The organism is Providencia sp. 2.29 (assembly GCF_015832305.1).
Lineage (GTDB): Bacteria > Pseudomonadota > Gammaproteobacteria > Enterobacterales > Enterobacteriaceae > Providencia > Providencia stuartii.
On the sequence record NZ_CP065420.1, the window covers coordinates 3915070 to 4030412 of the forward strand.

At 39.4% G+C, this 115343-nt stretch carries 111 protein-coding genes, 1 tRNA gene and 17 pseudogenes (2 of these 129 only partly in view); 74 read left to right on the plus strand and 55 right to left on the minus strand.

Translation table 11 applies throughout. The annotated features are described in order from the left end of the window. A protein-coding gene (locus I3B46_RS18460; protein WP_072502743.1) for a glycerate kinase crosses the window boundary here: on the minus strand, positions 1-859 show its 5' portion. The gene continues 281 nt to the left of window position 1, outside the view; 859 of the gene's 1140 nt are visible here — the first part of the coding sequence; it begins with the start codon at positions 857-859; its stop codon lies off the left edge, out of view. 203 nt (positions 860-1062) lie between these two features. Between I3B46_RS18460 and dicD the strand changes: the two genes are divergently transcribed. The 9 genes from dicD (at position 1063) to I3B46_RS18505 (ending at position 9345) form a co-directional block, all read left to right on the plus strand. Beyond that, positions 1063-1641 carry a division control transcriptional repressor DicD gene (dicD, locus tag I3B46_RS18465; protein WP_036942948.1) on the plus strand — a complete coding sequence of 193 codons (579 nt, stop codon included), beginning with the start codon at positions 1063-1065 and terminating at the stop codon, positions 1639-1641. A 126-nt stretch (positions 1642-1767) separates the two neighbouring features. Then, positions 1768-1843: transfer RNA gene (locus I3B46_RS18470), tRNA-Phe, on the plus strand. A 130-nt stretch (positions 1844-1973) separates the two neighbouring features. Further along, positions 1974-3641 (plus strand): site-specific integrase, encoded by a 1668-nt coding sequence (locus tag I3B46_RS18475; protein ID WP_196993104.1) that lies wholly within the window; start codon positions 1974-1976, stop codon positions 3639-3641. A 298-nt stretch (positions 3642-3939) separates the two neighbouring features. After that, positions 3940-6390 carry a phage/plasmid primase, P4 family gene (locus I3B46_RS18480; protein ID WP_196993105.1) on the plus strand — a complete coding sequence of 817 codons (2451 nt, stop codon included), beginning with the start codon at positions 3940-3942 and terminating at the stop codon, positions 6388-6390. A 146-nt stretch (positions 6391-6536) separates the two neighbouring features. Then, entirely contained in the window at positions 6537-6836 is a 300-nt protein-coding gene (locus tag I3B46_RS18485; RefSeq protein WP_196993106.1) for a hypothetical protein, read from the plus strand. 80 nt (positions 6837-6916) lie between these two features. Next, positions 6917-7348 (plus strand): JAB domain-containing protein, encoded by a 432-nt coding sequence (locus tag I3B46_RS18490; RefSeq protein WP_081335901.1) that lies wholly within the window; start codon positions 6917-6919, stop codon positions 7346-7348. Between the two features lie 250 nt (positions 7349-7598). Next, positions 7599-8165 (plus strand): recombinase family protein, encoded by a 567-nt coding sequence (locus I3B46_RS18495; protein ID WP_154610426.1) that lies wholly within the window; start codon positions 7599-7601, stop codon positions 8163-8165. Further along, on the plus strand, positions 8165-8506 hold the full coding sequence (locus I3B46_RS18500; RefSeq protein ID WP_196993107.1) for a hypothetical protein: 342 nt from the start codon (positions 8165-8167) through the stop codon (positions 8504-8506). The genes I3B46_RS18495 and I3B46_RS18500 overlap by 1 nt, the downstream gene beginning before the upstream one ends. 20 nt (positions 8507-8526) lie before the next feature. Continuing rightward, complete coding sequence (locus tag I3B46_RS18505; RefSeq protein ID WP_196993108.1) at positions 8527-9345, plus strand: SHOCT domain-containing protein; 819 nt, start codon at positions 8527-8529, stop codon at positions 9343-9345. A gap of 135 nt (positions 9346-9480) precedes the next feature. Here I3B46_RS18505 and I3B46_RS18510 read toward each other — a convergent pair whose 3' ends face one another. Then, complete coding sequence (locus tag I3B46_RS18510) at positions 9481-10005, minus strand: hypothetical protein (protein ID WP_196993109.1); 525 nt, start codon at positions 10003-10005, stop codon at positions 9481-9483. A gap of 521 nt (positions 10006-10526) precedes the next feature. Here I3B46_RS18510 and I3B46_RS18515 point away from each other — a divergent pair. The 3 genes from I3B46_RS18515 (at position 10527) to I3B46_RS18525 (ending at position 13244) form a co-directional block, all read left to right on the plus strand. Beyond that, on the plus strand, positions 10527-11792 hold the full coding sequence (locus tag I3B46_RS18515) for a tyrosine-type recombinase/integrase (RefSeq protein WP_196993110.1): 1266 nt from the start codon (positions 10527-10529) through the stop codon (positions 11790-11792). Positions 11793-12042: 250 nt separating this feature from the next. Next, positions 12043-12327, plus strand: coding sequence for a hypothetical protein (locus I3B46_RS18520; protein ID WP_008913927.1), 285 nt, complete (start codon positions 12043-12045; stop codon positions 12325-12327). Between the two features lie 332 nt (positions 12328-12659). Next, positions 12660-13244: an antirestriction protein ArdA gene (locus tag I3B46_RS18525; RefSeq protein ID WP_163762176.1), complete on the plus strand. Its 585-nt coding sequence runs from the start codon at positions 12660-12662 to the stop codon at positions 13242-13244. Positions 13245-13587: 343 nt separating this feature from the next. Here I3B46_RS18525 and I3B46_RS18530 read toward each other — a convergent pair. After that, positions 13588-13817: pseudogene (locus tag I3B46_RS18530) on the minus strand (PAAR domain-containing protein). Between the two features lie 695 nt (positions 13818-14512). On the opposite strand from I3B46_RS18530, the gene I3B46_RS18535 reads away from it, so the two are divergent. From I3B46_RS18535 to I3B46_RS18555, 5 genes are all read left to right on the plus strand, one after another. Further along, positions 14513-14815, plus strand: a complete 303-nt coding sequence (locus I3B46_RS18535; protein WP_163762230.1) for a helix-turn-helix domain-containing protein — start codon at positions 14513-14515, stop codon at positions 14813-14815. A gap of 123 nt (positions 14816-14938) precedes the next feature. Next, positions 14939-15685, plus strand: coding sequence for a hypothetical protein (locus tag I3B46_RS18540; RefSeq protein WP_163761887.1), 747 nt, complete (start codon positions 14939-14941; stop codon positions 15683-15685). A gap of 99 nt (positions 15686-15784) precedes the next feature. Then, positions 15785-16306: a CS1 type fimbrial major subunit gene (locus I3B46_RS18545; RefSeq protein WP_163761886.1), complete on the plus strand. Its 522-nt coding sequence runs from the start codon at positions 15785-15787 to the stop codon at positions 16304-16306. 76 nt (positions 16307-16382) lie between these two features. Further along, positions 16383-18788 (plus strand): TcfC E-set like domain-containing protein, encoded by a 2406-nt coding sequence (locus I3B46_RS18550; RefSeq protein ID WP_163761885.1) that lies wholly within the window; start codon positions 16383-16385, stop codon positions 18786-18788. Beyond that, positions 18788-20026, plus strand: a complete 1239-nt coding sequence (locus I3B46_RS18555; RefSeq protein ID WP_196993111.1) for a hypothetical protein — start codon at positions 18788-18790, stop codon at positions 20024-20026. The genes I3B46_RS18550 and I3B46_RS18555 overlap by 1 nt, the downstream gene beginning before the upstream one ends. A 139-nt stretch (positions 20027-20165) precedes the next feature. Here I3B46_RS18555 and I3B46_RS18560 read toward each other — a convergent pair whose 3' ends face one another. Continuing rightward, the gene (locus I3B46_RS18560; protein ID WP_163761883.1) at positions 20166-20306 is read right to left on the minus strand and encodes a hypothetical protein; all 141 of its coding nucleotides are present in this window, start codon (positions 20304-20306) and stop codon (positions 20166-20168) included. Positions 20307-20405: 99 nt separating this feature from the next. Beyond that, the gene (locus I3B46_RS18565) at positions 20406-21032 is read right to left on the minus strand and encodes a recombinase family protein (protein ID WP_163762177.1); all 627 of its coding nucleotides are present in this window, start codon (positions 21030-21032) and stop codon (positions 20406-20408) included. Positions 21033-21967: 935 nt separating this feature from the next. Here I3B46_RS18565 and I3B46_RS18570 point away from each other — a divergent pair. Continuing rightward, on the plus strand, positions 21968-22321 hold the full coding sequence (locus tag I3B46_RS18570) for a ribonuclease G (protein ID WP_163762178.1): 354 nt from the start codon (positions 21968-21970) through the stop codon (positions 22319-22321). A 136-nt stretch (positions 22322-22457) separates the two neighbouring features. On the opposite strand, the gene I3B46_RS18575 is transcribed toward I3B46_RS18570, so the two are convergent. Beyond that, complete coding sequence (locus tag I3B46_RS18575) at positions 22458-23162, minus strand: IS6 family transposase (RefSeq protein ID WP_121875320.1); 705 nt, start codon at positions 23160-23162, stop codon at positions 22458-22460. 585 nt (positions 23163-23747) lie between these two features. Between I3B46_RS18575 and I3B46_RS18580 the strand changes: the two genes are divergently transcribed. From I3B46_RS18580 to I3B46_RS18610, 7 genes and pseudogenes are all read left to right on the plus strand, one after another. After that, on the plus strand, positions 23748-24374 hold the full coding sequence (locus tag I3B46_RS18580; RefSeq protein ID WP_163762179.1) for a fimbrial protein: 627 nt from the start codon (positions 23748-23750) through the stop codon (positions 24372-24374). Between the two features lie 70 nt (positions 24375-24444). After that, positions 24445-25161 carry a fimbrial protein gene (locus I3B46_RS18585; protein WP_163762180.1) on the plus strand — a complete coding sequence of 239 codons (717 nt, stop codon included), beginning with the start codon at positions 24445-24447 and terminating at the stop codon, positions 25159-25161. A gap of 117 nt (positions 25162-25278) precedes the next feature. After that, a complete protein-coding gene (locus I3B46_RS18590) occupies positions 25279-25962 on the plus strand; it encodes a hypothetical protein (protein ID WP_121875317.1) in 684 nt (227 codons plus the stop codon). A 139-nt stretch (positions 25963-26101) separates the two neighbouring features. Next, the gene (locus tag I3B46_RS18595) at positions 26102-28576 is read left to right on the plus strand and encodes a fimbria/pilus outer membrane usher protein (protein WP_231405874.1); all 2475 of its coding nucleotides are present in this window, start codon (positions 26102-26104) and stop codon (positions 28574-28576) included. 69 nt (positions 28577-28645) lie between these two features. Next, positions 28646-29326, plus strand: a complete 681-nt coding sequence (locus tag I3B46_RS18600) for a fimbria/pilus chaperone family protein (protein WP_121875316.1) — start codon at positions 28646-28648, stop codon at positions 29324-29326. A 337-nt stretch (positions 29327-29663) separates the two neighbouring features. Beyond that, positions 29664-30319 (plus strand): annotated as a pseudogene (locus I3B46_RS18605) (IS1595 family transposase). Between the two features lie 110 nt (positions 30320-30429). Further along, positions 30430-30855 (plus strand): annotated as a pseudogene (locus I3B46_RS18610) (Rpn family recombination-promoting nuclease/putative transposase); the annotation flags it as partial. Here I3B46_RS18610 and I3B46_RS18615 read toward each other — a convergent pair. Next, positions 30821-31000 (minus strand): annotated as a pseudogene (locus tag I3B46_RS18615) (transposase); the annotation flags it as partial. The pseudogenes I3B46_RS18610 and I3B46_RS18615 overlap by 35 nt on opposite strands. A gap of 857 nt (positions 31001-31857) precedes the next feature. Between I3B46_RS18615 and I3B46_RS18620 the strand changes: the two are divergent. From I3B46_RS18620 to I3B46_RS22555, 3 genes and pseudogenes are all read left to right on the plus strand, one after another. Beyond that, positions 31858-32430 (plus strand): cytochrome b/b6 domain-containing protein, encoded by a 573-nt coding sequence (locus I3B46_RS18620; RefSeq protein ID WP_041705181.1) that lies wholly within the window; start codon positions 31858-31860, stop codon positions 32428-32430. Between the two features lie 95 nt (positions 32431-32525). Then, positions 32526-32810: pseudogene (locus tag I3B46_RS18625) on the plus strand (transposase); the annotation flags it as partial. Further along, a complete protein-coding gene (locus I3B46_RS22555; protein WP_163762181.1) occupies positions 32758-32937 on the plus strand; it encodes an SMI1/KNR4 family protein in 180 nt (59 codons plus the stop codon). The pseudogene I3B46_RS18625 and the gene I3B46_RS22555, both read left to right, overlap by 53 nt. Positions 32938-33164: 227 nt before the next feature. Here the strand turns inward: I3B46_RS22555 and traN are convergent, their stop codons facing one another. From traN to I3B46_RS18700, 14 genes and pseudogenes are all read right to left on the minus strand, one after another. After that, positions 33165-33542: a conjugal transfer protein TraN gene (gene traN, locus I3B46_RS18635; RefSeq protein WP_041705183.1), complete on the minus strand. Its 378-nt coding sequence runs from the start codon at positions 33540-33542 to the stop codon at positions 33165-33167. A 213-nt stretch (positions 33543-33755) separates the two neighbouring features. After that, the gene (locus I3B46_RS18640) at positions 33756-34340 is read right to left on the minus strand and encodes an antirestriction protein ArdA (protein ID WP_196993113.1); all 585 of its coding nucleotides are present in this window, start codon (positions 34338-34340) and stop codon (positions 33756-33758) included. Between the two features lie 326 nt (positions 34341-34666). Further along, entirely contained in the window at positions 34667-34951 is a 285-nt protein-coding gene (locus I3B46_RS18645; protein WP_004917096.1) for a membrane protein, read from the minus strand. Positions 34952-35070: 119 nt separating this feature from the next. After that, positions 35071-36288, minus strand: a complete 1218-nt coding sequence (locus tag I3B46_RS18650) for a tyrosine-type recombinase/integrase (protein ID WP_104872931.1) — start codon at positions 36286-36288, stop codon at positions 35071-35073. Positions 36289-36904: 616 nt separating this feature from the next. Further along, positions 36905-37126: a DUF987 family protein gene (locus I3B46_RS18655; protein ID WP_196993114.1), complete on the minus strand. Its 222-nt coding sequence runs from the start codon at positions 37124-37126 to the stop codon at positions 36905-36907. An 8-nt stretch (positions 37127-37134) separates the two neighbouring features. Further along, entirely contained in the window at positions 37135-37617 is a 483-nt protein-coding gene (locus tag I3B46_RS18660) for a JAB domain-containing protein (protein ID WP_101495227.1), read from the minus strand. Positions 37618-37634: 17 nt separating this feature from the next. Further along, complete coding sequence (locus I3B46_RS18665; protein ID WP_163762184.1) at positions 37635-38456, minus strand: DUF932 domain-containing protein; 822 nt, start codon at positions 38454-38456, stop codon at positions 37635-37637. A 96-nt stretch (positions 38457-38552) separates the two neighbouring features. Next, positions 38553-38953: pseudogene (locus tag I3B46_RS18670) on the minus strand (antirestriction protein). 97 nt (positions 38954-39050) lie between these two features. Beyond that, positions 39051-39269, minus strand: coding sequence for a hypothetical protein (locus tag I3B46_RS18675; protein ID WP_154611486.1), 219 nt, complete (start codon positions 39267-39269; stop codon positions 39051-39053). A 66-nt stretch (positions 39270-39335) separates the two neighbouring features. Further along, positions 39336-39800, minus strand: coding sequence for a hypothetical protein (locus I3B46_RS18680; RefSeq protein WP_004916954.1), 465 nt, complete (start codon positions 39798-39800; stop codon positions 39336-39338). 71 nt (positions 39801-39871) lie between these two features. Beyond that, positions 39872-40369, minus strand: a complete 498-nt coding sequence (locus tag I3B46_RS18685) for a hypothetical protein (protein WP_004916179.1) — start codon at positions 40367-40369, stop codon at positions 39872-39874. Positions 40370-40385: 16 nt separating this feature from the next. Beyond that, positions 40386-41075 (minus strand): helix-turn-helix transcriptional regulator, encoded by a 690-nt coding sequence (locus I3B46_RS18690; RefSeq protein ID WP_068908291.1) that lies wholly within the window; start codon positions 41073-41075, stop codon positions 40386-40388. Between the two features lie 46 nt (positions 41076-41121). After that, positions 41122-41853, minus strand: a complete 732-nt coding sequence (locus tag I3B46_RS18695) for a DUF3944 domain-containing protein (protein ID WP_163762186.1) — start codon at positions 41851-41853, stop codon at positions 41122-41124. A 234-nt stretch (positions 41854-42087) separates the two neighbouring features. After that, complete coding sequence (locus I3B46_RS18700; RefSeq protein WP_004916159.1) at positions 42088-43038, minus strand: hypothetical protein; 951 nt, start codon at positions 43036-43038, stop codon at positions 42088-42090. Positions 43039-43321: 283 nt separating this feature from the next. Here I3B46_RS18700 and I3B46_RS18705 point away from each other — a divergent pair, with 283 nt between their 5' ends. The 10 genes and pseudogenes from I3B46_RS18705 to I3B46_RS22785 form a co-directional block, all read left to right on the plus strand. Continuing rightward, a complete protein-coding gene (locus I3B46_RS18705; protein ID WP_042116133.1) occupies positions 43322-43519 on the plus strand; it encodes a helix-turn-helix transcriptional regulator in 198 nt (65 codons plus the stop codon). A gap of 358 nt (positions 43520-43877) precedes the next feature. Then, complete coding sequence (locus tag I3B46_RS18710; protein WP_231405875.1) at positions 43878-44708, plus strand: hypothetical protein; 831 nt, start codon at positions 43878-43880, stop codon at positions 44706-44708. Positions 44709-45537: 829 nt separating this feature from the next. Continuing rightward, complete coding sequence (locus I3B46_RS21925; protein ID WP_231405876.1) at positions 45538-46638, plus strand: hypothetical protein; 1101 nt, start codon at positions 45538-45540, stop codon at positions 46636-46638. Between the two features lie 245 nt (positions 46639-46883). Continuing rightward, the gene (locus I3B46_RS18720; protein WP_231405877.1) at positions 46884-49040 is read left to right on the plus strand and encodes a type VI secretion system Vgr family protein; all 2157 of its coding nucleotides are present in this window, start codon (positions 46884-46886) and stop codon (positions 49038-49040) included. Further along, on the plus strand, positions 49027-49521 hold the full coding sequence (locus I3B46_RS18725; RefSeq protein WP_129765242.1) for a DUF4123 domain-containing protein: 495 nt from the start codon (positions 49027-49029) through the stop codon (positions 49519-49521). The genes I3B46_RS18720 and I3B46_RS18725 overlap by 14 nt, the downstream gene beginning before the upstream one ends. Then, complete coding sequence (locus tag I3B46_RS18730; protein ID WP_129765241.1) at positions 49518-49856, plus strand: hypothetical protein; 339 nt, start codon at positions 49518-49520, stop codon at positions 49854-49856. Before I3B46_RS18725 ends, I3B46_RS18730 begins: the two co-directional genes overlap by 4 nt. 1 nt (position 49857) lies before the next feature. Next, positions 49858-50559, plus strand: a complete 702-nt coding sequence (locus tag I3B46_RS18735) for a restriction endonuclease fold toxin 5 domain-containing protein (protein WP_129765240.1) — start codon at positions 49858-49860, stop codon at positions 50557-50559. Between the two features lie 9 nt (positions 50560-50568). Next, positions 50569-51276 (plus strand): Imm52 family immunity protein, encoded by a 708-nt coding sequence (locus I3B46_RS18740; RefSeq protein ID WP_129765239.1) that lies wholly within the window; start codon positions 50569-50571, stop codon positions 51274-51276. A gap of 15 nt (positions 51277-51291) precedes the next feature. After that, complete coding sequence (locus I3B46_RS18745) at positions 51292-51552, plus strand: PAAR domain-containing protein (protein WP_129765238.1); 261 nt, start codon at positions 51292-51294, stop codon at positions 51550-51552. Positions 51553-51764: 212 nt separating this feature from the next. Continuing rightward, positions 51765-51930: pseudogene (locus tag I3B46_RS22785) on the plus strand (IS256 family transposase); the annotation flags it as partial. 20 nt (positions 51931-51950) lie between these two features. Here I3B46_RS22785 and I3B46_RS18760 read toward each other — a convergent pair. Together I3B46_RS18760 and I3B46_RS18765 are read right to left on the minus strand one after the other, a co-directional pair. Next, complete coding sequence (locus I3B46_RS18760) at positions 51951-52205, minus strand: hypothetical protein (protein ID WP_163762187.1); 255 nt, start codon at positions 52203-52205, stop codon at positions 51951-51953. Between the two features lie 71 nt (positions 52206-52276). After that, a pseudogene (locus I3B46_RS18765) lies at positions 52277-52492 on the minus strand (helix-turn-helix domain-containing protein); the annotation flags it as partial. A 91-nt stretch (positions 52493-52583) separates the two neighbouring features. Here I3B46_RS18765 and tnpA point away from each other — a divergent pair. From tnpA to I3B46_RS22560, 4 genes and pseudogenes are all read left to right on the plus strand, one after another. Further along, a pseudogene (gene tnpA, locus I3B46_RS18770) lies at positions 52584-52917 on the plus strand (IS200/IS605 family transposase). A 343-nt stretch (positions 52918-53260) separates the two neighbouring features. Further along, on the plus strand, positions 53261-53821 hold the full coding sequence (locus I3B46_RS18775) for a hypothetical protein (RefSeq protein WP_129765235.1): 561 nt from the start codon (positions 53261-53263) through the stop codon (positions 53819-53821). 2 nt (positions 53822-53823) lie between these two features. Next, a complete protein-coding gene (locus tag I3B46_RS18780) occupies positions 53824-54024 on the plus strand; it encodes a helix-turn-helix domain-containing protein (protein ID WP_070925360.1) in 201 nt (66 codons plus the stop codon). Positions 54025-54446: 422 nt separating this feature from the next. Next, on the plus strand, positions 54447-54767 hold the full coding sequence (locus I3B46_RS22560; RefSeq protein ID WP_129949672.1) for a hypothetical protein: 321 nt from the start codon (positions 54447-54449) through the stop codon (positions 54765-54767). Between the two features lie 130 nt (positions 54768-54897). Here I3B46_RS22560 and dmsD read toward each other — a convergent pair. The 3 genes and pseudogenes from dmsD to I3B46_RS18800 all read right to left on the minus strand — a co-directional run. Next, positions 54898-55329 (minus strand): annotated as a pseudogene (dmsD, locus tag I3B46_RS18790) (Tat proofreading chaperone DmsD); the annotation flags it as partial. Between the two features lie 32 nt (positions 55330-55361). Then, positions 55362-55775, minus strand: a pseudogene (locus I3B46_RS18795) (glycogen/starch/alpha-glucan phosphorylase); the annotation flags it as partial. 30 nt (positions 55776-55805) lie between these two features. After that, the gene (locus tag I3B46_RS18800) at positions 55806-56225 is read right to left on the minus strand and encodes a transposase (protein ID WP_231405878.1); all 420 of its coding nucleotides are present in this window, start codon (positions 56223-56225) and stop codon (positions 55806-55808) included. On the opposite strand from I3B46_RS18800, the gene I3B46_RS18805 reads away from it, so the two are divergent. Beyond that, positions 56202-56906: an IS6 family transposase gene (locus tag I3B46_RS18805; protein ID WP_121875320.1), complete on the plus strand. Its 705-nt coding sequence runs from the start codon at positions 56202-56204 to the stop codon at positions 56904-56906. The two genes, I3B46_RS18800 and I3B46_RS18805, sit on opposite strands and share 24 nt — an antisense overlap. Positions 56907-57268: 362 nt before the next feature. On the opposite strand, the gene I3B46_RS18810 is transcribed toward I3B46_RS18805, so the two are convergent. The 6 genes from I3B46_RS18810 to I3B46_RS21935 all read right to left on the minus strand — a co-directional run bounded on the left by I3B46_RS18810 (position 57269) and on the right by I3B46_RS21935 (position 63489). Continuing rightward, complete coding sequence (locus I3B46_RS18810; protein ID WP_196993116.1) at positions 57269-57988, minus strand: ATP-binding protein; 720 nt, start codon at positions 57986-57988, stop codon at positions 57269-57271. Between the two features lie 191 nt (positions 57989-58179). Next, entirely contained in the window at positions 58180-59997 is a 1818-nt protein-coding gene (locus I3B46_RS18815) for a hypothetical protein (protein ID WP_163762189.1), read from the minus strand. A 644-nt stretch (positions 59998-60641) separates the two neighbouring features. After that, positions 60642-60872 carry a helix-turn-helix transcriptional regulator gene (locus tag I3B46_RS18820; RefSeq protein ID WP_163762190.1) on the minus strand — a complete coding sequence of 77 codons (231 nt, stop codon included), beginning with the start codon at positions 60870-60872 and terminating at the stop codon, positions 60642-60644. Between the two features lie 100 nt (positions 60873-60972). Continuing rightward, positions 60973-61554 (minus strand): inovirus Gp2 family protein, encoded by a 582-nt coding sequence (locus I3B46_RS18825; RefSeq protein ID WP_231405879.1) that lies wholly within the window; start codon positions 61552-61554, stop codon positions 60973-60975. A gap of 477 nt (positions 61555-62031) precedes the next feature. Then, on the minus strand, positions 62032-62823 hold the full coding sequence (locus tag I3B46_RS18830) for a hypothetical protein (RefSeq protein WP_196993117.1): 792 nt from the start codon (positions 62821-62823) through the stop codon (positions 62032-62034). A 513-nt stretch (positions 62824-63336) separates the two neighbouring features. Beyond that, entirely contained in the window at positions 63337-63489 is a 153-nt protein-coding gene (locus tag I3B46_RS21935) for a helix-turn-helix transcriptional regulator (RefSeq protein WP_220683407.1), read from the minus strand. A 678-nt stretch (positions 63490-64167) separates the two neighbouring features. Here I3B46_RS21935 and I3B46_RS18835 point away from each other — a divergent pair. The 14 genes and pseudogenes from I3B46_RS18835 (at position 64168) to I3B46_RS18895 (ending at position 75369) form a co-directional block, all read left to right on the plus strand. Then, on the plus strand, positions 64168-65157 hold the full coding sequence (locus I3B46_RS18835) for a hypothetical protein (RefSeq protein ID WP_121874907.1): 990 nt from the start codon (positions 64168-64170) through the stop codon (positions 65155-65157). A gap of 215 nt (positions 65158-65372) precedes the next feature. Beyond that, positions 65373-66104 (plus strand): DUF3944 domain-containing protein, encoded by a 732-nt coding sequence (locus I3B46_RS18840; RefSeq protein ID WP_121874906.1) that lies wholly within the window; start codon positions 65373-65375, stop codon positions 66102-66104. Between the two features lie 46 nt (positions 66105-66150). After that, on the plus strand, positions 66151-66840 hold the full coding sequence (locus I3B46_RS18845; protein ID WP_068908291.1) for a helix-turn-helix transcriptional regulator: 690 nt from the start codon (positions 66151-66153) through the stop codon (positions 66838-66840). A 16-nt stretch (positions 66841-66856) separates the two neighbouring features. Next, the gene (locus tag I3B46_RS18850) at positions 66857-67354 is read left to right on the plus strand and encodes a hypothetical protein (protein WP_042116980.1); all 498 of its coding nucleotides are present in this window, start codon (positions 66857-66859) and stop codon (positions 67352-67354) included. A 33-nt stretch (positions 67355-67387) separates the two neighbouring features. After that, positions 67388-68245: a hypothetical protein gene (locus I3B46_RS18855; RefSeq protein WP_052309236.1), complete on the plus strand. Its 858-nt coding sequence runs from the start codon at positions 67388-67390 to the stop codon at positions 68243-68245. A gap of 386 nt (positions 68246-68631) precedes the next feature. Then, on the plus strand, positions 68632-69069 hold the full coding sequence (locus tag I3B46_RS18860; protein ID WP_004917169.1) for an antirestriction protein: 438 nt from the start codon (positions 68632-68634) through the stop codon (positions 69067-69069). 60 nt (positions 69070-69129) lie between these two features. Further along, positions 69130-69951 carry a DUF932 domain-containing protein gene (locus tag I3B46_RS18865; RefSeq protein WP_121874904.1) on the plus strand — a complete coding sequence of 274 codons (822 nt, stop codon included), beginning with the start codon at positions 69130-69132 and terminating at the stop codon, positions 69949-69951. A 17-nt stretch (positions 69952-69968) separates the two neighbouring features. Beyond that, positions 69969-70451, plus strand: a complete 483-nt coding sequence (locus I3B46_RS18870; protein ID WP_101495227.1) for a JAB domain-containing protein — start codon at positions 69969-69971, stop codon at positions 70449-70451. 8 nt (positions 70452-70459) lie between these two features. Next, the gene (locus I3B46_RS18875) at positions 70460-70681 is read left to right on the plus strand and encodes a DUF987 family protein (RefSeq protein WP_196993114.1); all 222 of its coding nucleotides are present in this window, start codon (positions 70460-70462) and stop codon (positions 70679-70681) included. Positions 70682-70794: 113 nt separating this feature from the next. Beyond that, positions 70795-71596: pseudogene (locus I3B46_RS18880) on the plus strand (IS5 family transposase). A 291-nt stretch (positions 71597-71887) separates the two neighbouring features. After that, positions 71888-73240, plus strand: coding sequence for a hypothetical protein (locus I3B46_RS18885; RefSeq protein ID WP_121874903.1), 1353 nt, complete (start codon positions 71888-71890; stop codon positions 73238-73240). 29 nt (positions 73241-73269) lie between these two features. Then, on the plus strand, positions 73270-74151 hold the full coding sequence (gene surE / locus I3B46_RS18890) for a 5'/3'-nucleotidase SurE (RefSeq protein ID WP_121874902.1): 882 nt from the start codon (positions 73270-73272) through the stop codon (positions 74149-74151). A 40-nt stretch (positions 74152-74191) separates the two neighbouring features. Then, complete coding sequence (locus tag I3B46_RS21945; protein WP_231405880.1) at positions 74192-74512, plus strand: hypothetical protein; 321 nt, start codon at positions 74192-74194, stop codon at positions 74510-74512. Next, a complete protein-coding gene (locus I3B46_RS18895; protein ID WP_231405937.1) occupies positions 74482-75369 on the plus strand; it encodes a radical SAM/SPASM domain-containing protein in 888 nt (295 codons plus the stop codon). Before I3B46_RS21945 ends, I3B46_RS18895 begins: the two co-directional genes overlap by 31 nt. Positions 75370-75439: 70 nt before the next feature. Here I3B46_RS18895 and yidA read toward each other — a convergent pair whose 3' ends face one another. The 3 genes and pseudogenes from yidA to I3B46_RS18910 all read right to left on the minus strand — a co-directional run bounded on the left by yidA (position 75440) and on the right by I3B46_RS18910 (position 78272). Beyond that, positions 75440-76249, minus strand: a complete 810-nt coding sequence (yidA, locus tag I3B46_RS18900) for a sugar-phosphatase (protein WP_231405881.1) — start codon at positions 76247-76249, stop codon at positions 75440-75442. 119 nt (positions 76250-76368) lie between these two features. After that, positions 76369-77196 (minus strand): PRD domain-containing protein, encoded by an 828-nt coding sequence (locus I3B46_RS18905; RefSeq protein ID WP_121874900.1) that lies wholly within the window; start codon positions 77194-77196, stop codon positions 76369-76371. 376 nt (positions 77197-77572) lie between these two features. Continuing rightward, positions 77573-78272: pseudogene (locus tag I3B46_RS18910) on the minus strand (IS1 family transposase). Between the two features lie 246 nt (positions 78273-78518). Between I3B46_RS18910 and tnpC the strand changes: the two are divergent. The 5 genes and pseudogenes from tnpC to I3B46_RS18935 all read left to right on the plus strand — a co-directional run bounded on the left by tnpC (position 78519) and on the right by I3B46_RS18935 (position 85114). Then, positions 78519-79925, plus strand: coding sequence for an IS66 family transposase (gene tnpC / locus I3B46_RS18915; protein WP_121874909.1), 1407 nt, complete (start codon positions 78519-78521; stop codon positions 79923-79925). Between the two features lie 472 nt (positions 79926-80397). Then, positions 80398-82299 carry a beta-glucoside-specific PTS transporter subunit IIABC gene (locus I3B46_RS18920; protein ID WP_121874899.1) on the plus strand — a complete coding sequence of 634 codons (1902 nt, stop codon included), beginning with the start codon at positions 80398-80400 and terminating at the stop codon, positions 82297-82299. 17 nt (positions 82300-82316) lie between these two features. Beyond that, entirely contained in the window at positions 82317-83798 is a 1482-nt protein-coding gene (locus tag I3B46_RS18925) for a glycoside hydrolase family 1 protein (RefSeq protein ID WP_121874898.1), read from the plus strand. A gap of 201 nt (positions 83799-83999) precedes the next feature. Continuing rightward, positions 84000-84251 (plus strand): annotated as a pseudogene (locus tag I3B46_RS18930) (transposase); the annotation flags it as partial. A gap of 515 nt (positions 84252-84766) precedes the next feature. Next, entirely contained in the window at positions 84767-85114 is a 348-nt protein-coding gene (locus I3B46_RS18935; protein ID WP_121874896.1) for a carboxymuconolactone decarboxylase family protein, read from the plus strand. A 60-nt stretch (positions 85115-85174) separates the two neighbouring features. On the opposite strand, the gene I3B46_RS18940 is transcribed toward I3B46_RS18935, so the two are convergent. Then, a complete protein-coding gene (locus I3B46_RS18940) occupies positions 85175-85633 on the minus strand; it encodes a copper resistance protein NlpE (protein ID WP_121874895.1) in 459 nt (152 codons plus the stop codon). Positions 85634-86267: 634 nt separating this feature from the next. Between I3B46_RS18940 and I3B46_RS18945 the strand changes: the two genes are divergently transcribed. The 6 genes and pseudogenes from I3B46_RS18945 to I3B46_RS21950 all read left to right on the plus strand — a co-directional run. After that, a complete protein-coding gene (locus I3B46_RS18945) occupies positions 86268-87533 on the plus strand; it encodes a tyrosine-type recombinase/integrase (protein ID WP_163762192.1) in 1266 nt (421 codons plus the stop codon). A 255-nt stretch (positions 87534-87788) separates the two neighbouring features. Then, on the plus strand, positions 87789-88073 hold the full coding sequence (locus I3B46_RS18950; RefSeq protein WP_008913927.1) for a hypothetical protein: 285 nt from the start codon (positions 87789-87791) through the stop codon (positions 88071-88073). A gap of 324 nt (positions 88074-88397) precedes the next feature. Beyond that, positions 88398-88982: an antirestriction protein ArdA gene (locus I3B46_RS18955; RefSeq protein ID WP_004917097.1), complete on the plus strand. Its 585-nt coding sequence runs from the start codon at positions 88398-88400 to the stop codon at positions 88980-88982. Between the two features lie 534 nt (positions 88983-89516). After that, a pseudogene (locus I3B46_RS18960) lies at positions 89517-90214 on the plus strand (IS1 family transposase). A gap of 390 nt (positions 90215-90604) precedes the next feature. Further along, the gene (locus I3B46_RS18965; RefSeq protein ID WP_004917104.1) at positions 90605-91003 is read left to right on the plus strand and encodes a helix-turn-helix domain-containing protein; all 399 of its coding nucleotides are present in this window, start codon (positions 90605-90607) and stop codon (positions 91001-91003) included. 175 nt (positions 91004-91178) lie between these two features. Further along, a pseudogene (locus I3B46_RS21950) lies at positions 91179-91388 on the plus strand (helix-turn-helix domain-containing protein); the annotation flags it as partial. Between the two features lie 293 nt (positions 91389-91681). Here the strand turns inward: I3B46_RS21950 and I3B46_RS18975 are convergent. The 6 genes from I3B46_RS18975 to I3B46_RS19000 form a co-directional block, all read right to left on the minus strand. Further along, positions 91682-91939 (minus strand): hypothetical protein, encoded by a 258-nt coding sequence (locus I3B46_RS18975; protein WP_163762193.1) that lies wholly within the window; start codon positions 91937-91939, stop codon positions 91682-91684. 257 nt (positions 91940-92196) lie between these two features. Continuing rightward, the gene (locus tag I3B46_RS18980; RefSeq protein ID WP_163762194.1) at positions 92197-93441 is read right to left on the minus strand and encodes a hypothetical protein; all 1245 of its coding nucleotides are present in this window, start codon (positions 93439-93441) and stop codon (positions 92197-92199) included. Beyond that, a complete protein-coding gene (locus I3B46_RS18985; protein ID WP_163762195.1) occupies positions 93441-95852 on the minus strand; it encodes a TcfC E-set like domain-containing protein in 2412 nt (803 codons plus the stop codon). The genes I3B46_RS18980 and I3B46_RS18985 overlap by 1 nt, the downstream gene beginning before the upstream one ends. Positions 95853-95996: 144 nt before the next feature. Then, positions 95997-96518, minus strand: a complete 522-nt coding sequence (locus I3B46_RS18990) for a CS1 type fimbrial major subunit (RefSeq protein ID WP_048608147.1) — start codon at positions 96516-96518, stop codon at positions 95997-95999. A gap of 119 nt (positions 96519-96637) precedes the next feature. Then, positions 96638-97384, minus strand: a complete 747-nt coding sequence (locus I3B46_RS18995; protein WP_163762196.1) for a hypothetical protein — start codon at positions 97382-97384, stop codon at positions 96638-96640. A 154-nt stretch (positions 97385-97538) separates the two neighbouring features. Then, positions 97539-97811, minus strand: coding sequence for a helix-turn-helix domain-containing protein (locus I3B46_RS19000; protein ID WP_004916087.1), 273 nt, complete (start codon positions 97809-97811; stop codon positions 97539-97541). Between the two features lie 451 nt (positions 97812-98262). Here I3B46_RS19000 and I3B46_RS22790 point away from each other — a divergent pair, with 451 nt between their 5' ends. After that, positions 98263-98532, plus strand: a complete 270-nt coding sequence (locus I3B46_RS22790) for a transposase (protein ID WP_004916000.1) — start codon at positions 98263-98265, stop codon at positions 98530-98532. On the opposite strand, the pseudogene I3B46_RS19010 reads toward I3B46_RS22790, so the two are convergent. Next, positions 98469-99274: pseudogene (locus tag I3B46_RS19010) on the minus strand (IS5 family transposase). The gene I3B46_RS22790 and the pseudogene I3B46_RS19010 sit on opposite strands and share 64 nt — an antisense overlap. A 9-nt stretch (positions 99275-99283) precedes the next feature. Further along, positions 99284-100063, minus strand: a complete 780-nt coding sequence (locus I3B46_RS19015) for an inositol phosphate phosphatase SopB (RefSeq protein WP_231405882.1) — start codon at positions 100061-100063, stop codon at positions 99284-99286. A gap of 198 nt (positions 100064-100261) precedes the next feature. Here I3B46_RS19015 and I3B46_RS19020 point away from each other — a divergent pair, with 198 nt between their 5' ends. Then, entirely contained in the window at positions 100262-100552 is a 291-nt protein-coding gene (locus tag I3B46_RS19020; protein ID WP_004917316.1) for a GNAT family N-acetyltransferase, read from the plus strand. Between the two features lie 25 nt (positions 100553-100577). Next, complete coding sequence (locus I3B46_RS19025; protein ID WP_014657413.1) at positions 100578-101471, plus strand: pirin family protein; 894 nt, start codon at positions 100578-100580, stop codon at positions 101469-101471. Between the two features lie 124 nt (positions 101472-101595). On the opposite strand, the gene I3B46_RS19030 is transcribed toward I3B46_RS19025, so the two are convergent. After that, positions 101596-103167: an AbgT family transporter gene (locus tag I3B46_RS19030; RefSeq protein ID WP_060561449.1), complete on the minus strand. Its 1572-nt coding sequence runs from the start codon at positions 103165-103167 to the stop codon at positions 101596-101598. 462 nt (positions 103168-103629) lie between these two features. Between I3B46_RS19030 and I3B46_RS19035 the strand changes: the two genes are divergently transcribed. Then, entirely contained in the window at positions 103630-103998 is a 369-nt protein-coding gene (locus I3B46_RS19035; protein ID WP_004917323.1) for a DUF1992 domain-containing protein, read from the plus strand. Here the strand turns inward: I3B46_RS19035 and I3B46_RS19040 are convergent. Beyond that, the gene (locus I3B46_RS19040; RefSeq protein WP_104873198.1) at positions 103985-104695 is read right to left on the minus strand and encodes a helix-turn-helix transcriptional regulator; all 711 of its coding nucleotides are present in this window, start codon (positions 104693-104695) and stop codon (positions 103985-103987) included. The genes I3B46_RS19035 and I3B46_RS19040 overlap by 14 nt on opposite strands. Positions 104696-104764: 69 nt before the next feature. After that, positions 104765-105100, minus strand: coding sequence for a tRNA-binding protein (locus I3B46_RS19045; protein ID WP_004917327.1), 336 nt, complete (start codon positions 105098-105100; stop codon positions 104765-104767). Positions 105101-105391: 291 nt separating this feature from the next. On the opposite strand from I3B46_RS19045, the gene I3B46_RS19050 reads away from it, so the two are divergent. Next, entirely contained in the window at positions 105392-105949 is a 558-nt protein-coding gene (locus tag I3B46_RS19050; protein ID WP_072502733.1) for an NADPH-dependent FMN reductase, read from the plus strand. A 128-nt stretch (positions 105950-106077) separates the two neighbouring features. Here I3B46_RS19050 and potD read toward each other — a convergent pair whose 3' ends face one another. The 4 genes from potD to potA all read right to left on the minus strand — a co-directional run bounded on the left by potD (position 106078) and on the right by potA (position 110073). Continuing rightward, entirely contained in the window at positions 106078-107127 is a 1050-nt protein-coding gene (gene potD / locus I3B46_RS19055; RefSeq protein WP_014657409.1) for a spermidine/putrescine ABC transporter substrate-binding protein PotD, read from the minus strand. A gap of 213 nt (positions 107128-107340) precedes the next feature. Then, on the minus strand, positions 107341-108117 hold the full coding sequence (gene potC / locus I3B46_RS19060) for a spermidine/putrescine ABC transporter permease PotC (RefSeq protein ID WP_004917333.1): 777 nt from the start codon (positions 108115-108117) through the stop codon (positions 107341-107343). Beyond that, positions 108114-108977 (minus strand): spermidine/putrescine ABC transporter permease PotB, encoded by an 864-nt coding sequence (gene potB / locus I3B46_RS19065; RefSeq protein ID WP_004917336.1) that lies wholly within the window; start codon positions 108975-108977, stop codon positions 108114-108116. Before potB ends, potC begins: the two co-directional genes overlap by 4 nt. Beyond that, on the minus strand, positions 108964-110073 hold the full coding sequence (potA, locus tag I3B46_RS19070) for a spermidine/putrescine ABC transporter ATP-binding protein PotA (RefSeq protein WP_004917339.1): 1110 nt from the start codon (positions 110071-110073) through the stop codon (positions 108964-108966). The genes potB and potA overlap by 14 nt, the downstream gene beginning before the upstream one ends. Before the next feature lie 784 nt (positions 110074-110857). On the opposite strand from potA, the gene I3B46_RS19075 reads away from it, so the two are divergent. Next, the gene (locus I3B46_RS19075; RefSeq protein WP_004917343.1) at positions 110858-112504 is read left to right on the plus strand and encodes a fumarate hydratase; all 1647 of its coding nucleotides are present in this window, start codon (positions 110858-110860) and stop codon (positions 112502-112504) included. Positions 112505-112572: 68 nt separating this feature from the next. Here I3B46_RS19075 and I3B46_RS19080 read toward each other — a convergent pair whose 3' ends face one another. The 4 genes in view from I3B46_RS19080 to I3B46_RS19095 are tightly spaced (at most 15 nt apart) and all read right to left on the minus strand, a layout consistent with a single transcriptional unit that may run on beyond the window. Continuing rightward, complete coding sequence (locus I3B46_RS19080) at positions 112573-113541, minus strand: fimbrial protein (RefSeq protein WP_004917347.1); 969 nt, start codon at positions 113539-113541, stop codon at positions 112573-112575. Positions 113542-113556: 15 nt separating this feature from the next. Then, positions 113557-114108, minus strand: coding sequence for a fimbrial protein (locus I3B46_RS19085; protein WP_014657408.1), 552 nt, complete (start codon positions 114106-114108; stop codon positions 113557-113559). Positions 114109-114117: 9 nt separating this feature from the next. Beyond that, positions 114118-114846 carry a fimbrial biogenesis chaperone gene (locus tag I3B46_RS19090; protein ID WP_004917351.1) on the minus strand — a complete coding sequence of 243 codons (729 nt, stop codon included), beginning with the start codon at positions 114844-114846 and terminating at the stop codon, positions 114118-114120. Between the two features lie 11 nt (positions 114847-114857). Beyond that, a protein-coding gene (locus tag I3B46_RS19095; RefSeq protein WP_231405883.1) for a fimbria/pilus outer membrane usher protein crosses the window boundary here: on the minus strand, positions 114858-115343 show its 3' portion. Its footprint extends 1914 nt past the window's final position; the window shows 486 of its 2400 coding nt (coding positions 1915-2400); the start codon falls outside the window, past its right edge; the stop codon is at positions 114858-114860.

A 115343-nucleotide genomic window follows, 5' to 3' on the forward strand; every position in this document is an offset into this window, starting at 1 on the left:
AATCAGCATCCATCATCTCTTTTTCTAAATCGACCGCTTGAATCACAATATCGATGCCCGGTTTTAGTTGTGCTCCCAAAAAGGCGGCTGCGGCGACAGATATTCCTCCAGCCGCACCACCTCCTGCTAAGTGACGGTAATCTATACCTGTTGTGCTTTTTATTACATTTGCCAGTTGATTCAGCCCACGTTCTAACATGGCAACCATTTCAGGTGTTGCCCCTTTTTGAGGACCAAATACTGTAGCGGCACCACGCTCACCAACAAGAGGGTTGTCCACATCACACGCCACATCAATGTCACAATCTTTTAAACGAGGGTCGAGACCTGAAATATCAATACTGGCGATCTTATTGAGTACTTCCCCCCCTTGGCCTAGCCGTTGTTGCTGCTCATCATAAAAAACAGCCCCTAAGGCTTGCAGCATACCAACGCCACCATCAACCGTTGCACTGCCACCAATACCTAAAATAATCTGCTGTACGCCTTTATCTAAGGCATTTTTAATTAATTGACCTGTGCCATAACTGCTGGTTAGCATCGGGTTACGCTCTTTTGGCGGAACTAACATCAATCCACTTGCAGCAGCCATTTCAATCGCTGCTGTCGTTCCTTGATGAAGCAAACCATAAGCTGCTGTTATAGGTTTATTGAGTGGATCAAATACCTCAACAGATACTCTTTCTCCGCTCGCAGCGGCAATCAACGCATCAACCGTACCTTCCCCACCATCTGCTATGGGTAGACTTAAAAACGTTGCATCAGGAAATACCGCTTGGAAGCCTTGTTTCACGGCATCGGCAGCAGATTCTGCACTCATGCTCTCTTTGAATGAATCTGGAGCTATAATAATTTTCATGATGAGTACCTATGAAAAACACGATAATTATTTAATCGTATCATGTTGATAGCTCTCATACTGCAAATTGTCTGACAGTTACCCTGATCACACCTTACCTATTTTTGTCATCAACAATATTGCTCACAAAGCAAACTGCTATAAATCAATAATGATCATTGTTATGATGGGAAGATGAGAACAATATTGTGATGGAGCTAACAATGTCAGTACAGCGCGAACAAATTTTAAGCCATGCTCTAAACCAGTTAGAAAAACAAGGCCTCTCTGCCTCTACCGAGCATCTTCTCCATGAGATAGCCCCTGATTTCAACATGATCCGCCAATTTTGGCCTGATGATGAGGCCTTAGTGTACGATTGCCTGCGTTATCATGGGCAACAGATTGAAATTTGGCAACGTCAAACACGTTTAGATGAGTCGTTAAGCCCCCAACAAAAACTTTCCGCACGCTACCAACAGCTGTACCAACGTGTTAGCGAAGGGCGTTTCCCAGGATGTTTATTTGTCTCAGCCTGTAATCACTATCCTGATCCACAGCACCCTATCCATCAACTAAGCCGAATACAAAAAGATAACTCTTTTCTATATACCAAAGAGTTATTAGATGAATTAGATATTGAAGACCCCGTGCTCGTGGCAAATCAAATGGAATTAGTTTTAGAGGGCTGTTTGAATCGTTTACTGATTCAAAGAGATATTAAAGATGTCGAAATTGCTCAGCATCTCTCAGAGGATATTTTAACTATTGCGTTATGCCGTAAAAAAGGAGCTTTAAGTTAATAAAACAGTAATCGCGCGTTAAACCAACAATTTTTGCTGAAAAAGAAAACACTCAGTTAAAAACTGCGTTTTTTTAGCAAAAATTCGTTGACGCCAACCACCTAATACGGTTTAATGCGCCCCGTTGCCCGGATAGCTCAGTCGGTAGAGCAGGGGATTGAAAATCCCCGTGTCCTTGGTTCGATTCCGAGTCCGGGCACCACGCATTTATAACCTTCGCTTCGGCGGGGGTTTTTGCTTTCTATATCATTAACTTATTGGTTTATCAGTGAATTTCATCTTTCACTCATCACCGAATCTGCTTCACGGTGGTACAGAATGGTGGTACATTCATGAGCACGATGATACAGCCAACTAAGAACAAACACGGGGTTTATAACCTCAGAATGGCAGTGCCTGCCGACCTTAAAAACACCCTCGGAAAAGGTGAGCTTAAACGTTCACTGCAAACTAAAGACCTCGCAGAAGCAAAACGTAAAGCTCCAGCCGTCATTGCCTTAATGCAAGCTGAAATTGACGCGGCAAGAAGAACTCTGCACGCTGAGCAAGCTATTACCAAAGATGATATTGAACGCATAGCCTCAAGCTGGTTAACTTTTATTCTTCCACAACCTGAACTTATTAAAGAACGCTATTTAGTCGATTCCCTCTATGGTTTAGACCTGTCGCCTGAAAGTAGGATAATTCGTTGTTACCTCGAAAAAAATGACGATTACCCTAACTACTCTGCTATGCCAGCCGATGATTTATTTAATTCTCCAGCTATCAACGTCCCTGATGATTATCAGCAACGTGATATCGAGCTGCTCCAATTGCTCAGGCATGAATTAAAGGAGTCACTTGAACTAACGCCTGTTGAACTTACGCCAACATGGAAAGTAACGTTAGCATGGCGTTTAGCTGACTATAGAATGCAAGCTGCCGAAATGCACATACTTAACATTCTGCCTAAATATGCTGCCACCGCCCAAGAAAAAGCCGCTAAACCCACAATCAGCTTTAGCATGATGTTTGAACGCTATAAAGAACATGTCCGCTATGCAGAGCCGCGTGAAGCAGAAAAGCGGATTAAAGCCTACGAGACAGCCGTCAATCGCTTTGAGGAGTTTATTGGTAGCAAACCAATAGAAGATATCACCAAGCACGACATGGCTGATTTTAGGCAACTCCTTGAGCGGCTGCCATGCCGCCCTTCTAAAGCCGTTAAAAAGCTACCGTTAAAAGAGCAAGCAGAACTCAGCGGCGAAAAAATCAGCCCCCAAACGGCCAGAAATCAACTCATGGCCTTGTCGTCTATTTTTCGCTTAGCCACTGAGGATGAGCTTATTTCAGAAAACCCTGTTAGCTTAATGCCTAAACGTAAACGGCAACGCCAAACGCCTAAAGAACGTGGTTTCACTCGTGATGAAATCGCTCTTATCTTTAACACTCCACTCTTCCACGGTGAAGAAACGCCTCATGGTGCAATGGCCTACTGGGTGCCAATCATTCTGTACTATACAGGTGCCAGAGTTGAAGAAATTACTCAGCTCTATACTGAAAATATCATCAGGGATAGCGGCATTTATTGCATTCAAATCGAATCGACTGGCGAACAATCAACGAAAACAGGGTTACCTCGTGTTGTGCCGCTTCACAGCCACATCATTGATTTAGGCTTCCTTGAATACGTTAAAAGCCGTAATCACTATCTATTTACTGAACGAAAAAACCCCTCAGGCAAGTCGTCTTATAATTTCCTTCGCTGGTGGGGCAAGTACATTCGAAGCCACGGTATCACTCGTAAAGAAATCAAACAGACTCATGGCTTTAGGCATACGTTTATCACTCATTGCCGAAGCATCAACGCCAGAAAAGATATCCAAAATGACATTACAGGTCATGCTCAAGAAGACGTTAGCGGTGGGTATGGCTCATACCCTATTGAAGCCAAGAAAGAGCTGATTCAAACGATACCTCGGTTAGAACTTCCCGTACTGGATATCTGGAAGCGATCATAACCCCTTCGAATCTACGGCGTGGTCATCCATGCCGATTTCATTGACAAAACCATCTATTAACCAAGCTGTATTTAGCTTACAAATATTTACAATACTAGTTTTTACAGCACCCATCTAACAAATTCAAAGTTGAGGCATTTAGGCATAAAAATATTGCTTTACAACAAGATAGCAAGAAAGTAATCTACTTCCATAGCTCAGCAAGCTTATCTGATGATGGAGTTCGACTCCATCCGGAAGGTGTTCCACGGCCTTCCATTGTGTGCCACCGCAAAAGATGTGGCTTGAGATTAACATTATGCTTAAGCATGATTTTAAACTTCTAAATAGCAGCACCTCAATAAGCAATACTTTCACACAAATAACAGGTATCAATGCCATTTCTTGTGGTTCAAACATTCTAGAGCCAGAAGATAAGACCTGCCCATGTTGCAATCATAAAGATTGTTTTCGCTTGTATACTGATAGCAACCAATACCATTGCTATTCTTGCGAAGAACACGGTAGCGTACTTGACTTAGTATTGAAACTCAAAGGGCTAACGGATGTCGTTGAAGCTGCTCGCTATCTCACTAGCACGAGTGAAATTCCATCAATTGCACCTGTAGAAATCAGAGTCGAAGAAGATAGCCGAGATCATAACTTGATTTCAAGCGTGTTCACGGATATTGCCCTGTACTATGCCCAAAATCTGACTGACGAAGCATTAGACTATCAAGTTGAGCAACGTGGACACTCACCGCGATTGCTTGAGCAACACCGTATCGGTTTTGCAGATGGGCAATGTTACGCCACGCTCTCCGGTGAATATGATGATGAAACCCTCTTAGCTACCGGCATGTTTCGTGAAGTTAATGGTCGCATTATCGATATCGTACCTGCTGGGGTATATGTCTACCCGCACTTTCACAATGGAAGGATCGTTCGCTTTACCTTTAAAGACCCGAAAAAGGCCTTCAAGTTTCAGCAACCGAAAAAATACTGGTTGCCAGAAGCGCATTGGTACGGACAGCAAACACTGGAAAAGCCCGGAACGATTGCCCTTGTCGAAGGTGAAAATGATGCCTTGACGCTAATTGAAGCAGGATATACTGCCCCTGTACTTGCATCGATTGGCTCACTTAGCCAGTCGCAAGTTGATTATATCAATTCTTTGGGGCGTCCTATCAATACTTACTTTGATAATGATGATGCTGGTGACCGATACCGTTCTAAATTCCCATCTGCAACGCATTACATTGTGCCACAACGTGGCAGTGATATTGATGAGTTTATTCGTCAAGGTGGCGATTGGCAAGCACTCGAAGCTGAGCAAACATTTATACCGCTGACAGAAACACCCGTCACCAACCTACCGAACTCCTGCGGTGCTGAGGGCTTCAATGACGTGGGTAATGCTAACCGTCTTGCCCGTCGGTTTGGTCATGATTTATGCTATGTTCGTGAAACTGATAGCTTCATTCATTTTATTGATAATCAATGGAAGCCAGCTGGTGTTCAGGTCATGGAATACCCCAAGCAAGTTGCCGCTGACATGCTAGCAGAAGGTCATAAAGTGCTTGCAGACGACGACAACAAAGGTACTCAACTGATAAAAGCAGCCGGACAACTTCATAACCTACCGAAGTTAAAGGCGATGATTGAATTGGTGAAGCCTAAATTGGAAGTGCGTACAATTGACCTTGACGCTGATCCTATGTTACTCGGGGTCGCCAACGGCGTTATAGACTTAAACACGGGTGAATACCGTGAGAACCGCCGTCGTGACTTTATCACACGTTATACGCCAGTTGATTTCAATCCGAATGCAAAATGCCCAACATGGGTGCGATTCATTAATGATATCACCGTCGGCGATACTGAACTCGCTAGCTTCTTGCAACGGCTGGTGGGTTACTTCTTAACAGGCCGAACAGATGAACAGCTCTTGTTTTTCTTCTACGGTCACGGCAGCAATGGCAAATCGACGTTCATTCAGGTTATTCAGTCACTGATGGGCAGCTATGCGACACAGATAAACAGTGACGTCCTCATGATGAATAAAAACAGCGGAGGTCCTAATGCCTCATTAGCCAAGTTGCCGGGGAAACGGTTAGTCGTTGCCAATGAATTGCCTGAAAATGGTCGCCTTGATGACACGCTCATTAAAGCCATGACAGGCGGCGATACCTTAGTCGCACGGCAAGTATACGGCAAGCACGAGCTGGAGTTTCAATCGCAATTCAGCCTAGTAATTATCGGCAACCACAAGCCTGCCATTTACGATATGTCTCACGGTATGTGGCGTCGGATGTGCTTAATTCCTTTTGCGGCAAACTTCACGGCAGCACAGATTGACCCTGAGTTACCCGTAAAATTAGGCAGGGAGATGCAAGGTATCTTAAACTGGGCACTGGAAGGCGTACAGGCATGGCATGCCGAAGGCCTTAAACGCTCACTCCCTGCGGCGGTCATTGCGGCTAACGACGAGTATCGACAAGAAAGCGACCTCATCGGTGAATTCCTCGAAGGTTGCAGGCTAGAACCGGATGCTTACACCGCTGCCAGTGATCTGTACAGTGCATTTCTAAGCTTTGCCAGTGAAGGGAACGAATGGCGAATGACGCAACGTATTTTCACGAAGAAGATGGTTGAGCGTGGCTTTAAGAAGATCCGCCGTAACAATAAGGCCAGCTTTCGCGGTATCGCTCTGATTGACCATGAGCTAGGCTCTGTGACCAATAAAGAAAGTTCAATCTTTACTGTTTAAAACCTCAGTGCCGATTAAACGGCATATAAGTAAACTTTTTCTGTGAGTTTTCTCTATGGAAAGTTTATAAAAATGCTGATAAATCGGCACTCAATTCTTTCTCTTTATGAGCAAAGAATAGATAACATGCCAACGGAGAAAACACCATGGCAAAACACAAAATCACCGTCTATGCGACTGAGTATCAGACTAACCTTCTTGAAAAAGCTTTTGATATTAACTTGATCGTTAAAGGTGCTCTACCTGACGAAATTGAAGATAAAATTCTTAAGCATATAAAAAAAACACACTACGAAAGCCGCCTATCCGAAGTGGATGTACTCTGGAAGGCCAGATGCCTAAAAGAGTTACTTGACCCTTTTGGAGGTGTGGATATGGAGTTTCGTGATAGATATGCAAACTCTAAACCATTAAAACGAGCTTATCCAAAGGTCACATGGCTATAACTACCAGCAGGGGCAACCCTGCTCAATAATTGCCCTAACAACCGGTATAAGCTCCTTGAAACAACAATCAGGAGCTTATCATGAAGCAACAAATACACGAAGTCCGTGAGTACCTATCACAACAGCTTTACCGAACAGAACAGCTGTCATCCCCAAAAGATACCGAAGATTTTCTAGCCGTCCACCTTGGCGATAAAGAGCAAGAAGTCTTTGCTGTGATTTTTCTTAATGGTCAGAATCAGGTGATTCAGTACGCTGAAATGTTCAACGGCACCATTAACTACACCAGCATTTTTCCCCGAGAGATTGCCAAGTTAGGCTTAAAACTTAACGCTGCTAACATCATTTGTGCCCATAACCACCCATCTGGTACGCCAACGCCGTCAGAAAGCGACATTGCAGCGACCCGAACATTAAAAGAGACAATGAAGCTGCTCGACATCACACTACTCGATCATATCATTGTTGCAGGCGGTAAAACAGTTTCTCTGGCTGAAAGAGGTCTGGTATGAAAACAGTTCTGTTGACTGCTTTCATTAAAGGACTCATCACCGCAGCCTTTCACATTCTAAAAACGATATCAACAGCTTACTGTTAACCTAACTCAAATTTCATTATCACACCTACCAATAAGCATGCCTTAACGGCACTCCACCGAATGAACAGTGTAACAAGGCTTACAGGCCTGCCAAAACCCTTGTTTGTAGTTTTGGCATGTTTACACATCTTAGCATGCTCTATTGGCAGGGTCTGGAGGAAATAATGGCTATTGTTGGCTACGCCCGTGTATCCACACGAGGCCAAAGCTTAGATGCACAACTCAATGCATTACAAGACTGCGACAAAGTGTTCAAAGAGATCATCAGCGGTGCAAAAGACAACCGCCCCGAACTCATGGCATTGCTTGATTACGTTCGTGAAGGCGACACGGTGAAAGTTACCAAGCTCGACCGCCTAGCACGCAACACAAAGCATCTGCTGGAAATTTCAGACCACTTAGAAGCAAAACAAGTCCGACTGCTCATTATGAACATCGGCATTGATACAGGTACGCCTACGGGCAAACTGATGTTAACCATGATTGGTGCCATCGCCACGTTCGAACGTGAAATCATGCTAGAGCGTCAAGCCGAAGGTATCGCCTTGGCTAAGCAGCAAGGCAAATACATAGGCCGCAAAGCAACGGCTAGGGAGAAATCACAAGAAATCATTGAGCTGGTTGAACTTGGACTCAGTAAGCCGGACATATCGCGTCAACTCGGCATTGGCATTACTAGCATTTATCGAATCATCAGGGAAAACCGCCCTGATTTACTGGAAAAAAGGTAATGAAGTACTTAAAAATCATCCTAACACTAGCTGTATTGTATACCACTGTTGGCTATGCCAGCACTGTCAATATAAAGCTTGTATGCACAAATGGTATTCGGTTAGACATGATAATACCTGACGATGTTAAACAATCATCAATCTCAATGGAAGGTTTACCTTTTCTACCATTCAGTCATTACGAAGGAACAACAGATAACCCAATCGCCATATTTGCAAACAAAGAATACTACATCAAAACGTTAATAAAAATTCATGACCAAAAAGGAAGGTCAGAAATGTTTTTACTTTTTCGTGATCGCTGGATTCCTTGTACATCAACAAAAGCAACGCAACAGTAAGAACATCAGGAAACTAACTTATGACAAACATTTCAAAACTCTTGTTAATCATTGGCTGCTTAGTTGCTATTGGTTCAATCTTATACACTCAAGAAATAATCGGAGCGTATACCTTTAGCACATATCGTTTCTATACTGATACAGTATTTGTCAGAATTTTGCTATTCATTACCTCATTAATCATATCTGCAAGCTTCTACCCTGCCTTTGCTGATACAATTGAATCAAGAGCAAAAACTGACATAGCCCAAGGTATCGCATGCATTATCATTGGAGTAGTCGTCTCACTATTCTATATGTACGAATTTAATAGCATTGTCCTCTATGCGCTATCAATTGCGACTCCAATATCCATTGGTATTGGCATGAATATATTAACCAAAGGAAAGCGTTTACCTAACAAATATATTACATTATGTATATTAGTCATCATGCTATTAGCTGCTTATCCCTTTGTAACAATGAACTTGTTTGATACTGATGAATATTCACGCCGTATGGGGAATCTAATATACCATGGGGGAACTGGTATCTATGTCATAATTGCTTCAATTATCGGCTCTATTAGTATGATTTATCTCACAGAAAAGCATAAAGACAAAGAAAGGTTGTTTACCCCAGAAGAATTCATATCAACATTAACCAAGCTATCAGCATTATTTGATGCCAATATGATTACTCAAGAAGAATTAGACAGCAAAAAGAGAGAACTAATCTATGAAATATCGCTTACCTCACTAAAGATAGACTCACTGGAATTTCTTGCTGAGTTAGCTCCATTAAAGCAAAATGGAATACTGACCGATGAAGATATCGCCAGTATCAAAAAGATAATTTAGTTGTATTGACTCAGACTCGACAGGTTTTGTAGATAAAATCTGTCGAGTCTGAGCGGGCATCCGGCATTAACTAACTATAAATATAATGAGCACTAAATTATCATATCATTTCCGCCAGTGTTAGAGGCTTGAAATTCAAATAGAAAGGGAATCTATTTGTATTAGATATTTATCTATTTCTGTTAATTTCACCTGTATTTTACTTGCCATCTTTTCCCTGTAAGCCTTTTGTTTATCATCTGAATAGTAAAGTTCACCATCAATTCCGGTATAGCTTTTTCCATTATTCATGGCGAAGGTTACGCCCTCCATTTCACCTCTATACAAGGCAATACGTTCATAGCATTCTGAAATTTGGGTGCTTAATAACTGGATGCGAGCAGTCTTTTGTGAAATTTGACGCTGCTCATCCGCAGCTTCTCCACTTTGATAAAGTTCTTTTCTCTGAGATAAGTACGTTTTTATCAAAAACAGCAGTGTTATCAAGGATATAAATGGATTAAGAACACCGCCGAAATAATCTCCTAAAACTCCCCAGTCAGATGGATCACTTGATATAGAACTATTATAGAAGTTAAAAATGTAACTCCCAACTATAATAACCAGACAACATGCGAAAAAAATCATTAGGAACGTTATAAATATTTTTTCTTTTTTCATTTAATTTCCACACTATAAAAAATAGAAGTAGCTGAATACAATAATCATAAGGCTGCAAGCAATATTAACAAAGAACTCAAGAAATAATGATACCCACTCTTGATGTAAAGCGAGCTGTTAGCTTTTTGTATGGTCAAATCTGGCCTTGTACAATTTGGCACTTATCCACCAGCTAGATTATAACCTCTAGCTGGTCATAAAAAACTTGAAAAATGGTACAAAACAGTGGTACATTGCTCCTCGAAGCGAAAACGTAACCGACTGTTAATCAATAAAAAGTTGGTATAGAACGCGTATCCTTGGTTCGATTCCGAGTCCGGGCACCACCTTATTATCAACAGACGTCAACCGACGTCTGTTTTTGTTTGTAAAGCCCGCTAAAATCAACACTCTCCCAAAGTTTCAACTCAACTGAATTCTACTCGATTCTACCCACATCAACCCCATTGTGCGGGTACAATTGCGGGTATACACTGGTTCGATAGAATTTTGTACCCACTTTATCTCTCAGGAAGCTCACTATGGCACTGACTGACGCTAAAATTCGGGCGGCTAAACCCGATGTGAAATCCTATAAATTAACCGATGGTTCAGGATTGCACTTATTGGTTCACACTAATGGTTCTAAGTACTGGCGATTACGCTATCGCCACTTAGGTAAAGAGAAAACCTTAGCATTGGGTTTATACCCTGATGTCTCTTTATCAGAGGCGCGTTTAAAACGTGATGAAGCAAGAAAATTGATTGCTGACGGTATTGACCCGTGCGAACAAAAACGTGTGGCTAAAGCAGCTTCTGATGCTAATCTCTCTTTTGAAACCATCGCAAGACAATGGCATGCCAGCAATAAAAAATGGTCTGAATCACACAGTGAAAAGGTTTTAAAGAGTTTGGAGTCGCATGTCTTTCCTTATATTGGATTACGCGATATCACTACCCTCAAAACCCCTGACCTGCTTATTCCTATCCGTGCAGCAGAAAGTAAAGAGATTTATGAGATAGCTGCGCGTTTACAGCAACGTATCGCTGCTGTCATGCGTTATGCGGTGCAATCCGGTATTATTGGCTATAACACTGCTATTGATACCGCAGGGGCTGTAACGACTGTACAACGCCAACATCGTCCAGCTCTTAACCTTGACCGTCTACCTGAACTCATTGCCCGTATCGATGCTTATAAAGGGCAGCCCGTCACTCGACTAGCCGTGATGTTAAATTTATTAGTGTTTATTAGGTCAAGCGAACTTCGCTATGCGCGTTGGTCTGAAATTGACTTCGATAAAGCCTTATGGACGATTCCTGCTCAGCGAAAGCCTATACCCGGCGTTAAATTCTCACACAGAGGCGCTAAAATGCGCACTCCGCATTTAGTTCCCCTTAGCCACCAAGCCATCACTATACTGAAAGAAATTTGGGCATGGACGGGTGAACATGAATTGATCCTAACGGGCGCTCATAATTCTTTTAAACCCATGAGTGAAAATACAGTCAATAAAGCCTTACGTGTGATGGGCTATGATACGAAGACTGAAATTTGTGGACACGGTTTTAGAACGATGGCGTGTAGTTCATTAGTTGAATCAGGTTTATGGTCGAAGGATGCAGTAGAAAGGCAAATGAGCCACCAAGAACGTAACTCAGTGAGGGCTGCTTATATTCATAAGGCAGAACATATTGATCAACGCCGATTAATGGTGCAATGGTGGGCGGATTACTTGGATGCTAATCGGGAACAAACGATTTCGCCATTCGACTTTGCCAAGTTGAATAATCCAATGAATCACTAAGACTTTATCCATGTCATATAGGAGAGCCATTTGCAATACGAGGAGTCGAATACTACGGTAGTATGCCGACTACATCGATTCATTGAGAAATGGTGGAAATATTCTTCATGGGAATTTTAATCACCAAAAAGCATAGTCATTAATCACTATATCGTAATACGTCTTATTCAATATCTATACACCACTAAAAGCCCCTGTTCTCACGGACTGGGGCTTTTTTGCTTTTAAATCAACCTAAAAGGAAATTATCATGGAAAATTACATTCGTTGCCCGGCCTGCGATTCAACTCGCATTCGTGAACGTCATATAGGGAAAAAGACAGGAGCTGTTGCTGGTGGCGTATCAGGCGCACTAGCTGGAGCGTCTATCGGCTCTGCTGTTCCTGTTGTAGGGACGATTGCTGGTGCTGCGGTAGGGGCTCTATTTGGACGTTTAGTCGCTGGAGCTACTGCTGGGGCTGTGAGTGGTTCAGCTTTAGATGGCGTGGTATTTGATCGTTATGAATGTATCGAGTGTGAATACACGTTTGATTGATAGCCATAAGTTAACGGAAACCCCTGATGGGGTTTCATCTCTTAGGAGTCTGTGAGTCTGAACTGACCCTAGTTTATTGGACAATTGGACAGGGGCTTTTTTCGTTTTAACCCACGCAAATTGAGATCATGATAGAAAGCATAACATGTTATCGGGATTGTAAGGCAACTCATTATCCTGCTCTAAACCGTCATTAATCATTTTTAAAGCGAGTTGCCTGTTTTTCAGCTGATTGGCTTTTTATATCAATATCATCTTCTAAAGGGAAATAGCTCCCTTTATCAAAATATCGCCATTAATTAAACTCAATACATCAATAATAGGACACGAATATGCGTATAACTGCGACGGCTTCCCCATGCCTAAAATCGGGGATGATTTCTGTTTTTATCACAAATTTAGGAAAATATAACGAAGGAGTGCTGGTTGGTGAGTGGCTTGAGCTTCCGGCAACCTCAAAAGAAATAGAACACTGTTTAATGCGGATTGGCATTGATGGTATTCACTATGAAGAGTATTTCTTGACCGACTATGAATCCTCCATTGATGGCCTTTCTTCTTACATTTCAGAATACAGTCTTTTAGATGAGTTGAACGAGTTAGCCTCGCGATTAGCCATGTTATCGCCTGATGAAATTGACCGTTATCAGGCAGCAATTGAAATCGGTTCTTCAACGAGTTCAATCCATGATTTAATTCATTTAGCGGATAATTTAGATTCTTTCCTGCAATTAGCGGGGGTCAATAATGAATATGATTTAGGTTATTACTGGATAGAAGAAAGTGGTTGTTATGATTTAGCGCAACTGGGTCATTTATCCCATTACTTTGACTATGAACGCTATGGACGTGATGTTTGTCTTGAACAAGGGGGGATTTTTCACAGTGGAGGATATGTTTATCATACGGGTGGGTAGATAGGATAACAGAATGAGAGTCAAACCGCTTTCATCTCTTAAGGCGGAAAATAAAGAATGCTGTGGTACCCCAATAACATCCATAAGCTAGAACGTTAATCAAACTAAACTCTATTTTAAGCCATCTTTACGGACATCCGTAAAGATGGCTATTATGGTGTTCTTTTTTTATTTAATGCAAACCATTAAATGGATACTTATCTTCCTGTGATGACAAATGCACTAGTAGAAGCAACCACCATTTTAGCGGCTTCGAGTTTAAACTCTGCTGAATATTGCTTAACCATGTGCTCACCTGTGATGTTATTGAGGCAAGAATATCACCTCTAGTCAGGTGGCCAAATTAACTATGCCACTTCACTTCTAATGTGACAGGGATACCATTAATTTTCATCAAACTATCACCTTCAACGATAATATCTATTTTTTTACATGAAGGGCAATAAACCGAGTCGCCCACACAGGCGACTCCTTGGATTTGTTTGGCTAGAGAAGAAGCTGTAAGTGCACTACCTCCAGTATTCGTAGTATCATTTTTTAAAATGATTTTCTACCGTTTACGATACTTCGCATCATTGCACCATTTATCTGATATTTGAATATTCAAATTTTTCTAACTTAGCTATTTCAAGAACGGCCTAATAAAACAAGTCATTGATATTTAAATGGATATCAAATTAAATCCAAGATCTAGCACATCCTCAAGTTCACAATCTTTAGAAATTATTTCAGTAACATGTTTGGGTACTTTATGCTCTGAAAAAACTTAACGCAATAAGATTTAAATATTAAATCATTATGGGGGCGCCCATCATATCACTTGATACAAAATGTATATGTCTTTTTGACAGTTTATTGATGTCCTCTGTTCATTTCACTGAAAATCAATATTCATCACGCATACTCAATCACCAATTTTTACCCTAATATCGAACGACAAAAACAACAGCAATGCGTAATATGTCAAATTTAGTTTCAGAATGTGTGTTAATATTTCAATCGCAATCTGGTAACTCACGTTATCATTTCCCAAGAAACTTAACATCTTATAAAAAATCTATTTAAAATCATAAAGTAATACACATAAAATCAAAAATCATTGGCAATAACGATCAATATAAATCAAATCAATAGCCATGAACTATCACAAACAGCAAAATTGATCGTCTTAAACTATTTCCCTCTCCTCTTAATTTACCTTAGTCTTTAGCACCAATAGTTTTGATATTAACCATATTTTACTTCAATAAAACAAGTGAATCATGTTAATGAGATACAACATATTAAATATAAATGTTCGCATAGGTGCATTTTTTCGAAAACATAGAAGATTACTAGGTATATCGGGGGAAAAACTAGGTCAAAAATTAGGTCTTTCCCAGCAACACATCTCTCGACTAGAACGAGGACAAGCAACATTTTCAATCGACATCATTCTGCAATTATTAAATGAGATTGATAAAACGTTACTTGATTTAATTATTGAAGTATTTTATGAAGATTCCGGTGAAGTTTTAATTGAATATCAAAGTTTACAACAATTCAGTACTGAATTAACGCAAAAAAACTAGCCTGCATTTTACATTAATCTATTTTTCTGGGATTATTTTAAGTTTTAAGATGAATTAGATTGGCTATTTATGTTGATTTTTAATTAAAGTTTTATTTTTTATTACATAAAAATTGGATTATGTATGCTTAAGCGTATTCACTTTATTCTAACATTGTTATTAATGAGCATAACAACATCAGTATGTGCCTCACCTTCCATTGGTATTGGTAGTATGTATGATATATTTAATCCTGATTCTAAAAATATAACTAAGCGAGTTTATAATACAGGAACATCTACTGCATTTGTTAGGGTTGATGTTCTTGAAATTACACCTGGAGATAAAGGAATTTCTATTGAATCATCACAAAAAACGATTAATGGAAATAAATTAGAAAAAGATAGATTAATTGTATCTCCTTTAAGATTGATTATACCTCCATCTGGATTTCAATCTGTTAGAATGATTTGGCCTGGAGAAAGAGAAAAAGAACGCTATTTTAGAGTTCGATTTACTCCTGTCCTTCCTCAGGAAAATGATGGGTTTGAAATGAATAAAGATGCAATTGAAAAATATAAAAAAGAAGCATTAGATGTTGGAGTAAATGTTTTAACAGGCTATGGAAGTATTGTGATAGTTCAGCCCAGAGATCCTATTTTTAATACTGTTATTAATAAAAGTAATGGTCATATTAAAGTGATAAATGATGGTAATGCTACTATTGTTTTAGAAGATATTCGGTATTGTAACTTGAATTCTATTGATTGTGATATATCAACTCGACAATTCATTTTACCTGGAAAAACCTTCAATTTAGAAAATAAATCAGAAAGTAAGATTAGTTTTACCTTAGTTGAAGGTAGTAAAAAGAAATTACTAAATTATTAATATCATCAAATAGGTTTAATCTTTGAAATTTATAATTTAGTTATAATGTTGTTTATATGTTGTTTATATGTTGTTTATATTTTATATGAGGTTATTTAAATGTTAAAAAAATCATTAATGGTTACTTTGTTATCTGGTGCTACTTTTGCTTCTATGTTTGCAAATGCAGCCGATGAGCAAAGCTATACGATTGAATTATCAGCGACAATCCCAGCTGAGACTTTTCAGGTTATCCCTGTTGAGAGTGGTTGGATTAATCAAACTCAAGAAATGGTTTATGATTTAGGTACCAAGAAATTGCAAGCTTTTTCAAAGCAATTTCAATACAAAAATACATCTGGTGGTATTCAGGCAACATTAACTAATACAGATGCAAAGGGTGATCCTCTTTTATCTAATGGGTCAGAGACTATTCCATTAGCTGTGACATTTAATGGTGTTAAATTAAGTAATGAAGCCGCTCTTGTTGTTGCTGCAGATCAAGCAAAAGCAGGTGGTCGTACTGACCTTCGTATTACTCAAAAAGAGAATAAGGAGTTAACGGAAGCAGGTTCATTTACAGGGCAAGTTTCTATGGTCTTTGAACCCGCTTTAGTTGTCACACCGCCATCAGATAATTAATTTTTAAAATCAACTGATGCTTTTTATTTAATAATGCCTGCCATTTATATGGCAGGCATGTACGGATAATTCCCTGATGAAAGTATTACTCCCTTTACTTCTTATTCCTAGTATTGCTATTGGTTCAGACATTCTTTTAGCGAATAATTCTATAAAAATACCTAATGACTTTAGAAATTATTTTTATAACTCTGAAGTTATGGTTCAAGTTTATCTTAATGACCTACCATTATTTGATGGTTCATTTTTGCTTAACGAAGATGGAGAGATCAGTCTTATTCAAATTTTTGATGAGGAAAACTCTTTCGACCAAGCTGTTAAAGATGAATGGAAAATAGCCTTAACTAAAGGTATATCTTTAGGTGAGTGCAATAAAAATTGTCCAAATGGATTAATGTCGGCAGATTATCGTTTAGATACATCTGCGTTAAAGTTATATACATCAAAATATGAGATACAAAAGACTAACAATGCTTATATCTCGTTACCTCAAACTGTATCAAATGGCGTTATTATGCATAATAATGTATCTGCTGTTTCAACAGGTGATTCTCATGCATGGAATTTGAATTCTTCTGTTGTTTCATCTTTATTAGGTTGGACACAGAAAGTATCATTCCAAACGTATAGTTCAAGTCAAAGAAATCAATCTCAAGAAACTAATATCTATGAGCTTTATACTCAAAAAGAGTTACAAGGTGATTTTTTTAGATTTGGGCTATTTTCTCCTGATAGTGATAAAGGAAATGTAGAAACAAATGGATTTAGCACTGGTTCTGTTACGGGAGTTATGTGGGGAACATCAAATACTTTACTTGTAAATGAGGAAAGCGTTAGTGCGTCTCCTATTTATGTTACGGCAGCAAACCCTGCTGTTGCTGAAATTTGGCGTGATGGCAAGCTTATTTATTCACAGCAGCTTCAATCGGGAGTTCAAGCATTAGATACTCGACGTTTGCCTAGCGGCATTTATGACATCACGATTAATATTTTGGAAAATGGGAAAATTGTAGATACACAACTATCACAGATATACAAACCATTAGGTTGGCGAAATCCAACTCAAAAGTGGCGAGTTAATGTATGGGGAGGAATAAAGCAGGACCTAACATTTGGTGATCATAAAAAGCAAGATAATGATTCTTCTATTATGGGGGGAGGGGCAGTTGATTATCTTTTAACTCCTAGAGTTGTACTAGGTAGTAGTATACAAAAAACAAAACTTGAAAACCAAATTAGTGCTCGGACCGATATCAATATATCGCCAAATAATAGTTTTTATGGTCAATATATTATCAGAGATGGCGAACGTCAAAAGAATCAAAGTATAGATCTTCGTTATTATCGAAATCTGTTCGCAGGAGGTTCGATGAGTTCTTTTTGGCGACATACATCTAATGATTCAAACAATCAGTTCAGATCTGATCGTTACGTTGGCAATACATGGGGGACTTCCTTATATACTAAATTACCATGGTCAAGTTCATTGACATTAAATGGACAGTATACAAAAAGCTCTTCAAGAGAAGGATTTGGTATTGATGCTGCAATAAATAAAAATACAACCTTAGCAGATAGAAATGTGAGTTTTCGGTTGAGTGCTTATGATAGACCTGGTTTTAATCAAGAGAAAAGAGAGCAAGGCATCACGATAGGGGTAAGTTTTTCTTTAGCTCCTCGAGAATCACAGATCTTATCTATGAATATTGGAATGAACGATAAAAATAATTATTCAAGCCTAGATTATCAATGGAAGCCACAAGATAACAACAATTTTAAATGGTTGGGGGCGGGGGTTTCTGAAAATGCAGGGCGCGTATCAATTAATGGGAATGGTGCGATAGAAACTCGTTCTCTTAGTAGTGACTTTTATACTCAGCATAATATACAAGAACATAGTACTACATCTGGGATTAACTTAAGCCAGACTCTTGCTTTTGGAGGCGGTAAAATTGCTATAGATAGCGGTTCTAATGGCGTGGGAATGGATTCTGCATTTATTGTTGACTTAGAGTCTGATAATCCCAGTTTAAATATAATGGCATCAGATAGTCTCACTGATACCAAATTATATCCAGGGAGAAATGTTATACCCGCAGCCTTATGGAAAAAAGAAAGTATTCAGTTTTATAGTGCAGGAAATAGTAATGCGAAGGTTTTTCCTAGTAGTGAATATGTACAAATGAATCGAGGTAGTGTGAAGTATTTAAAATTAAAAGCAGTTAAAGCAACAGTACTCATCGGTGTTTTACAAGATAGCCATGGTCAAATATTAAAACATCGCCAAGTCGATAGTGATATAGCGCGTGGTGTAATTAATGCAGATGGAGTTCTAACATTGGAAATGGGAGAAAATAATAAAACACTAACGGTGTTAGATAAGGATTTATCACCTACATTATCTTGCACTCTTCCTGAGGAACCGTCTAATAATGTTCAGTTTTATTCGACTATTCATTGTCAACCTATTGGAGGAGCATAATGCATTATCCTTATTATATACTAGGACTATTTTTGTTGATAAGCAGCTTTATTGCTCCGTCCGCAACTATTGACTTAATCGCAAAAATTGAGCCGAGCATTAACAATGATACTGTTGTATTTACTAATATGACCCCTCAGGAGGGATACTGTGTTACATTGCCACAACAATGCCCTTCAGAAGTCAGTATTAATTTACCGTTATCTACAAAAATTTCGTACCCGATAAAGGCGAACAATGAACCACGGCAAGGAGCATACTTTAATTTTCCAAAAACAGAGAAAATTATTACTGTTAGAAATCATAGTACTGGAGAACCGTTTGATGTCAAATTTAGAATAACAAATTTTGCTGCGCGATATGAACGTAACATAGGACAACAAGATTGGATTGGTGGTTCCTTTGTGTATACTCCTGATGGAAAGGGGTGTGGGTATGGCGGAGTTGGTTATGGTGGTTCGGTTGGTTATGAGTTTATGTGGAAAACTCTCGATAATACTAATCCATGTTATAAAATTAGCACAATAGACAGAGATGAACCAGCACTCTTTTACCAGATGAGCATCGGCTATTCATTAAAAGCCAAAGATTCTCTTTTAACTGTTGGTTCTGGTATATATGACGGTAAAATTTCTTTTAGCGTTGGACCCGGTGGTGATTTTGATTTTGGTGATAATTATCTGGCCAGTGATAGAATTGTTGATATTAATCTTAGACTCATAGTTAATCATGACTTAATTGTCAAAACATCTCCTGATGATCGTATTCTAGCATTGGAACCCTGCAAAAATGGTAAAGTATGTACACAAGAGCAAGGAAGAAATAACTGGGAGCGTTGGATGGTTAGTAGGATCACACCTGAAATGACAGCTAAAAGTAATTTTCAATTATCCTCTAGTGGCGCTTTTACTGTTTATTTGCAATGTGAGTATGAGATAGGTGAGAATTGTGCATTGAAAAGTGATAAAAATGAACAGCTTGTACCTATTCAATCTTATTTAACATTGCCTGATAATATTATTAGCCAACAAACAAATAATCGTGTGATTCATGCTCCTATGTCTATTCAAAAAGATAATTCGAATATCTTTATATCACAACATATAGGGAGTAATCGTAACGGTAGTATTGATTTTTTAATTAATCAGCGAAATGTCGATACAATGTTAATGACTCGACCTGATACATATCGAGGGGTTGTTACTGTTATTTTCGATCCCAATATTTATGGGATATAAAGATATTTTTTTATTTTGAACAGATGGTCACTTTATATTATTTTATAAAGTGACCATTTTTTATATTTTATCGAAAAAATCTATAGGGAAAACATACAACGCTCTAAAATATATAATTACAGTATCTATATCAATGTGATTAACGCTTTTTTATATTGATTATATGATCATCAGTATCACTTATATGTCCATTGTACAACGCTTGCTTAAAATTTTCGCCTTCGTGTATTTTTATACTATGTTTGTTTTCTATTTTTTTGATTTTACTAAAAATACTCATTTTAAACCCCTTTCTTTTTAAAATACCTAAATGATGATTATACAAATTTAATGTATTGGCATACGTCTATGCTCATTATAAATTCAATTTTTACTTTCTTTAAATAGGCTGTTTAATTGCTCGACTTATAGTACCTCTGCTACAGCCTAAAACTTTTTGAACTTGGCTCCATGAGTGGCCGCTATCTAGTAAACGGTTGATTGCATCATATCGATTTTGATTTACCTGACGGCCTTTATATTTTCCTTCTTTTTTAGCTTTTTCTATTCCCTGTTTTTGTCTTTCACGACGTTGCTCATAATCACGTCGTGCAACTGCGGCTAACATATCAAGTAACATATCGTTAATAGCGGCAAACAGTCGACTATCAAAATCATTCATATTTGCAGATAGCCAAGTTGTCGGTACATTAATAGCCATGACACGGATATCTTTTTGGTGGATCATTTTTTTCAATTTATTCCAATCATCCATAGTTAACCTAGAGAGCCGGTCAACATCTTCAATTAATAAAATATCTTGAGTTTGACAATCCTTAAGAAGCCGAAACAACTCTGGGCGATCTAAACGTGAACCTGATTCATTTTCAATGTAGTAATTACAAATAGTCAGCCCTCGTTCTTTAGCGAATGCTTCCATTGAGTTTTGAGCACGAGTTGCATCTTGTTCTGATGTTGATGCTCGAAGGTAAGCCCTAACAAAGCGATTTGGTACTGTTGAGGTCATTATAGAGAACCAGTTCTATTTAAGTGGTAATTAACAGGTTAAACAGTACCAGAACTGGGTGGTGTTGAAAAGATATAGCTATTAACGACCGTTAAATGATTATCACTTTGTCTAAGCAATATAGCCTATAGGGGGTCTACGCCGGACCCCCAGATTTTTCCGTTACCCGAATGGTTAGAAGCTAACAGGCGAAAATACTGTTCGCCTGTTAGTGGAGCAAGTTATTTTATATGAGGTCTTTTGCTGCTAATTGCCTGTAATGCTCACCAAGAGCTGTAAGACTAACAGATTTACTTTCAATGGCTGCATGCCACATATGTGGGGCTCCTTCAGGCCTGGTAAGCCCTACACTGGTGTATTTCTGTAGGATTTTGAAAATTGCAGTGTGCTCAGGATCTGGTGCCGGGACACCTTGCGGGTCTGTAGCCTAGGATTCGTGTCTCTCAGGGGTCTGAAGAGATAAACCCAATAAAGCCTTCGCTTACAAGCCATGAATGGCTGTCGCTCAGATAATGGGGTTCTACGCCGGAAACCTAGTTTTTTCCGAAGTCAGTAATCACGGGCACCGTCACGTAAACGACCGGTTGAGTGACGATCACTAAAACGACTAATCTGACACCAAATCACGTCACATAACCCGTGATTTATTCAAAGTCATGCAAATCAGTAGGTCTTTAGCTTTAGTGACGGAATTTTCTGGGATTCCGGCGTAGAACCCCATCATTGTAGCAATCCAGCTTAACGCTGGCTCAAATAATCACTATATCAAATTGAAATAAAAGGATTTATTTCTTTCCATGTCCACATATCGACCACACTTAACAAAGCCCCTTCTTTTTAGGGGCTTTCGTTAATTTAACTTATGTTGGTTTTCATGTATGATGCCACCCGAAATTTACTTAAGATTAATTTAATAAAATATATAAGGTGTCTGGATGTCATACTCAAATAAGGCTGTCCCTCAAGAAATCAAGCGCTGGAATTGGGGTGCTTTTGTTTTTAATATTATCTGGGGATTTGGTAATAAATCCTATCTTCCTTTGCTTGCTTTAATTCCGGTGTTTAATTTTGTTTGGATTTTTGTATGTGGTTTTAAAGGTAATGAATGGGCTTGGAAAAACGGAGACTATGAATCCGTTGATACCTTCATGAAAGTGCAAGAAACATGGAATCGAGCTGGGCTAATTTATTTTGTTGTATCCATCATTTTTATGGCTATCTTTTTCCTATTCTTTTTCTCTACTATGATGGCTGTAATTGCAGGTGCAGCCTCACAAAGCCACTACTAATCCGGCAACGTAAATTGATAATCATAGCCCCTCAAACTGAGGGGCTTATTTTTTATAATGACAAAGAGGCTTGCTGATATTTGTTGGCTCTGTTGCAAATAGAATCGTGAAGCTGAGCTTTTCCGCTCAAAGTGGATTAAAGTCCGAATACTCTATTCACGAGGCGCACTTCTCCTAACGGTTGGCCATAGTAAAAATGTTCTGCTTGACCTTTGCGAAGCGCACGCATCACCTCAATTCCTTTAATGGTCGCATGTGCTGTTTTAATTGATTTAAACCCTAAGGTGGGATTTATCACGCGCTTCAATTTTCCATGATCACATTCAATGACATTATTGTGAAATTTGATTTGTCGATGTTCTACATGTGTAGGGCATTTTCCTTCTTCTTTGAGAAGGTTAAGCGCTCGGCCATAAGATGCGGCTTTATCTGTATTGATAACCCTGGGGATTTGCCATTTTTTAACGCGATTGAATATTTTTCTTAAAAATCGATAAGCTGCCTTGGTATTACGACGAGGCGAGAGATAAAATTCAATGGTGTACCCTCGGCTATCGACAGCTCGGTAAAGGTACGTCCATTTCCCATTCACTTTGATATAAGTTTCGTCTAAATGCCAATTGTTGAGGTCGGAGGGATTACACCAATACCAACGTAACCGCTTTTCTATTTCTGGTGCATAACGTTGAACCCAGCGATAGATTGTCGTGTGATCTACATTTACACCGCGCTCAGCCAACATTTCCTGAAGTTCTCGGTAACTGATACCGTATTTGCAGTACCAACGTACAGCCCAAAGAATGATAATACCAGTGAAATGACGACCTTTAAATGCATTCACCAAACGGACCTCATTAATGAAATAGTTAATTTAGCATACCGGCTACTTAAACTTTGCAACAGTGCCAAAAAACACTTAATTTGAGTTCTATTGAGGTTTTTGTTGCAGATTATTACTTTAGTGACATTATTTGTGTGACTTTTGTAAAAAAGTGGTTTTTTATTTCAAATTTAAATATAAAGGCAAATTAAAACACCAAGAAATCTTATCAAAATCAGATATCCATAAAGAATAATTCAACAAGAAATTTTATCTCATTGATTTATTAATCGTTTTATTTATTACTAATTGTAACCACCTAATCACATTTACGCCTTTCGTTTTTATCATATTTGCAAAATCAATTCATTTAAAATTACAATACATCAACACCAAGGAGAGTCAGGCTGCATAATTAAATAACGGCTAAAGTAAAAAAGAATAAACCTTCATTTTTCTTTGTTTTATTTCAAGGATGAGACATATGTTTATTTTTGTAAAATAAACACCCCATTTGAATTTAAATAAAATCGATATCCTTTATGAATAATACGCTTCTTATTCAGGCGGGTTTATATATTGTCGATATTACCTTAGGAATTAATCATGTTTAAAAAATCATTACTGGCATTATCATTAATCACCTTATCCAGCGCAGCATTCTCTGCGCCAGTTGCTAACTTAAAAGTGACAGGCTCCATTGCGCCGCCTACTTGTACCGTTAATGGGGAAGAAGAAGCCGATGTATTGTATCAATTTGATATTACACCAGGCATTTTCCCGACATCAGGCAATTTAGTGTTAGAGCCAAAAACCCAACCAATTGAAGTGATTTGTGATGCCACAACATACCTGACATTTGATGCATCTGATAGCCGTGAAGGAACTGCGTTAACCGCGGGTAACACTAATTTTGGTTTAGGGGTATATGGTACCGAAGAGCAAAAAGTCGGTTTTTTCACCATCACAATGCAAAATGCCACCGTGAAAGCTGATACAGAATCAGCTGCAAAAAGCGTGGGTGTTTTGAATGGTACTGCATATGCAGCAACGGGGGTTGTCGATAAAACGAAAAAAATGGGTTGGGGCACTGCCGCTAATACACCTGCGGCTGGACAAATCTTTGCTGCTGACTTCGCTGTTAAACCAACCATTAACAGCGAAATGAAAAACACGGACGGTGATGCCACACTGAATGGTCACGCGGTACTCGCCTTTACTTTTGGCTTGTAATTCTCCATTAAGCATAAATTAAGAGGGGAAAGCCCCTTTTTTATGGAGCGATTGAAAGGAAAAAAACGTTATGGTCAAAACACTTTCTATCCTGACTGCGATGAGCGCTGCATTCTTATGCAACACGGCGTTTACAGCACCCGTAGGAAACCTAAAGGTCGCCGGGGAAATTAAGCCACCGACGTGTACGGTTAATGGCGCCACACAATCCGATATCATTTTTGATTATGGGCGCATCAGCCCTTCGTTAATCCCCACATCCTCGGTCTATCGGTATCCGGCAAGCCTGGCAACCAATACGGTCGTCATCGAGTGTGACGCTAACACCTATTTAACCTTTGTGGCCACAGACACGTACCAAAATACGGAGTTGAATGTCAGCGAAAACACAGGTAACACTTGGTTTCATTTAGTGGATAAACTCAATGCTGATAAGGCGCTGGGCGCCACTTTTTTTGTTTGGGATAATGTCTCCGTTGATGGAAGTACCGCCTATATATCCCGCGCTAATGATGCAGCCATCATAGGAGCTACTAATTATCGTAACGCCCTTTATTCAGGCACAACGAATGGTTGGACTTCTGAGCAACAAACTGGGGTAAACAAAGCGGAGCTCAAATTAGTCGCGGGCAAGGTTTTTGAAACAAGCTTCAGGCAAGGTCAAGACACAACCACGAATCAAACCTTTATTTTGTCAAAAAACCAATTGACTCAGCGGGGTATTGATATCGCGAACGGCGTGGATTTTATCGGTGAAGCGGTTCTGACGTTTAACTTCGGCGTTTAATACCACCTATGATTTAAATTCCAATATCGGCACTCTACCTAGTCTGTTTTTAAGGTCGCGTGCTGATATAGAATTATAGTTTAATGCTTATTTACTGATGATGAATAATAGAACAGAATGACAAGTCGCAGCCAAAAACTCCGAAATAAAACAACATTGTCCGTCGCGATTATTTGGATTGGAAGCCTCTGGCTATCAATATCTGCCAATACGCAACCCTTGCTTCAAGGCCTTGTCGCACAGGAGTTGTTCGTTGAACCGCACTCGACTGACTCATGTTCTCTATCCATAACCGAAGTGAGTTATCCTTATACTCAATTATCGGCGGCACTGTTTCATCCGACACAAAAAAAGACATTACCTCCGATGACCCAAACCCTTCAAATTATTTGCTCAGTGCCGGTCAGTCAGATGACGATGGAGGTCGTTAGTGATACGCAAGCGTCAAGTGTAACCGATGCTGACCCCACCCATTTTGGGTTAGGTCACGTCAATGGTCAGGGCTCGTTAGGGTATTACCAAGTCAAGCTGGACGAGGCTAAAATTGGGAGTGATGCAGTTCAGCTCTATCACACTGCGGATGAAAATGCAGTCGGAACACTACAGTCATCACTTTTTTTGCAATCTAGCGGCTACCAAGGTTGGGCTAAAGAGGGGGGCTCACCCGCAAGCGGACAACAGTTTTCGGTAAACATGACGGTATTACCCACGCTGAGCAGCTTAAAAGAAACTCATGGCCCGTTAGTCGATGGCGCAAACTTGAATGGCGAGTTAGTGCTACGTTTCCCGTTTAGCATCTAAACATTCATAAAATAAACAAGAAAGAGATAATACTCTGGGTGAATCTCAGCGCACACTGGAAAGCAGGTTACCTATTTCCAGTGGTGTCATTATTAGTCCGTCACGCACATAAACGTGACTTTTTTCGGTATCCAGCACGATGTTATTACTGCATTTTTTTTCTCGTTATTTTACGCCCTTTCGTCATGGGATGACATTTTGTTTGGTTACGACTTTATCGCATCACGCCATGTCTGCCACACATACCGAGACAACGTCACCATCAACACCACCTCTTTCTGCTCAACATGATACGGTTGAGTTTGATGTGGGAGCCTTAAAAGCGCTCGGGTATGGAGCTGAAGTTGCTGACTTTTTTAAACAAGGTAGTCAGTTTTTACCAGGAAGTCATGATGTTACCGTGATTGTCAATGGCAGTGCTCGCTACCCCGCAACCGTCATTTTTGGAGACCAAGGGCAACTATGTGTGACCCCGACGCTGCAGCGAACATTAAAATTAAAAACCGTTGAAATTACATCAGGGTGTCAGGATATCATCACGCTTTATCCGACGGCGAAAGTCACCCCTCACCCGAATGCGTTTACCGTGGATGTCTTGGTATCAGAATCGGATTTTGACCCTGCATTACGAGGCGATGAACTCACTTATGGGGGTTTTGCCTTATTAAGCAACTATCGCCTGTATGGAATGGAAATTAAAGGCTGGGATACCCAACGGTTTTACCAAGGGCAATTTGAAACCGGTGCCAACTGGCAAAATTGGGTGTTACGCAATAACAGCAGTTTCTCGTCTGGACAAAATAAAACCGAATACCAATTTAATGAAACCACGTTAACGCGTAGTATCGCACCTTGGCAGGCTCAGTTGCAGTTGGGACAAATTAACACTCAAGGTAATTTGTTTGGCGGAACCCCACTGAACGGGGTTCAATTATTCTCCGATACCGCTTACCAGAATACTAATAAACTGGTCGTCCCTGTTGTGGGGGTGGCACAAACGCCGGCCACCGTTGAAGTAATACAAAATAACCGCTTATTATACCGGACATTAGTGCCAGCAGGTCCGTTTGAGCTTGACCGGATTAATGGTGTGGTCAATGGACAACCGCTTCAGGTTTCGGTGATACAAGACGATGGTGAACGACAGCAATTTACGGTGGTGACTTCGCGAGAGGTACTCGACACCGTCATGAGTGAGCCCGTTTATCAAATCGGTATCGGACAATATCGCCAGCGAGGTCAAGATGACGATGTTTACACGCCGTTAATTGCCAATATGGAAGCCACCGTTTCTTACCAAAAAACCGACTATGCCGCAGGATTACAGTGGTCTGACCGCTATCAATCCGTGGGCATGCGTCTTGCTCGCCCGTGGGGTGAACAAGCTTCCCTCAGTAGCAGTTTGGGCGCACAGTATGCTCACAGCCAAGATATGCAAGGACAGCAATGGGATGCGAGTCTCAGCGCCTCGCTAGGTGCGGTTTCTCTCGGCATATCTAGCCTTTATCGCACAAAGGAGTTCCCAAACTTAGACGAAGCGTTACAAAAAAATCAGGAAGCGTCTCCTCGCGAAGAGAGCGAGCCCTTTTTTGATTGGCAAAATAATGAGACTCACATGTCCAATTCAGTCTCACTCTCTTGGGGTACCCCTGACTGGGGGCGAGTGGGGTATTCTGCGAGTGTAACACGCTATTATGGTGACCGGTCAGATTCGATTTTGCATACCCTCAGTTATGCACGAAAAATCGGACTGGCCTCTCTCAATGTAAGTTATCAAAATGGTAATGACCGTGATAACCGTTTATTTTTGAATGTGTCTGTTCCGTTAGGTCAGCGCGCCAGTTTAAATACCCAGTGGCAACGTTATCAGCAAGAAGATGTATTAACCAGTACGTTTAATCATCGGCCTAACTCGTTGATGGGTTACTCCGTGGGCGTCGCACACAGCCAAGATAATAATCGAATCAACGGAAGTGTTAATACGACTACGCCTTACAGCCAGTTAACGGCCAGTGGGTCTTGGCGTAATGAAAATGGACATTCCGTCATGGCGTCTGCCTCTGGGGCGTTGGCATACTCAAATGGGCTGATTGCCACCTCGCCGGTTGCTTTAGGGGATACCTTCGGTATCTTATCTGTACCTGGCCAAGCTGGCGTTCAAGTCAATACCTTAGGGGGCGGAAAGACGATCACCAACCATTTTGGTACAGCCGCTATTCCGACACTGCCCGTGAATCGGAAATCCACTGTACAATTAGATACCAAGGAATTACCGTTAAATGTTCGCTTAGACACCACCTCATTTGATGTCGCGGTGGCGCGAGGTACCGTGATATCTCGCACCGTGACGGCGACTGTCATGAAACAGTTACTGCTGGGCATCACCCTTGCTGATGGCTCTCCAGCACCGTCAGGCAGCAGTGTATTAGATGAACACGACGGTTTGATTGGCGTGGTGATGGGCGAAGGAAATGTGATGTTAAACAATGAGCAAATTGGTCGCCCAGTGAAACTACGCATTGCCAACCAGGGGGACTGCCTTGTCGACTATCCGGTCCCGAGTGAGTTTAACCCCAACATGTTATATGAAGAAGCCGACGCAATTTGTCGTTAAAACCGCTATAATAAAGAGACACGTAATGTTAAAAGCACATTCCGTTATGAGTAAACTCGAGGTAATAAAATGAAACAAACTTTACTGAAAACACTGGCAGTGGTATCCCTATTAACCAGTGCTGCCGCCCACGCCAATTTTCAATTGGAAACCATGACGGTAATTGTGGATGAATCTGAGCCCCGCAAGGTGTTTAATGTTAAAAACACTTCCAAGGAGCCAATTTTACTGTCCACTAAAGTTGCTAACCTTGAAGGGGGCGAAGAGCTCGCCAGTGACGTGATGGTCTCCCCACCGATTATCCGTATTGAACCTGAACAGAGTCAGCAAATCAACTTTGTGTTAAAGAAAGGCTTAACACTACCCCATGAAGCCATCTTAAAAGTGTCGTTCCAAGGGGTAGGGGCAACCAAAGTCAACACTACCAAAATGCCCATTCGCCAAGATGTGGCGATGCTCATCACCCCGGCGGGTATGACCGTGAGCCAAACCCCGTGGGAGGCATTGCAAGTGAGTCAACAAGGTGAGACTTTAACCCTCACGAACACAGGAAAGCAAGTTATTCGCCTTGCGCCTAATTTTACTGCACAACCAGGTAATGAAGACTACAGTGTTGGACAATTTTATCTGCGCCCCAATGAATCAAAAGTGGTAAATGTAAAAGGGAAAGTGAATACTATTACAATTTCGCCCTTAAGTCGTTACGGATTTAAAACGCAGCAAGAAGCCACGCTCAGTGTCAAACATTAAATTAAGCAAAGACGAAACGATTTTTGCAACAAGCCCATATCTCTGACCAGCAGTTCTTAGTGGTGCTATTTTGGTTTATTCTATAACAAATCATATGTATACACATTTTTGTTGTTTTTGTATGATTTTTACGGTTGAATTATTACAGAATATTTCTATTTATGAGTTTGTATTTATTATTGAGTAAAAAAGCATTTTTTTTATTAAAAATAGTATTTATAATTTTTTTTATTATCAAAATAAGATTTATTTCATAGGTTTAATTATTTATTTTCTTAACCTGTTGTTATTATTTTTGGGGCTGTCCTAGATAACTAAGATCATCTAGGATAGTTCTATGAGAAAAAGTAGACTCAGTCAGTATAAACAAGCACGGTTACTTGAGCTGTTTATTGCTGGGTCCACAGCCCGTATTGCCGCAGAGTTAGTTGGTGCCCACAGAAATACAGCCGCTTACTATTTTCATCGCCTCAGAGTGCTGATAGCTGAGCACGTTGATAAGCACACTTGGTTTGATGGCGAGATTGAATTGGACGAAAGTTATTTGGGGGGCGTCGTAAAGGTCAGCGCGGTAGAGGGGCAGCTGGGAAAGTGCCTGTTTTCGGGCTTCTCAAGCGTGGTGGCAAGGTTTATACCAAGGTCATACCCGATGCTAAATCGAGGACATTACTGCCAATAATTGAGTCAAAAATTTACCCTGACAGCATCGTCTACACAGATAATTTTGCCAGTTATGACGTACTGGATGTGAGCGATTTTAAGCATTACAGGATCAATCACAGCACCCAGTTTGTCGACAAAAAAGGCCGGCAAAATCACATCAATGACATAGAGAATTTTTGGAACCAAGCGAAGCGTCACATGCGTAAATTTAACGGTATTCCGAAGGCTCATTTTGAGCTGTATTTAAAAGAGTGTGAATGGCGATTTAACACACCTAGTGCAAAACAACAATTAACTATGCTAAAACAGATAGTTAAAGGTAAAATTTAAACCTTATATAGGACAGCCCCAATTAATATACTGTAACTACGACACCTCATTTTGGGTAAAAAAACAAGTTTTGCAACAGTGCCGTTTTTCGCGTACGTTAGGGGGTAACCGACAGAGCCAAGGACTTTTTTGAGATACATTTGCCGGAGCACATCAAAGCGTTGTGTGATTTCAGCACCTTGTCGCTGACCAATTCTTCGTTTATTGATAAGCAATTACGCTCCCGTTTGTCGGATGTGCTTTACTCGGTACAAACCACCGAGGGCGAAGGGTATATCTACCTTCTTGTAGAGCATCAATCGACGCCGGATAAGCTGATGGCCTGGCGATTGATGCATTATGCTTTCTTAGCCATGAACCAACACCTTCAGTAAGGGCATAAAACGTTGCCCTTGGTGGTGCCGGTGTTGTTTTATCATGGTGGCCGATCACCCTATCCGTATTCCCAGTTGTGGACCGATTGTTTTCCGTTACCCGATATCGCCAATGCGTTGTATACCCAACCGTATTCCATTCACCAAATTGACGAGGTAAATCGCGCCATGGAATGCCTGTTCTTATTCGGAATAAAATACCTTCAAGGGTCATTCTATGTTCTGGTTTGTTATAAATACGTCCGGTTAGGTGCATGATCTTTGATAGTAACTTCCAGCTATCATCTGTTAACATAAGTCTCGGCATTTGGGGGTGTTTTTTTTGATTTTTGGCGAAACCATTATAACAGCCCCATTTGCTGTCTGCTTTTTATACCGAAAAGATCAACACGCTCTAGATTTAATGAGCAAAAAGTCTGTGTGCGAGGAAAAATCACGGAATACAAAAATAGCTTGCAGATGCAGGTTTCTAATCCTCAATTTCTTCGTTTAATGAAGTAACATGTAAAAATACACACTCCAGTCAGAATGCCGTTTCAAACTGGCAGCGAATGTTGCCAGTCTCTTTCTACTTGTCGACTAAGTGGATCACAATTCGAGTTTAAAACTAAGGCGCTTTTATCCCAAGAATAGTCGGCGCTCCTTGTTATATTACTCAAGGTGCATTAACTCAGCAACGGTCTTTATCAGTAACAAGTAGTGTTACCATAATCGTCCGTATATGACGAGATACCATCACTGTAAGTAGTGTTTCCATAATCGTCGTTATATGCTGACAATCCATTTGAGCATGATGTATTACCGTAATCATCACTGTAACAGGAAGTCGCATTGACCTGCATAGACGCTGCTAGAAATGAGAGTACAATTATTTTCTTCATTGTTGATGCCTTTCTGACTGATTAGTTAATGTACTTATACTAAGAACCTATCTCAATAGGAATTTATTCCAGACAATGGTACCAATATTGCAACGCCCAGGAAAAACTAATTGGTATTGGCCTATAAATACAACAATCTTAAAATGATAATTGTAATTAACTTGTAGATGTGAACTGTATTTCATCTAAAATATTCTACAGTTAGGGCTTAAAGCCATAACTAAGTGAGTTATAAGCAATTAAACTGTATTCGTGTGAATAATCATAAAAAGGGTGAAGCATTGTGGGCATATTTAAATCGATTTGGGATTTTTTTGGTCTTTATCAGACTAAAAGAATAAGAATTTTACATATGTTAATTCTACTCTTAGTGATATCGCAAATCATTGTTAGTAATTGGATGACGGGTACTAAGTCAGCAGTTATTCCATTTTTTGAAGAGACTTATTTATTTACTTGGATTCATATCGTTTCAGGCTTTGTGCTTTTTTTCTTAACGTTATTTTTAGTCGTGTTATGTTTTCACCAGAGAGGGTTTAGATATTTTTATCCCTATCTCTGGGGGGATTTTAAGCAAATCAAAGAAGATATAAACTCTCTTTTAGCTAAAAAGCTACCAGACAGCTCACCTAAAGGGCTTGCCGCGACAGTTCAAGGGCTAGGGTTAGGTGCTTTATCAATTGTTATTTTGTCTGGTATTGCATGGTTTTTTCTATGGTTACAGCAGTCTCCATTTGCTTTAGAGGCTAGAAGTATTCATAAATCACTCACAATTTTAATTGAGATTTATATTTATGGTCACGGTGGTTTAGGGATTATTCATTTTATAATTTGGAAAAAAAGTAAAAATAAATAGGTTTGCTTGATACCTCATTGGCAATATGGGTGATTAGAACCTATCCCAAAAGGAATTGTCAGATAATACATAATGATAATTTATGAGGGCAAAGCATGGTGGGGAACAAGTGGCAAATCAGTGATGAACTCTGGGAGAAAATGGCTCCACTGATTCCGGAGCATAAAACTCAACACCCGCTGGGTACGCACCGCAAGCGGGTTGATAATCGCGCTGCAATGAACGCCATTTTCTTCGTACTCAGGACGGGTTGCCAGTGGAATGCGCTAAATGCCACCGGTATATGCTCGTCAAGCTCTGCTCATCGCCGATTTCAGGAGTGGCGGGATGCTGGCGTATTTGAACGCTTCTGGCAAAACGGGTTGCTTACTTGCGATAGATAATTTCGGCAACTACATTTGCTTTAACAAGGAAAATGATACGGTCGTCTTTCTGGATTTTGAGACAGGAGAAACAGAGCTGATCGACAATACGTTTTCTGATTTCTTACTCAAAATCAATAGGTAATATAAAAGAAACTTAAAGCGAGAATATTAGTAGAAATAAAGGGCCAAACTGGTCACTTAATTGGCTTATTAAAGCGACCAGTTTGCAATATTTTTCTACTTCTTATAGGAGCAATCAGTTATTCCCCGAAATTTCTTCCGTCGCCTCCTGACGCAGTTTCTGGGCATCCATTCCGTTTAGCCGTTCAATGGCTCTGTCTGCGGCACTTTGACGGTTTCCATCCACGTTTAGCGTACTTCCTGAGCCAGTGACGGTACTTCGGGTAGGTTGCCCGTGATCGACAAAATAGGTATCCATTCATCCAGATTGACTTGGCTCCAATCTACCTGATTTAACTGACTCGCGGTCAAACCTTCACAGTTTGGTGACTTCACACTGCCCCAACCAAGACCCAATTGCGGACGCACTTGAATGATCCGTGAAAGTGGCGAAGTAAAGCAGCAATATGACTGCCGTTTTTCAACACAGGCACCTAAGAACTTAGACTTGCGGTTAGAGCCTACATAATGGCAACTCTTCAATACCCGCTTAGCGTTCATTTCAAACTCACTCAGCTCACATTTCCAGATAAGTTGAATGAGGATCATGGTGACTGAATAAATCATGTAGGCCGTCAGATAAGTATCCATTTAATAGTTTGAATTAAATAAAAAAAGAATACCACAATAGCCATCTTCACGGATATCCGTAAAGATGGCTTAAAATAGAGTTTAGTTTGATTAACGTTCTAGCTTATGGATATCATTGGGGTACCACGACATTCTTTATTTCCCGCTTTAAGGGATGAAAGCGGTTTGACTCCCATTCTGTTGTCCTATCTACCCACCCGTATGATAAACATATCCTCCACTGTGAAAAATTCCGCCTTGTTCAAGACAAACATCACGTCCATAGCGTTCATAGTCAAAGTAATGGGATAAATGACCCAGTTGTGCTAAATCATAACAACCACTTTCTTCTATCCAGTAATAACCTAAATCATATTCATTATTGACCCCCGCTAATTGCTGGAAAGAATCTAAATTATCCGCTAAATGAATTAAATCATGGATTGAACTCGTTGAAGAACCGATTTCAATTGCCGCCTGATAAAGGTCAATTTCATCAGGCGATAACATGGCTAATCGCGAGGCTAACTCGTTCAACTCATCTAAAAGGCTATATTCTGAAATGTAAGAAGAAAGGCCATCAATGGAGGATTCATAGTCCGTCAAGAAATACTCTTCATAGTGAATACCATCAATGCCAATCCGCACTAAACATTGTTCTATTTCTTTTGAGGTTGCCGGAAGCTCAAGCCACTCACCAACCAGCTCTCCTTCGTTATATTTACCTAAATTCGTAATAAAAACAGAAATCATCCCCGATTTTAGGCATGGGGAAGCCGTCGCAGTTATATGCATATTCGTGTCCTATTATTGATGTATTGTGATTTAATTAATGGCGATATTTTGATAAAGGGAGCTATTTCCCTTTAGAAGCTGATGTTGATATAAAATCCCCATCAGCTGAAAAACAGGCAACTCGCTTTAAAAATGATTAATGACGGTTTAGAGCAGGATAATGAGTTGCCTTACAATCCCGATAACATGTTATGTTTTTTACCATGATTTATTTTTGTGTGGGTTAAAACGAAAAAAAGCCCCTGTCCAATAAACTAGGGGCAGTTCAGACTCACAGACTCCTAAGAGATGAAACCCCATCAGGGGTTTCCGTTAACTTATGGCTATCAATCAAACGTGTATTCACACTCGATACATTCATAACGATCAAATACCACGCCATCTAAAGCTGAACCACTCACAGCCCCAGCAGTAGCTCCAGCGACTAAACGTCCAAATAGAGCGCCTACCGCAGCACCAGCAATCGTCCCTACAACAGGAATAGCAGAGCCGATAGACGCTCCAGCTAGTGCGCCTGATACGCCACCAGCAACAGCTCCTGTCTTTTTCCCGATATGACGTTCACGAATGCGAGTTGAATCGCAGGCCGGGCAACGAATGTAATTTTCCATGATAATTTCCTTTTAGGTTGATTTAAAAGCAAAAAAGCCCCTGTCCGTGAGGACAGAGGCTTTCAGTGATAAAGCTTTTTTATTGAATGAGATGTATTACGATAAATCGTGGTTAGTTATCATGCGTTTTGACGATGAAAATTCCCATGAAGAATATTTCCACCATTTCGCAATGAATCGATGTAGTCGGCATACCACTGCATCATTTCTCGTCTACCTTCTAAATATTGCGCATGGTTATAGGTTCCTCGAATAGAGTTTTTATCCTTATGTGCTAGCTGCATTTCAATCCACGCTGAATTAAATCCTTGTTCATGCAGGATTGTACTCATCGTGTGACGAAAGCCATGCCCTGTCGCCTTACCGTCATACCCAATTCGTTTTAATACCATGTTGATACTGGCTTCACTCATGGGTTGATTGATATTGCAACGTCCCGGAAAAACCAGTTGATATTGGCCCGTAAAGGCATGTAGCTCTTTTAAGATCTCAAGCACTTGTTTGGAAAGCGGAACAGAGTGTGGTCTACGCATCTTCATTCTTTCTTCGGGAATTAACCAGAGTGCAGTATCAAAATCAAACTCACTCCAGTGAGCAGCCCTTAGCTCAATCGTTCTCACTCCTGTTAGTAACAGCAGTTTAGTGGCTAAACGGGTAATAGGACTGCCTGTATATTCCGAAAGCTTCTGCAAGAACTCAGGAAGCTCTTGAGCGGTAAGGTGAGGGAAGTGTTTTGTTTTTGGTGCCTTTAGTGTTCCAGTGAGCTCAGCAGCTGGATTTACGGTTGCTCGTCCTGTTGCAATGGCATAACGAAAAATTTGATTACAGAACTGTCTAACCTTACGCATTTTTTCTAAAGCGCCACGCTTTTCAATCATCCGTAAGATCTCCAACATTTCTAAAGGTAGGATCTCAGCGATAGGACGTTTAGCTAAATAAGGAAAGATATCTTTATCTAAAGCATCAAGAACACTTTCCGCATAGCTTTCGGACCATTCGGATGATTTATGAGTGTGCCATTCAATGGCAATCGCTTTAAACGTATTTTCTACGGTGATCTTCTTCGCGAGCTTTTCTAACTTCTTTTGTTCAGCCGGATCGTTACCTTCAGCTAATAGTTTTCTAGCTTCATCGCGTTTAACTCGCGCATCAGCAAGAGAAACATCAGGGTATACACCAATCGATAATTTTTTCTCTTTACCAGCGAAGCGATATTTCATTCGCCAGTAACGAGCACCATTGGGTTTAACGAGAAGGTAAAGTCCACGCTCATCAGAGAGCTTATATTCTTTGTCTTTAGGTTTGGCAGTCTGTATCTGCCGAGCGCTGAGTGCCATAATGGGGGCCCCTAAATTACATTGAACACGATGAGCCCCCAAAAAAGCCCCCAACAGACACTTGATTTAGGTTGAGTCGTGTTGAGTTCGGTGGAGCTCGATGAGTGATAATACAAGGTAAATCAATGAATATAAAGGAGTTTACTTGACTTGAGGAGACCACTGTAGAAGTGAAAGTGGTGCCGGACTCGGAATCGATTTTTCATTATAACTGATTGTATTTAAATCCATTAATTGAATTTGATTTTATTTATACCCTCTTTTGTACCCTCGGTCCGTTTGGTGGATTTTGTTGAGCACGGTTGGGGCGATAGAGCGCAGCAAATAGATTGTTTTTTTGCACAGATGACAGGTGTAATTATAACGTATTCGAATCCTTTTTAAGTATACATTTAATGGGGATCATGTTCATGTTAATTGTTTCTAGTATGAATCATGGTATTGCCAATTTGACATGTTTAATGATGTCTTATTGTGTCATTTTTGTTTAATTCCTCAATGTCTAATTCAGTTAAGATCCAACGGTTTGATATGTGCCATTGAATACTAATCAAAGTGGAAGTAGGCTTAATTTATCCATCCAATATAGGATAAACTCAAAGTGATCAGTACTTATTCAATTCAATGTTACACACATGACACACGCATAAGGGCCATCTCTGTCTTGGCGACGTTCAACATAAACAGCTAACACGCCACGACAATCTGGCACCTCCTTACCAATATAATGCTCGCTATTACCAACCCATTTATACTTTCCCCCACAATAACTCGCAAGGCGAGAGCCTAAATGTTGCTGATGGATCTTCATTGCTGCGGATTTACGGATGATATTCATGGTTCACCTCATACTAAGCCATGCTCAGCGAAAGAGAAGATTTGCTGACCACCGATGATCAGATGGTCAAGTACTCGAACTTCAATTAGCTGCAATGCTTTTATTAATTGTTGCGTGATAGATTTATCCGCTTGGCTTGGCGTGATATCGCCTGACGGATGGTTGTGTGCAAAGATAACGGCAGCAGCATTAAAATGAAGTGCTCGTTTGACGACTTCACGAGGATAAACCTGTGTGCTGCTAATCGAGCCAGCAAACAGGGTTTCACTGCTTATCAACTGATTTTGTTGATTCAAGTAGAGCACAATAAACGCTTCACGCTCTAATGCTGACATTTTTAGCCGTAACCAATCCCTCACATTTTGCGTTGATGTAAAAGCAATACCCGGTTCACGCAGATACTTATCCAGTATGCTCAACGCACGTTTGATAGTACGTTGTTCATTAGGAAGCAGTGTTAAGGTATTCGTATAAGTATTGATACTCTCCATCGTTAATATCTCCATCATTACGAGGCTAGTTGAAGCATATTTTCAGCCATCACCCACAAGGCTCGGTTAAGCTTCACATCACCATCAATCCCATTCACTGAACGCGTGCGAGCGCGTTTACCTTTCGCATTTCTGCCTGATAATCCCCCTTTAATTAAATTTTCTTGCAAACGTTGGTACACCGTCCAAAGATCGTCCTTCTTATCTTCTACACGGCGTGGCTGTAATACTTGCGCTTCGGTCACAGGTTGATGCGCTTCACCATAACGATATGTGAGAGCAGATTGAGCAAAGATGTGTTGGGCTGGTGGCGGTAATAATAGGGACTGCATGGCATCACGTTGCTCATCCATGCGTTCAAATAGCCCTAACACTTCATAAGCCCCTTCAATCACTTTTTCCACCACATCGCCCTTGTGCGGTACACGCACCTCACCAAAGGTTTGTCCGCAAATTAAGCCATTCTGACAAACGAATCGGAACATCCCCGGTAACATCTGATAACTCGATGAGCCATCATGACTATTGAGCAAGATAATCTCAGGCACTTGCTGACTGGTGATTTGACCTTCACGACGTAGACGTAACATATGCTTGGTGTGCTCTCGGCGACTAGCATCACGTACACGGGTCTGGCAAGCAAAGAACGGATAGAAGCCTTCTTTTTGAAGGCTATCGAGTAACGTAATGGTAGGGATATAGCAGTATTTTTCACTGCGAGAGTTGTGTTTTTCTTCTGAAAACACACTGGGTACGGTGCGAAATAACTCTTCGGTAGTTAGCGGGCGGTCACGACGAATAGAGCAAGCATTGCCAAAACGGGAAGCTAAACGAGACATAGGGGTTCTCCTCAATAATTAAACTGATAAATCATTCGATAAATGGATTAAATGAAGATTGCTGGTGGGGGGAAAGATAAAACCGTGACTGATAAATCAGTCTATAAGGCGAAAGATTTGAGCTTGCTCCGGATGCTGTATAGCGTAATCACGCAACAGGTAAAAATATTCCACCAGCACAGGACTTTCGGTTTTAAAGGACCAGATACTGTAAGCCATCAAACAGACTGCAATACCAGCTGCCTCAGGGCTTAACTCAGCTTCATTTCCGTTATGTGGGTTAAACATTTGCAGGGAGGTTTCGAGCATATCAGGCCAGATAAATGCGCCGCCATTAGACAGCATACTGAACTCCCAGAAAGCACCTTGATAGCGATTACAAAGCTTCGCCATCATGTTAAAGATATCGCCTTCAATACGTTGCCAAAATGAGTTTGCCAGAAATCTGCGCGTTGGTGGTTGGGAACCGATGTCATTGCGATTGTGCCAGTATTCATAAAAATAACCTTGATATTAGTGATATTGAAGGGAATAAAAAACGGCAGACTCGCTCGTCTGCCGTATGTCGATTGGATAGAATGTAAATCGAAGGGGCTAGTGTGCTTTAAAGAAGGTATTCAGCAGTTTATCCAGTGCACCACCAAGTAAATCAGCACAGGCCAATATTGTGCCTAACCGTGCTGCCTGTATTTCTGCATCGGAATACTGCCCCGTTTGAGCCATTTTTTCGGCAATGGTTTGTTGTGCATATTTTGTCGCGTAGACTAGTGATACAACACTGGTGGTAGTTGCTATGAGTTTTAAAATTGACATGGTTTTCCTTAATGAAAAAAGCCAACCGTGAGGCTGGCTTTATGTGGATAAATGATTAACGACACGTTATTGTGGACCTGACCAACCGTCACTCTTTAAGCTCAAGAAGGAATCACATCGTGCTTCTCCCACTTTACAAATGCGGGTGGCAACAGACTTCGGGGGCCATTTTTGATTGCCTTCATACTCCAAACCGTTATTATCGACACAAGCAATTTTTAGCCAATTAGCCGCTGCACCTCGATTGTAATAAACGCTGCTGATGCAGGTCATGGCAGTGGGGGCGGGTTTGTCTTTGGTTTGTTGATAAGAGCCATAAGGGTAAAGTTCACCGTGTGGATAAATGGGGTAGTAAGGGCGATTGGATTTATCATTTAACGCCTTTAAGGTTTTGCCATAAGCTGGCGTGAGGTAGTAGGTATAACGGTCAGGTTGGATTTCTCCACGTAACGTGACGGCTTGTGCAGTTGCACTGACGGTGAGTGTCAGCAACAAGCTGGATAATAGAGGATATTTTAGTTTATTTATCACTGAAGTAACTCCTTTTAGAATATATTGGAATGAGATTGTTAATAAAGCAACGATTGACTCAGGAATGAAGCTTACATATGGTCAACACAGTCTTGATAATCGGTATCGGCGAGTGCCTCAGCGAGACCTTTTGCCGAAAAGGGCTGGGAATCAATTTGTAAAGACGTAAATTGTAAAGTGTCGGTGTCTTTCGTTTGCTTAAGGGCATGGAATAAGGCTTTATCCGGTCCAACGGTATCTTCAAATGCGCTAGGAAAAAAATCGTACGCGGTATCGTTGATACGCAGTTGCATGCCTTGAACGAAATAATCAGAGCCCACAGGCTCCGTGAAATCCGGCGCATTCAGTTGGACACGAAACGCTTTATTCGTGCAGGTTAACGTGAGGGTTTCACCTGCTTCATTTTGCGTGTTAAGCGCCCAAGCCATCGCGGTACTGCCATACCAATCCCCCCACTCTTCGTCTAAAATCAGACTGTGTGCGGCGGGTGATAAAAAGAGTAAGGCACTGGTGATAAAGGGCACTCCCCACTTAAGTGGGGAAAGGCGTGTTTTTAATGGCTGCGTCATCGTGTCTCCTTGATGGTTAAGTTTGATGGGGATGCAATATCCCCTTGATGTATTGAAAGTGGGGTAAGGCCTGTATAAAAGCTCGCTCAGTCATACGTTGTAACAAGGCAGTGTCGGGCTTAAAGTGCCGAGCACTGAGCCCCACATCACGCAGGTGTAACAACTCAACCGCATGAATAAGGCCATTCATTACGCCGCAGACATACCAATGCCCATTAAAATAGGTGAGCTTATACGGTGCGACCCAATGCGTGGTTTTTCCCCCAATCTCATAATGAATAAATCGGTTATCCAAAATGGCTTGCGTGATTAAAGCAAAACCGCCATACACGGACGGCAAGGCTTTGGGCGGTGCGTGATAGACCACATACGGGGAGCCTTGCGCGTGCCGACTCAATAATAACGACAGCAATTTGCGGTCAAGCACCGGAAAAAGCGGAGTAATATCGGTAATCTGGGCAAACTGCAAAATATCACTGTCAGTACGTAAGGCGGATTGTCCGCCCGCAAGACGATAGCCTTCCTCCTGTTGTTCAATGTCCAAATAGACCAAACGTTCATGAAAATCCCGTTGTATGGTACGCAGGGACACATTAAATTCAGCCGCTAAAACTCGGGGTGATAGGGTCTCTCCTTTAAATAAATGGGTCAGGATATACGCCAGCCGATGAACTAATCGGTCATGGCGAGGTGACGGTTGTGCCATATTCGGTTTCCTACCAGCGATAACACAAAAGGGCTTAAGCGTAGGCTTAGGCCGGTGAAAGGGACTTTTGGCGCAGATACGCAACTATGATGCAAGCGGGTATCGTGACGCGGTACGCGGGACCGGCAATGTCCGCAATGAGCCATGCGGAGGTGAGCGTTAATCCAATCGGACCCGCTAAAAAGGATAAGGCACGATTAGCGACAAATATCGTTCCCCATGTCGCCACGCCGCCGAGTAGCTCGATGATGCTCATGGCAGCGACCGTGGCAATTTCGAGTGCCGCAAATCCGGAAGTGCGAACGGCAGCTTGTAAGGCTATCATGACCAATTGCGGTGTGGGATTGGTGAGATTCAGTTGTAAATCGTGGGAAAGAGTACGGAGCTCTTCTTCACTGAGTTTATCTAAACTTTTCTCCATCACCGTCATTAACAGGTTCATTTCCAGCGTTTCAATGTCGCTTTTGGGATTAAAGTTAACTTTCAGCTTTTTACAAACATCTAGCAGGATTTCACGGTATAACACGCCTTTATTGCCACGTACGGCACTGACTAAACTGTTGGCCCCATAGGTTTGCAGCTCAGCACAAATGTCTGTCCAATAACGCTGATGGTTAGGGTAATAGAGTTGATATTCCGGCTTACGGGTTAAACGCTCACTCCAGCGTTTTTTGCCATCTTTATGGTCATGAGTCAGAACGGAAACTAAAAGGCTTAAGTCGTCATTAGTACAGTGAGCAATAAAAGCTAAATCAGGGTCAATACGGTATTTAGGCATGATGTTGATTCCAATAAATTAAGGAGCCAACAGCGTAACAAACCGACCGGACAGGGTATGTCGTGTAAAAAATTATTTTCAGCTAAAACGATAAATAGTCAGGTCAAAGTGTGTCTCATTCTTATTTTGATAATTAAATGTTGAGTGATGGGGTAAATATGAAGGTCATCAAACGATATGAGGTCCAATGACTTTCATATTGGTAATATAGATGTGAGATATCATGGAGTACACTTAAGGATGAATGCAGTTTTTTAAGCACAAGTTATACTTGATGTTGATATTTTCATCTTTTAGTAGCCAATTACGAATTGTTCTTTCCATATTGGATTCAGCAGGTTTCCTGCCATTTTTCGTATTGGCAAAGTATTTCATATCACTCACGAGCGAATCTATTAAATCTTTTGAGGTTTTATACGATCTTTGCTTTGAGGCTATTTCGAGTAATCTAATCAGTTCAAGTTTGGCTAGCTTATAGGGTTTTTGGGTTTCCAATGCTCCTGCGCTACGTTTGACTTGTTGCTCCTGAGAATTCACAAATGCGTTTAGTGCCATGATGTGTTTACTGGAATCATCAAGGTAGGTATTGGCTTTACCTTGTTTTTTTTGGGTATAGGCATATTTTGCCAGCATCAACCCTAATATCCCAACGTTGAGCGTGTTTAAAATGGATTGATGTTTCGCTAAATTAGTTGATAGTGTTCGGTACTGTTGACTTATGACTTTGTAACATGTTGCTTCATCAGTTGTTTTAACACTCCTAGAGAATTCAATAAAATTGATGTCATCAATACATTGAGCTGCTAAATAATAACGTTCAGCGATAAACTGTGACACATTGCCTTCGCTTTGCTCTATAACCGTTTTAAATTCTTCATAGTCAGGATAATGTTGAAAATAATGAAACGTGTCGTAGAGCTGGTCGTATTCATCGGCAGTCTCATTTAATTTTGTGGTAAAGGGCGAGTCAATGATTGAAAGACTCCACTCTTTCAGCGGCATGTGTTTTACAGCGTATTTCATTAGATCAAGAAAACCTTTCTTTGTCTTAAATTTGGATTCCAAATTATTTGTATGCGTTCCGAAATATTTGAGTTGTTTTGATATCGATAAAGGTTTTTTCTTTCCAATTATAATTTGAATTGTCTTTGTGGCTTTTAGCCGAAGTTGATACTTTTTTGACATATACTGACCTTTTGTTTTTGATTAGTGAGGTTTCATGCCGTAATTCTATCAAAGTGGGCATTATTTATGGCTATTTTATTGATGAGCAAGTGGATAGTAAATTATGAAATGACGCTGTGTTTAGTATCTCTGAAACGTTTTTCTAATAACCAATTGTTTTTCAATGCATATTTCACCTTAAAATTACATAAAGCAGAAGATGTATTTCTCTCGATAAAGATTGTATATGCTAATAAGGAAAGTTGAGATTGAAAATAAAGATGATATAAATCAAGAGGTAGCAATGAAGAAAGAAACAAATCTACTCGTTGATATGAAATATATTACCGAATGTACAAAAATGACAGATAAGTGGTTTTATGCCCTCATAAAAAAGGGGCAATTTCCTAAACCGATAAAACTGGGACGCAGCAGCCGTTGGTGGTTATCCGATATCCATGATTGGATTTCATCTCAACAGGAAGGAGCGCGGCATGACTAAGAAACCGATAAAAGCACATTGTAAGCGGAAAAATTGTCATGAACCCGTTTACGATAATGTGGATGCTCGACATCACTATTTATGTGAGCAACATTATGACACCAAAATGAGGAACATAAATCGGCGTTATGATAAAGGAAAGCAACAGTGTGAGCGGCAGGGCTGTAAACGGTATATTAAGAAAACACAAAATAAACGATTTTGCTCGAATGCGTGCCGCTATCGGGCATCGAGGGTGGTTGACAACAGCCTGATAACGAAGACGATAAGGCATTCCTATTGGCGTAATATCGAGCGTTTTATTCAGCTAAATCCCAAGCAAATGGGATCGATAGATTCGCTCACGGACATTGCGGAGATGATTAAGCTCTACACTCTAAAGGCGAAATACCAAAAATCGTATGTTGCGTATGATGAGAGTGAGGATGAAATCGTAAAATTATTGCCTTTTCTGAGTTTAGATTTGTGTCACTTGTATCCAAACTCACTCGGCGGAAAAAATACGGGACTGAATACATTGATAGCCCCCACAAAAATTAATCGCAAACGACGGCATAAATTACCCGCATCATGTCCGTATCCCATTTTGATGGGGCAACAAAGTGAAAACGAATGTATTCCAATGACGGGCTCGCTTTATCAGTATTTAAATGATTATTGCAGTGATGAGGAGATTTTAGCTTTATTTCAAGAAATTGGTAAATTAAAGGAGTATTATTTTTATCGACCTAAAGAAGTGAATTTTGAGTTGGCATTAGAATCGTTATTACTCAGTCAGTTATTATGTGATGAATGTCGTCGACTGGGGTTAAAACAAATTTCAATTAAATTTAATGCGTTAAAAAAGTTATTTTTACTGGATATTTACTTTTGTGAGATTATTGCAATTTGTCTTTTTTATGCCCTTCTTTCGGGAGATGAAGATAAATTGATTGAGTCGTTATTGAATTATTCCGATACACAAAATATTCAGACGAAATCTAATGATGGGGAGTCAATATTGCAGTATGAATATAATGACATGGTTCAATTACAAATTATATGGCAGGAAAAGATTGAAGATTTTGTTTCGGCTATCTTTGGTGTTAATATTCGTGATGAAAAAAACAAAAAAGTATTTTACCTTTCATTTTTCACAAAACCAAAGGGGGAAGACGAGGACGGGAATGAAGAGCCAAAATCGATATGATTATCCATATTGGAGGAAAGCGATAAGCTAAGCTCACTCACATACATCGGTTTATTTTTCTCAAATCGCAGTTGTTTTTCTCGATAGCGCCCAAAAGCGATCACTTTGTGATGATTGTGAGTCACGGTATTGTATCGCGGATACATTACCTGACTAGGGGCGTTATCTTTAGTTTAAGAATTAATTAATATATAAGTATAATAAGTATAATAAGTATAATAAGTATAATAAGTATAATAAGTATAATAAGTATATAAACATTAATATAGATGAATGATACTGACTGGTAAGTAATCTATTATTGTTTGATGATGAATAGAGTGTTTGTGAATAATTAATTTAAAGAATAGTGTGATTAATGACTGGTTTAGTTTGTGGTTTATAACACTAGTGTATCTGATGATTATAGTTTGATTGATGATGAGGTGAATGAGGTTAACATCTCTTTTATTCTGTGAATTAAATAGCGTGTAAACGCAAACCGGTAAATACAAATCATGACTATTAATGACATTGCTCTGAATAGGTTATTTATATTGCGTAAATAGCCTTCTGTGCTGACTTTAGATATGAATGATATTGACGGGTGTATTTATTAATAATGAGTGTGACAATCACTACAGAATCAAATAAACAGAAGGCTTGTCATAAAGCAAAGTCGATAAATTAAGGTAGGTCTAAATACTGAGAACAATATAATCTAAATAAGAGCATTAATCCGGTTTAACCACATGACGTGAATAAGTAATAAGGATTTATGAATGCTAGTCAAATGTAAAAATATCGGTTAAGTTGACTAATAAGATCACGAGTCACTCTTAACAGATCAATGATGACATTAATTAAATTACCCGAAAAAGCCGGCTTTGCTCTACGCCATGCGCCGCCGGAACAACAGCGTGCTTTTCTTGCTGTGATTGAGAGTTGGCCTAGCAATGTGGGGCAAAGTACCCAAGCCTATTCTGAACAGCTTAAGGCCAAAATCGCCCAAATCGTGGCGGTCTGGGGGGGGGTATGGCTTAACCCTGAAGAGGGCAACCAAAAGCTGAAACTGCAATGTACACAAGGCCACCTGATTAACACTCGCCCATTCTACTTACGCCAAGGTGTGTGGTGCACAGGGTGTTATGTTGAAAGCCTACGTGATTCTCTTCACTCGATGCAGGCGTTAGCCGCTAAACGTAAAGGCGTTTGTCTATCCTCCGAATACCTGAATTCACGCAGTAAACTCTTATGGCAATGTGAGCAAGGGCACATTTGGGAAGCCACCTCCGATTTTGTCAAAGCAGGAAATTGGTGTTCGATTTGTTATCTACAGCACAAGAACGCGAATTATCTCAACAAAATAAAACGTATTGCTGAACAACACGGAGGTAAATGCTTGTCTGACGTGTATGTTAACACGAAAACCAAGCTCAAGTTTCGTTGTGCGAAAGGGCATGAATGGGAAACTACGCCACAGATTATTGGTAATGCGAAAGGGTCTTGGTGCCCTGAGTGTAAGCATGATAGCCAACGAGGCACGCTCGAAGAACTTCAAGCTATCGCGGCAGAGCGAGGTGGACGCTGCTTAGCCGCGGTGTTTGTTTCGGTAAACCATAAAGTGGCATGGCAGTGTGAACAAGGCCACGTTTGGGAAGCGGAGCCCAGTCGCATCAAATCAGGCAGTTGGTGTAAGTTATGTGCACATGCGAGCTTACGGTTGACCATTGAAGAGATGCAACAACTGGCGATATCGCGGGGTGGGAAGTGCTTGTCAACTGAATACTTGAACAGTAGGAAAAAACTACGTTGGCAATGTGCATTAGGGCATGTCTGGGAAGCGACACCTGCTCATGTAAAAATGACGACATGGTGCCCTGAGTGTTTTTATTTATCACAATGTCGCAGTGATAAGACGCGCAAAAAATACTTACCGAGCAAAAAATAACGATTGGATGCCCTTTTATTCTTTTATGGATGTGATTTAGTGCGGTCTTTCTACGTCAGTAATGCGTATTTACAAATGGTTACCTTTGAATATTTACAGGGAATTAATAAGATTTTATGATGTAAAGTCTAAGATTACAGCTTGTTTTAATGTGATTAAACACAAATCTTTAAACGATTATTTTATTCCATTGTGAATGATGAGGGCGTGTTGACTATTCTAGGCCCTTCAGTACGGAGCTGATTATGTACAGTAAAGACCCGAAACGCCCTTCAATGTCACCGGTTTCAGCGAAGCAAACGATTGAAACGGCGCAACGCGCTATGTGGCAGAATGCGAATTACAATTCCTACCTTGAACTGTCTGAGATAGCACGATCTGCTCTGCGCAGTGCACTAGGGCTCAATCCAGAGCCCAGTGGCTTGGTGTTTACGTGTCAAATAGGCTCATTGCTACCGGGAACGTTACAAGTCACCGAATTTAGTTTAACGGAAGCGCTGTCTTCCTTGTTTAGCTTAAGCATCAATGCGGTCAGTTTAGAACCGAGTCTTGATTTTCAAGCGCATTTAGGGCAAGTCGCCTCACTGACCGTCAAGCGTGATGGTCAGGTTGAACGGGTCATTACGGGCATTTTAGCGGAAGCCGTTCAAGGGAATTCAGATGGCGTGAAAACGTGGTATCACTTTGTGATCCGCCCCGAAATGTGGATTATGACCCTCAAGCAAGATAGCCGCATTTTTCAAGACACTACGGTACCGAAGATATTAGAAACCTTGCTTAATGAGTCACACGTTAAGCACGATAAACTGCTTTATCATCCTGAAGAGCACCTCGAACGCCCTTATACCACGCAAAAGCGTGAAACGATGTATGATTTCTGGTGTCGTCTCGCGGCGGAAGAGGGAATTACCTTTTGGTTTGAAGAGGGCCCTCAGATGTTCTACAGTGACCGTCGTTTGGGGATGAAAGCGGGGATTGACATTACCTATAATCCACAATCTGATACAGATGTAACGGACAGCACTGCGACAACATGGCAGTATGCTGAGCGACTGTGCAGTGATATTCGTGTGGATAAAGATTACAATCAATTACGTCCTTCGCATCCATTAAATCACCAAACGATTGGCGACGTTCATCAGCAACATGAAGTGTTTGAGAGTTACGGACGCTTTCAGGAAGATGTACAAGGTGAACCGTTAAATAAAATTCGTTATGAGCAATCACAAACCCACCGCCGGACAGGTGCGGCGAATACAAACTGTATTCAATTAGCGCCCGGTCGAATATTTCGTTTAGCAAATCATCCCGACAGTAAAATGAATGACAGTTGGCAGGTGGTTTCTGCTCACCATCGAGGCGTACAGCCATTGGCAGACAACAGTGGGGGTGAAGGTACACACTTAAGCAATACCGTCAACTTTATGCCAAGTACCCAAGAGTGGCGTCCACCTTACCGTTATAAACCCACCGCCGATGGCAATGAACTTGCTACCGTCGTTGGGCCCCCGGGGGAGGAAATTTATACCAATTCACAAGGGGCGGTGACGGTCTATTTTCATTGGGATAGGCGCGGAAAGGCTGACCACAGTGCATCGTGTCGAGTCCGGGTGGCTCAGGGATGGAATGGCAATGGATTTGGCTTTATGGCGATCCCCAGAGTCGGACAGGAAGTAATAATTTCCTATTTAAACAATGACATAGATAAACCCATCATAACGGGATGTACGTATAATGGTCGAAACACACCGCCATTAAATCTACCTGAAGAGAAGACGCGTACCACGTTTAAAACCAAAACCCATAAAGGGGAAGGGTTTAATGAACTGCGTTTTGAAGATTATAACGGTCGCCAAGAAATTTATCTACATGCACAAAAAGATTTTAATGCGGATGTGTTAAATAATCAAAACACCATTGTGGGCCATAATCGTCTTGAGCATATTAAACATGATGCGCATTTAACGGTTGATAATGAGTACCGCGTCTTATCTAAGCAGGCAATGAGCATCAGCACTGAAACAGATTTAAACATTAAAACGGATAATAGCTTCTATACCCTAAGCGACAATGAAATTCATTTAAAGGCAGGCGCGAAAGTGGTGATTGATGCGGGTGTTGAGTTAACCCTACAGGCGGCTGGACACTTTATTAAAATAGATGCAGGGGGCATCAGTTCTAGCGGCATGATAAATATGGGAAGTGGCTCGCCGTCAACGGGCAGTGGTTGGCAAGGCCAATTACCCGATATTGTGAAAATGCTAGGTTCATCGATACCTCAAAGCATCCCCCCAGATACCCCTTTTGTACCAGAAGAAATCTGTATCAGTTGCTTGATGAAAGCCGCAGAGTCAGGGCAAATACTCGTTGTTAGAGGTGAGAAAACTCATGATGAACGTTGATTTAATTCTTAATCGTCTCACCAATTATCCGGATGCAAAATTGTATTGTTTAGTCTGTGGTCTGCAATACGAACGTGTTTATGGTGATGAAATCAAATTTATTCGTTATGTGACAAGTCCTTTATTTCGCCAATTTCCCGATACACAAATTGCGTGGGCGGGGCCGTGGTTATTCAATGTTACCGAAAAAAATGAGTTCATAGAACGATTTGCTAAACTCGAAGTGTCCGCACCAGCATTGTCTTGGATTATTAGTTCTACTGAGATCGATAATCTTGCTGTGCATTTGGCCTCGTTGATGAATATCACGCTACCGGATAATCGAACCGCATTGTTTCGTTTTTATGACCCTCGCGTAATGAAAAATATACCAAATCTACTGGATGACACTCAGCACCAATTTGCCATGAAGCCTATTCATGAATGGTATTATCGTCATGATAATCAATATTACACATTTCAAGGAGGAATGCTGATATGAAATTCAGTGAGGAACAATTAGCGAAAATTCAGGATATTGAACGAAATGATTACTTAACTCAAGTTAAGACGGAATTTTTTTACACGTATGGTGATCAATTACAAAACTTTGATACCTTGAGTGATCGCTTGTCAGAGACATTAAATTATCTGTTTTCATTGGGGTTTAAAGAGGAACGTTTAATCCGTTCTTTCTTATACATAGAGGCTTGCTACCCTAATTTTCGGCATATTCCGCAGATTAAGGCGATGCTAGAAGAGGATAATCGAGTGCCAGAGCAGCAATACCAAGATTATTTACGGATCAGTATGAAACGTCTGGAGTGGGGAAATTAGTATGCCAATACCCTTAATTCTTGCAGCTGTAGAAGTGACTACCTTACTAGAAGGGTTTGGCGTTATCACTACGGGAGCTGTGGCGATAGCGCTTTCACCTGACAACGACGATGTCCAAAAAAAGCTTGACGATAAAATGCGTGAATATGAAAGCGTCGCTTCTGGGGGGGAGATTGGTGTAATAGACGGTGATGAGGATAGCAATGGAAACAGAAGTGGTGGCGCTGCGGGTGCGGTTGCAGGTGCAACGATTGGCGTTGCCGCAATTGAATCAACGACTAATTGTAAAAAATGCCCTGCAATAGGTAAGGTTGAACCACATAAACAATCAATTGAAGGGTGGTCTGCCGCGTCAGTCACTTATCAACAAAGAATTTGTTCGACAACAACGGGGCATGATGGCATTAAGAATTATATCAATGAATATAAATGTCAGGGTGTTGCTTTTGATGGGTGGAGAGAAACTGAGTGCTTGTTTTTAGAGGCAAAAGGTAAATATGACAATTTTTTCAAAAAGGATGGTGATCCTTGGTTTAAAGGTGTAGATGGTGTGATGGCTCAAGCAGGAAGGCATCAATTAGCTCTGGATTCATTACAAAATATTCCATATTGTCACTGGCATTTTTTGGAGCCAGTAAGTGCTAAGTACTTTCAAGGGCAATTCTCTATTTTTTCAAATCTTGTAGTATTTCATACGCCATAAGGACTAATCATGACCCTTTCATTAGAGATAGAAATTTATTTAAGTAAGAAAAATTATACAGCGCAAGATGCGATTAATAATATTTTATTCTTTTCAGAGTCAATAAAAGAAATAAATAATTCTGAACGCTGGTTTTTAACCGGGAAAACTAAAGAAGATGCACTGAAGCATAAAATAATTGATAACGGCCTAATCAATTCCGTAGTAGCAGACTTACTTATTAAAAAATTAAATAAAACTCCTCCGATATTCGTAACCTCAATTTGGAATGGAAGTAGTGATAATATAAGGATACAAAATTATCTTTGTAAGAGTTTAGATAATTTTCGACTTACTTTTTCATTGAAAGTAAAAAATGTCATTGGGTTAGCGGAGAGATTAAAAAATGCACTGTTGGGCATCTTAAGTAATAAAGATAATGTTGCTGTTATATTTGTTCAAACAAATCATTATCAAATGGAAGAGAAAAATGTTTTCCCTGAAAGAATTCCAGTAGGCTGGATGCTTTATTTAAATAAAGAAGTGACAAAAGAACAAGTGCCAATGGCAGCTCAGCTTATCAATATTGAAAATGAAAAAAATACGGGAACGCTAATGATCAGTACAAATGAGGTATTTGATGGTACTGATGAACTACATATTAAAAAAGCTAATGAAATTGAAATCCAACTAGCTGCGTATGGACTATTACCAACATATCAAGATATTTATAGCTAAAAGAGACGATACAATATGCCTTCAATAATTCGGCTTGGTGACAGTACTTCTCATGGTGGTAAGGTTATTTCAGCTCAAGAAAACTTTGTATTGAAAGGTCGCGCAGCAGCAGTTGTCGGGGATGAAGTCAGTTGCCCTAAATGCAAAGGTATCTACGCGATTGTAGAAGGCTCTGCCACAATGAAATATAACGGAAAAAGTCTTGCTCTTGAGGGGATGAAAACTGCCTGTGGTGCTACTTTAATTGCATCACAGAGTTCAATCACGGGTAAATAATTTTTATCCAAAAAGCAATTTTTGCCGTGTTGGGCAAAACATCTGGTGTCAGGAACATTTACTTGAAGGTGTTGATGTTGAGACCTTTACAGTGATTAAGCCTACTATTGGGCGTGATAAAAATTATTATTACTACGAAGAGCATCGATATACACACCAAGAGTATGTGGAAGAGGATGTTGAGCGTTATTACACTTTTGGTTAATTCACGTGTGTTCTTCGACTACCCAGTTGAGATACGCAAGGCCATTTATACCACCAATGCCATTGAGTCGCTGTACTTGGCCTTGAATCAGGCTTCAAAAAGTGGACTATGCCATACGCAACTAGAAGCCAGCGATGGCACAGTTCGAGATCATGTATCAGGATCGGATTTAACAGTGAAACCAGCCATTTTCTCAAAATCTTTTACAGTCTCGTTCTGACAATTTCATTCCATTAAAATAAATTTGTTGAGAACACCCCATCCCCTCATAACCCGCATATCTTTTTATGACCACTTCACTTTTCCCTTCATTCTTATATCTATCCGACTCCCAAGACATTCTTTCCATCGGTACTTCTTTTGATGCTGAGGCATCCAATCTATTTGTAGAACACCCAACCAAACCTAGTAGCGCCAACATAACAAACGCAGCCTTAGACTTCATCATATTACCTCAAGTATTAGTATTTTCGACATTGTATATTTATGTAAGTATAAGTTTCAATTTGTTTCTATCATTTTTAGCCATTGGGGATCAGAGTGGGATTTCCACTCAATGAGCCATGAAGCCATTTTAGTGTAGGGGATGTATTTATTTCCCGCTTCATGGTTCTCATTCTGAAGTGCCAGCGCACGGTTAAAAACGAAACGACAAGCCCCAGCAAAGCGCCGCATGTCGGGCTCCTGTTGACCATTTGGTCTTAACTGAAATTTGAAGGCTTGAAGTCGTTTCATATTCACAATTATACTTTGGTCTATGAAAAAAGAAACGGATATCCGCCGCGGTAGAAACTGTGTGTTTCTAATGCATGTTCACTTGGTTTTTGTGGCTAAATATCGCCGGAAAATATTTGATCAGGACGCTATTGAGAAGCTGCGCGGCTATTTCGCAAGTGTATGTGCAGACTTTGGAGATGGATGGTGAAGCTGATCATGTGCATCTACTGGTCAACTATCCACCGAAATTAGCGATATCTCACCTTGTTAACAGCTTGAAAGGTGTTTCAAGTCGATTGTTGCGGCGTGATCGGCCTGATATTGCAGGTAGATATTACTACAAAGGCGTTCTGTGGAGTCCAAGCTACTTTGCCGGTAGTTGCGGAGGTGCGCCAATATCCATCATTCGGCAATACATTGAGCAACAGCAAACACCAGGTTAGGTGAAAAACCGCGCCTTATATCCCTGCCCTGAAGGACAGGGTTTTACGGCGCATTGGATAAGACAAATAGATTTTAAACCGACTCTTTGATTCCCCCTATACCCGAAGAAAAAATAATCGGATATGGCCTCCCTATTTCCGTCAAATTGGTATCACAACTGATATGTTTTCCATCATGGCCAGACAAAACAATTCAACCTAACTCAAATTTATAAACCTCATTCTTAAACACCGCATATACAGAAAATAAAATTATCATGAAACGATAATCTTTTTCTTTACTACGATAATTTTTTATTATAATTTGATAATTAATGTACTAACACAAGGTCTATGTGGATAAATGGAAATGAGCAAAAGTAAGAAAAAATTATTTTTTTATTCTAAATCAGTCGCTTTTATAATTTGGATAATGGCAATCGCAGATCTAGTTTGTGATTACTATTTTTGGGCAACTCAAAAAGAACAAATGTTGTACGGGATAATCGGAAACATTGATCCGACGTTGTTAGACAAGAGTATTGAACTAAGTTCCATAAGTGTGATATTACTAATGCTACTAACACATATTCCTGTTTTAATTTCTTCTATAAGCCTATTTTTTGTTGGTTATTTCTTTTTTGAAGCATCAAAAGGCGAAATTTGGACACAACGAAATATCAAAACACTCTTTATCGGTGGAATATTAGCAGTCATAACACCTATCGTGAATGGTATGTTAGGCTCATTAACAAGTTTAGCATTATCAATAAGTTTACCACCTGGTGAACGCATTTTTGTCTTTTATTTAGGGTTTTCTTTAAATGCAATGCGTGAGATAATTTACGGCATTATGATCCTCTCTCTCGCACTAATAATGAAAGAAGCCAAAAAAATTAGTGATGAAAATCAACAGTATATATAACTATGCCTATAATAATAACTCTAGATGTTTTGATGGTTGAGAAAAAAATAAAATCAAAGGATTTAGCTTTAGAGCTAGGGATCACCGAGGCAAACTTATCCTTGCTCAAAAATGGGAAAATAAAAGGAATTAAATTTTCCACACTAGAAAAACTATGCGAAATTTTAGATTGTCAGCCTGGAGATATTATTAAATATACTTAAACCTTTATTAAGGTTATTGATAAAAATTACTTACAAAAAATCATGATATAATAAAAAATCACTATATATCAAATAGTTAAACCAGAAAACTCGTTTATAAAAATAACAAAATTAAATAAAAATGCTATCTTATACATATCGTTAATAAGCTTTTAAAAATGAAAATAAAATACTTTATTTTTGCACTGTTTTTATACTTATCATATTATTCGTTAGGTAGCTACATTTTGAATTACAATACATCTAACTATATTTCAAACGGAGATATTATCTCTCATTTAAAATATAAAAATAATTCTGAGGGCTTATATTTAACAATAAAAAAATCAATAGAAAAAATTTATTACAGCCGCTTAATTTAATTGCGTTATTAAACTAAAAATACACTACATTCTAACCCAAGTTGATATGAGACTTTAAACATGATTAAATTACTATTTGTTTTCATGACCTTTATTATTCCAGTTCATAGCTTTGCTTTGAATGATTTAAACAATAATAATGAATTAATTTATAACTATATTTACCCAAAGAAAGACCCCTTAATTTTCAATGGGAAGCTCGGTGAGTCACCATCCAACAACTACATGATTAAAAACACAAATCAATCAAAATACTTTAATTTTAATGTAACTAAATACAGACAATATCTTGATGAGCGACAAGAGCAATTTTATCAAGGGGGAACTCGAGCATTGAATCACTATTCAGATAACTTGGGTATAATAATTCCATTTAATTAATAGCTGTATCAATATTTTTCACTTCAAAAAAGTTGAATTAGAAAAGCCATTATTTCAAATAACAAACGTTATTATTTAATAACAATGACGATATAGCCATTTTAATGGCTATATCGTTCACTAATATTTTCTAGCGGAAAAAGATCTCTTTGTCGGCCACATCAATCTTTAATGAATTCTGCCAACCTGTCAGCGTCAATTGCGCTAACTCTGCCAACCCAACATAAAATGGAAAATTGACATTAGCTTGCAGTTTATTGAGATAATGGAACGCCCAAGGCAATAAATGCTGAGCTAATAACTCATTTAATTTAAGCGGCTCATTCTCAGCAACCCATGCCACCATCATCAACATCAAACCAAAATGATCTTCAGGTTCATTTTGCGTTAAACAAATATCAATGTGATTATGTTGCATCCATTCACGTAATTGCAGTGTGGAATCACCAAAAATGACATTTTCTTTATCTAGCCACACAGAACCCCATGGCGGTGATGGCAATGCGTAAGGGCCAATAAATAGCCGCTGATAAGCTTCATCTAAGCTTTCATTATCTGTCTGCAAAACAGCTAATTGACGGCTAAATCATATACTCACAAAATAATAGGATTAATGTGCCAAATTTGAGAAGCATAGTCTTTTATCGTTCTATCTGACGAAAGAAAGCCCATATTGCAAATATTTTGTGCAACATTGGCGCCATCTAATGTGCCTATTGTTAACGCCCCATTTAGTGCAAATTTCATATTACCCGTTCCCGACGCTTCAGTACCTGCGAGAGATATTTGTTCAGAAAGATCGGTCGCAGGGATAATTTTTTGGGCCAAACTGACACTGTAATCAGGGATAAAAACGACTTTTAGCCGTGAATCAATGCGTTGGTCATTATTAATAACGGTAGCAACATCGTTGATGAGATGAATAATTTTTTTAGCCGCACTATAGGATGAGGCCGCTTTACCTGAAAAAATCACCACACGAGGTACCCAATTTTTTTCAGGGTTAGCTAGAGCGTGTTTATCTTTGTAGTGCATATTTCAATCGACCCACATTGGGAGCCACATGATTGAAAATGCTAAAGCAACAACACTTTCATAATTTCGGGCTAATTTGTCATACCGAGTCGCCACTGCTCGATATTTCTTTATTTTTAGGAAGGCATTTTCAACTAAATGACGATATCGATATAAGCACCAATCAATATCTTTATTCCCTTGTTTACTATTCCCTTTTCTTGGGATGACATGCTGACCCCGACGGCTTTTTATCAACTGCCGTAAGGCTTCACAGTCATAGCCTTTATCTGCAATAACAACTTCGGCTTCCGGTGAAGAGGTAACCAATGTTTCTGCATAACTCACATCATGGGCACTGTTGCAAAGTTTAAGTAGCCGGTATGCTAAATTAACTATTTCATTAATGAGGTCCGTTTGGTGAATGCATTTAAAGGTCGTCATTTCACTGGTATTATCATTCTTTGGGCTGTACGTTGGTACTGCAAATACGGTATCAGTTACCGAGAACTTCAGGAAATGTTGGCTGAGCGCGGTGTAAATGTAGATCACACGACAATCTATCGCTGGGTTCAACGTTATGCACCAGAAATAGAAAAGCGGTTACGTTGGTATTGGTGTAATCCCTCCGACCTCAACAATTGGCATTTAGACGAAACTTATATCAAAGTGAATGGGAAATGGACGTACCTTTACCGAGCTGTCGATAGCCGAGGGTACACCATTGAATTTTATCTCTCGCCTCGTCGTAATACCAAGGCAGCTTATCGATTTTTAAGAAAAATATTCAATCGCGTTAAAAAATGGCAAATCCCCAGGGTTATCAATACAGATAAAGCCGCATCTTATGGCCGAGCGCTTAACCTTCTCAAAGAAGAAGGAAAATGCCCTACACATGTAGAACATCGACAAATCAAATTTCACAATAATGTCATTGAATGTGATCATGGAAAATTGAAGCGCGTGATAAATCCCACCTTAGGGTTTAAATCAATTAAAACAGCACATGCGACCATTAAAGGAATTGAGGTGATGCGTGCGCTTCGCAAAGGTCAAGCAGAACATTTTTACTATGGCCAACCGTTAGGAGAAGTGCGCCTCGTGAATAGAGTATTCGGACTTTAATCCACTTTGAGCGGAAAAGCTCAGCTTCACGATTCTATTTGCAACAGAGCCTTACAAGACTATGCTACACGGTGGCAATGGTTTTATAATCACGAACGGTCGAACATGGCGTTGAATGGCTATACCCCAATGCAACATCTACAACGAATTACCTGATTCTACTTATAACCTCGGTTAAAAACGGGGGGATTACCAAATGGCAATAAAGTAAATTTCATTTTTTCTTATCCTAAATTTTATGCATCTCATGTCAGGTAAACGTGACAAGGCGTTACTGTATCGCTCTAGTATTTATTTTATATTGAAACTTTGATAAAAAAAGCATCCCGAAGGATGCTTAATATTCTGGTTAGGTTAAAATATTACATTCTGAGTTGATACTTTTGCTCACGCTTTCTGAATGCTTCATTACCGCCTTCCAATACTTCACAAATATGCTCTCTTATTCCTTGAGAATATAGGAACACATCACATTTATTATCTTTAGGTTTAGAGTGTTCTATCCCACCGCTAACATATTGAAACTTCATTCCAGATTCATTTTGTAGTTTGACATCATTTTGGTTTGCTACGATGACCTGTTCTGCATCTGCACTTACAACTACATTCGGATTATGTGTAACCAGAATAATTTGTCTATCTTTTTTCTTTAACTTGAGATATTTAACTAACTCATTGTAAATGGCTCGATTGTCAAGACTGTCTTCTGGTTGGTCAATTAAAACAGGACAAATTTTATCACTAAACTCTAAGAGGAGTTTTAGCACTACAAACGCTTGTTTTCCTTGAGACATATTTTCAAAACTGTCATTTTGATACGTCAATTCATAATCTTGTTTATAGGTATTTGTACTAAGAACCTGAGTCAAAGTAGACTGCGGAGTATGGCTACCTTTGCATTGTAGTTGATTACTCATTGCAATGGAAATGAGTGAACGGACTGTTTCTTTTGGATCTTCTGGATATTGAGTACAAAAATCAGTTACTAATTGCTTTTGATCATTACTTCTTTGAATCAACTGTTCTGATAAAATATTACTAATTATTTCGTTATCAAAAGAACAAGTAACTGTAACTTCCAAGTCACCACCGCTAAATTTAAGTTGTTCACTTAATTTATTTGACTGTTCTTTATACTCTTCATGCGATTCAGCCAGTTGTTCTGAAAGAGAAGCTTGCGCTTTATTTAGAGCCTATCTCAATAGGGATTAATTACCGCATAAAAATATATTATCACTGTAACCAAAACCTTATATAGCCTGACTTTTAAACATCAATATGGCTGGGTAAGGTGATGAATGTAGCTCCTATTGAGATAGGCTCTTAGCTTGCTTAATTCTTCTTCTTTTTGTTCAATTTCAGTTAGTTTTTTCCTTTCCACATTCAAGGAATTTGTTAATTGTTGGGCTGCGATATCATTATGTAACAGCTCTTGCCCTTTAATATAAATAGGCTTCGTTTCATTCTGTTCTTTTTGCAAAGTAAGCTCTTTAACTCTATCAGATAGAACCACTTCTCTCTCTGCAATAAAAGTAAGCCAACTCTTCTCAAAATCCTTTTTTAACTGATTGTACTTATCAGAGAACAACTTTCCTAAGTTGGGTTCAGAGATTTTGTCTTCAATATCTGTATCTTTAAAAAAGTTTTGTTTTGTTAGTTCTGTAAGTTCAGTAGAAATCTTATCAAGTCGCGTTAGTTTTTCATTGATCGATCTTAGTTCAGTTTGAACCTGTTCATACTCAGCTTTCTCATCGGCACTAAAATCTCCACTGAGTGCTGCCAATTCTCCTTCCAATTTACGGATTTCAGCCTCAACGACAACCTTATCACCAAATGTTGAAAGTTCCTCTTCCTTCCTGGTGATAGCGTCTTTTGTAGCGAAAAGACTTGAAATTAGAGTCTCTTGTTTAGACTTCTGAGATGCAACAAATTCAGAATATCTATCCAAAATAGCATTTTCGTCTTTCTTCTTTATAATTCCTGAGATAAGTTTGTTCCGTTTAGTGTCATCACTTGCCAGTGTGTACATAAAACTTTGAGGGAAGTAGTCAACATCTCTATCTACATCATCATTTCCATCTTTCCAGTTCACCTTGACTGAGGATGCAATTGATGAAATATAGTTGTGATACCGTTCATTATCTGTTGAAAACTTCCCTAACTTATAAGCTATCGAAGCCAATAGGGACGATTTACCAGTAGAACGACCACCAATAATTGTGTTCAGGTTTTCATTGAGTTCTATTTTTCCTTCCCACAAACCACTATTCGATAAGTCAAGTGAATCGATAACCTGATAAGTAGGCTTTTGATCAGGCTTAGTCACTTGAAGACAAATACGTTCTTCTGGTTCATAAATAACTTGTTTTAGTCCTTCAAACGTAGGAGCCGATTTAATCCAACTGAATTTTGTACCAATCTTTTCTAAGCTATGTGCATCACTACTTTGGAATAGTGGGTGACGGTTCTTAAGCCAAAACTCTCTATCTTCTTCTAAGTTACTTACCTTATCCGTTGAATGTAGCAAGAAATCTGACTTGGCATATACAGTCTGAAAATTACTGCTTGAACGAGCATTGCCGTGTCCACGAGAGAGAAACCCAATAAAAAATCTACCCTGTAACCCTAACGCTTCGTCATTCAAAATTTCATGTAGATGAGAAAATTCAACAGTTGCGGATTGCAGATCTTGGGGTTTAAGTCCATGAGCCATCTTCTTTGCTGCACCAACATTCAAGCTTAACTTGACTAACAGATTCTGTATTTCTTCCTTAGACACATCATCACTGAAGATCACATGTATATCGCAACACTTCTCATCGGTATTCGTGTATGAACTTCTCAATTCAAGGTTTAAGAAAGTAGTTATACCTTCTGATTCGAGCTTGCTCTTCAAAGTGAATTCTTCATCTTTGAAAAAGTAGTAATTTGTCAAAGCCACTGCCGAAATCTCTTCGGCTTTTAGTTTAGAGATAAATTGCTCATCTGTTGCGGTATACGGGTTAAGGTTTGTATAGGGCGTATGTAGGTGCAGATCCCACTTTCGCCATTGTGAACCTTTAGGGAACTTATTGTATGTTTTATGATTCATTCTTTCTCTAACCTAATTTTCTGACTTTGTTGATTCATGAAGAACAAGATAGCTTAACGATAAGGCTTTCATTCTAACGGATTCTAAACAAAGAAAGCTGATGTGGAATCATCTTCTGCAAAAATCTCAGTTACTACCAACTGGTGTACGACCCAAATTTATCCAATCCAATCAGCAGCTTCCTAATGTGCTCTAATCGACGGAGCACATAAGCCCGAATACCCTATCAATCGACCTGCGGCATCATTTACTATTGGAATGAGCCAAAGCAACTAAGAGTAGTGTTTTTTCTTAAACACTAAATGGCAAAGCAACATTTCTTAACCAATATAAAAAAGCATCCCTGTTCTGCGTTAGGGCGAGAGACATTTTGACTTCATGTAATTTAAGCATGGGTGTGCTCCTTCTGTAAAATTTAAACTAAACGTTCTGAGTACCCAACATTCATGATCCACACTCGGCAACCCACCTTGAAACTTAGAAGACCACTGAGCTGTGCCTGCATGCGTATCGAGCCAGGTTCGTATGTTTAGGGCGTAGCTTTGCCTAGAGCGCATTCAATCGCACCAGGTGTGGTTGAAATTGAGTTGGTGGGTAATGGGTAGGTATGCTATGGAAAATGCACGGCGACTCGCGCTAGTGCCTTAGGATCCAAGGGCGGAGTTGCCCCCTCTCGATTCATCAATGCGCACTTGTAACCACTGTTCTACTTCACTTTTCAGCCATCTTGAGCTGCGTCCCAGTTTAATCGGTTTGGGAAACTCACCGTCTTGAATGAGTTTATAAAACCACTTATCCGTTAATCCTGTCAGATGAGTGATAAATTTAATATCGACTAACTGATCGTCCAGTAAAGATGTTTTCATATTATTCATTGGGAAACTCCTGTCTTTGAAATAAAAAGGCAGAAGTGATATCGAGATAATTATCGGGATATGACTTCTCAAATCATATCCCCGATATGTAAAAAATTACTTATTGACTACACCCAAAACAACGATAACTATCGTGATAAGGTTTTGTATAATCTTTTGCAAAATAATTTAATGCGTTCATCGCATTTTTATAAGCATAATGATAATACGTTTTTCCTTGTTCTATATAATAGTAACCAGAAAAACGCACCAATCCCTCAGGCGGATCATTCACTAATCCCAATGCACTATTCCAAGCATTAATAATTAATCTAGCCAAATTATTACCTTCATGATAATGCCCCGTACTATAATAAACATCTTTATTTAGGAATAAGGCAACATGGTAATGAGCTTTACAATTAATCTCCCCAACCTCTCTTACCCAAACATAATCGACGTTTACGTTTAAATTCCGTTTCCACAATAAACTTTTATTTTTAACATCAGTCTTTATTCTTAATTTTAACGAATCTAAAAATCGAGTAATCACTTTATGGTCATCCTCATAGTCGGTTCTTCCATAAGGGGATCGTAAATCAATTCTAAAGATAGATAGTCGTTTAAACTCACTGAGTGATTTATTAACAGCTTGTTCAATTCTTTTTTGGTAATAAAGATTATGAGTACCCTTCGACATCATTATACCTCTCATATTTAACTGTGATTAGCACTTCATATAAGATGGTTTATATTCATTCAATTACATTATCTATCTAAAGTAATTAGTATTATCATAAATACACTATAATAATTAACATCATGAATATCATTTGTTTAATCACTCTATATATACTTATATACTTATATACTTATATACTTATATACTTATATACTTATATACTTATATACAACATTATATTTCTTTAATAACTGCAGCGTAACCTAGATAAACACGTGCTAAAATACGAGCTTGTATTATGGTAATCACTTAAAATAAATCCAAGTTTGACGTAAAAAAAGAAAAAACTCACCCGATGAAAATGACATTCTATTTTACCTCAATATCTCAACAACACTAAAACATCAATTCCTGCACACACATTGCCCCTCTCAAGTGCATCGGCTTTCTTTCCTGCCATTTTGTGTCATAAGGCTACTCATGCTCATTAATTGATACTCATTGGCGCTTTGGAAAAGAAAAAAAAGAAGCATAAAAGGCTAAACGCTGAGCCTCTGTTGCAATCTCCGTATCAAAATAAATAGATACATAACTCAAAATTCGTTGAATCCAATCATCTTTAATACGACTTAGGGAAACTTGTTGAAATGTCGTCCGGTCTAACGTATTCACTATCTGATAATCTGACAGCATCAATAATGCCTTTAATAAATCGCCTTCATCCCCCGATAATAGACTGTAAAACAAACAAATCGAAGATATCTCAATAAAATCATAATCAAAAACAAATATTTTTTGGATGAGATGCATTTTAGTCACAACATGTGACAACCCGATTCGATGGCATTCATCAAGCAATAATTTGGTGAAAGGCATTTCAAGTAGTGCATGCGATAATGTAACTGGTAAGTTATTTTTCTTTTCTTTATAAAAATGAAATTCGCTCAGTCGACCAATTCGGTGAAATAAGGCCACCATTTCACTCTCGCTGAACATATCGGTTAATCCATGAAACAAGGTTGTTTCGAGTTTAATCGGACTCTGCATTGACTTTACTCCATTAAGGGGCTCGATATGACTCTTTTTCGGCAAGTGATTTGAGCGTAAGCGATTCACTTTTCCCGGTCCGATAAGCATATTTGCGAGTGTATTCATGCCTCCTTCTGAATTGGGATAACGATGGCACACGGCTAAATCCATAAACGGCTTCAGTACGAGGCCTTTTTCATTCTCATCATAATGGACATAGGATTTTTGATATTCTGCTTTTCTCTCATATAAATGAACCATGTCAGCAATATCATTAAGATGATTTATTGACGCCAACCCTTTCGGATTACGTTTAATAAAACGTTCTACATTTCGCCAATATGAGTGATTAATAATCCTGAAAATGACCTCATCATTAATTAATCGAGAAGCGAGATGCCGACATTCATTTGAGCAAAATTTTTGGTTATGCGTCCCTAAGAGGGTTTTATCACACCCCTGTCGTGCACAGTTTTGTGTGGCTTTTAGTAATCTATTTTGTTGATTGCGTAAGCGTGTTGAATAGTGGGTTGCGCACAAATAGGCGCGCCTCGCTTCCGGGATATCTAGCACCCTATTTTGGCAATTATTTCGTTTACATTTTGGTAGCTTTTTCATTTTATTACCTTTATTAATTAAATTTGCATGATATTACTACTTTATAACAAGCGTACTTGAGTATCGTTAAATTTAAATATGAACATTTAAATTACAATAAAGGTGGTTATTTATTTTCTTGACTCTGTAATTCGAATTTACAGCTAAATTTAAACTTCATTTTTCAGTCCAACGAGAACTACGACCGAGTTTAATCGGTTTCGGAAATGAGCCTTCATGAAGCAGCTTGTAAAACCATTTATCATTTAATCCGCTTAAACGTCTAATAAACTTCACATCAATAAATTGTTCATCTAAGAACGAATTTATCTAGGTGTACATTTAATGAAACTCCTGCATTAAACTTAAAAGGCGGAAGTCATAACAACGATGAGATGATGATATGACTTATCAAACAATCTCATTGCTATGTAATTATTTACATCAGAAGTGAAGTTGATGATGCTTGCATTCAACATATTCAATTGAGTTTAAAATTAAATTATCAAGTGGAATGATTTTTCTTTGGCAACTATAAGCCTTCAGTTTTAATTAACTCTCAGAGAAGGCGTGCATTACTTATTTTTTATATTAATTAAACTAACCATACCCAATTAACTTGAAGATGCATGTTTCAGTATCTGAAAATTATCATTAATACGATGTATTAACTCCCCAGCAATCGCAGGTAGTGTAAGGAAAAAGAAATCCCTTATTGCCGTCCTGAACGCTCTGACTGTTGCAAAGTATACTCAAATTCGAGTTGAAGGTAGGCGACAAGCGAAGATAGATGAGGGAGCATAGATAAACTCTGTGACTTGGTGAGCTGAGCGCACTCCACACCGCTGCTACTTGAAGGATTACGGGTATAGTAAAAATAATCGTTAAAAATAAAAGCATAATCACGTCAAGATGTCAGCGTGAGTAACTCAATAATCACTCGCGATATTGACATGTTAGCGACAAGATCGGATGATGAAAATCATGTTATACTAAAGGTAAGATGAGATGAAAATAGGTAAAATTCGTGATTTAAATAAAAAAGCATTTAATGATGAAATTAAAAAAATCAAAAACCCATTACTCCTAAGGAGAGTGCTAATTCAGTTAATTAACGCACAAGAGGAAAAATTAATTATACAAGATGATAAGGAGTTGTTTTTCTTACATGATGATTTTAAATATAAAGAAATGATTGAAGCATTACTATCAGATGAAAAAGTTAAATTTAAAAAAGAATTTTTTGATAATGGTATAAAAAAATCCAGTTTAATAACAATAAGTGATGATTACTTCTCGTTTTTAAAAAAAGACAAAGAGAGGCTTTATTATTTTTGGGGGGATTTAATATTAAAAAACCATTTAAATCCTCTTGATCAACAAAGCAATGATTTCATTGCCAATAAAAATAAAATTGTAAGCAATTACCCTATTAATAGGAATGTTGATCCATATTTGTTTGTAGTGAACGTTTTTGATGGATTAATAAATCATCATATTAATAAAAAAATTGAATACTTATATATTATCCAAGATGAGTATGCAAAAAGTAAAGTAGCATTACCATCCTTAAAATGGCTAACTGATGGTAACATTCAGGCAATAAGCTGGGCTTGGAATTACTTAAATCACATAAAATTAAATGATGACTACATTGTTCCTTCGTCAGCCGGGCTATATAACCTTTTGGATTTATATCATCCAATTTTTATTTCATATGAAAATAATTCTGCATCAATAATTCGTGTTATTTTAATGTTATGGTCAGGAAATCCTTTACAGAAAAAACATCTTCTCCAAAATATGAATAAGTCATGGCTGCAATTCAGACTTAGAGAAAACAGAAAGGAAAGTTCAGCGTTAAGTTGCTATATTAAGAGTGAGAATAAAGAAAAATTGAAAGACATTGCAAAACATTTAAAAAAAACATTAAATAGTACTATCGATTTTATGATTGAAAACTTATATGAAGATATCAAAGATGAAATAAAAAAGTGAAACCATAAAATTTCAAACCTATATCACCCCCATGAAGCCACCGTGTCTCTTAATACTGAGTGGCTTCTTTTCTTACCTCATCATTGTGATAAAGATCAAAGACACACTTTGACCTGACTATTTATCGTTTTCACTGAAAATAATTTTTTACGCGACATACCCTGTCCGGTCGGTTTGTTACGCTGTTGGCTCCTTAATTCATTGGAATCAACATTATGCCAAAATACCGTATTGACCCTGATTTAGCTTTTATTGCTCACTGCAATAATGACGACTTAAGCCTTTTAGTTTCCGTTCTGACGCATGACCATAAAGACGGCAAAAAACGCTGGAGTGAGCGTTTAACTCGTAAGCCGGAATATCAACTCTATTACCCTAATCATCAGCGTTATTGGACAGACATTTGTGCTGAGCTGCAAACCTATGGGGCCAACAGTTTAGTCAGTGCCGTACGTGGCAATAAAGGCGTGTTATACCGTGAAATCCTGCTAGATGTTTGTAAAAAGCTGAAAGTTAACTTTAATCCCAAAAGCGACATTGAAACGCTGGAAATGAACCTGTTAATGACGGTGATGGAGAAAAGTTTAGATAAACTCAGTGAAGAAGAGCTCCGTACTCTTTCCCACGATTTACAACTGAATCTCACCAATCCCACACCGCAATTGGTCATGATAGCCTTACAAGCTGCCGTTCGCACTTCCGGATTTGCGGCACTCGAAATTGCCACGGTCGCTGCCATGAGCATCATCGAGCTACTCGGCGGCGTGGCGACATGGGGAACGATATTTGTCGCTAATCGTGCCTTATCCTTTTTAGCGGGTCCGATTGGATTAACGCTCACCTCCGCATGGCTCATTGCGGACATTGCCGGTCCCGCGTACCGCGTCACGATACCCGCTTGCATCATAGTTGCGTATCTGCGCCAAAAGTCCCTTTCACCGGCCTAAGCCTACGCTTAAGCCCTTTTGTGTTATCGCTGGTAGGAAACCGAATATGGCACAACCGTCACCTCGCCATGACCGATTAGTTCATCGGCTGGCGTATATCCTGACCCATTTATTTAAAGGAGAAACGTTATCACCCCGAGTATTAGCGGCTGAATTTAATGTGTCCCTGCGTACCATACAACGGGATTTTCATGAACGTTTGGTCTATTTGGACATTGAACAACAGGAGGAAGGCTATCGTCTTGCGGGCGGACAATCCGCCTTACGTACTGACAGTGATATTTTGCAGTTTGCCCAGATTACCGATATTACTCCGCTTTTTCCGGTGCTTGACCGCAAATTGCTGTCGTTATTATTGAGTCGGCACGCGCAAGGCTCCCCGTATGTAGTCTATCACGCACCGCCCAAAGCCTTGCCGTCCGTGTACGGCGGCTTTGCTTTAATCACACAAGCCATTTTGGATAACCGGTTTATTCATTATGAGATTGGGGGAAAAACCACTCATTGGGTCGCACCGTATAAGCTCACTTATTTTAATGGGCATTGGTATGTCTGCGGCGTGATGAATGGCCTTATTCATGCGGTTGAGTTGCTACATCTGCGTGATGTGGGGCTCAGTGCCCGGCACTTTAAGCCCGACACGGCCTTATTACAACGTATGACTGAGCGCGCTTTTATACAGGCTTTACCCCACTTTCAATACATCAAGGGGATATTGCATCCCCATCAAACTTAATCATCAAGGAGACATGATGACACATCCATTAAAAACACGCCTTTCCCCACTTAAGTGGGGAGTTCCCTTTATCACCAGTACCTTGCTCTTCTTATCGCCTACTGCCCACAGTCTGATTTTAGACGAAGAGTGGGGCGATTGGTATGGCAGTACCGCGATGGCTTGGGAGCTTAACACGCAAAATGACAGAGGTGAGACGCTCACGTTAACCTGCACAAATAAAGCGTTTCGTGTCCAACTGAACGCGCCGGATTTTACGGAGCCCGTGGGCTCTGATTATTTCGTTCAAGGCATGCAACTGCGTATCAACGATACCGCGTACGATTTTTTTCCTAGCGCATTTGAAGATACGGTCGGACCGGATAAAGCCTTATTCCATGCCCTTAAGCAAACGAAAGACACCGACACTTTACAATTTACGTCTTTACAAATTGATTCCGAGCCCTTTTCCGCAAAAGGCCTCGCTGAGGCACTCGCCGATACCGATTATCAAGACTGTATTGAACACCCTTAATTCATGTTTTATGTTATCAGGAGAGACACCCATATGAAATTAACGTCACTGTTTACATTAGGAACCTTAGCATTACTGCTTCCGACACTGACTCAAGCGACCACCCTCAGTCGTCAAGACCATCCCGAACGTTATACCTTTTTCTTAAATACGAAGGGAAGCCATGAATTAAAGAAAATCAATGACGAAATGGCGGAGTTAATGCTCGATTTTAGCGTCGAGAATAGCCAAGATGCACTCAAAGCGAACACGCTGCAAAATCAAAGTTATCAATTAACGGGAATTGCCCCCGCAATTCCACAACACAATCAACCCTCTCGCGTGCGTGATGATGGAAAACCCGTTAAAGCCTTGACATGCAGTATGATGACGTTGCACATCAACCAAATGCAAGGTCAAAAAATTCGATGTAAAGACGAAGTCGGCGCGGAATACGTTGGGTTTAACGGTTGGCCTTCTCGCCACCTTATCGCCAAAACGTGCCAAGTAGGAGAGCCTAAATGCCCCGTTTATTTAACATTACGGGGAGATAGCCCCACGCAGCGAGATGACTCTGTGGAATTTGTGGCAAAAACCAGCCCAAAACCGCGTGAATATAAATACAGCGATATTCCAACACGAGGCTGCGAATGGGTCGATATCTCCATCAAATTGGGCTCAGGCAAAAATGCACAATGTCAATCCATGGGAAAAATGACGTTTGAAAGAAATAAAGTTACTGCACCTTATACCACGAAAACAGGACAAAGTGGCTCATTAATTGTCACCATAGAAAAAAGAAATTCAACAGATATGCGCTATGTCAGAGCCACACCTGATGGCAAAGAGTTAATGCAAATCTATAAAGAAGGGAGGTGGATATGCAATCAAACCGGAGGAAAATGCTATTAATCAGGCCATCACCTAAAATTTGACTTCATCAACTGTCGTCAACATCAAGACGACAGTTACCGCATTTCATCACTTTTTCTGGGATTGATTTTATGTCGCCACATTTATTCCTTAAATCCGCACTTTGTTTGTCAGTACTGCGTTATGCTTATCGACGCTATCGTCAGGGCCAGCGGGACGCCGACTCCACATCACCACAAACCGATTATCACATTTACTTACACCTTAAAATTAAACGAAGGCCAACTACGCTTTAATACGACAAGCCAAGGGAGCCACACCATAATCGTTCACCTCCCCTCCTCACTCTTAATTACCCAGCTTTAACTGAAGCCAACCACACGCGTGGATTGGCTTTTTTATTCGCTTTTATAGGAAAAAACAGGATGCAACAAACACTATCGCAAGACATCAATACACACCTTCAAGCAGATATCATACCGCTGTCTGCACGTAATAATTTTTGGCCTACGTATTTTAAAGGCATCAAAGGCTGGCAAACCTTTGAAGTGGTTATCTTCACCACGATGAGTCAGTTCTGTGAGGATTACCGCGGCGGCTATTGGGAGTATTGCACCTTATCGAACGGTGGTGCCTTTATTTACCCCGATTTAAATCAAGAAAAACTGACATTATTTAACCCTCATAACGGCAATCAAGCTGACGTCAGTTGTGAAGCGGCAGGGATTGCTGTGTGCTTGATGATGTACAGTTTATGGTCATTTCAAATCGAGAGTGAATTATTAGTCGAACGCTTTTATCAACTGCGTGATTATGCGGCACAACACTCAGAACGTTCCGCTATTTTCCATCTTATCGATTAAATCCCTCTTAATTCACTCTTTCTGTTTTACCTATCGACTTTATTTTCAAGGAAATTCATTATGACTCGTTTAGCTTCTCGTTTTGGTGCAGCGAATAGTATTCGTCGTGACCGCCCGTTAACCATTGAGGAATTGTTCCGCACTGTACCGAGTGTGTTCTCTGAAGAAAAACATGAATCCAGAAGTGAGCGATACTCTTATATTCCCACCATTACCTTATTGGATAGCTTACAAAAAGAAGGTTTTTATCCGTTCTTTGCGTGTCAAACTCGTGTGCGAGATGACAGCCGTCGTGATCATACTAAGCATATGTTAAGACTTCGACGCCATGACCAAATTACAGGAAGTCAAGTGCCTGAAATCATCTTACTCAATAGTCATGATGGCTCAAGCAGTTATCAGATGCTACCCGGCTTTTTTAGAGCCATTTGCTGTAATGGCCTCGTTTGCGGTGACACGTTTGGTGAGGTCAGAGTACCGCACAAGGGCGATGTGGTAAATAAAGTCATTGAAGGGGCTTATGAAGTATTAGGCACCTTCGATGCCATCGCAGATAAACGCGAAGAAATGCAAAGCTTGATATTACCGCCACCAGCCCAACACATCTTTGCTCAATCTGCTCTCACATATCGTTATGGTGAAGCGCATCAGCCGATCACCGAAGCGCAAGTATTACAGCCACGCCGTGTTGAAGATAAGAAGGACGATCTTTGGACGGTGTACCAACGTTTGCAAGAAAATTTAATTAAAGGGGGATTATCAGGCAGAAATGCGAAAGGTAAACGCGCTCGCACGCGTTCAGTGAATGGGATTGATGGTGATGTGAAGCTTAACCGAGCCTTGTGGGTGATGGCTGAAAATATGCTTCAACTAGCCTCGTAATGATGGAGATATTAACGATGGAGAGTATCAATACTTATACGAATACCTTAACACTGCTTCCTAATGAACAACGTACTATCAAACGTGCGTTGAGCATACTGGATAAGTATCTGCGTGAACCGGGTATTGCTTTTACATCAACGCAAAATGTGAGGGATTGGTTACGGCTAAAAATGTCAGCATTAGAGCGTGAAGCGTTTATTGTGCTCTACTTGAATCAACAAAATCAGTTGATAAGCAGTGAAACCCTGTTTGCTGGCTCGATTAGCAGCACACAGGTTTATCCTCGTGAAGTCGTCAAACGAGCACTTCATTTTAATGCTGCTGCCGTTATCTTTGCACACAACCATCCGTCAGGCGATATCACGCCAAGCCAAGCGGATAAATCTATCACGCAACAATTAATAAAAGCATTGCAGCTAATTGAAGTTCGAGTACTTGACCATCTGATCATCGGTGGTCAGCAAATCTTCTCTTTCGCTGAGCATGGCTTAGTATGAGGTGAACCATGAATATCATCCGTAAATCCGCAGCAATGAAGATCCATCAGCAACATTTAGGCTCTCGCCTTGCGAGTTATTGTGGGGGAAAGTATAAATGGGTTGGTAATAGCGAGCATTATATTGGTAAGGAGGTGCCAGATTGTCGTGGCGTGTTAGCTGTTTATGTTGAACGTCGCCAAGACAGAGATGGCCCTTATGCGTGTGTCATGTGTGTGACATTGAATTGAATAAGTACTGATCACTTTGAGTTTATCCTATATTGGATGGATAAATTAAGAGCATATCCCAAAAGGAATTATCGTATAATATAATGAATTACGATAATTTCTGAGGGCAACGTATGGCAGGCAGCAAGTGGCAAATCAGTGATAAACTCTGGGAGAAAATGGCTCCTCTCATCCCGGAGCATAGAACTCAACACCCGCTGGGTACGCACCGCAAGCGGGTTGATAATCGCGCTGCAATGAACGCCATTTTCTTCGTACTCAGGACGGGTTGCCAGTGGAATGCGCTAAATGCCACCGGTATATGCTCGTCAAGCTCTGCTCATCGCCGATTTCAGGAGTGGCGGGATGCTGGCGTATTTGAACCCTTCTGGCAAAACGGGTTGCTTGCGAACAGTTGGATGCTATTGACTGGTCGTGGCTGTCGATGGAGGGTTGTATGACCAAATCACCGCTGGCAGGCTCAAAAAAACAGGCAAGAACCCAACAGACCGGGGGAAACGGGGCGTAAAGCGCAGTCTGATGACTGACGGGAACGGGCTTCCGCTTGCACTGGTTGTCGCCGGAGCAAATACGCACGACATAAAGCTGGTTGCGGATACGCTCGATGCCCTCCAGACGGGCAGACCGGGCAAGAGGCTCCGGTTGTGCATGGATAAAGGGTATGAAGCGGAATGGTTGGGATCGTATCTGAAAAGTCGTCGCTATGAACCTCATATCCAGTCACAGAAGGATGAATCAGAAGCCATCAAAAACACGGATTTTAAGGCTCACCGCTGGGTTGTAGAGAGAACACACAGTTGGATGAATCGCTACCGTCGTGTCCTGACTCGTAGGGAGAAGAAGGTCTAGAATTATGATGCGATGCTGCATCTTGCCTGTGCCATCATTGTCTGGAATAAAACCCTATTGGGATAGGTTCTAAAATTCCTGAGCGTTTATACTTATAAAAAACAGTTCTAGCTCACAATTTTTATAATTTATCATTGTAAAAAAAACAGACACGTCTTTAATATACGGCAAATGGTGTGTTACTAGCTTGACTAGGCAAGAACCTGAATGTTTACGCGATCACGTGGTCGTTTAAACATTCAGGTTTTTTTTACCTAAAATTCCTGATAAGTAACAAAAAACAATAAATCATTAAAAATTATAAAGTAACAAAAAACACTAATTTGAATTGCTAAAACAAAGAGTAAAGGTTGGTCTATGAAAACAAATAAATTTCTAAAATATTTCAAAGCAACATTATTCATCCCTCTTCTTTTTGCAACAATATCAGAAGCCAAGGAATATAAATTTGTCGATAGTTTAATTAATGAGCCACTGATTAAAGACAGTAAACTTGATTTATTTTTAAGAAATCGATTTAAATACCTTAATGAAAATGAAGTTGGCCCAACTTATATTCATACAGCATGGGCACAAACAATTGGTTTAAATTATCAATCGGGTCTTTGGAAAGAAACTTTAGGGTTTGATGTTTCTTATACCAGTGTAACAAAATTAGGGGCAAGTAATTTCTTTGCAAGCCGAGATTTATTATGGAACGATGGCTCTGGTTTTAAATCTTCTAATGCTAAAGGTTTTACAAAATTCAATAATCGCTTTATAAAATTACATTTAGGAGATGACGAAGGATTAAGCTATAAAGCTAAATATGGCTGGCAAGCTGCACACATGTATACCGTTCTTAAAAGCCCTTATGAATCTGCACAAAATAGCTATTTAGGTTATACCGGCACATTAAAATATAATGATTTTTCAATTGATACTTTATATTTTGATAGTGTTATGGAACGTTTTTCTCCTAACAAAGAAAAGTTTCGTAACAGGAATAATGAAGCTATTGAGTATATTGCAGCCGGGGGAATTAATTATAATACTAAAGAATTTAAGGCTACCTATAACTATGGATATGCTAAAGATTTTATCGACCGCCATTTCATTGATTTAAACTATATGCCATACTCCAACATCACACTCGGTTTTCGAGCTGTTGGAAACGTCCCTCTGGAAATGTATAAAAATATGCCTTCATCACGACAAGCTGCAAATGGCAGCTCGTGGGTATATGAAGGAACGGTCAAATGGCAATATGATGACCTAGGAATGAAAGTTGGCGTTGGGTACACCGATGCAGCTAAAAATGATGGTTCACTCGGTTATTTTGACAGGCACCCAGTTAAAAACGCTCGCTGGCGTTTAGACCCAATGTCTTCAGCCGCTTATCATTACCAACGAAACGGAGAACTCGCTCTCACAGGCCTCATTGACTATAAATATGCAGAAGACTTTTATTCAGCAGTGCAATTAAATTATGGTCAATTTGATTTTAAAAATAATAAAATAAAAACAGGTGAGCTAAATCTTATTAATGCTTGGCAACCTAGCGATCCACGTTTAAAAAACTTTACCATATTTACTAAATTAACCAAAGCTTGGCTATACCAAACTGAAGGAAATAGAATTCAACCTGTATTCGATGATAACGGGCACTATATTCGCAGGAATGCTATCGCTGCAGATATTATATTTGATTATAAATTCAATATATTCTAATTCTGTATAAAATATACATAGAGGTAAAAATGAAAAAATCAATTTTAACACTAAGCTTATTGGCCTTATTTGGTATTAGTTCTCAAGCTACCGCAGATAACATGCGAATATTATTAGTAAATGATGACGGGTGTGATGCTTTTGGTTTACAAGAACTAAAATCGCAACTTGATGCAAAAGGCTATGATGTTTGGCTCGTAGGCCCAGAAACTAACCAAAGTGGAATTGGTACTGCAATTACGTTTAAAGCAGGCAAAGAGTTTGATGTCAAAAAACTCAATGACCGCGCCTATTGCTTCCCAGGTACACCTGCAGATTCTCTTGATTTTGGGTTATATGGCCTACTACGTGACACTCCACCTGATCTTGTCATTTCCGGCGTCAACGACGGACCCAATACTGGGACATCGCAATTAAACTCAGGTACAGTTTCCGCAGCAGCACGTGCTGTACGCCTTGGCTACCCAGCAATTGCAGCAAGCGTGGGTTATATTATGACACCAGAAGAAATGAAATCAGGCTGGCCTAGCACACATAAATATTGGCCTGATTCCGTAACACATGTTGTTGAGCTTGTTGATGATTTAAATAAAGACTGGAAGTCTGGCCAAAAAGTATTACCGCCCAAATCAGGTTTAAGCATTAATTACCCTGCATTGCCTAAAGAAAAAATTAAAGGCATTAAATTTGTAGAAAATGAATATCTAGTTGCACCACAAATATTGTATGAAATTACCGCAGAAGGAAAAGCTAAACAAATTATCAATCCAGAAGCATTAAAAATGAGAAATGATAATTCGGATACGGGTTATCTTGATAAAGGCTATATTACCTATACCATCTTTGATGGCGATTGGAATGCCCCTGAAGCAAAAGTCAAAGAATATCAAAATATTTTAAAGATTAAATAATCATTCATTAATCGTATTTTTAATTCATAGAGACATAAGTATGAGCAATGTAAAACAAAATTTTCAGTTAATGGCTGAACCCTCAGACTCAGTCTGTAACATTGATTGTACTTATTGTTTCTATTTAGAAAAATCAAAGCTATACCCCAATAGAAAAAGTCAGTGGCGAATGAACGAAGACGTATTAAAACACTATGTTCGTTCGAATATTCAACAGCAATCAGCTGATATTGTTGAATTTGTTTGGCAAGGAGGGAAGCCTACACTACTTGGATTTGGCTTCTATAAAAAAGCCGTTGAACTGCAACAGAAATATGCAGGGAAAAAAAGATCCATAATTCTTTTCAAACTAATGCATTAAATCTTGATGATGATTGGTGTCAATTTTTTAAAAAAAATAATTTCCTTTTGGGAGCTTCCATTGATGGAAACCAAGAAGACAATGACCAATATCGTTTAACTCGTGCAGGAAAAAGTACCTTTGAACGATTAATGGCAAGTATCGAGCTCCTCAAAAAATACCAAGTTGATTTTAATACGCTAACTGTCGTCAATAATATGAATGTCAAAAAACCCATAGAGACTTATGAGTTTTTAAAAAGCATCGGTAGCTATTATATGCAGTTTATCCCTGTTGTTGAAAGGCAAGCAAAACAGACAACAAGAGATGGATTGTCACTGATTTCTCCTGAATTTGAAGGTGATGCAAACGTCACAGATTGGTCAGTGAATGCCACTGAGTATGGCCATTTTTTAAATACGCTCTTTGACCATTGGCAAATAAAAGATATTGGTAAAGTGTTCATCATGAACTTTGAACAAACAATGAGTCAAAGTATTGGACATCCCAGTAGCTGTGTCACTAGTGAAACATGCGGTGCGAACCTTATTTTAGAAGCTAATGGCGATGTCTATTCATGTGACCACTTTGTTTACCCTGAAAACAAAATTGGCAATCTCATGGAGGAAAGCATTCCAAATATGCTTCTCTCACCAAATCATCAGCGCTTCTCTTCCCTTAAAAAAGAAAAAATCAGTCATGATTGTTTAGGGGGTGAGTTTAAACCTTTGTGCCACGGTGGCTGCCCTAAACATCGCTTTTTATTAGATTCGAAAGGGCTGCCAAGAAAGAACTATTTCTGTGACACTTACAAAATCTATCTTTCTCATTCCTTACCAAAAATGAAGAAAATTTTGCAAGAAATTCGAGGAAACTAGCAGCAACAGTTAGGGATATATGACATTAAAAAGCCGAGTAATTCATTGCGATTACTCGGCTTAAAGACATCTATAATGCATATTGCTCAATCGCTTTTGCAACGCCATCTGAATCATTACAACTGGTAATATACGTTGCACGCGACTTCAGCTCTTCTGTCGCATTTTCCATTGCAACACATATCCCCGCAGCATCAAACATAGGAAGATCATTATTTTGATCGCCAATACACATAATTTCATGTTTATGCAGATCAAGTTGCTGAGCCAATGCTTGTATTGCCAACCCCTTATTCGCATTCTTATTTAACACCTCAAGAAAATAGGGGGTACTTCTGACTAAAGTATATTGTTGAAAATAGCTTGCTGGTATTTTTTTGATCACGCTGGATAAATAATTTTCTTCCGATGAAATCATCAACTTAGTAAATAACAAATCCTTCGGCATTTCATCCATTGGTACATAATGAATCAATGTATTTGAGAGGTATGCTTCGTGGGTTGTATAAAAACCGATCACTTTATTCGCTGTAAATATTTTATGATCACCAAGTGCATGCAAAGATAATGCAAGTTCTTCTGTCTGTTGGTAAATTTTTTGGTAATCATCCATACCTAATAAAAAATCAATAAGGTGATTACCATTAGATGCATCGTGAATAACACTACCATTATTGCTAATGCAATAGTTCCCTGCTTTATCTAATCCTAATTGTTGTAAATACGGTTGAATACCTGAATACGGTCGACCAGACGCTAGGATAATATGGATATTATTCTTTTTGGCTTGTTGTAGAACATTTGCAACATAATCACTAACTTGATGATGAGTATTTAACAGTGTGCCATCAAGGTCGATAGCAATCAATTTCACGGCCATATGTTTTTCCTTTTCAGCTCCCAATTAAAAGCCTTAAAAACTTTATATCTAGGGAGAATATACTTTAGGTTTATGCCTAGTCTTGCAAGTTACACACCCATCTCATACTTAATTTAGTTTTAAACTGAGTTTAAAAGCCTTTCTATATGTAATGTCAAATAAATGATTTCTTCGCGAGAAACCGGTATTTTGTATTCTGTTTCAATCAATGCTGCAATTTTTTTTGCACATGCAAAATTTTTTAATAATTCTTTTTCAACTAATTCTTCCAGTACCGAATTAAATTGACTACTTTTATCATGGTGAGCTTGACAACGGATAAGTAAATATTTTAAGTGATTAATAAAACGAGAAAAATTATCTGTTTCGGTACTAATCTGGATATGGAAAGAGTAATTAATGATATTGACAATTTTATAAACAGTTTGAGTAAATCTCAGTGTATCACCAACACTTTTATTATTCAGCTTAGCATTGACAAAGTGCAATGCGATTAATGATGCTTCATTTGCAGGTAAAATAATTCCTAATTTATCATTAATATAATCAACAGCGACTTTACCTGCAATAAACTCAACATGGTACAAATATGGCACTTCATAGAGAGAGATACTTATTTCACTATTTTTACTTCTTTCAATTGCGAAAGTAATATGCTCCGACAGTGTTAAAACCAAGCTATCGCTAAGCTCAGCATTCAATATAGGTTTACATTTGTTGATAACTTCAATGGTGAGCTTGATGATATCAATAGGAATACTTTCAAGAAAATTATTTATGTCGTAGTCATTAGGCTTAATAAAAAGTTCATCATTTTCATTACAATGATAATTTTGACCTGCTTTCGAATTAAAGCCTATACCTTTACCAATAATAACAACATCTTGTTGAGTCTCATTTTCAACAAGAATTACATTATTATTAATAACTTTTTTGATTAAATACATAATAGGCTATTCCATTTTATAAGTTATAAATGCAAAAAATCTGAAAAGACAAGAAGTATTTTCTTCATGCCACTTCAGGTTTTTGCCTAGTCTAGCTAGTAACACACCATAATTTGTAGATATATCTTTTCTGGATACTAAAATCAAGATTCGCATCATTTTTTGTGATCGATTCCTAAGAGCCTATCTCAATAGGGATTAATTACCGCATAAAAAATATATTATCACTGTAACCAAAACCTTATACAGCCTGACTTTTAAACATCGATATGGCTGGGTAAGGTGATGAATTTAGCTCCTATTGAGATAGGCTCTAAGTATACCTGCCCAATACCCATCTTATGAATTTTGGGTCGTGTATTCAATATAGAGATCATCATAATAGGTAGTATTCGCGTTCAATGAATGTGCCGATGATTTTGTCATGCATTTCAGGTGACTTCGAGTAACCTAATGTCTTACGGTTAAGGCGCTTCAAGCGGTTTCTCAGGTTCAAATTCTCTCTTTCTATTCGTTGGGTATAAAACTTACTTACCACATGTTTCTGCCTGGGCAATATCTCATAAGCACTGAACTTATCAGTGCACCAAAAAGCCACATTAAACCTAGACAGTAAAGCCAGTAACTGATGAAAAGAGTCCTTTTGTTTCGACGACCAAACGTATGAGCAATTATCCGTTTTAGGCGGGGCTCCCACGCATACCAAAGCTAGCGTTCTTGCTTCTTATTACCCACAAAAGACTACTGTTCATCAACTTCGCAAAGGAGTTCAATGTGCAGATTATCAAGAGGTAAAGAGGTTACCTGCCTCGGCGAGAGTTTTTTAAAGTGCGAACAACCGCATTAATGCTGATATGAAGGGCTCTAGCGGTATCACGAATACCGGCATTATTCATCGTGAGGTCGATAATTTTATCTTTGGTACCGGGCTGGCAAGCACGATATTCATAGTCGAGTTGGAAGCTTCGGCAGCAGTCTTGACAACGATAACGTTGATGACCTGTACTCCCTAGGCCATGTTTTTTCACTGAGGGAGTTTGTTGACAAAATGGGCACCTTACATCAACTTTAGCCATGAATATTCTCCGATAAATTACCCTATATTACAGGTTAATCACCGGATTGAATACATGAGCGAATTTTGGCCTATCCCGCGCGTAAAATAACTGTTCAGGTGTATTTTATAAAAATATAAAATGGCCGTTACATAGATATTAAAGTAACTCTTCACCCGCGATGCCTTGACAGCAAAGTTATGTGACGAGGTTAACTTGATCCCATATTCGACTTGAGTGATCTTTCTGAGCTGGCAATCTGAAGGTATGAATAAGAAAACACTACCTCCACCACCAGATTTCGATTCGCCTGAAGAGGCGAAAGATATCATCCATTTTCTATGGAATAAGCTGGCCGAACTTGAAGACCGACTAAACCAAAATAGCCATAACTCTTCTGTGCCGTCATCCCAACAGTCTTTGCATAATAAAGCTAAGAATACTTCGCCGAATCGGAAAAAATCTGGAAAAAAGCCAGGAGCTCAGCCAGGTCATAAAGGCCACCGCCGACTGCTTCACCCTATTGAAGACAGTGCCTCGGTTGAGCAATACTTACCAAAGAAAACATGCCATTGCGGTGGTTGTGTTATTCCAAATAGAAAACCTTATAAACGACACCAAATTTTTGATTTGCCAGATATCTCTTACACACTTGTTGAGCATCAGGTCTTCAAAGGTGAGTGCTCATGGTGTGGTGATAAGCATCAAGCAGAGCTTCCGGAGCATGTCTCTGATGTTCAGATGGGCCCAAATCTACATAGTTTTATCGCAATCCAAGCGACGCAGCACCATCAAAGCATCGGCAAAATACAATCTATGCTGAAAGATGTGTTGCAGCTTAACTTCTCTACAGGTGCGATATCAGCCGCACAAGGACGAGTAACGGAGTACTTAGCAGATACTCATACGCAAATCCATGAAACAGTCAAAGCCTCTCAACTGATTATGGCCGATGAAACCTCGCATCAACGTAATAATGAGAAACGCTGGATGTGGGCAGCCCTGAGTAATGACGTTGCCTTTTTCCAAATCAACAGCGGTCGAAACCAACATGCGGCTAAGCGATTGCTTGGTGAAGCTGTTTCACACCTTTTAGTGACCGACCAATACTCAGCCTACAAATACATTGATGAATCAAAACGGCAACTATGTTGGGCGCACATCTTACGAAACGTCATCGCTATTGAGGAGAGTGTTTGTCCTGAAAATCAAAAAATCGGGGAAAAACTCGCGTTGATCGCCCACAGTGTGTTCAGGTGCCATCACCGATATATCGAAGAGAAGCTCACCAAAACCCAATACTATCGCCGGCTCAGGCGGTTAAGAAAAAGCTGGCTTCATTGGCTCAAACTGGGCAGTTATCAATGTTCGAAACGTTATCGAGGTCGGTGCCGAAATCTCATGTCTGATGATGCAATGGTGTGGCGCTTTATGGATGATCCAGACTGCCCGTTAACGAACAATGCCGCAGAGCGTGTCCTGCGTAATTATATATTGATGAGAAAGTGCTGCTACGTGACTCGCTCATATAGAGGCGATCTGTTCCGTGAACGTATGTTCTCACTTATAGAGACTGCCAAGCTTCAGCAGATCTCAGCCTATAAATGGTTACGTGAAATCGTCGAACACCATATGCTCAAAGTGAATTATCAGGTGCCAGCATTCCTAGTGTAAACCACCGTCAATAGCTTGCGGGTGAATAGTTACATATTAAACTCGGACTTTAAATTATATCTCTGTCGTCCAGATCACAAATCCATTATTCTATAATTGCCTTTTAATCATAAAAAATTTATAAAGGCTACGTAGGTATGTAACTAGTACAACTAGGCAATAACCTGAAACAACGTGATGTCATGTATTCACTGTTTCAGGTTTTTTTATATCTAAATTTTGTGTAGATGGAATAAAACCATGAATAACAATGATGTTTTTAGCCATACCAAAGATAAGAAAGTCATTGTTATTGATGAAAAAATAGAGAATTAGTATTACAGATTGCGCTAAATGTAAAATCAAAATAAGTCAGGCATCAACTTTGACTTCAAAATAACAGGTGTGTAACTGGCAAGACTAGGCATAAACCTGAACAATTTCCCCAAGTGTATTTGGAGGCCGTTGTTCAGGTTTTTTTATAGGTGTACTTATGGAAAGTAAACAAGTTGCAGAGCAAATTATTGCTCTTATCGGTGGGCAAAAGAATATTAGCCAACATTGGCATTGTATTACACGTTTACGTTTTAACTTACATAACAATGAATTAGTTAACGTTGACGAGTTACGTAATATACCATGGGTTCTGGGTGTTAATTTCCAAGGCAACCAATTACAAGTGATCTTGGGGAGTCACGTCACCCATGTTTTTACTGAATTACACAAACTTGTAGAACCCTCCACCAGCACGGAGAGCCTTGATGATCAGCAAGGCTCCAATATTGAACCTAAACAGAACTTTATTAATACTTTCTTTGACTTTCTTTCTGGTATTTTTACACCTATTTTACCTGCTATCATTGGAACCGGTTTATTAAAAGGTCTATTAGCATTATTTGATATGTCAGGTTTTATTCAGGCTGGCAGTTCTGAATATCGAATTCTTTATACTATTTCTGATTCGGCTTTCTATTTTTTACCTATTTTATTAGCTTTTTCCGTTGCTAAGAAATTCAAAACTAATGAATATATTGCCGTAACTTTAGCGTTCATTTTGGTTTACCCAATGTTCCAGAATGAACCTGCACTTTCTTTCTTCGGTATTAATATTCCCAATATTACTTATAACTTTACTGTAATTCCTATTATCTTAGGTGTATGGCTCTTAAGTTACATTAATCGATGGGTTGAAAAAATTATTCCCGCCAGTGTGAAAATCATCTTTGTACCATTATTGGTTCTGATTATTACATCACTCATCACACTCTCACTCTTAGCGCCTCTCGGGTATTACGTCGGTGAGTGCTTACAGCAAACATTCTCTTATTTATTTGATGTTGCAGGCCCTATTGCGGGATTGATTATGGGGGGGTGCTTATCATTATTAGTGATAACCGGAATGCACTATGCCTTTTTCCCAGCGACCTTTTCAAACTTTAAAACCTTAGGTTATGACTTTGTTTTATTACCAATCAGTTTATCCAGCAATCTTGCCCAAGCTGGTGCCACGTTAGCTGTCGCAATAAAAACTAAAAATACCAAATTAAAATCTATCGCATATTCATCCTCCCTATCTGCTGTGTTTGGTATCACTGAACCTGCTATTTATGGCGTCACAATACGCCTCAAGAAACCCTTTTATGCCGCTTTAGTTGGCGGTGCGATTGGTGGGGGGATAATTGGTACATTTGCGGTTAAAGCTTTCGCATTCAGTATCCCTGGCATCACAGCATTACCAACTTATGTTGAAGCAGGTACAAACAACTTTCTGTATATCTGCCTCGCCATTGCCGCTAGCTTTAGTACTGCGTTCATCATCACCTTATTTTTAAAATGGGATGAAACTGGGATCTCTGCTCCTAATAATCAACAAAATGCACCACCGTCAACAATAGGTGTTGAACCTAAAAACATACAAAAACAACATAATAATCAAAATATTGAATTAAGTTTGATTGCACCAATTACTGGGGAAACCTTAGCGCTAGAAAACGTTCCTGATACCGTTTTTGCAAATAGGATCATTGGGGATGGTATTGCCATCATCCCTTCTGACAACAAAGTTTACGCACCTGCTGATGGGATTGTTTCGATGGTCACCCCCTCAAAGCATGCTATCGGCATAACAACCAACGATGGTTTGGACGTTCTTATTCATGTAGGCATCGATACTGTTTCATTGAATGGTGAAGGTTTCACACTCCATGTCAATGAAAAAGACCTCGTTAAATGCGGTGACCTACTCATCGAGTTCGATATTGAAAATATAAATAAACATTCATTATCAACAATCACCCCGGTTTTGATAACCAACTTTGACGAGTTCAGTGCATTACATCTGACAGAGCAACAGCATGTCATTAGTCATGAAACCACACTGCTCACCGTTAATTGATTTAGAAAGAGGAAATTATGAAATTAGATACTAAAAATACCAGTAAAGTAGGTTTTCCAGAAGGTTTTTTATGGGGCGGCGCAACGGCGGCTAACCAAATTGAAGGGGCGTTTGATGTAGACGGTAAAGGACTTTCGACATCGGATGTTGCCGCATACAAAGATCCGTATGCCGATGGCGGCGTGAATAACTTCACCTTTAACGTCACGTCAAAAGAACTTGAAGAATATTTAAAACCTGAATGCAAAGTGTTATTTCCAAAACGTTGGGGTATCGATTTTTATCATCGTTATGAAGAAGATATCGCACTGTTCGCTGAAATGGGCTTTAAAGTATTCCGTTTATCTATTTCATGGGCTCGCGTATTCCCTAACGGTATTGATGAGCAGCCTAATGAAAAAGGTTTAGCTTTCTACGATCGCGTATTTGATGAACTGGCAAAATACGGTATTGAGCCGTTAGTGACGCTGTCTCACTATGAAATGCCTCTGACATTGACACAAAAATTCAATGGCTGGCAAGATCGTCGTTTAATTGATTTATTTGTTAAGTTTGCAACCACATGCTTTAAACGCTATGAATCCAAAGTGAAATACTGGATCACGTTCAACGAAATGAACATGAACCTAAATAGCTTATATACTGGTGCGGGGACGTTACCTGACACGGTAAAAAATGTTGAAGAAGCCGCTTATCAAGCATCACATAACCAGTTTGTTGCGAGTGCACTTTCAATCAAATTAGGTAAAGAGATGATGCCTAATGCAAAAATCGGCTGCATGATTTGCCGATTAGAAACTTATGCAGAAAGCTGTAATCCAGAAGACCAACTGCAAGCACTGAAAGAAGACCAAATCAACTTGTTCTACCCAGATGTCAGTGTACGCGGTGAATACCCTACGTATATGCTGCGTTATTTTGAAGAGAATAATATTAACATTCAGGTCGAGCCAGAAGACTTCAATGTGCTTAAAGAAGGTATCGCAGACTTTATCTCACTGAGTTATTACATGACTTATGTCACCAAAGGGGGGCCTGATGCAAAAGAATTATCTGGCCACTTAGTGAGTAAAATTAAAAACCCATTCCTAACTCAATCTGAGTGGGGCTGGCCGATTGACCCAACCGGACTACGTATCACATTGAATAAATTGTGGGATCGCTATGGTATTCCTCTATTTGTGGTCGAAAATGGCCTCGGTGCACGTGATACTTTAAATCCGGATGGAACCGTTTCTGACCCATACCGTATCGATTACATCAAAGAACACATTATCGCCATGAAAGAAGCTATCCGTGATGGTGTTGATTTGATGGGTTATACCACATGGGGCTGTATTGACCTCATTAGCTGTGGAACGTCCCAAATGACGAAACGTTACGGTTTCATCTATGTCGAACAAGATGATGAAGGTAATGGTTCACTGAAACGGATCCCGAAAGAGTCGTTTTATTGGTACAAACGCGTCATCGCATCTAATGGTGAAAATCTAGATTAATATCCCTTAATTATATTTACCTGCCCCCGACTCGTTCAACGAGTCGGTTTTTTTTATTATTGAAAGTGCTGATTTCTTTTTCATACCTCCACTCATTGCCCCTTTCTGTCATTTTTCAAAATGCAGTTTCTTATGTTGTGCTTTAATAAATGTGGACATTTTGATAAAGGAATATATTTACCTTTAAAATAAGATGTCGATATGAAACGAATATCATCGAAGCAATACACTGAAAGTTTTAAAAAAGAAGCGATTAATTTAATCCTCGAACAAGGCTATACAGTTCAGCAAGCGGCTAATGCGCTCGGAATTACCACTAAGCTGCTCTATGCTTGGCGAAAGCACCATGAAGCCGAAAATAAGCCTAACGCATTAACCCTTTTTGAGCGACAAGAGCTACTCGCTTTACGCAAAGATGTTAAGCAATTGAAAATGGAGAAAGAAATCCTAAAAAACTGCCTACATTTCGCGATATCCCCCATCTGACTAGAGCGTGTTTATCTTTGTAGTGCATATTTCAATCGCCCCACATTGGGAGTGTTCTGCGCAACTAAATCGGGACACTTTTCTTAAGGAATTTTCATACACCACTGGCGATAAATAATTATTGGCAGTGTGTGATAGCGTAACAGCCGTTGTGGGTACTGACAGAACAAATGCACGCCCACTTTTCTGGACGCGAACGACTATAGCTACAGTACACGTTATATAATCTCCCTTTACGGTAAATATCATGAGATGACTCACTTTGTGAATGGTATTGATGGAAATATTAAACCCCAATAAAGCACTTTGGATACTGACAGAAAATATGAGCCCTATTTTATCATCCAGTTGATACCGCCCTTTTGGCTTGATGAAGTTAAATAGCTCAAAGATACAATCGTAGTCGCTTTTAATTTATATTAATATATTATATAAAATTACATATCGTTTTATTTATGACTCTCTAAAAAAAGGAACTCAGTATGACTAAATTCCAAACGATCACTCACAACATTTCAACTAATTTAGCTGATCTTGGACAACATATTCCTGATGTGATGAAAAACTTTTCAGGGTTAGTCTCTTCAGGAACAAAAGACGGTGCGTTAGATACTAAAACAAAAGAACTGATTGCTATTGGTATTGCTGTTGCTAACCGCTGTGATGGATGTATTGGTTTTCATACAAAAAAATTAATTGATTTGGGGGTTACCGAGCAAGAGCTGGCTGAGGCACTCGGTGTTGCTATTTTTATGGGGGGAGGTCCTTCAGCCATGTATGCAGCGGAAACCATGGGGGCTTTTAAAGAGTTTAACTCAAAAATGGAATAAAAAAGTGGGGCTTACGCCCCATTTTTACTGATAAACATCTATTAGTTAAAAATAAACATCTTATTTTTTAGTCAGCATATAGAGATCAGCCATTGGTCCTTTGATTCTCTCTCCGGCCTCATTCAGCTTGAACAATGTATTTTCGCCTACAAAGAACTGATTGGGTTCATTATCCATGCCTTGCAGCGTAATGATGCTACCATTATCTTTCCAAAGGATTTTACCTTTCAAAATATCAGCTTTGCTATTTTTAGTACCTTCATAATACCGAACCAATGTATAAGTATCATTACTGTTCAGCGTTAATGTATAGATAATCCCCTCACAATCAGCACACGGTAGTTTCCCAGTGTAAGTACCATCCCAATCTAAAGCCGCGTTAGATTGATGTGCTTGTTTGAACGCTTCACTCTGCTCGGTCTGCTGCTCGGTAGGAGCAATTTGATTAGGTTCTTTTTGCTCGCTGCAAGCACTCAAAGGCAATGTGAATATCATCGCAACAATTGCTCTCTTAAACATATTTTTTCCTTTTATCAATCCACATTAAAAATTAATAACGATATACATCATGATAAAAAGATTCTCTCATTTATACCGCACAAGTTCCAATACGTTACAGACTTTTTACTTAACGGAGTTTTCTTTGATACCCTCTAGATGACGTTATCTGAACTCTACTATTATCAACCAATGTCAATGGAGAATATTAATATGGTAAAGTTATGCTAAAATTATTAAGTGATGTTAAAAAGTCACCTTGAAGTTGGTAACGAGTACGATTCCGCTCTGCGAACCCAAACTATAATTTGAGGTGCGACAGAAAAGTACCCTGTTCGACTTCAAAATCAATACAAAAACATCTTGGGGCCCTAACGGGGGCTCTTATGTTTTTGGATTTCGATAATTACAGATATATCAATAAATTATGCTGCGAGTTTTATTCTGAGTCCGGGCACCACCTTATTATCAACAGACGTCAACCGACGTCTGTTTTTGTTTGTAAAGCCCGCTAAAATCAACACTCTCCCAAAGTTTCAACTCAACTGAATTCTACTCGATTCTACCCACATCAACCCCATTGCGTGGGTACAATTGCGGGTATACACTAGTTCGATAGAATTTTGTACCCACTTTATCTTTCAGGAAGCTCACTATGGCACTGACTGACGCTAAAATTCGGGCGGCGAAACCCGATGTGAAATCCTATAAATTAACCGATGGTTCAGGATTGCACTTATTGGTTCACACTAATGGTTCTAAGTACTGGCGATTACGCTATCGCCACTTAGGTAAAGAGAAAACCTTAGCATTGGGTTTATACCCTGATGTCTCTTTATCAGAGGCGCGTTTAAAACGTGATGAAGCAAGAAAATTGATTGCTGACGGTATTGACCCGTGCGAACAAAAACGTGTGGCTAAAGCAGCTTCTGATGCTAATCTCTCTTTTGAAACCATCGCAAGACAATGGCATGCCAGCAATAAAAAATGGTCTGAATCACACAGTGAAAAGGTTTTAAAGAGTTTGGAGTCGCATGTCTTTCCTTATATTGGATTACGCGATATCACTACCCTCAAAACCCCTGACCTGCTTATTCCTATCCGTGCAGCAGAAAGTAAAGAGATTTATGAGATAGCTGCGCGTTTACAGCAACGTATTTCTGCTGTCATGCGTTATGCGGTGCAATCCGGTATTATTGGCTATAACCCTGCTATTGATACCGCAGGGGCTGTAACGACTGTACAACGCCAACACCGTCCAGCTCTTAATCTTGATCGTCTACCTGAACTCATTGCCCGTATCGATGCTTATAAAGGGCAGCCCGTCACTCGCCTAGCCGTGATGTTAAATTTATTAGTGTTTATTAGGTCAAGCGAACTTCGTTATGCGCGTTGGTCTGAAATTGACTTCGATAAAGCCTTATGGACTATTCCTGCTCAGCGAAAGCCTATACCCGGCGTTAAATTCTCTCACAGAGGCGCTAAAATGCGCACTCCGCATTTAGTTCCCCTTAGCCACCAAGCCATCACTATACTGAAAGAAATTTGGACATGGACAGGTGAGCATGAATTGATCCTAACGGGCGCTCATAATTCTTTTAAACCCATGAGTGAAAATACCGTCAATAAAGCCTTACGAGTCATGGGCTATGATACGAAGACTGAAATTTGTGGGCACGGTTTTAGAACGATGGCGTGTAGTTCATTAGTTGAATCAGGTTTATGGTCGAAGGATGCAGTAGAAAGGCAAATGAGCCACCAAGAACGTAACTCAGTGAGGGCTGCTTATATTCATAAGGCAGAACATATAGATCAACGCCGATTAATGGTGCAGTGGTGGGCGGATTATTTGGATGCTAATCGGGAACATACGATTTCGCCATTCGACTTTGCAAAGTTGAATAATCCAATGAATCACTAAAACTTTAGCCATGTCATATAGGAGATCCATTTTCAATACGAGGAGTCGAATACTACGGTAGTATGCCGACTATATCGATTCATTGAGAAATAGTGGCAATATTGTTCATGGGAATTTTCATCGTCAAAACGCATGATAACTCACCACGATTTATCGTAATACATCTCATTCAATAAAGAAGCTTTATCACTGAAAGCCTCTGTCCTCACGGACAGGGGCTTTTTTGCTTTTAAATCAACCTAAAAGGAAATTATCATGGAAAATTACATTCGTTGCCCAGCCTGCGATTCAACTCGCATTCGTGAACGTCATATCGGGAAAAAGACAGGAGCTGTTGCTGGTGGCGTATCCGGCGCACTAGCTGGAGCGTCTATCGGCTCTGCTGTTCCTGTTGTCGGGACGATTGCTGGTGCTGCGGTAGGCGCTCTATTTGGACGTTTAGTCGCTGGAGCTACTGCTGGGGCTGTGAGTGGTTCAGCTTTAGATGGCGTGGTATTTGATCGTTATGAATGTATCGAGTGTGAATACACGTTTGATTGATAGCCATAAGTTAACGGAAACCCCTGATGGGGTTTCATCTCTTAGGAGTCTGTGAGTCTGAACTGACCCTAGTTTATTGGACAGGGGCTTTTTTCGTTTTAACCCGCGCAAATTGAGATCATGATAGAAAGCATAACATGTTATCGGGATTGTAAAGCGACTCATTATCCTGCTCTAAAACGTCATTAATCATTTTTAAAGCGAGTTGTCTGTTTTTCAGCTGATTGGCTTTTTATATCAATATCATCTTCTAAAGGGAAATAGCTCCCTTTATCAAAATATCGCCATTAATTAAACTCAATACATCAATAATAGGATACGAATATGCGTATAACAGCGACGGCTTCCCCATGCCTAAAATCGGGGATTATCTCTGTTTTTATCACGAATTTAGGAAAATATAACGAAGGTGAACTGGTTGGTGAGTGGCTTGAACTTCCGGCAACATCAAAAGAGATCGAATACTGTTTAGCCCGTATTGGTATTGATGGCATTCACTATGAAGAGTATTTCTTGACGGACTATGAATCCTCAATTGATGGCCTTTCTTCCTATATTTCAGAATATAGCCTTTTAGATGACTTGAACGAGTTAGCCACACAACTAGCCATGTTATCGCCTGATGAAATTGACCTTTATCAGGCGGCAATTGAAATCGGAGCTTCAGCGAGTTCAATTCATGATTTAATTCATTTAGCGGATAATTTAGATTCTTTCCAGCAATTAGCGGGGGTCAATAATGAATATGATTTAGGTTATTACTGGATAGAAGAAAGTGGTTGTTATGATTTAGCACAACTGGGTCATTTATCCCATTACTTTGACTATGAACGCTATGGACGTGATGTTTACCTTGAACAAGGAGGAATTTTTCACAGTGGAGGATATGTTTATTATACGAGTGGGTAGATAGGATAACAGAATGAGAGTCAAACTACTTTCATTCCTTAAGGCGGGAAATAAAGAATGCTGTGGTCCCCCAATGACATCCATAAGCTAGAACGTTAATCAAACTAAACTCTATTTTAAGCCATCTTTACGGATATCCGTGAAGATGGCTATTGTGAAGCCTGTAGATAATTTTGTGTAAGTTCCCCATGTATTATTTACAAGTGGTCATTGATCCGACCATCGAAGTGGATCATAAACCAGTTCTTATCTAGGACAGCCCGTAAATATGCAGAAATAAGTTGCTCAACGGACAGTTTTAAACTCACCAGTCGCCAATGCTTCAATATACTTTTTATACCTTAAAAATAATCATTATTACCTCACAAGGAGACTCATTATTATATTTTATAGTAAAGTCATTTCTATATAAAATAGTTGAGTTACGTTTTTTAGCCCCTTCTAATAAATTGGAAATATACTGATCATATTATTGGTTATGTATTCAATTCGGTGATTAACCTGTAATATAGGGTAATTTACCGGATAATATTTATGGCTAAAATCGATGTAAGATGCCCATTTTGTCAACAAACTTCCTCAGTGAAAAAACATGGGTTAGGAAGCTCGGGCCATCAACGTTATCGTTGCCAAGACTGCTGCCGAAGCTTCCAACTCGATTATGAATATCATGTCTGCCAACCCGGTACCAAAGATAAAATTATCGACCTCACGATGAATAATGCGGATATTCGTGATACTGCCAGAGCCCTTCATATCAGCATTAATGCGGTCGTTCGCACTTGAAAAGCTCTCGCCGAGACAGGTAACGTCTTGACCGCTTAATAATTTGCACATTGAACTCCTTTGCGAAGTCGATGAGCAGTGGTCTTTTGTCGCTAATTAAGAAACAACAATGCTGCCTCTGGTATGCTTGGGAACCTCGCCTAAAACGGATTATTGCTCATACATTTGGTCGTCGAAACAAAGAAACTCTTCGACAGTTGCTGACCTTACTATCTAGGTTTAATGTAGCTTTTTGGTGCACGGATAAGTTCTGTGCTTATGAGATATTGCCCAAACAAAAACACGTAGCCAATAAATTTTATACCCAACGAATAGAAAGAGAGAATTTAAATCTGAGAAACCGCTTAAAGCGACTTAATCGTAAGACGTTAGGCTACTCCAAATCAGCAGAGATGCACGACAAGATCATCGGCACATTTATTGAACGCGAACACTACCTATTATGATACTCTACACATTGAATACACGACCGCATTTTTAATGGAACAGTTTAAATAAAAATAGTGTATTTTATGTTTTTGATAACATTAATTTATATTTATTTTGTTTTTTATACTTATTTTTAATTATTATTTTTCATTTGAGCGAAGTGATTAACCATCTACATATGATTATCCTTTTTGGTTTTTTGTAGTGGTTGGTTTTATAGCGTTATTTTTGTTTTGCAATAACACATATAGCATGTAAGTATAAATATTTATCTAGTTTATACTATTATTCAGGGATTGATTTTCTTTAAGAAAGCAGTAAACTTCGCTCTAAGAATAACGCATCGAACTAATTTGTTCTGTTACGTTATCTTTGATTTTTTAGCTGAAAGTGAGGAATGAAAAATTATGGATAAGCATGTCTATTGCGAGTACTTTAATGTCATAGGCGATGGTGAAAACCTGTATAAAAATCTAACGTCAAAGCAGCAGCTCAGTTTGATCATTGGCCGGCAAATTTATTTTATCCGTAAGGCTCGCTGCATGACAGGTAAACAATTGGGTGAGCAACTGAATGTATCACAACAACAAATATCCCGCTATGAGAACGGTGTGTGTCATATTGATGTCGATACCTTGATCCGCTTATTGTATATTCTCGATATGCCGATCGATCAATTTTTTTCTCAGGTTTCTGTTAGATTAAGTCAGCAATTTCCGGCAACGTATGCGAAATATCATTCTTTATTTATTCCTGTGGTAGATTCATCCAATAATGAATATAGATTAATTAAATCCAAAGGCTAGTTTATTTAGAACCTGTGGTGCTCAATGATTTATTCAATTTATCCACATCAATGATGCGGATAATGGTGTTGTGTGTTATTCAGCGATTTGTTTATTTCATTGCTGAAAATAAATTTATCAAAGTCTGGATTTCGGTTGACAATTAGTTTTTTCTAATTGCAGTCGGAGATCAGATATGATGAATATTAAAGCTAAACGAGATATTGCACATAAAACAAAAATCTAAAATCATGCCCGCGAGAGCAAAAATATTGCTAAAACTTGTCGTCATTTTGGGAGCAGTAGAGAAACTTTTTATACTTGGAAAAGAGCTTATGAACGAGATTGCGAGAAAGAATTAATCAACAATAAACCCTGTCCTGAAAATCCAACCAGAAGAGTGTCCTAATTTTGTTGTGCAGAACAGTTCTGAGTGACACAATAAAAGGTCAATATTTTATTCTCCCCCCCTACTCTGCATCAAGATAAGCGATTCCAGTAAAGGAATTAGTACCATAAAAGAATCTCGTTACAGGGCCTCCTCGGACATTTAGCATTTCATCACTGTATGTTTTTTGATTTGGTAATATGCCAAAACCATTAAGGGCATTGAACATTTTTCATATCTTCCAAGCTTGCCCAGTATGAAGGAATTATATGACCAGATATGTGAGATTGGATTCTGTAGTTTCCTGTAAATTAGATTGAATGCCTTATTGTCGTAGAAGTAATCTCGTCGAAAATTACAGACTGAGATTCTGTTGGAATAAGTTCCGTTTCTGCATAAATAGATGATAGTGCTCGCCAAGCTTTAACGTCATCGACAAATACCCCTTTAGACCTACAGTATTCAGCTAACTCGCGCTCAGACATTGTTGCAGTTTCAATCACGATGAAAAATCTCTGCTCCGCTGAAAAATCAGCAGTAGCATTTTCTAACGGCAATTCTGTAGACAATAGACCGCTTTCAACAAGTTCACTTCTCCACTTAGACCACGGAAGGACTCACATCTAATTCTTTAACAATTCTTCGGTGAGCCCAATTATACGGTAGTAACAACTAAGTTTGACCTTTCGTTTTCACATCAATTGGAACTGGATTAGCTAGCATAGTTATCTCCTTAAAAATCTAGACGACAACGATGCTAACACTGGGGGTTACTCACCGATCTCCAGACTTTCATATCTACTAGATCCACTCATTTCGTTTCAAATTAATATATATTCGGGTCAAAGATAACGGTCACTGTTCCTCGGTAAGTATCCGGTCTTGTCAAGAGCATAGTATCAACATCATGCTGAGTGACCAAAAAATCGATGCTTCCCTTACGATTACTTCCAATATCTCGTGTTGAAAACGTATTATTTACTATATCCTTATGGATTGGCATTAGCGCACGTGTAACCGTGCTATTGGTTTTCTGATTAATAATATTATTTGGTAAGCTCAAATACGCTTTTACAGGAACCAGTTGTCCATTATTGTCACTTTTTATAGCACAATGTTCACCTTGAATATATTCACATTGCAAATAAGCTGTAAATGAGCCCGTTGAAGAAATTAAAAAGTCACTTCGAGCAGTAAGCTGAGGAGTGATTTTTGTTATCATCCAACGTTCCCAGTTTCGTTTTCCCTGTTCTTCCGTACAAACTTTACCTACACTACAAGGTTGCAATGATAACGCACGACCTTCTGGCGTTGTAGTGACGGTTAAATCATGATTAACAGAAAGAATGAGATTGATATCAACAACGCTGTCATCGGCTTGGTAGTTATCACCAAAATCAAAATCGCCTCCTTGACCTACGGAAAATGATAATTTCCCCGTATAGATTCCTGAACCTACAGTTAATAAGTTATCTTTAGCCACTAATGAGTAACCGATGCTCATGTCATAAAATTTGGAAGGTTCCGTTCTGCCTATGGTGCTAATTTTATGGCAAGGACTAGTGTTATTTAACGTTGTCCACATAAAGAGATACCACGCCTCTGCAACCTGTGCTAGTCCACCATAGCCACATCCACCTCCCGAAGGTGTGTACACAAAAGAGCTTGTTGTCCAATCGTGTTGTCCTGTATTGTGCCGATACCTCGCTGAGTAATTAGTTATCCTAAATATAACGTCAAATGATTCCCCGGTATCCTGATTCCTTACTGTGAGTGTTCTGGGAGTTTTAGGAAAGTTAAAATAAGGTCCATCTCGAGGTTCGTTATAAGCAACGATCGGATAGGAGATGGTTGTTGATAACGGTAAATTAACGCTGAACATTTCTCCGGGACACCTATCGGGATACTGAACACAATACCCACTCTGCGGTGTTGTATTGGTAAAAACGCCGTCACTGTTACTGTTATTTATCGCCGGTGTGAATTTTGCGGTTAGATTAATCGTTACACTGTGGGCAAATGCGCTGAGTACCAACATGACGATACCAAGAATGTAATGAAAATAACGCATTATAACCCCTCCATTGATGAACAACGAATAACAGGAAAAAACTGTACGGCTTTTTCCGATGACAGGGCGTCCGGTAACTGGCACGATAAGGCGGGTAATTGACCATCGGCTAAGACAGTGAGTTTTTGGTTATTGATGCCCGTATCTAATGTTAAAACGCCCTCAGCATTAATCACGCCGCTACTAATATCACTAATCACCTGACGATGTCTTAACATTTGACCTCGGTTGTCTTGCAGCATCCCCACAAGCACTGTTGTTTTGATGGCCTTTAATTTTAAATATTTCACACTACCTCGATTCATTTGCATTGATTCATATTCAGGAAAAACTTTTCCGTTATGTTCACCCATGCTGTAAAACTGGATGGACTCATTTTTCCAGACATCCGCAGGAATAACATTTCGGCCCTGGAATAACTTTGTTTCGCTAACACTGTCTGAAGCGACAATTTGCATATCGGGGTCATCTGATTCTAAATCTACGATAAATGCCGAATCCATGCCTAAACCACGTTCGCCACTACTCGCCGCAAGTCTTCCTTCACCCAACAAAAGTGTCTGACTTAAGTTAATGCCCGCTGTGGTGCTTTTGTCTTGTACATAATGCTGGACATAAGCATCCCCACTGAGCGCTCGACTTTCCAAGGCGCCATTACCGTTAATGAGTGTGCTTCCACCACTTTGCGATATTCCAGCGCCTAGCCACCGTAGTGCCCCTTCATCCTGGGGTTGCCATTGATAATTTAAACTCGAATAGCTGTTACTGTCATTGATACCCGCATCAACTGATAACGTATGCTGTGCAGTCGGCATTAATGACATGCTTACTCCGAACATCACACCTTGCTCCCGATTCTTTTGATTAAATCCAGGTCGGTCATACGCACTTACTCGAAAATTAACATCGCGATTAGCCAAAATGGCTTTTGTTGTCAATGCTGCATCAATCCCAAACCCTTCTCTTGATGGATTTTTCATGTATTGACCATTCAATGTCAGTGAACTCGCCCACGGTAATTGGGTGAACATTGACGCCCCCCACGCGTTCCCAACTTGCTTAGACGAGTCTGTCGAGCGATAACTATCCTGGGAAGTTCGACGCCAAAAGACATTCAACGAGTTTCCCGGTGAAAGCGTCCGATAATAACGTAAATCTGCGCTCGAATTTTTTCGTGAATCGTCATCCGTCAAGGTATATTGGGCAAAAAGACTATCATTGGAAGACAGTGTTACCGTTGATCTTGCGCTGAGCTGATATTTTTCTGCGGTCATTAAAAAACTGCTTCCCAAGATAACACGGGGGGTCAATAAGTAATCGACGGCACCGCCGCCGATGAACGCGTTATTATTCTCGGTGGTGTTCTTACGGCTAATCACTAAATCTCTTTTTTGCCCACCCCAGAAATTTAAGCGCCATTTTTGATTGGGATTTTGCCATCCTAATGGCTTGTATACTTGAGCTATTTGAGTATCCACAATCTTACCGTTCTCTAGGGTATTAATCGTGATGTTATAAATGCCGCTGGGTAAACGCCGAGTGTCAATAGCTTGTATTCCTGGTTGCAGTTGTTGCGAGTAGATGAGGCGATTATCCAGCCAAACTTCTGCCGTTGCTTGATTGGCAGCGGTGACATAGATAGGGTAAGCACTGACACTTTCGTTATTTATCAATAATGCATTTGAGGTTCCCCACATGGCTCCAGCAACAGAGCCTGTACTAAATCCATTGGTTTCAACATTTCCCTTATCACTGTCCGGGGAAAAAAAACCTAAGCGAATAAAGTTACCTGCTAATTCCTTTTGTGTGTATAGTGCATAAATATTGGTTTCTTGTGTTTGATTGGCTTGGCTAGAGCCGTAGGTCTGCAGCGATATTTTTTGTGTCCATCCTAAAAGCGAGGACACGATAGATGAGGTAAAGTTCCATGTCTTCGCTGAAGCTACCGAAACGGCAGATAAATTATTGTGCATAATGACACCATTTGGCAGAGTGCTAGGCAAATGGATATAGTCATTGTTTACTTGCTCAGTTTCGTAGTGTGATGTAAATAATTTTAACGAGGAGTTATCCAGTCGATATTCAGCAGAGATTAGTCCTGCAGGGCAGGAGGAGTGACATGCACCTAATGAGATCCCTTTTTGTAAAATATTAGCCCACTCATTTTTAACTTGAGGTTTAATATCTGGTTCTTCATCTAAAATTCGTAGGAGATTAATTTGTCCATTTTCATGAAGCGAAAAGACAGCATCAAAAAGCGGAGAATCATTAAGATACACTTGAGAAACAATTTCTGAATTATAAAAATACTGCTTAAATTCATCAGGAACTTTTATCGTATTGCCTGCTGATAATAAATTTGCCCCCAAAGCTATTCCAGGTGCTAGAATTAAAGTAAATAATACTTTCATATTCATTCTTAGCCAAATCAAAAAATACAAACACTATAAAAAATAGTTAGTCACTCGATAAATGCACAAACACAATTGAAATAACGAACGACTAGACTAAGCAATAAGGATGAAGGCCTCAAAGGCCTTCATCACTTGAGTAACTTATTTGTCTCCAGCTGGAGGCGCGACAAGCGCTGGTTCAAAAACCATTGCCACTTGGCCAGTAAAAGAGCCTGTCACAGTTAGAGGTGTGTCTGTTTTTTGTGTAATGCGAAGATTAGCACGACCGCCTGCTTTGGCATCTGCGGCATCAACTACGGTATTAGCCGTATTGCTGAGTGATACACCGTTAAAGATAACAGTTAACGGAATGGTATCTTTTCCATTTGATAAGATAGCTGTACCAGTTGAGTCGGTATTCGTTAAGGTTGCTTGAATACCACCGGATGTATTTTTATATTGAAATTGCTTGGAGAAATCTTGTAACTTCTTAGTTCCTAAATCATAAACCATTTCTTGCGTTTGATTAACCCAGCCGCCCTCAACAGGAATAACTTGAAAATCATCTGTTGGGATGGTGGCCGTTAAGTCGATAGCGTAGCGTTGTTCATCCGCAGCGTGAACAGTCATTGACCCTAAAGCCGCGCAAGACATTAAAATCGCGGATAATGATTTTTTTAACATGTGAATACCTCATTTATGATGATTAAAAAAAGAAGGAAAACGCTGTTTTCCTATTTATTTATTTTCTATAACTAGAAAACAAAATTAAAATTAATTATTTATCTAGATTGATGTTAATGTTAATAATTAAATGATTTTGATTTATCACCTTCAATTAATGTGAAGGTGATTTTGTTATTCTGTTTTTTTTGTAAAATAAACTCCCTCCCAGGCAATATAATTTCTCGGGATTTGTTCTCGCAATGTGATTTTGCGTTTTCACAATAACGGATATTATCTAATATAATGGTAGCATTTCCTTTATTTATTATTGCTATTTGTTTGTTCCTATCGTCAATAACGGTATTAAATAAAGGTTTTTCAGGTTGCATCACAACAACACTACCATACCCAGTCAATACATTAATTCCGGCCTCCAGTGCGTTTTTCTTGTATTGAGTTATTTCATCCTTGCTCATACCAAAACCATCATTTTCTTCTGGGAGTACAGGGGTAAAACGGATCCTAAAATAACGTTCTTTATCTCGCGCTCCTGACCATAATATACGTACAGTCTGAAAGCCCGATGGAGGAATGATTAATCTTAGTGGTGAGACAATGAGTCGTTCTTGTGTTAATGAGCCTGCGTCAACTTCTTTTTGTGTTGATTCGCGTTGATTCATTTTCGGGGTAACATCAATCTCCAATACCTCAACACGGACAAATGCGGTAGATGTTCCTGTATTATATACGCGTTTGGTCAGGCTTTGTGTTTCCGGTGTAAAAACATCATACATACTACCAATACCAATGGAAGGTGCGGCACATACTGTTATTGTTATACTCATTAATAACAATGTTAAAATAAAGTGAATTCGTTTAAGCATACATATTCCAATTTTTTATATAATAAAAAATAAAACTTTAATTAAAAACCAACACAAATATCCAATCTAATTCATCTTAAAACTTTAAATAATCCCAGAAAACAGATTAATGGAAAATGTAGGCTATTTTCTTTTGTGTTAATGCAGTACTGAATTAACGCAAACGTTGATATTCAATTAAAACTTCACTGGGATCTTCATAAAATACCTCGACAATTAAATCAAGTAACGTTTTATCAATCTCATTTAATAATTGCAGAATGATTTCGATTGAAAATGTTGCTTGCCCTCGTTCTAGTCGAGAGATATGTTGTTGGGAGATATTTAATTTTTGTCCTAATATTTTCCCCGACATACCTAGTAATCTTCTGTGTTTTCGAAAAAATGCACCTATGCGAACACTTGCACTTGATATATTGTATCTCATTAACGCGAACCACTCGTTTTACCAAATTAAAATATGGTCAATATCAAAACTATTGGTGCTAAAGACTAAGGTAAATTAAGAGGAGAGGGAAATAGTTTAAGACGATCAATTTTGTTGTTTATGATAGCTCATGACTATTAGTTTGGTTTGTATTGATCGTTATCACCAATAGTTTTTGATTTTATGTGTATTACTTTATGATTTTAAATAGATTTTTCATAAGATGTTAAGTTTCCTGGGAAATGATAACGTGAGTTACCAGATTGCGATTGAAATATTAATACGCACTCTGAAACTAAATTTAACGAATTACTCGTTATTGCTGTTTTTTTTGTCATTCAATCTTAGGGTAAAATTAGTAATTGAGTATGCGTGATGAATATTAATTATTCTGCGCAATTAAATCAGGACACTTTAATAATGGAATATAATCCAATTATTGAGGTGTTAAATGAAAAAACGAAAAAATAGGTTTTATACCGCTGAATTTAAGCAAGAGGCGATCGCATTAGTCACCGAGCAAGGTTATAGCATACCAAAAGCGGCAGCTTCTTTAGGGAGCACCGATAAATTACTTTATAACTGGAAAGCAAAATTCGACGCTGAGCGATCTGGTAGTAGTTTGAATTCCGATGAGAGAGCTGAGCTATTAAGAACCTATCCCAATAGGTTTTTATTCCAGACAATGACACCACAGGCAAAATGCAGCATCGCCTCATAATTCTCGACTTTCTTCTCCCAACGAGTCAGGACACGACGGTAGCGATTCATCCAACTGTGTGTTCTCTCTACAACCCAACGGTGAGCCTTAAAATCCGTGTTTTTGATGGCTTCTGACTCATCCTTCCGTGACTGGATATGAGGTTCATAGCGACGACTTTTCAGATACGATCCCAACCATTCCGCTTCATACCCTTTGTCCATGCACAACCGGAGCCTCTTGCATGGTCTGCCCGTCTGGAGGGCATCGAGCGTATCCGCAACCAGCTTTATGTCGTGTGTATTTGCTCCAGCGACAACCAGTGCAAGCGGAAGCCCGTTCCCGTCAGTCATCAGACTGCGCTTTACGCCCCGTTTCCCCCGGTCTGTAGGGTTCCTGCCTGTTTTTTTGTACCAGCCAGCGGTGATTTGGTCATACAACCCTCCATCGATAGCCACGACCAGTCAATAGCGTCCAACTGTTCGCAAGCAAGCAACCCGTTTTGCCTGAAGCGTTCAAATACGCCAGCATCCCGCCACTCCTGAAATCGGCGGTGAGCAGAGCTTGACGAGCATATACCGGTGGCATTCAGCGCATTCCACTGGCAACCCGTCCTGAGTACGAAGAAAATGGCGTTCATTGCAGCGCGATTATCAACCCGCTTGCGGTGCGTACCCAGCGGGTGTTGAGTTCTATGCTCCGGGATGAGAGGAGCCATTTTCTCCCAGAGTTCATCACTGATTTGCCACTTGTTGCCCGTCACGCTTCGCCCTCAGAAATTATCATTATGTATTATCTGACAATTCCTTTTGGGATAGATTCTAAATAAAGTGGATTGATTATTATCTTTAACCTCTGAAAGCCATAAATTAACAGCGTGGGTCGTCTCTTCTGCTGATTTCGAACAAATACCTTTCCCTTTATAGCTGTTGTCACAAAATATCTCGTGATTATCACCACAATATTTCATTTGAGATGCGGGAGTTAAGATAAATGAATATTGGCTATTTCCATAACTCAATGCTGTTTCTATTGTATGCCAATCTTTATTATTAAGATGCCTACTTAGCTCTTTTTGAAAAAGTTTCCCAACATCTTTTAAAGAGATTCTATTATTACTATTGAGCATTTCATGATGAATAATTTTAATTAATTTTTCTTCGAATTTTTTAGCCTGCAACAATTCCCTTGATTGAATTAGTCTGTTTGGTTCACACGTTAACTGCTTTAATTTATCCGATATTGTAGCTAACACTTCCGTGGATAAATCAACGTGTTTCAATATATTTTCTGCGGTACTGAGCAGCTCCTGCTGGAAACGAATAAGATCGCTTTTATTTTGAGTTACTTTAATGAGGTTATTTTTTCTCTCCACTGAACTTTGACCACGAGGTGGTGTTTTTATTGCCTCTCTAACAAGCTTTTGGCTTTTTATTGTGTTGTTAACTGAATCAATATTATAAGCAAATGTCTTACTTAACTGCTCCTGCCCGCTGGATGTGGCATGAGAAATTGATTGTTGGGGTTCATCTGACTTTATTATGTAAAACACATGGCTTCTCCATTGAAATAAAAATACTATTCAATCGAGAAATACCTTATAAATATATAAAAAACCGATTGTTTATTTTATTCATCATCACAATTTAAAAATAAGCTCCATCAAATTATTTGAGAGAACTCAACAAAATCCCATCATTGTCTTTAGCCAAAAGCTTAGCTAGGCTTAAAAAAGATAAACGATTATACGATGGAGCATCAAATGCCAAATATTCAATCGGATCACCACAGCTTCTTTATCTTAGCGGATGATAAACAGACTCGTCTTGCTGAAATTACCTTTGTCTATACCGGAGACGAACTCGCTATTATTGACCATACCGTCGTTGATGAAAGCTTAAAAGGGCAAGGTATTGCCAAACAATTGGTCGCAAAAGTCGTTGAAAGAATGCGTTCTGAAAAGCGTAAAATTATTCCTCTTTGCCCATTCGCCAAAGCTATTTTTGATAAAACACCTGAATACCAAGATATTCGCCACTAACCTGTTTTATTGATAAGAGGTAAAAATGAGCATACCGACCCCGAAAAATAACCTAGATTTCCAGCACATTCATGCACGTATCAAAGATGTTGGTGGGATCCCTGTCGCAAGGGTATTACCAACAAAACAACGGCGTTTAATTGGTGCTTGGTGTTTTCTCGACCATGCGGGCCCGACTGTATTTAAAGGTGACTCTGCTGGTATGCGCGTCGCGCCTCACCCACATACTGCACTGCAAACCTTCACTTGGATGCTTGAAGGCGAAATTCTACATCGGGACAGTTTAGGCTACGAACAAGTGATCCGCCCGGGCCAAGTAAATTTAATGACCGCAGGTAAAGGAATTAGCCATTCCGAAGATACCTATGGAGAAAACCGCCATTTACATGCCGTACAACTATGGATAGCACTACCAGAAGCCGTGAAAGATATGCCCCCTCGCTTTGATCATTACCCTATTTTACCCAAATGGTCAGTTGGAGATATCGAATATCAATTACTCATTGGGGAGTATGATTCTTATAAAGCCCCCACATTATCGTTTTCTTCTTTATTAGGCTTAGATATCACCACCCGCAATAATCACTCATTATCACTAACGCTACGCCCTGAATTTGAATATGGCATTTTTGTTATCGAAGGGGATGCGATTATCGATTCACAGCGCAGTCATCACAATGAGTTGATCTATTTAGGCCAAGGCTTGTCGCAAGTCTCACTACAACTTTCAGCCAATAGCCACATTCTATTATTAGGTGGTGAGCCTCTGAATGAATCTGTTTTGATGTGGTGGAATTTTATTGGTCGCACAAAAGCTGAAATCACCGCAGCCGTTGCAGAATGGAACCAAGGTAGCCCTCGGTTTGGTAAAGTTATCAATGATGAACGTACGCCGACACCATCCCCCTTAATGCCATAAATATGCCAACCAAGTCGGTAAAAATGTTTATTCAATAAGTTTGATATTTGTATTGAAGTTATATCCATCAAAGATAATAAAAAGGTAGCCAATGAAGTTGCGCTACCTTTTTCTTTAAAACAAGTTAGCTCGCGGGAGTAAAGTAAATCGGAGAACCAGGACCTACGGGTAGTCCGAGTACAAATACCCAAATCACAAAGAACAGTGACCAGCCAATAAGGAAAATGATTGAATAAGGCAACATCATAGAGACCAATGTACCAATCCCGGCATCTTTCTTATATTTCACAACGATAGCCATAATTAAACCAAAATAACTCATCATTGGAGTAATAATATTGGTTACCGAGTCACCAATACGGTATGCCGCTTGGATTGTCTCTGGTGCATAACCCGCTAACATTAACATTGGCACAAAAATAGGTGCAGTCACCGCCCACTGAGCAGAAGCAGAGCCTATCATTAAGTTGATAAAGGCACAGATAATAATAAAGCCAATAAACAGCACACCACCATGTAAATCGATACTGTTTAAGAAATTGGCGCCTTTCACTGCGACCACTTGCCCGATATTTGTCCAACCAAAGAAGGCAACAAACTGTGCAGCAAAGAAAATAATAACTAAATATAATCCTAGAGTACTCATTGCGTTTGCCATGGCATCTACGATATCTTTATCAGAGCGCATGGTTTTAGCGACATAGCCATACACAATGCCTGGGATCGCAAAGAAGATAAAAATGAATACCACAATGGATTTTAAGAATGGTGAATTACTGACTAATCCGGTTTCTTGATTACGTAAAATACCATTTTCTGGCACGACCATAAGGGCAAGTATGGCGGCTAATCCCCAAAAGGTCACCGATGCCCAAAACAGCGCTTTTTTCTCAAGTGGGGTTACTTCAGCATCAGCACGTAATTTATCTTCATCTTCATCAACACCGCCACCTTGGTAAGGCCCTAATTGTGGTTCAACAATTTTTTCAGTGATGAAATAACCTAAAATAGTGATTAGGAATGTACTGGCAAACATAAAATACCAGTTCGCTTCTGCCCCGACTGTATAGGTTGGATCAATAATTTGCGCAGCCTGCTGGGTAATACCAGAAAGCAGTGGGTCGACAGTACCTAATAATAAGTTGGCAGAATACCCCCCCGAAACCCCTGCAAAGGCAGCGGCAAGACCTGCTAGCGGATGGCGACCAAGTGAATGGAAGATAATCGCAGCCAGTGGGATTAGTACTACATAGCCCAATTCGGCGGCGGTATTTGACATGATCCCCGCAAACACAATTGCCACTGTCGTTAGCTTACGCGGTGCTTTGATAACCACTAAACGCATCGCCGCAGATAAAAGCCCAGCTCGTTCGGCAATCCCAACCCCTAATAAGGCAACTAACACCGTGCCAAGAGGAGCAAAGCCCGTAAAGTTAGTAACAACATTAGAAAGGATTTTACGGATACCTTCAGCGTCTAATAGACTGACAACATGAATAACCCCATCCGCAGCACGCCCTTTTGCCCCTTCTGGACGTGGATCAGCAACGCTGACTCCAAAATATTGACCAATTGCTGAGGAGACCAATAAAATTGCAGTTAAAATAATGAATAAAATGACTGGGTGAGGTAAGGCATTGCCTAACCATTCCACCGTGCGTAACAAACGGCTCCCATCTTGTTTTTTTTGTTCCATATTTTCTCCTTATAAACAAGAGAAATGGACATTACACAATGTTTTGCCATTTAGCTATTTTCAAAAATATAACGCTGATTCAACAATTTATTTATTTTTAGATTGAAACCCCATCCCTATTAAAATTTAATCATAAAATATAGAATTAAAAGTCATCATGACTTAAATAAATAATTAATTTAACCTTTAAATAAAAAACACCGATAATTAATGAAAATGTGGTTCAGATAACAGTTTTTCACTATTTACTGAGTAATTTATTCTCTTTTTAAGCGTTAAATAGCCTGACTTTTGGTCTTTTTAGTAGAAAATCACCTCCAAATATCCGTATTCATGATTAGGTTTTCCCTACTAATTACACAAAGAATAATAAACCATGTAATATTTTTATTTCCCTATTTTAGCTATCTTTATGCCATCGCTGTTATAATCAGCTTATCCTTTTCAACTAAATAAACCATTATGTCTGTTATTGATGATTGGGCAGAACGCCATATTCAAGAAGCGTTAAATAAAGGTGAGCTAAAAAATCTGAAAGGCGAAGGACAACCGCTTTTACTTGATGACGATAGCCAAGTTCCACCTGAATTACGAGCGGGTTATCGTATTTTAAAAAACTCAGGGTATTTGCCCCCCGAATTACAGTACCGAAAAGATGCACTCACGTTGGTCGATATGCTAAAAGGGCTTGCTCATGATGATCCTAATTACCAGCCTCTAAGTAAGCAACTTTCTTTATTAGAGCTCAAACTTAAACAAGCGAATATCAATACTGATTTTTTACATGGTGAGTATGAAGCGCATATCCGCCAGCGTTTTAAACCTGAATAGATAACTTGATAGCTCCTGTTCGATATTCCATAGGAGTTTTACCATAGTATTGGCGGAATGCTTGGCTAAAAGCCGAGTGTGAATCATAGCCTACAGACAATGCAACTTGCTCGATTGAATTCGCCGTCATCAGCAAGCGGCAAGCCGCTTCCATGCGCCTTTGTACAAGTAATTGCATTGCGGTGAGTTGTGTCGCCGCTTTAATTTTCCGTTGTAGCGTACTTACTGACATACAAAACGCATTCGCCATATCTTGGCAACTGAGTGGAAGATGTAAGCGTGCATCAATCCATCGGGTCACCCCATCAATCCACTGCTCTTCAGGTTTCATTTGAGCAAGCAGCAATTTTGCAATGGTCGTATGTTGTTCGAGGGGTTGAGGAAACCGCTGCAACCAATTTAATAGCCCAATAGCAGCGGGAGTTAGCGAAAAAGACATTGCTTTGTCATCAAGTGCCCATGGAGACGTGCTTGGCATCTCTAAAACATAATTTTGGTTGCCTGATAGACCGCTAAATGCATGACTTACACCAGGTGCAATGACCACACCATTTCCCGCCGCTAATAGAAAATGCTGCCGATGCATATTAATTTCCATGCCCCCCGATAACGCAAAGACAACCTGCCATTGCTCATCGTGTTGATGAGAAATCACATCTTCGGAATATTGGCGATAATGTAATTCAGGCAATAACAAAAGCGCACTCCTCTTTACTGGTAATAGGAGGAGTATAGCCCTTTTAGGGGGAAAAATGCACTTGATCACTTAGGCAAGTAATGCCCCGTTAGGCAACGGTAGATTAAATTCAGCAAGTACTATCGCCCCTTTTTCATCCGGTGCACCTGTGATCAAAACCTCTGATTTAATACCGGCAATACGTTTAGGCTCAAAATTACAAACACATAAAACTCGTTTGCCGATCAGTTCCTCAAGGGTGTAATTTACAGTGATCTGTGCACTTGAGCGCTTCACACCTAATTCACCCAGATCGACGTCCATCACGTAGGCGGGTTTTTTAGCTTTACTGTTCACTTCTGCTTTAATAATTGTGCCAACGCGCATTTCAACACGAGTAAAATCATCCCATTCAATGAATTGCATAAACCTTACCTGAACTTAGTTATTAATAGACTTTTAGGCTAACACAAAATTGAAATAGGCTTTTATTGCTAAACACGCATTTTTTGTCGCCAAACTGTCATGGAAAATGATACAGATTGATTGGTCGATTTTATTTTAGTTATTCAGATAGTTATAAGTACTATAAACCGATAATAACCTGCCTGCTTTTGATTACCCACCATTTTTATATATCCAGAATTGGCTTTATAGAGTGATAAAGCGCTAAAATATATCAGCGAAGCATCCATTCACACTAGAGAAGGTTTAATTATGTCGAATCAATATAAAATTGGTGTCATCGTTGGCAGTCTACGCACAAACTCATACAACCGCCAAGTTGCAGAAGCCTTAGTGAAGCTTTTCCCTGATCATTTCACATTTAACTTTCTCGATATCAGTGAGCTTCCTTTATATAACCAAGATGCCGATAAACAGCTACCCAGCGTTGTCGCTAACTTTAAATCACAAATTGCCGAGTGTGATGGGATTATTTTTGTCACGCCTGAATACAACCGTTCAATCCCGGGTGTATTAAAGAATGCGATTGACCACGCATCGCGCCCTGCGGGGAATAATTCATGGAATGGTAAACCAGCAGGCATTTTAGGGGTATCAACAGGCAATATCAGTACTGCAATTGCGCAGCAGCACTTGCGTATCTGTCTAGCATCTTTAAATATGCCAACCATGAATCAACCTGAATGTTATTTGAAATGGTTTGAAGGTATGGTTGATGAACAACATAATTTTGCGCCGAAAAGCCAAGCATTTATTCAGGCGTGGGTGGATACTTATTGCCAGTTTGTTATCCGAAATGTTGCCAACTAATTGAGTGATATAAGAATAAACAACATCTACTTTTATCGGCTATAATCCGTATTAACAACAAAAAAGCACCGTAATTATGAAGTACTCCCATAACGTTGGGGGCTTCATTACGGTGCCTTTTGGTTTGATTAACGTCCTGCTTTTAACTTCTGGAAATACTCTTCATAAATAATGTTGGTATTGCCAACATCACTTTGCCATTCCCCTTTTTGCAATACCTCTTCACTTGGATAAAGAGACGGGTCATTAGCAATTTCCGGTGGTAGCATTTTCTTCGCTTCAAGGTTTGGCGTTGGGTAACCAATAGATTCGGCAACTTGTGCTGCAATATCAGGACGTAATAAGAAGTTGATCAACTTATGTGCCCCTTCAGGGTTTTTCGCATTGGCTGGAATAGCTAAGCTATCCATCCAGAAAATTCCCCCTTCTTTTGGCCAAATCACTTCAATCGGTAAACCTGCTTGGCGAGCAACAAAGGCTGAACCATTCCACAGCATGCCGACATCAACCTCACCTTCGATAAACGGCGTTGCTGGGTTATCAGAGTTAAATGCAAGGATATTTGGACGTAGTTTTTGTAACTCTTTATAAGCCTCTTCAATCTCTTTAGGATCGGTTGTGTTACCTGAATAACCGAGTTTTGTGAGTGCAACTTGGAATACTTCTCGTGCATCATCCATCATTAACAGGCTATTTTTATATTCAGGTTTCCAAAAATCGGCCCAAGAGGTGATTGAGCCTGGGTCAACGGCCTCACCATTAATACCGATCCCCGTCGCTCCCCAAATATAAGGAACGGAAAAATCATTTTGTGGATCGAACTCTTTATACAGTAAATTCGGATCTAGGTTTTTAAAATTACTTAGTTTTTGTTTATCGATTTTTTGTAGCATCCCCTCTTTACTCATTTTAGAAATAAAATAAGTAGAAGGAACGACCAAATCATAAGCCCCTTCTTTATAGGTCTTAAGCTTGGTGTACATACTTTCATTTGATTCGTAGGTGGAGTAAATCACCTTGATCCCAGTTTCTTTAGTAAATTGCTCTAATAAACCGGGGGGAACATATTCTGTCCAGTTATAGAAATACAGTACGTCTTTATTTTCGTCTGCGGCGGTTGCCGTGCCAATACTTGCAGCCATTAAGCCAGCCGCTAGTAGATAGGACCATTTTTTCATTACTGAGCATCCCTCAACAAAGTGTTTTCTTATACTCGCCATATTTCAAGTGACCATTAATGACTTTATTTAGCCGCTAATCGCTTGAATTATCTTGCGTATATATATCGTATAAGCTCATCTAGAGCTCACCCTCTTCGCCAAATGGCATTAAGTATGCGAGCTACCGAACCCAATAGCTCGCGACATTTACAACACAAAAAATTATTTGAGCTATTTCGAAAACTTATCTCTCATCACCCACTGGCTCAAACAGACTAATACTAGCGACATGATCAACAATACAGTCGCCAATGCGTTAACCTCTGGGGAAACGCCCACTTTTACCATCGAGTAGATTTTTAGCGGTAAAATTTCATAGCTAGGGCCTGTAACGAAGGAGGAGACCACAACGTCATCCATCGATAAGGTAAAGCTTAATAGCCAGCCTGCCACGACCGCAGGAAACGCTAACGGCAGGATAATTTTACGTAAAATAGTAAACTCACCCGCACCAAGGTCACGCGCTGCCTCTAGCATTTTCACATCAAAATCTTTCAGCCTCGCATAGACGGTAACCACCACGAAAGGTAGACAAAAAGTAATGTGTGAAAACAGTAGCGACCAAAAACCAAGCGAAACCCCTAAAAGCATAAACAATACCAGTAGAGAAATGGCCATAACGATATCCGGCGACATCATCACAACAAATAACATACCACCGACAAAGGGTTTCCCTCTAAAACGATAACGAAACAGTGCAACTGCCGTTAACGTACCGATAATTGTCGCAAACGTGGCAGAAATAATCGCCATCGTTAATGAATGTCCTGCCGCTTGCAACAAACTATCGTTGTTGATTAACAGCTCATACCATTTGGTTGAAAAACCTTGCCAACTGATCCCAAAACGCGATTCATTGAACGAGTTCACAATCAAAATGATAATTGGAATATAAAGATAAGCGTAGACGATGGCCATAAAGCCACCTCGTAACGTGCGACCGATCATTCTTCATATGCCTTTTTATTCAATAGCTTAGCAGCTCGGTAATACACATACAGCAACAGCCCCATCATCACCGTTAAGAAGATGCTGGTTGCCGCACCAAACGGCCAATCGCGAATATTTAGGAACTGGCTCTTAATAACGTTCCCTATCAAGAGGTTTTTCGCTCCCCCCATCAGATCCGCAACATAGAACAGCCCCATCGCTGGCAGTAAAACAAGTAAGCAGCCGGCGATAATCCCAGGCATAGTCAATGGAATAATTATCTTCACAAATGTCTGGAGTTTGTTAGCACCGAGATCTCTTGCGGCTTCTAAGTAAGACTTATCCAACTTTTCAATACTGGAATAAAGCGGCATGACCATAAAGGGTAATAAAATATAGATAAGCCCTAACACAACCGCTTCAGGTGTATACATCAGACGTATCGGCTTATCGATAAGCCCTATCCACAGCAAGAAATCATTCAAGTACCCTTTCGTACTCAAAAACACTTTTAGCCCATAAATGCGAATTAAAGAGTTAGTCCAGAAAGGCACTATCAACAAAAAGAGCATTAAAGGCTGTAGGCGTTTAGGTAATTTCGCCAAAATAAAGGCAAAAGGATAACCGATAACTAAGCAGAAGAAAGTGGCGATCAGCGCCATATTCAACGAGTGGAGCATCACCTCAGCATACATGGGATCAGACAAACGGATGTAGTTATCCCATGTAAAGATCATATCAACAAGATTGGTATCACTGCGTGTTAAAAAGCTCGTACCAATGATCATGATGTTAGGCAAAAATACAAAGAGTAATAGCCATGCCACCACGCCCGTGATAATGACATTTTGTAAGATCTTGTGTTTACGCCTGATCATCCAGTACCACCTCCCAGCTTTCAACCCAAGTTACAGCAACTTTTTGGTTTAAGGAGTGGTCTACATCTGGGTCATCTTCATTGAAGAATTCGCTGACCATGATGATTTTGCCATCTTCCATCTCTACCACAGAATCTAACGTCATTCCCTTATAGTTACGTTCACGCACATAACCGATTAAACCGGGATAGTTTTCTGCATCGTTCACCTCTTCTACGCGCAAATCTTCCGGGCGTAATAAAACATGAACCGATTGGCCTTCTTGGACAGGTAAAGTGGTAAAAATGTCACATTCATGCCCTTCAACATTGGCACGAATACGTTGTTCATCAATGCGATATAAGACTTTTGCATCAAAAATATTGATTTCACCAATAAATTGAGCCACAAAGAGGTTTTTAGGCTCTTCGTAAATTTCACGCGGCGAGCCATCTTGCTCAATTTTGCCTTCACGCATAACAATAATACGATCTGACATTGCAAGGGCTTCTTCTTGATCATGGGTAACGAAAATAAAGGTGATCCCCAATTTACGTTGCAGCGCTTTTAGCTCATTTTGCATCTGCTTACGTAGCTTATAATCAAGTGCGGATAAAGACTCATCCAGCAAAAGGACTTTTGGACGATTAACGACGGCACGGGCGATCGCAACGCGCTGTTGCTGCCCACCAGAGAGTTGATTTGGTCGACGTTGTGCAAAATCCTCCAACTGCACCATACGCAATGCTTGATCAACTCGCTTTTGGATCTCGTCAGCAGGGGTTTTCTGCATACGCAAACCAAAAGCAACGTTTTCAAAAACGGTCATATGCGGGAACAGAGCGTAGCTTTGGAATACCGTATTCACAAAACGCTGCTCAGCAGGGATATCTGTAATATCCTGACCATCAAGAATAATTTTGCCTTCATCAACATCTTCTAGGCCGGCAATTAAACGTAGAACCGTTGTTTTGCCACAGCCAGAAGGGCCTAAAATGGTCAAAAACTCACCATTTTGGATGGTTAAGTCAAGCTCGGATATAATTTGTTTGCCATCGAAAGCTTTATTAAGTGCTTTCAATTCGACGAGTGGTGTCAGAGAGGTTGTCTCAGTCATTTATGCTACACTCTATCCCTATGAATAATGCAGATAGAACCGCTACCGTTAAAGACTGTGTAAGCTTATCGGAGATTTACTCTTCATACTTCCCCAGCAAAGCCCAAAACCAGTAGCGCCATTTAAATTTCATTAAGTGGTGCATGATAAACACTGTTTGTGTAAATTGAAAGCCATTTTCAGTACTTTGTTTGCATTTCATTATGAAAACGCAATGAAAGAATTCCCTTTGTCATAAAAACAAGCCACTTAACCATAGTTACACTAAGCAATAAGCCATTGTAAAACAACATAAAGCCACACTTAAGTTAGCTTTTCATTGTTCATAACAGAAAGCAACAAAGTATTTGTTATAGTTCAATAAAATATAGGCTAGAACAATCGAAAACATCCAAACATTAAAAATAAAACTGATATCGATTTGGTCATATTCTCATGCCATTTTTACAACTGAATGTCAAAAATAGATAGCCGATAATATTCATCACATATAACCAAAATAAACCGATGTTTATTATTCTGTGACCTTCGGCAAGTTTCTAACTTAAATCAAATGTAATATCGATAATATTAATCGAAATCATATTATTCACCACATCTCGTTGAATATAATCATCTTATCAAGATAGACACGCGATATTTATTATTTCTAATGTGTGCTTATTTTGGTCTTTAACAATTTATATAACGCTGAGGGCCGCTTTAAAGTGCATCTATAAAAATAAATATGCCCTCACTGAATCTATTAACGATATTCCATTGAATTGATATGTGAGTGAACAACATGCCTAATAAAGAGTTTTTCTACCAACCCCTTTATCCTTTATCTGAGGATAAGACTGAATATTACCAATTAACGGATAAATATGTTTCTGTAGAATCCTTCGCAGGTAAGGATATATTAAAAATTGAGCCAGAGGCATTAACCGTGCTTGCCCAACAGGCTATTCATGATTCTCAATTTTTCCTAAGAACTGCACACCAAAAACAAGTTGCCGCCATCTTGTCTGATCCTGAAGCGAGTGAAAATGACAAATACGTGGCTTTACAACTCTTACGTAACGCTGAAATCTCAGCGAAAGGTATTTTGCCAAACTGCCAAGATACTGGCACAACGACGATTGTTGCTAAAAAAGGCCAACAGGTTTGGACTGACTGTAATGATGCCGAGCTATTATCTCGTGGTGTTTATCATGTTTTCCGCCAAGAAAACTTACGCTTTTCACAAAATGCCGCCTTAGATATGTATACAGAAGTCAATACAGGTACTAACTTACCTGCTCAAATTGATATTTTTGCTACCGAGGGGGATGAATACCATTTCTTGTTTGTTAATAAAGGCGCAGGATCAGCCAATAAATCGGCACTATTTCAAGAAACCAAAACGATTTTAGAACCAAACAAGTTAACAGCATTTCTTATCGAAAAAATGAAGGCATTAGGAACCACTGCTTGCCCTCCATACCATATCGCCTTTGTGATTGGTGGTACTTCAGCAGAAGCAACATTAAAAGCAGCCAAGCTTGCTTCAACGAAATATTATGACAATCTGCCTACATCCGGTAATGAACACGGCCAAGCATTTCGAGACATTGAATTAGAAAACACCCTACTTGAAGCAACTCGTCATTTTGGTTTTGGTGCACAATTTGGTGGTAAATATTTTGCGCATGATGTCAGAGTCATACGCTTACCTCGTCATGGAGGCTCCTGCCCAATTGGCTTGGCCATTTCATGTTCTTCTGACCGTAATATCAAAGCCAAAATCAATAAACAGGGTTTATGGATTGAAAAAATGGAGCAGAACCCAGCCCAATATATCCCTGAATCTTTACGCCAACATAATGAAGCTAAAGTGGTTCACATCGACCTCAATCAACCGATGAAAGCTATCTTAGCAGAGCTCAGTAAGCACCCTGTTTCAACCCGTGTTTCACTCAGCGGCCCACTCATTATTGCTCGTGACATTGCCCATATGAAACTGAAAGAGCGCTTAGATAAGGGTGAGGAACTACCACAATATTTTAAAGATCATATGGTTTATTACGCGGGTCCTGCTAAAAAACCAGAAAGTAAAGTTTCTGGCTCTTTAGGCCCCACAACGGCGAATCGCATGGATCCGTATGTTGATTTATTCCAATCCCACGGTGGTAGCATGCTCATGCTGGCAAAAGGTAATCGCACCCAAGTGGTTACTGATGCTTGCAAAAAATACGGAGGATTCTATTTAGGCAGTATTGGTGGTTCAGCAGCAATTTTAGCGCAAGAGTATGTAAAAAGTTTAAGTTGCCTTGAATACCCTGAATTGGGAATGGAAGCCGTCTGGAAAATGGAAGTTGAAGGATTGCCAGCCTTTATTTTAGTTGATGATAAAGGCAATAATTTCTTCGAACAGGTACAAGACCAAACATGTAAAAAGTGTATTAAATAATCAAAAAAATAACGGCGACCTACTCTATGGTCGCCGTTTTTGATGCGATAAATAAACAGGTATCGTCGCTAATAATAATTTATTCGTACAACTGTTGAGGCATTAAATTTCCCCGTATTTACTGTTGGCGCAACTTTTTTAATTGATGCTGTATAATTACGTGTTACTGAAGTGCTGCCTGTCGCTAACGTACCGAAAAACTGGAAATAGTTGAACTTCATTCGATTATTTTTATCGTCAAAGAGCGTTAAGTTTGTACCATTTTTCAAGTCAATCGCATATTCTCCATTAAGCTGTTCAGTCGTTTCAAAATTAATATTCATTGAGAAATTATCTAAACAACCTCTTTTCACCGCTTGTACTTGGAATTGTTTTTTAAATTCTTTCCCTTGGTTAAGATCCGTTACCATTAATTGCCCAAAATCAATTTGTTGTGATTCTGGAAACACTTTAATATCGGCTCCGCATTTCAAAAAACGGATCCCACGTAATCCTGAAATTGAATATCTTAGGTTTTTAGCTCCAGGCGTAGTATTAATCCCCCCACTGCCATCAAATTGGAAAACCGTAAATTGGTTATCCCCATTATAATTCCCCGATGGTGGAACGACCCCCGTCACTTTAATATACAGGGTGAAAGTCACAGTGACCGTCACACTTTGGCCTTTACGAATAGGATTTGTGCCTAAATTGACACGCTGCTGATTTCTTTCTAACTGTTCCCCCTTGTAATTCGCCCCCAACAATAGCCCTGCACCAATCTTTTGGGAGGTCGGGTTAAAATACATATGAACAACGTCAACCGCGTTACCTAATACGTTATTGCAATAAACGGTCACCGTCATTGGGTCTGATTGCCAGATAATAGTATTTGCTGGTGTATCTGCTGGAATGGCTAATTGTCCAACAGGAACCGGAGGTTTAATAACATCACCTGTACCATATTCCACGCAATCTAATGCAAATGCTTTTGTGCTAAAAAATACCAATAACAATAAAAGCGATAATCCACTGTGCTTAATAAATCTGTGTATCATGAGTTATACACCTTATTAAAGATAGGCAATGCTCAACATAATTTGTGCTTTGATATTACCTATGGTTAAGTCTTTCCGAGGAAGGTAGCTTTCTAACATTGAGTAAAGTGTAATTTGCTGATTATCATCGAAATAAATAGAGTAATTGCGATATTCTCCATTAGGTACAATATTGCCATTTTTATCCATTAATCGGATGCCATATCCTTCTAATATCGTCTTGCCGCCAAATAAATCACGGTCTGAGCTTTTTGTTGGCTCAGAAATAAACATTAGCCGAACAACCGGTTTTCTATCATCACGATTAAAAGAGGGAAAAATGCAATCATCAAATTTTAACTTGATCTCTTGCTTAGGGCTTCTATCCCCTATTTCATTAAAGAAATTCAGAGAAATTGGTCCTAAATCAATATTTTGATCCAATGAAGAAAAACTGATCTTACAAGGCAATGAAATGACTTGCCCCGTAAAATTAAGATCGCCCTTCATCATGCTGCTATCGGCATAAACCCAGCTACTTAGCAGCAAAGAAATACAAAGGCTTATTGATATATAACAATTTCTCATTGCCAGCACCTATTTACTTTCGTTAGCCAACTGACAAACAGACGCAGCACATTGGTAAGTCAACATTTTCATACCACCATAATCATCCATATAACCTGTATATAATTGCTTAAATGGCGTTGTAGGAACTGTGACACTTTCCTTTGACATTGGAGCAATCATAACGCTTTCAAAATCAGGAAAATTATTGGTCGTGTTGCTACTTAAATACCCCAAAGTCACATAATATTTAGTTGGGTTTTCAATCAATAAACGGTTACCGGAATGAGTATATTTCAATTCTTTCGCCCAAACTTTATCGCTATTATTTTCAATTTGAGCTGGTCGATAGAACATTTTTAAGCGACTTTGAATTGCAATTTGCACCACGTTTTCTTTATTTGAAACTGGCGGGATCTCTCGGACATTCAGATAAAATAGCGATTCTCTGTCTTGGGGCAATTTATCTATTGCCTCCGTCTTAATAATTTTTATTTGGTTTTTCGTATTTGGCTCAACTCGCTGCATCGGAGGCAGCACCGTAAAAGGCTCTGCAATCTTATTTCCCTTATCATCTTCCATCCATGACTGAGCAAGATAAGGTAATGTTTTACTTTGGTTATTAATAACTAAACTGACTGATTTATCCTGACCGGGAAAAATGATCCGTGTGCGATCGATATTGATTGCAGCAAATGCGGTTTGCACACTGATAAACACGAATGAAAGGCAAACAGTGCCTTTATATAATTTATTCATAACAATTTCCTTTAAAGGCAGGGGATCAAAACTTTACTTTGTTCTTTTCCAGAAAAATTGGTAAAACTTAATTGGCATTGTTCATTTCCACCCGCCCACTTAACGGTATATTTCTCAGTAGGAGTAATCCCTGTTAAATACACAATCCCATTATCAGCAATAATGCCGACCTCTCTCCCTGAGTTGGCTTCTATAACACTGGTGCCTAATGGCGGATATTTCCCATTTCCCATACGAATAATGGCTAATATACGTTTTCCCTGATTGGCTCGAATGGTTTGATAACCTATCGCGCCCTCCGTCAAAGTCTTACCAATAATGTTGTCGTTGACATCAACATCATCAGGTAACGTATTCATATCGATATACACATCTGAATTAGAGAAACTATTTAAATTAGTCGCGACACCGATACCAAAGCGATTAGTCACTGACTGGCCATTATCAATAGAAATTCCTGCAACATCACCACTATCAATGACTACCCGAGGTTCATT

Bases quoted from the DNA above. Each gene is read 5' to 3' on its own strand.
- dicD (WP_036942948.1), top strand. From the start codon at position 1,063: ATGTCAGTACAGCGCGAACAAATTTTAAGCCATGCTCTAAACCAGTTA.
- I3B46_RS18475 (WP_196993104.1), top strand. From the start codon at position 1,974: ATGAGCACGATGATACAGCCAACTAAGAACAAACACGGGGTTTATAAC.
- I3B46_RS18480 (WP_196993105.1), top strand. From the start codon at position 3,940: ATGCTTAAGCATGATTTTAAACTTCTAAATAGCAGCACCTCAATAAGC.
- I3B46_RS18485 (WP_196993106.1), top strand. From the start codon at position 6,537: ATGGCAAAACACAAAATCACCGTCTATGCGACTGAGTATCAGACTAAC.
- I3B46_RS18490 (WP_081335901.1), top strand. From the start codon at position 6,917: ATGAAGCAACAAATACACGAAGTCCGTGAGTACCTATCACAACAGCTT.
- I3B46_RS18495 (WP_154610426.1), top strand. From the start codon at position 7,599: ATGGCTATTGTTGGCTACGCCCGTGTATCCACACGAGGCCAAAGCTTA.
- I3B46_RS18500 (WP_196993107.1), top strand. From the start codon at position 8,165: ATGAAGTACTTAAAAATCATCCTAACACTAGCTGTATTGTATACCACT.
- I3B46_RS18505 (WP_196993108.1), top strand. From the start codon at position 8,527: ATGACAAACATTTCAAAACTCTTGTTAATCATTGGCTGCTTAGTTGCT.
- I3B46_RS18510 (WP_196993109.1), bottom strand. From the start codon at position 10,005: ATGAAAAAAGAAAAAATATTTATAACGTTCCTAATGATTTTTTTCGCA.
- I3B46_RS18515 (WP_196993110.1), top strand. From the start codon at position 10,527: ATGGCACTGACTGACGCTAAAATTCGGGCGGCTAAACCCGATGTGAAA.
- I3B46_RS18520 (WP_008913927.1), top strand. From the start codon at position 12,043: ATGGAAAATTACATTCGTTGCCCGGCCTGCGATTCAACTCGCATTCGT.
- I3B46_RS18525 (WP_163762176.1), top strand. From the start codon at position 12,660: ATGCGTATAACTGCGACGGCTTCCCCATGCCTAAAATCGGGGATGATT.
- I3B46_RS18535 (WP_163762230.1), top strand. From the start codon at position 14,513: ATGAGATACAACATATTAAATATAAATGTTCGCATAGGTGCATTTTTT.
- I3B46_RS18540 (WP_163761887.1), top strand. From the start codon at position 14,939: ATGCTTAAGCGTATTCACTTTATTCTAACATTGTTATTAATGAGCATA.
- I3B46_RS18545 (WP_163761886.1), top strand. From the start codon at position 15,785: ATGTTAAAAAAATCATTAATGGTTACTTTGTTATCTGGTGCTACTTTT.
- I3B46_RS18550 (WP_163761885.1), top strand. From the start codon at position 16,383: ATGAAAGTATTACTCCCTTTACTTCTTATTCCTAGTATTGCTATTGGT.
- I3B46_RS18555 (WP_196993111.1), top strand. From the start codon at position 18,788: ATGCATTATCCTTATTATATACTAGGACTATTTTTGTTGATAAGCAGC.
- I3B46_RS18560 (WP_163761883.1), bottom strand. From the start codon at position 20,306: ATGAGTATTTTTAGTAAAATCAAAAAAATAGAAAACAAACATAGTATA.
- I3B46_RS18565 (WP_163762177.1), bottom strand. From the start codon at position 21,032: ATGACCTCAACAGTACCAAATCGCTTTGTTAGGGCTTACCTTCGAGCA.
- I3B46_RS18570 (WP_163762178.1), top strand. From the start codon at position 21,968: ATGTCATACTCAAATAAGGCTGTCCCTCAAGAAATCAAGCGCTGGAAT.
- I3B46_RS18580 (WP_163762179.1), top strand. From the start codon at position 23,748: ATGTTTAAAAAATCATTACTGGCATTATCATTAATCACCTTATCCAGC.
- I3B46_RS18585 (WP_163762180.1), top strand. From the start codon at position 24,445: ATGGTCAAAACACTTTCTATCCTGACTGCGATGAGCGCTGCATTCTTA.
- I3B46_RS18590 (WP_121875317.1), top strand. From the start codon at position 25,279: ATGACAAGTCGCAGCCAAAAACTCCGAAATAAAACAACATTGTCCGTC.
- I3B46_RS18595 (WP_231405874.1), top strand. From the start codon at position 26,102: ATGTTATTACTGCATTTTTTTTCTCGTTATTTTACGCCCTTTCGTCAT.
- I3B46_RS18600 (WP_121875316.1), top strand. From the start codon at position 28,646: ATGAAACAAACTTTACTGAAAACACTGGCAGTGGTATCCCTATTAACC.
- I3B46_RS22555 (WP_163762181.1), top strand. From the start codon at position 32,758: ATGCTGGCGTATTTGAACGCTTCTGGCAAAACGGGTTGCTTACTTGCG.
- traN (WP_041705183.1), bottom strand. From the start codon at position 33,542: ATGATTTATTCAGTCACCATGATCCTCATTCAACTTATCTGGAAATGT.
- I3B46_RS18640 (WP_196993113.1), bottom strand. From the start codon at position 34,340: ATGCATATAACTGCGACGGCTTCCCCATGCCTAAAATCGGGGATGATT.
- I3B46_RS18645 (WP_004917096.1), bottom strand. From the start codon at position 34,951: ATGGAAAATTACATTCGTTGCCCGGCCTGCGATTCAACTCGCATTCGT.
- I3B46_RS18650 (WP_104872931.1), bottom strand. From the start codon at position 36,288: ATGGCACTCAGCGCTCGGCAGATACAGACTGCCAAACCTAAAGACAAA.
- I3B46_RS18655 (WP_196993114.1), bottom strand. From the start codon at position 37,126: ATGAATATCATCCGTAAATCCGCAGCAATGAAGATCCATCAGCAACAT.
- I3B46_RS18660 (WP_101495227.1), bottom strand. From the start codon at position 37,617: ATGGAGAGTATCAATACTTATACGAATACCTTAACACTGCTTCCTAAT.
- I3B46_RS18665 (WP_163762184.1), bottom strand. From the start codon at position 38,456: ATGTCTCGTTTAGCTTCCCGTTTTGGCAATGCTTGCTCTATTCGTCGT.
- I3B46_RS18675 (WP_154611486.1), bottom strand. From the start codon at position 39,269: ATGTCAATTTTAAAACTCATAGCAACTACCACCAGTGTTGTATCACTA.
- I3B46_RS18685 (WP_004916179.1), bottom strand. From the start codon at position 40,369: ATGACGCAGCCATTAAAAACACGCCTTTCCCCACTTAAGTGGGGAGTG.
- I3B46_RS18690 (WP_068908291.1), bottom strand. From the start codon at position 41,075: ATGGCACAACCGTCACCTCGCCATGACCGATTAGTTCATCGGCTGGCG.
- I3B46_RS18695 (WP_163762186.1), bottom strand. From the start codon at position 41,853: ATGCCTAAATACCGTATTGACCCTGATTTAGCTTTTATTGCTCACTGT.
- I3B46_RS18700 (WP_004916159.1), bottom strand. From the start codon at position 43,038: ATGTCAAAAAAGTATCAACTTCGGCTAAAAGCCACAAAGACAATTCAA.
- I3B46_RS18705 (WP_042116133.1), top strand. From the start codon at position 43,322: ATGAAGAAAGAAACAAATCTACTCGTTGATATGAAATATATTACCGAA.
- I3B46_RS18710 (WP_231405875.1), top strand. From the start codon at position 43,878: ATGATTAAGCTCTACACTCTAAAGGCGAAATACCAAAAATCGTATGTT.
- I3B46_RS21925 (WP_231405876.1), top strand. From the start codon at position 45,538: ATGATGACATTAATTAAATTACCCGAAAAAGCCGGCTTTGCTCTACGC.
- I3B46_RS18720 (WP_231405877.1), top strand. From the start codon at position 46,884: ATGTACAGTAAAGACCCGAAACGCCCTTCAATGTCACCGGTTTCAGCG.
- I3B46_RS18725 (WP_129765242.1), top strand. From the start codon at position 49,027: ATGATGAACGTTGATTTAATTCTTAATCGTCTCACCAATTATCCGGAT.
- I3B46_RS18730 (WP_129765241.1), top strand. From the start codon at position 49,518: ATGAAATTCAGTGAGGAACAATTAGCGAAAATTCAGGATATTGAACGA.
- I3B46_RS18735 (WP_129765240.1), top strand. From the start codon at position 49,858: ATGCCAATACCCTTAATTCTTGCAGCTGTAGAAGTGACTACCTTACTA.
- I3B46_RS18740 (WP_129765239.1), top strand. From the start codon at position 50,569: ATGACCCTTTCATTAGAGATAGAAATTTATTTAAGTAAGAAAAATTAT.
- I3B46_RS18745 (WP_129765238.1), top strand. From the start codon at position 51,292: ATGCCTTCAATAATTCGGCTTGGTGACAGTACTTCTCATGGTGGTAAG.
- I3B46_RS18760 (WP_163762187.1), bottom strand. From the start codon at position 52,205: ATGATGAAGTCTAAGGCTGCGTTTGTTATGTTGGCGCTACTAGGTTTG.
- I3B46_RS18775 (WP_129765235.1), top strand. From the start codon at position 53,261: ATGGAAATGAGCAAAAGTAAGAAAAAATTATTTTTTTATTCTAAATCA.
- I3B46_RS18780 (WP_070925360.1), top strand. From the start codon at position 53,824: ATGCCTATAATAATAACTCTAGATGTTTTGATGGTTGAGAAAAAAATA.
- I3B46_RS22560 (WP_129949672.1), top strand. From the start codon at position 54,447: ATGATTAAATTACTATTTGTTTTCATGACCTTTATTATTCCAGTTCAT.
- I3B46_RS18800 (WP_231405878.1), bottom strand. From the start codon at position 56,225: ATGACGACCTTTAAATGCATTCACCAAACGGACCTCATTAATGAAATA.
- I3B46_RS18815 (WP_163762189.1), bottom strand. From the start codon at position 59,997: ATGAATCATAAAACATACAATAAGTTCCCTAAAGGTTCACAATGGCGA.
- I3B46_RS18820 (WP_163762190.1), bottom strand. From the start codon at position 60,872: ATGAATAATATGAAAACATCTTTACTGGACGATCAGTTAGTCGATATT.
- I3B46_RS18825 (WP_231405879.1), bottom strand. From the start codon at position 61,554: ATGATGTCGAAGGGTACTCATAATCTTTATTACCAAAAAAGAATTGAA.
- I3B46_RS18830 (WP_196993117.1), bottom strand. From the start codon at position 62,823: ATGGTTCATTTATATGAGAGAAAAGCAGAATATCAAAAATCCTATGTC.
- I3B46_RS18835 (WP_121874907.1), top strand. From the start codon at position 64,168: ATGAAAATAGGTAAAATTCGTGATTTAAATAAAAAAGCATTTAATGAT.
- I3B46_RS18840 (WP_121874906.1), top strand. From the start codon at position 65,373: ATGCCAAAATACCGTATTGACCCTGATTTAGCTTTTATTGCTCACTGC.
- I3B46_RS18845 (WP_068908291.1), top strand. From the start codon at position 66,151: ATGGCACAACCGTCACCTCGCCATGACCGATTAGTTCATCGGCTGGCG.
- I3B46_RS18850 (WP_042116980.1), top strand. From the start codon at position 66,857: ATGACACATCCATTAAAAACACGCCTTTCCCCACTTAAGTGGGGAGTT.
- I3B46_RS18855 (WP_052309236.1), top strand. From the start codon at position 67,388: ATGAAATTAACGTCACTGTTTACATTAGGAACCTTAGCATTACTGCTT.
- I3B46_RS18860 (WP_004917169.1), top strand. From the start codon at position 68,632: ATGCAACAAACACTATCGCAAGACATCAATACACACCTTCAAGCAGAT.
- I3B46_RS18865 (WP_121874904.1), top strand. From the start codon at position 69,130: ATGACTCGTTTAGCTTCTCGTTTTGGTGCAGCGAATAGTATTCGTCGT.
- I3B46_RS18870 (WP_101495227.1), top strand. From the start codon at position 69,969: ATGGAGAGTATCAATACTTATACGAATACCTTAACACTGCTTCCTAAT.
- I3B46_RS18875 (WP_196993114.1), top strand. From the start codon at position 70,460: ATGAATATCATCCGTAAATCCGCAGCAATGAAGATCCATCAGCAACAT.
- I3B46_RS18885 (WP_121874903.1), top strand. From the start codon at position 71,888: ATGAAAACAAATAAATTTCTAAAATATTTCAAAGCAACATTATTCATC.
- surE (WP_121874902.1), top strand. From the start codon at position 73,270: ATGAAAAAATCAATTTTAACACTAAGCTTATTGGCCTTATTTGGTATT.
- I3B46_RS21945 (WP_231405880.1), top strand. From the start codon at position 74,192: ATGAGCAATGTAAAACAAAATTTTCAGTTAATGGCTGAACCCTCAGAC.
- yidA (WP_231405881.1), bottom strand. From the start codon at position 76,249: ATGGCCGTGAAATTGATTGCTATCGACCTTGATGGCACACTGTTAAAT.
- I3B46_RS18905 (WP_121874900.1), bottom strand. From the start codon at position 77,196: ATGTATTTAATCAAAAAAGTTATTAATAATAATGTAATTCTTGTTGAA.
- tnpC (WP_121874909.1), top strand. From the start codon at position 78,519: ATGAATAAGAAAACACTACCTCCACCACCAGATTTCGATTCGCCTGAA.
- I3B46_RS18920 (WP_121874899.1), top strand. From the start codon at position 80,398: ATGGAAAGTAAACAAGTTGCAGAGCAAATTATTGCTCTTATCGGTGGG.
- I3B46_RS18925 (WP_121874898.1), top strand. From the start codon at position 82,317: ATGAAATTAGATACTAAAAATACCAGTAAAGTAGGTTTTCCAGAAGGT.
- I3B46_RS18935 (WP_121874896.1), top strand. From the start codon at position 84,767: ATGACTAAATTCCAAACGATCACTCACAACATTTCAACTAATTTAGCT.
- I3B46_RS18940 (WP_121874895.1), bottom strand. From the start codon at position 85,633: ATGTTTAAGAGAGCAATTGTTGCGATGATATTCACATTGCCTTTGAGT.
- I3B46_RS18945 (WP_163762192.1), top strand. From the start codon at position 86,268: ATGGCACTGACTGACGCTAAAATTCGGGCGGCGAAACCCGATGTGAAA.
- I3B46_RS18950 (WP_008913927.1), top strand. From the start codon at position 87,789: ATGGAAAATTACATTCGTTGCCCAGCCTGCGATTCAACTCGCATTCGT.
- I3B46_RS18955 (WP_004917097.1), top strand. From the start codon at position 88,398: ATGCGTATAACAGCGACGGCTTCCCCATGCCTAAAATCGGGGATTATC.
- I3B46_RS18965 (WP_004917104.1), top strand. From the start codon at position 90,605: ATGGATAAGCATGTCTATTGCGAGTACTTTAATGTCATAGGCGATGGT.
- I3B46_RS18980 (WP_163762194.1), bottom strand. From the start codon at position 93,441: ATGCGTTATTTTCATTACATTCTTGGTATCGTCATGTTGGTACTCAGC.
- I3B46_RS18985 (WP_163762195.1), bottom strand. From the start codon at position 95,852: ATGAAAGTATTATTTACTTTAATTCTAGCACCTGGAATAGCTTTGGGG.
- I3B46_RS18990 (WP_048608147.1), bottom strand. From the start codon at position 96,518: ATGTTAAAAAAATCATTATCCGCGATTTTAATGTCTTGCGCGGCTTTA.
- I3B46_RS18995 (WP_163762196.1), bottom strand. From the start codon at position 97,384: ATGCTTAAACGAATTCACTTTATTTTAACATTGTTATTAATGAGTATA.
- I3B46_RS19000 (WP_004916087.1), bottom strand. From the start codon at position 97,811: ATGAGATACAATATATCAAGTGCAAGTGTTCGCATAGGTGCATTTTTT.
- I3B46_RS22790 (WP_004916000.1), top strand. From the start codon at position 98,263: ATGAAAAAACGAAAAAATAGGTTTTATACCGCTGAATTTAAGCAAGAG.
- I3B46_RS19020 (WP_004917316.1), top strand. From the start codon at position 100,262: ATGGAGCATCAAATGCCAAATATTCAATCGGATCACCACAGCTTCTTT.
- I3B46_RS19025 (WP_014657413.1), top strand. From the start codon at position 100,578: ATGAGCATACCGACCCCGAAAAATAACCTAGATTTCCAGCACATTCAT.
- I3B46_RS19030 (WP_060561449.1), bottom strand. From the start codon at position 103,167: ATGGAACAAAAAAAACAAGATGGGAGCCGTTTGTTACGCACGGTGGAA.
- I3B46_RS19035 (WP_004917323.1), top strand. From the start codon at position 103,630: ATGTCTGTTATTGATGATTGGGCAGAACGCCATATTCAAGAAGCGTTA.
- I3B46_RS19045 (WP_004917327.1), bottom strand. From the start codon at position 105,100: ATGCAATTCATTGAATGGGATGATTTTACTCGTGTTGAAATGCGCGTT.
- I3B46_RS19050 (WP_072502733.1), top strand. From the start codon at position 105,392: ATGTCGAATCAATATAAAATTGGTGTCATCGTTGGCAGTCTACGCACA.
- potD (WP_014657409.1), bottom strand. From the start codon at position 107,127: ATGAAAAAATGGTCCTATCTACTAGCGGCTGGCTTAATGGCTGCAAGT.
- potC (WP_004917333.1), bottom strand. From the start codon at position 108,117: ATGATCGGTCGCACGTTACGAGGTGGCTTTATGGCCATCGTCTACGCT.
- potB (WP_004917336.1), bottom strand. From the start codon at position 108,977: ATGATCAGGCGTAAACACAAGATCTTACAAAATGTCATTATCACGGGC.
- potA (WP_004917339.1), bottom strand. From the start codon at position 110,073: ATGACTGAGACAACCTCTCTGACACCACTCGTCGAATTGAAAGCACTT.
- I3B46_RS19075 (WP_004917343.1), top strand. From the start codon at position 110,858: ATGCCTAATAAAGAGTTTTTCTACCAACCCCTTTATCCTTTATCTGAG.
- I3B46_RS19080 (WP_004917347.1), bottom strand. From the start codon at position 113,541: ATGATACACAGATTTATTAAGCACAGTGGATTATCGCTTTTATTGTTA.
- I3B46_RS19085 (WP_014657408.1), bottom strand. From the start codon at position 114,108: ATGAGAAATTGTTATATATCAATAAGCCTTTGTATTTCTTTGCTGCTA.
- I3B46_RS19090 (WP_004917351.1), bottom strand. From the start codon at position 114,846: ATGAATAAATTATATAAAGGCACTGTTTGCCTTTCATTCGTGTTTATC.